The organism is Microbispora rosea, from assembly GCF_044460045.1.
Classification (GTDB): domain Bacteria; phylum Actinomycetota; class Actinomycetes; order Streptosporangiales; family Streptosporangiaceae; genus Microbispora; species Microbispora rosea.
Genome location: NZ_JBITJO010000009.1, coordinates 168,719 through 280,786, shown reverse-complemented (window position 1 = coordinate 280,786; position 112,068 = coordinate 168,719). Strand labels below are relative to the sequence as shown.

The following is a 112,068-nucleotide window of genomic DNA, read 5'->3' as shown; positions in this document are numbered from 1 at the left end:
GACCACCGTGCGCCACATCGCCGAGACCGGCGCGACGCACGTCACGCCGATCGTGCTCCACCTGCGGCCGGGTGCGCGCGAGTGGTTCATGGCCTGGCTGTCGCACGAGCACCCCCGGCTCGTCCCCCGCTATCTGGAGTTGTACGGCCGGGGCGCCTACGCGCCCAAGGCGTACCAGGAACGGATCGGCCATGCCGTGCGCGAGCTCGCCCGGAAGTACGGCATCGGCCGGTCGGCCTCGCGCGGCGATCGCGCGTCAGAAGCGCGTGGCGACGCCGCGGCAGGGGCACGTCGCGGCGCCGCAGCGGGGACGCGCGGCACTCGTGCCGGGCAACGGCCCGGTGAGCGGCCGGCTCCCGCGACCGCACCGGCCGCGCCGCCCGAACAGCTCACGCTCCTTTAGGCGACCGCCGGCGGTAAGCAGCCGTCGGGGGTAGGCAGCCGGCGGCGGTAGGCGGGCGTCGGCGTCGGGGGTAGGCGGGCGCTGACGGTAGGCGGTAGGTGCGTGGGGCGCTTCTGCTCGGCCGCGGAGCGGACGGGGCCGGTCAGGTGTCACCGGCCGGTGGCGGCACGGCGAAGGCGCCGGCGGATGCGGCGAGAGCGGCGGTTCTGGCCGCCTGGCCGGGCAGGTCCGGGCCGGGCGGCGTGCGGAGAAGCACCAACTGGTGATAGACGGGTGCGGTAGCGGCGATGAGCAGCCGCCGGGCGTCCGTGCCCAGCGGGAGTTCGGCGCGCTCGACGGCCCGGCGGACGATGACCTCGCACCGGGCGTACCGGTCCTCCCAGAGCCGCCGTTGGGCGTGGTCGGCCTGCTCGGAGCGGAACGAGGCGGCGATCAGGGCCGCCACGATCGGCGGCTGTGCGGTGAGCGCGTCCTGGATCTCGCGGTTCAGTGCCGCCAGGTCGCCCTCCAGGGAACCGGTGTCCGGGGGCTGCCAGGCGTCGTCGCCCGCCGCGTCCAGGACGTCGGCGAGCAGGCCGCCGACGTCTCCCCAGCGCCGGTAGACCGTCGCGCGGTGCACACCCGAGCGGGCGGCGACGGAGTCGACGGTGAGCCCGTCATAACCGTGCTCCCCGAGCTCGGCGAGCACCGCGTCGAGCACCTGCCTGCGGATACGGGCGCTACGGCCGCCGGGGCGGCGCCGGGGCGGCGGCACGGGCCTGGCGCCCTCCGGCTCTGGTGCGGAAGAAGTCATCGCTGGTGGTCCGGTTGCTCAATGGAACGACGGCGTGTCAGTATCTTAACGCACCAATTGTCGCAGTAGTGATGCCATCGACTCTCATCCGAAGCGTTGGCCAGGAAGGAAACGACGCGCGATGCCGGCTGTGCCCCCCGACCCGACCGTGCTGCATCCGATGCCCGGGCAACCGCGGGTGGTGCTGCTGAAGCCGCTGATCACCTCGCCGCTGATCGAGGTCGGCGAGTTCTCGTACTATGACGACCCGGACGATCCGACCGCGTTCGAGACCCGCAACGTGCTCTACCACTACGGGCCGGAGAAGCTGGTCATCGGGAAGTTCTGCGCCCTGGGCGAGGGCGTGCGGTTCATCATGAACGGCGCCAACCATCGCATGGACGGGCCTTCGACGTTCCCGTTCCCGATCATGGGCGGCTCCTGGGCGGAGCACTTCGACCTCATCACGGGCCTGCCCGGACGGGGCGACACGGTGGTGGGCAACGACGTCTGGCTCGGATACCGGTCGATGGTGATGCCGGGCGTACGCATCGGCCACGGAGCGATCATCGCCTCCGGCTCGGTCGTCGCGGACGACGTCCCCGACTACGGCATCGCCGGCGGCAACCCCGCCAGGCTCATCCGCCGCCGCTACGGCGACGCGGACATCGAGCGCCTCCTCGCGCTGGCCTGGTGGGACTGGCCGCTCCAGCACATCACCGGCCACATCCGCACGATCATGTCCGGAAGCATCGACGACCTGGAGAACGCGACGCCGGTGCTCCCCCACGGATGATCCGGCGCTTCAGAGTTCCAGCACTTGCGAATCGAGTCATCAGCATGCCTGCCTCCTCCGCCCACAACCTGTTCGCCGACCGGCTTCGCGCCCATGCCGTCCCGCTCACCCACCTCGACCCGGCGGCGCCGCTCGACGACCTGGAGCCGCTGCGCGACATCGTCGGCGACGCGCGCGTCGTCGCGCTCGGCGAGAACTCGCACTTCATCACCGAGTTCTCGCTGCTGCGCCGGCGCATCCTGCGCTTCCTGGCCGAACGCTGCGGCTTCACCGTCCTGGCCTTCGAGTACGGATTCAGCGAGGGCTTCCCCCTCGACGCCTGGGCCCAGGGCCAGGGGACGGACGACGACCTGGACGCCCAGCTCGCCGCGGCCATTCCTGTGGGAGTCGCGGAGCCGCTGCGCTGGATACGCCGGCACAACGCCACCGCCGACGTGCCGGTGCGCTTCGCCGGGATCGACGTCCCCGCGGCCGGCGGCTCGCTGCTGCCCGCCCTGACCCCCGTCGCCGACTACCTGCGGCGGATCGACCCCGAGACCCTCCCGCTGGTCCAGCAGGCCATACGGATCGCCGAGTCGTTCGCCGGAGCGTCCGCGGCCTCGGCCGCGCCGGCCTGGACCCGCTTGGCCGCCGCCGAGCAGGACGCTCTCAGTGCGATCCTGATGCGCCTGCTCATCCGGTTCCGTGCCGTCGAGGTGCTGTACGTCTCCCGCAGCGACCGGCGCAGTTACGAGATCGCTCTGCGCCGGATCGAGGCCGCCTGCCACGCCGACTACGGCTTTCGGGCCATGGCCGGCCTGTACGCCGGCACCGGCCTGACCGCCGACACCTCGGCCCGCGACGTCTACATGTCCGGGTCGGTCCTGTGGCACCTGGAGCGCTTCGGCCCCGGCACCCGCATCGTGCTGGCGGCCCACAACGCCCACATTCAGAAGACGCCGGTCTCCTTCGACGGCCACCTCACCGGGCTCCCCATGGGACAGCACCTCCAGCGCTGCCTGGCCGATGACTACGTCGCCCTCGCCCTGACCAGCATCACCGGGCACACCGCTGATATGCGTCCCGATGAGAACGCCCGCTTCGGGTTCGCCATCGACAACACCGAGCTGGAGCCGCCCGAGCAGGGCAGCATCGAGGCCGCGTTCGCCGATGCCGGGCTCGGGCTGAGCATGGCCGATCTCCGCCGGGCGCGTGCGGAGGCTTCCGGCGGCGCAGGCCCCGACCGCATCCGGATCCAGAGCGCCTACGTGCACACCCCCGTCCTCGACGCGTTCGACGGCATCGTCAACACGCCGGTCTCCACCGTCGCCGGCGACATCGAGAACTGACGCCCCAGAGGGATTCGGGGCGATGAGGCGAGTTCCTCGCGACCGCCGTCACCGGCCGCGTCGATCCTCCTCGCGGGCGCGCAGCCCCGGACGGTTGTCCGTGCGGATACGATCGGCGGCCGTGGATGACGACGCCGAGGACTTCGTCCGCGCGCACACCAGGCTCGCGCCCGTGCCGTACGTGCCGGAGATACGACTGCGCCTGATCACGCCTGATGCCGTGCCCAGCGGTGCGCCCGGCGCAGGGCCAGCCACAGGGCCTGCCGCGGGCGGCGACGACCACGTGTACGAGTTGTGGGAGCGCGCCGGGCGGCTGCCCTTCTGGGCCTGTCCCTGGGCCGGAGGGCAGGCGCTGGCCCGCCACGTGCTCGACCATCCCGAGATCGTGCGGGGCCGCACCGTCCTCGACCTCGCCACCGGCTCGGGGCTGGTCGCGGTCGCCGCGGCGCTGGCCGGAGCCGCCCTGGTCGTCGCCAACGACGTCGACCCGTACGCGCTGGCGGCCGTCGGCCTGAACGCCCGCGCCAACGGCGTCGCGGTGCGGGTCGCCGAGGGCGACCTGCTCGACGGGACGCCGTCCCAGCAGGTCGTGCTGGCGGGGGACGTGTACTACGAGGAGCCGCTGGCCCGGCGGGTGACCCCGTTCCTGTCCCGGGCCGGCGATGTCCTTATCGGGGTGCCCGACCGCGCCTGCTCCTACCTTCCAGAGGGTGTGTTCGAGCAGGTCGGCGTGCATCACGTGCCCGCCTTCCTGGAGGACACCCCCAGCAAACGGACAACCATATATCGGCTTTCCGCACACTCTGTGACCTAGCTCACAACAACGAGACAACTGCCGGTTACGTCATAGGGAAGGGGATCTTCAGCTGACACGAACGGGGCGTGACTGTGTCTTCTCTTCACCGCAGGGTGGCAAGGAAAGCGGCCAGGGCGGTCATACGGGTGCTGGAGGCCCGTGACCGGCAGCGTGCCCGGTCGGCGCCGCCGCCCGACGGCCACGAGATCCGCATCCTGCTGCTGCACGCCAACGGCATGGGCGGCACGATCCGCACGGTCTTCAACCTCGCCGGACATCTGGCGCGTACCCACGATGTCGAGATCGTGAGCGTCGTGCGGGAACGCGAGGAGCCCTTCTTCCCCGTTCCTCCCGGAGTGCGCGTCCGCTACCTCGATGACCGGCTGCCCCGCCGCAAGGGCCTGCTCTCGCGGTTCCCGAGCAGGCTGGTGCCGAAGGACGAGGCGGCCTACCACTGGTTCACCCTGCGCACCGATCTCAGGCTGGTCCGCTACATCCGCTCACGCCGCCGCGGCATCCTCATCGGGACCCGGCCCGGCCTGAACCTGATCGCCGCGCGCTTCGCACCGCCGGAGATCATCACGGTCGCCCAGGAGCACGGGAACCTGTCCTCGCACCAGCCGCAGGTGCGCAAGCAGATCATCCGCACCTACGGCAGGCACGACGCGGTCGTCACCCTCACGCAGGCCGACCTGCGCGCCTACGAGCGGTCCTTCGAGAAGGCGCGCAGGGACCGGCCCGCCGTGCTGGCGCAGGTGCCCAACGCGACGCCCCGCCTCGACGGCGGCGTCTCGCCGCTCACCGCGAAGACCGTCGTCACGGTCGGCCGCCTGACCTGGGGCAAGGGCTACGACCTGCTCATCCGCGCCTGGGCGCACGTGGCGGCCCGGCACCCGGAGTGGACGCTGCGGATCTACGGCGGCGGCCCCCGGCAGGACAAGCTCCAGGCGTCGATCGACAAGCGCGGGCTCTGCGAGCGGGTGTTCCTCGAAGGCCCGGCCGAGGACGTCGGCGCCGTCCTCGCCGACGCCTCGATGTTCGTGCTGAGCTCGCGCCACGAGGGCATGCCGATGGCCATCCTCGAGGCGATGAGCAAGGGCGTCCCCGTGGTCAGCTACGACTGCCCGACCGGCCCCAGAGAGATGGTCACCCACGGCCACGACGGTCTTCTGGTGAAGGCGGAGAAGATCCACGCGATGGCCGACGCCATCTGCACGCTGATCGAGGACGAGGACCTGCGCCGCCGGATGGGCGCCAACGCGCTGAAGACGGCCGCGCGCCACGACCTCGACGTCATCGGCGCGCGCTGGGAGGACCTGCTCTCCGGCCTCGTGGCCCGGCGGCACGCTCTCCCGCCCGCCGGCCCGCTCGCGTACGGGCCGGCCGGGGCGAGCGAGGACGACGCCGGGGAACGGCCCGGCTCTCCCGACGCCGCCGCGCCGCACGCCGCCCGTACGCCGGAGGGGCGGACGGCACGCCTCAGCCAGAACGCGTGAACCACGCGCGCCCCGGACTAAGGGAGGACCGCCGGCGGCGCCACGGTCACAGGAGGATGCCGCCGGAGACCTCGACGCGCTGACCGGTGATCCAGCCGCTCCCGTCGGCGAGCAGGGCGCCGATCGCGCCCCCGACGTCGGTGGGCTCCCCCACCCGTCCCAGCGCGGTCTGCGACGCGAGCATGGCGCGGAACCCCTCGTCGTCCCGCATGATGCCGCCCGCGAAGTCGGTGGCCACCGGGCCGGGGGCGACGGTGTTGACCGAGATGCCGCGCGGCCCGAGCTCCTTGGCGAGGTATCGCGTCAGCACCTCCACCGCGCCCTTCACCGACGCGTACGCCGCCTGCCCCACGCTCGTGAACCTGGTCAGCCCGGTGGAGAGGTTGACGATCCGGCCGCCGTCCGCGATGAGGGGCAGCAGCTTCTGCGTGAGGAAGAAGACGCCCTTGAGATGCACGTCGATCAGGGCGTCGAACTCGCTCTCGGTCGTGTCGGCGAACGCCGCGGTGACCGCGATGCCGGCGTTGTTGACGAGGTAGTCGAAGTCGTCCCGGTGCCACCGCTCGCGCAGGGTGCGGCGCAACTCGTCCGTGAAGTCGTCGAACCCCGCCACCACCGCGGTGTCCAGTGACAGCGCCACCGCGGTGCGGCCGAGCCCGGTCACGGACTCGACGACCTCCTCGGCCTGGTCCTTGCCGGCCCGATAGGTGACGACGACGTCGACGCCGCGCTCGGCGAGGGCGAGTGCCGTGGCACGTCCGAGGCCCCGGTTGCCGCCGGTGATGAGGGCGATTCGCTGAGAGGTCATGATGGAAGCTCCTGGTCATCGGGGACACGGCCCCCTGGCGGGGCCGCCACGCCCAGTTCACCGGGTCGCGTGCCGGGCTGCCACGGCCCACATGTCCACGGCTCATGCGGCCACGACTCACGCAGCCGGGGCGCGTTTATCCGGGGATCGGCAGGCCGTGGATACGCGGTGACCGGCGCGACAGGATGAGCGGGAACGGGAGAAGACGAGGAGGCCGAAGGTGGACCGCGAGGGACTGGCGGACTTCCTGCGCAGGCGCAGGGAGGCGCTGCAGCCCGAGGACGTCGGGATGGTCCGCGGGCCGCGCCGGCGCACCAGCGGGCTCCGCCGCGAGGAGGTGGCCGCCCTCTGCGGCATGTCCAGCGACTACTACAGCCGGTTGGAACGCCAGAGAGGACCGCAGCCGTCGGAGCAGATGCTGGCCGCGATCGCCCGTGGCCTGCGCCTGACCCTCGCCGAGCGTGACCACCTCTTCCTTCTCGCCGGCCACAGCGCACCGCAACGGGCGGTTCGGGGTGACCACGTGAACCCGGGGATCATGCGCGTGCTCGACCGGCTCTGCGACACCCCCGCCCTGGTCACCACGGCGCTCGGCGAGACGCTCCGGCAGACCCCGGCCGCTCTTGCCCTGTTCGGCGACCAGACCGGCTTCAGCGGGATGGCGCGCAGCCTCTTCTACCGGTGGTTCACCGACCCGGCCGAACGACGCCTCTACCTGGAGGACGACCATCCGCTGTACGGACGGGTGTTCACCTCCCTGCTGCGCGAGGCCGCCACGCGCGAGGGACCCCGGTCGCGCGCCGCCGCCCTCACCCGCGACCTCCTCGCCCGCAGCCCCGAGTTCGCCGCGCTCTGGGACAGGCACGAGGTCGGCCTGGGACACCCGGACACCAAGCGCCTCGTGCACTCCCAGCTCGGCGTGCTGGAACTGCAGTGCCAGACGCTGCTCGACCCGGACCAGTCGCAGGCGCTGCTCGTCTACACGGCCACGCCGGGCACCGAGAGCCATGACAAGCTGCGCCTGCTCGCCGTCATCGGCAGTCAGCGCCTCGAGGCCTGACCGGCCCACTCCTCCAGACGGCGGGCGAGGGCCCGTACCTCCTCGCGCAGCTCGGGCGGGCCGACCACGGTGAACGGCACGCCGAGACCGGCCAGCACCTGCGCCATGCCGTCCAGCCGCTCCGCGCGGCCGGTCATCCGGACGCCGCCGCCCATCGCGCCCCCGTCCATCGCGCTCCCGTCCATCGCGCTCCCGTCCACCGCGCTCACGTCCACCGGGGCGAGCGCGGCCACCGTGGGCGGGATCCGCCGCCGGGCCTCCTCCATCGTCATGGCCAGCACCACCTCGACCTCGTACCGGTACGGCACCGAGGCCAGCGACTCCATCACGTGGGCGACCGCGTCGAACTCCCCCGGGGCGGCAAACTCCTCCTCCGTCGTCTCCGCCCGGCCGATCCGGTCGAGCCGGAACGTCCGCACCTCGCCCCTGCGGTGGTCGTGGCCGGTCAGGTACCAGCGGCCCGAGTGGAACACCAGCCCGTAGGGATCGACCGTCCGCTCGCTGTCCTGTCCCCGGAAGGACCGGTAGGCCAGCCGTACGCGGAGACGACGGCGGGCCGCGTCGGCCAGCGTCAGCAGAGTGGCGCCGCTCGGCCGGGAGGTCGCGGCGGAGCGGGTGGTCAGGCCGACCATGGCCTCCACGGCGGCGACCCGGTCACGCAGGGCGTCGGGCAGCACCCGCTGGATCTTCGCGAGCGCGCTCTCCGCCGCCCCCTCGCCCACCGTGAGGCCCGCGCGGCGGCCCGCGAGCAGCCCGAGCACCACGGCGGCGGCCTCGTCGCCGGTCAGCATGAGCGGCGGCAGCCGGTATCCCGGCATGAGCCGGTAGCCGCCGTAGCGTCCCCGCTCGGCCTCCAGCGGAATGCCGAGGTCCTCAAGCCTGCGCACGTAGCGGCGCACCGTCCGGACGTCCACCTCCAGGCGCTCGGCCAGCTCGGGACCGGTGAGCCCGGGCCTGGCCTGCAGCAGCTCCAGAAAGGCGAGAACGCGATTGGTGGACATATCAGGACCGATTCTGCCCTGATTCGGCTCTAGCGTCGACGCATGACGACATACGTACTCGTTCCTGGTTTCTGGCTCGGCGCGTGGGCGTGGCGGGACGTGACCGCCGCCCTTCGCGGCATGGGACACGAGGTCCACCCGCTGACCCTCACCGGCCTCGCCGACCGTGCCCACCTCGCCTCCCCCACCCTGGATCTGGACACCCACATCCGCGACATCACCGGCCTCGTCGAGGCCGAGGACCTGAACGACGTGGTCCTCGTCGGCCACAGCGGGAGCGCCGCCGCGGTCACCGGGGCCGCCGCCCGCGCGGCCGGCCGCGTGAGCCGAATCGTGTACGTCGAGAGCGGCCCGGTGCCGGACGGCATGGGCCAGATCGACCTGACCGGGCGGGAGTTCGTCGAGAAGCGCGTCGAGGACGGCTGGCGCTACCCCATGCCCTCCTGGGACGAGCTGCAGGAGTCGGGCGCGAGCCTGGAGGGGCTGGGCGAGCGCGAGCGTGCGCTGATGGCCGCCCGGGCCACCGGCCAGCCACTCGGCACGATCACACAGCCCCTCACGCTGGGTGACGACGCCGCCTCGTTCGCCGCGCTGCCGAAGACGCTGGTGAGCTGCTCGTTCCCGCTCGCCCAGGTCAAGGAGCTGATCGCGGCCGGACACCCGGCGTTCGCACCGCTGGGCGGGCCGGAGTGGGAGCTGCGTGAACTGCCGACCGGCCACTGGCCGATGCTCTCCCGTCCCGGCGACTTTGCCGCGCTTCTTGCCGCGCTGCTTTAATCGACCCGACGCCTTTACATTGTAGATTCCTCGGGTGGGACATTTGTCCCGCCCGGGGCCGTATCGATCTCTCTACCTGGGACGACGGCGCCCGCCTACCGTCGTCCCCATGACCACGAAAACCGCCGACGCCGTGTCCCTGACCTCGGCGACCAAGCGCTTCGGCCCCGTACGGGCCGTGGACGGGTTCACCCTCGCCATCCCCCGCGGTCAGACGGTGGCCCTCCTCGGCCCCAACGGCGCGGGCAAGTCGACCGCCATCGCGCTGCTGCTCGGGCTGCTGCCGCCCGACTCCGGGCGGGCCGCGCTGTTCGGGCTCGACCCCGAGCAGGCCGTACGGCAGGGCCTGGCGGGCGCGATGCCCCAGGAGGGCGGCCTGATCCCCCGGGTCACGGTCCGCGAGTTGCTGACCTTCGTGTCCGGGACCTACGCCGCTCCCCTCCCCCTCGACCGGGTGCTCGCGCTCGCCCGGATCGAAGACCTGCGCGACCGCCGGGTGGACCGGTTGTCCGGCGGGCAGGCGCAGCGTGTGCGGTTCGCGATGGCGGTGTGCGGCGACCCCGACCTGATCGTCCTCGACGAGCCCACCGCCGCGCTCGACGTGGAGGCCCGGCGCGAGTTCTGGGACGGCATGCGCGGGCTGGCCAGCCGTGGCAAGACCATCCTGTTCAGCACCCACTACCTGGACGAGGCCGACGAGCACGCCGACCGCGTCGTCGTGCTCGGCCACGGCCGGGTGATCGCCGACGGCACCAGCGCGGAGATCAAGCGGGCGGCCGCGCTGACCACGGTGAGCGTGGCCGCCGACGGAGAGTCCGCCTGGCTCGCGACCCTGCCGGGAGTGCGCCACATGGAGATCAGGGGCGGCCGGGTCCACCTGCGCAGCGGCGACTCCGACGCCACCGTCATGGCCCTCGCCCGCGCGGGCGCCGTCCGCGAGCTGGAGGTCGCCCCGGCCGACCTGGAGGACGCCTTCGTCGCCCTCACAACGAAGGAGAACGCGTGATGTGGGGATACGTACGGCTCGAACTGACCAGGACCCTGCGCGACGGCGGCTATGTGATCTTCGGGATCGTGATGCCGGTCGTCATGTACCTCGTCTTCACCAACCTCGGTCTGGCCCCCGGCGACCGGCACGACGCCGCGATCTACACGATGGTCAGCATGGCGGCGTACGGCGCGCTCGGCGGCGCGTTCAACAACGGCAGCGGCATCGCCGAGGACCGCGCGGCGGGATGGCTGCGCCAGTTGCGGCTCACCCCGCTGACCCCGGCCGAGGTCGTGGCGGGGAAGGTCGTCACCGGAGCGGTCGCCGTCGTGCCCAGCATCGCGGCCGTACTGGTGGCCGGCGTGCTGGTCAACCACGTCACGCTCCCTCCGCAGCGGTGGCTGGCGATCGTCGCGCTCCTGTGGGCGGGCACCGTGCCCTTCTCCCTGCTCGGTCTCGGCAACGGCTACCGCCTGTCGGGTCAGTCCGCGGCGATGGCCAACATCGCGACCATGCTGACGCTGTCGATCCTCGGCGGCCTGTGGGTGCCGGTCGAGAAGTTCCCGTCCTGGCTGGGGGCGATCGCCGAGTGGACCCCGTCGAACAGCTACGCTGGCCTGTCCTGGCGGATCGCGTTCGGCGACGTCCCCACCCTCCGTCAGGTCGTCCTCCTGTCGGCCTGGCTGCTCGTGTTCGGCGTCTACGCGGTGTACGGCTACCGCCGCGCCGGTCGCCGGGCCTGACCGCTAATGTGACGTTGCCGATGACGACAGAACGCGACACCTGGCTCGACCCGCTGCGGGAGGGCGAGCGCGGCCCCGACGCCAAGGGCATGTACATGTGGGTGGCCGTGACGGCGGCACCCGTGTGGGACATCGCACACGGCCGGTCCCATCCCCTCTGGCTGGCATGGCCGGCCGCGCTGGCCGCGGCCGGGCTGTACGTGGCCACCACGCACTTCGCCTTCGCGGACCGGCGGCGCGCCCTGCCGGCGCTGGGCCTGCTCGCGGTGGTGGTCCTGGCGTCCGCCGCCGGGTTCGAGGGCAACTGGCTCTACCTGATCATGATGCTGGCCGTCGCCACCGGGATCACCGTGCGCGGCAAGATCCTGCCGGTGGTGCTGCTCGCCGAGTGCGCCGCCGCCCTGGCCGTGGCCGTGCGCGCCGACACCGGCCTCACCGGCGTGCTCTCCATGATCTGGGGCACGTTCACCGCCGGCCTCATTCCGGCGATCATCATCCGGCTGTGGGAGGCCATCAACGAGCTCAAGGCCACCCGCGAGGAGCTGGCCCGGGCCGCGGTGACCGAGGAACGGCTGCGCTTCTCCCGCGACCTGCACGATCTGCTCGGGCACACCCTCTCGATCATGGTCGTCAAGGCCGAGGCCGTACGCCGGCTGGCGCGGGTGGACGCGGACGCGGCGGCCGATCAGGCGACCGACATCGAGCAGATCGGGCGGCAGGCGCTGACCGAGGTGCGGGCCGCCGTCACCGGCTACCGGGGCAGGGGACTGACCGCCGAGCTCGACTCCGCCCGCGCCGTGCTCGCCGACGCCGGCGTCGAGGTCACCGTCCGCGCCTCCTCCGTACGGCCCGGTCCCGAGGCCGACGCCCTGCTCGGCTGGGCCGTGCGCGAGGGCGTGACCAACGTCGTACGGCACAGCCGCGCGTCGGCCTGCGAGATCGGCCTGCGCGACGACGGCGGGCTCCTGGTGCTGGAGATCCGCGACGACGGCCCGCCGCAGGAGGCCCACGGGCACGGCAACGGGCTGATCGGCCTGCGTGAACGCGTGAAGGCCGCCGACGGCACCGTGGAGACCACGGCGCCGCCGGACGGCGGCTTCCTGCTCCGGGTGGCCGTGCCGTACGCGAAGGAGGACGGTCAGTGATCAAGGTGCTGCTGGCCGAGGACCAGGGCATGATGCGCGGCGCGCTGGCCCTGCTCCTCAACCTGGAGGACGACATCGAGGTCGTCGCCCAGGTCGGCCACGGCGACGAGGTGGTGGACACCGCTCTGCGCACCCGGCCCGACGTGGCCCTGCTCGACATCGAGATGCCGGGCTGCGGCGGGCTGGACAGCGCCGCCGACCTGCGCGAGCGCCTGCCCGAATGCGCCGTGCTCATCCTCACGACGTTCGGGCGGCCCGGCTACCTGCGCCGGGCCATGGAAGCCGGGGCGCGCGGGTTCCTGGTCAAGGACGGCCCGGTGGAGGATCTCGCCGACGCCGTCCGACGGGTGCTGCGCGGCGAGCGGGTCATCGACCCCGCACTCGCGGCGGCCGCGCTCAGCACCGGCCCGAGTCCGCTGACCGACCGGGAGCGGGACGTCCTCGCGACGGCGGCCGACGGCTCGACGATCTCCGACATCTCGGCCCGCCTCCACCTGTCGGAGAGCACCGTGCGCAACTACCTGTCGTCGGCCATCGGCAAGACCGGCACCAGGAACCGGATCGAGGCCGCCCGCCTGGCCCGCCACAACGGCTGGCTGTAGAGGCTCACTGCACGTCGAACTCGTTGCCCTCGGGATCGGCCATGGTCACGTGGTGGCTCCCGGGCTCCCTGACGACATGCAGCACGGTGGCGCCGAGCGCCTTGAGCCGGTCCACCTCGGCGTCCCTGCGCTCGGGGCCCGCGTGCAGGTCGATGTGCAGGCGGTTCTTGCCGGCCTTCGGCTCGGGGACCGCCTGGAAGAGGATCCGGCGGCCGAGACCGGTGCCGGTGTCCGGATCGACCGGGTCGTCCGGGTGCCGTACGGCCCGCAGCGTCCGGAAGGCCGTGTGGTCGGGGGTCACCGCGTCCTCCCCCACGACGCCGCCGGCCAGGAGCCGGCCGACCAGCACGCTGTTGTCCTCCACCTCGTAGCCCAGGGCCTCGGCCCAGAACGCGGCCTGCGTGTGCGGGTCCGCGCAGTCGACGACGAGCTTCCATTCGAGAGTCATGTAACCCTTTATAGTGGTTACATGAGCCTGACGCTACACCCGCGTGACGGGGTCTCCTTCCGGTTCGATCCGGGCGCCCTCTGCCTGGAGTTCCTGGTGAGCGGTGGCGTGGGCGTCTACGCCCACTACGAGACGCTGCACGAGCCTGCCGACCTGGCCCGGTGGGCCGCCGTGTCCCGGCTCGGCCTGAAGGAGGTGGACACGACGGCCGGCGAGCTCGCCCGCGCGAAGGCCCTGCGCACCGCCCTGTGGGGGCTGGCCGGTGACCGCGTCCACGGGCGCACGCCACGGCAGGCGGACGTGGACGCGGTCAACCGCGCGGCGTCGGCGCCACCGCTGACGCCCGTGATGACGGCGGACGGGGAGCGATCCTGGGCCGCCCCCGCGACCGGGGGCCAGGTGGTCGCGACCGTCGCGAGGGACGCGATCGAGCTGTTCACCGGCCCGATGGCGGATCGCGTGCGGGAGTGCGCGGGGGACAACTGCGCCCTCATCTTCGTCGACACCTCACGCCCGGGCAGCAGGCGCTGGTGCTCCATGGAGCGGTGCGGCAACCGCCACAAGGTCCGCGCGCACCGCTCCCGCGAAAGCTAGAGCCGCATCAGGCACCGTTCGCCCTGTCAACCACTTCACGTAGCCGTTCGTAGGCGACGTGCTTGTTCCGCCAGATGATGTAGCGGCGGATCATGCTGCCCTGCTCCTTGTGGCCGGCATGGTCCGTGCCGTCCAGCGCGAAGTAGCGCAGGGCGGTGAACTGGGCCTCGATGCGGTTGAGCCAGGAGCTGTTGGTCGGCGTGTAGGCGAACTCAACGTTGCTGGCTGCGGCCCAGTCGCCGACCCGGGAGTCCTTCTTCGTGGTCAGGTGCGGGGAAAAGTCGTCGAGCACGATCGCAATCCGGACCTCGGAGTCGAGCACCGCGGTGACGAACCAGCCCCTCGTCCTGGTGGCGCACCTCTATGACCCCCTGCCCCTGGGTAGAGGAGGCCCGGACCCGGTAGTGATAGACGATGTGGTCGAGCGGGCCGGGGAAGGGTTCGCGCCACCATGGCCGCGTGGACTCCCAGTCTTCGAGCACCGCTCTCACCGGCAGGCCGAGTTGATCCGCTTATGGGAGCCGTGCCTGCCGCCCTGTGGCGTGAACTCCGTTTCACGAGCCTGTGGTGTCGAAGGCAGGAGAGGCCGTGCGACCGGAGTCGGAGGGACCGTCAGCCGTGGCGCGGGCTCCGGCGATCCGCGCCCACAGGGCGACGGTCGCACCGATCGCACAAAGGAGGGCCGTGACCGCCGTGGCCCTGTTGGCGCCGTCGGCCATGGCATACGCCGGTCCCCGGGGCGAGGTCGCCTGGCTCACCACGGTGGCCACGATCGCGACCCCCAGTGCCGAACCGAGGTAGCGGAAGCTGTTGTTGGCGCCGGAGCCCATGGCGGCCCGGTGCGAAGGCACGCTGCCGACCGCCAGCCGGGCCAGCGCGGCGTTGAGGATGCCGCTGCCGATGCCGGCGATGACCAGCCCGGGAACCAGGTGCGTCCACGAGCTGCCCACGTGCAGTCCCAGTAGGGCCGCCTCACCGATCCCGCAGACCAGGAGCGAGCCGGCGACCTGGGTCGTGGCGGCCACTCCTGCCAGGCGTCGAGCCTGGAGGGCGGAGACCACCGACAGTCCGGACCAGATCGCCAGCACCAGAGACGCGGTCAGCGACGTCTCGCCCAGGGACTTCTGGAGCACGGTGGGCAGGTAGCTCATCAGGCCGACGATCGACAGGCCGGTGAACAGCGCGCCGGCGCTCGAGGCGACGAAGCCCGAGTTGCGGAAGAGGGTGACATCGAGCATCGGTTCGGCGACTCGGCATTCAACCACCGCGAACCCGACGAGAAACAGCACTCCGACGACGAGCAGGATCAGGACCGGGGCGCGGCCCCAGCCGTCGCGGCCCTCGGCGAGGCCCGCGACCAGGCAGGACGACCCCGCGGCGAGGGTGACCACGCCGAACGGGTCGAGCTTGCGCGGTCGGGCGGTGCCGGACTCGTCCAGGCCGTAGGCTGTGAGCAGGATGAGCACCGCGGAGAGCGCGGCCAGCACCGCGTAGACCGTGCGCCAGCCGCCGGCGTCTTCCAGGAACGCCGCGTAGATCGGGCCGGTGGCGATGCCCAGGCCGATCGAAGCGCTCCACCGGCCGAGAGCCTTCACCCGTGCGGGCCCGGCGGGGTAGACGTTCCCGATCAGGCCCAGGGTCGGTGCCAGGATCGCGGCCGCCGCGCACCCCTGCAGTATCCGGCCGGCGAGGAACACGGCGGTGTCGGGCGCGAGCGCGGAGAGCAGGGTGGAGATCAGGAGGAGGACCGCGCCGGCCCCGAACACCCGCTTGCGGCCGTAGTCGTCGGCGGCACTGCCCATCGTGAGAAGCAGGGCGGCCAAGCCGACCAGTGTTCCGGTGAGCACCCAGGTCTGCGCCGAAGGCCCCATGCGGAGGGCGGCGGCGTTGGGCGTGAGGGTCGTCAGCGGGGCGGTGTAGTCGATCAGCACCAGGAGGGTGCCGAAGCCGGTCGTCAGCAGGGTGAGGCCGGGGCGGTGGCGGGGGGAAGTGGCCGGACTCGGCGTCATGTCAGGTCCTCGGTATCGACGACGGAGATGGTGTCGGTTCGGTGAACGAACTTTGGGGACTTTACCAGTCACGGTCTGGTGAACGAACTCTCGGCTAGACTTCCGCCATGGCACTGGGCACCGATTACGCATTCCAGGACTGCTCGCTGGCGCGCACACTGGAGGTGGTCGGCGAGCGCTGGACCATGTTGATCATTCGCGACGCCTTCTACGGCGTGCACCGGTTCAACGACTTCCTCGTGCACCTGGAGATTCCTCGTGCCGTCCTGACCACGCGCCTGCAGGCACTGGTGGCGGCGGGGGTGCTGACCAAGCAGCCGTATCTGCGGTCGCCGGTGCGCTACAGCTACGTGCTGACGCAGGCCGGCCGCGAACTCTGGCAGCCGATCTATGGGCTGGCCCAATGGGGCGAGCGCAACGCCTCCAACGGCAAGGTGCGGACGATCTTCAGCCACTTCACCTGCAGCACCCGGCTGGACCGCGCGGGCAACTGCCCGGCCTGCGGTGGGCCGGTGCCCCCGGAGGACATCACGATACGGCCCGGCCCCGGCGCGGATGCGAGCCTCCGAAAGGACCCGGTCTCGCGCGCGCTCGCCCGTCCCCACCGTCTGCTGACTCCGCTTCAGCTGACTGACGGCACCGCGGGTTGACGTCGTGCTCGACGTCTCAGCGGCCCGGCCCGGCGAGTCGTGATCCCGACGGCGGGTGGTCCGGCTACGGGAGCGATCGCGGTAGCCCGAACCACGGGAGCACGCTGTCGTCGAAGCGCGTCATGGCGCAGATCCGGTCGCCGGCGAGGGTGAGGACGAACAAGCCGGTCCCGTGGCGGATGCCGGTGGAGGTGGTCAGGTAGACACCCAGCGCGGGTTTCCCCTTGGCCCGCGTCGGCACGAGGTCGAGCCTGCGGCCCGAGCCAAAGACGCCGGCACAGAAACGGCGGGGAACTCCAGGACGTCACGCAAGATGAGCACGGCGAGCTGGCGAGGCGGCAGGGCCTGCACAAGGGTCACTGATGCGGCGCTAGCCGAGATTCAGAACCTCATCGTCCGCGTGCGTGCCGAACTCGGCGACGCGCACCTCCGCGACCTGCTCGTACCGGCTGATCCGGTCGGTCCACTCCGCGTCGACACCGAACGCCACCTGCGCGAAGCCCACCCGGCCGACGGCCTCGGCCAAGCCCGGATCACCAGGGGCCAGCAGCCGCACCGGCGCGTCAAGCGCCACGGTGTGCGGCGGCACGAAGTACTCGTCCGGCAGAACGGTGCGCGCATGGACGAGCGCGCCGACAGCGACAACCGAGCCGGCCCCCAACCGTGCGCGCTGCAGAACCGTCGCCGTGGTCGCCACATAGACGCACCTGCCGACCTCGCAGCCCAGCAGCGTGGCATGCGGCCCCACGAAGACGTGGTCACCGACAAGCACCGGCTGATCGCCGGCGACCGCAGACCCGCGCAGCACCGCGTTCTCGCAGATCACCGCCGCCTCCCCGACCTCGATCCGAGACCCCTCGGCATCGAGCACCGCACCGTACATCACCCGCGCCCTCGGTCCCACGCGGACATCACCGACCAGCGTGGCCGTCGGGGCGACGTAGGCGGTGGGATGGACCTGCGGTTCATGCCCGCGATGCCGGATGCGGATTGCCTGCGTTTCAGCGACCATGAGCGGATTCTCGCCCGACCGACCGCGGGCATGCTCGCGGGTTTCAGACATCGCGTTCGTCGAGACCTGTGCCATCCGCGATCTGAGGCACTCCAGGGCGAACGTTGGCTGATGCGGCACTAGCCGAGCAGTTCCGGACGGCTCGAAGCGCGGCGTGAGCGCGCCGCTGCCCGATAGACAATCGGGCAGCCCAGGCATCAGGCGCGGCGGGCGGCCCAGACGGTGCGCTCCGTGCGTACGGCGAGGTCGTCGCGGCGCAGGATGCTGCGCGGGCTGTCGACGTCCAGGAGTTCGTCGAGGGCGGCGAGGTCCTCAGGGCCGAGTGCGGACGCGGCCGCGCCGCGGATGCGTCGCAGGCTGCGGTGGGCGTAGCGGCCGACGGCCTCGCTTCGATCGCCCTCGATGTGGACGGTGATGGTTCGCTCGTCCTCGACGGTGAATCCGGCGGCGGCCAGCATCGGCCCCCAGTCGGCGCCGCGGTGCGGGACGTGTTCGGCGTGGAGGCTGTCGGTCGCACTGTGCACGCGTTCCTCGAGTCCCGGCCGGCCTTCGGGGGCGTCGGCGGGCAGGAAGCGGGGGAAACCGTCCAGCTCGACGACGGCGAACAGTCCCCCTGACGCGAGAAGTTCGTAGACGCCACGCAGTGCGCGCTCGGGGTGGGCCAGGTGGTGCATCGACGCCGAGGCCCACACCAGGTCCGGTGTGCCGAGGTCGGGCCAGGGGCTGGTGTCGAGGTCGGCCTGCACGGTGCGCACCCGGTCGGAGACGCCGCGGGCGCACGCCTTTTCACGCAGGAGCTGCAGGTGACCGACGGAGGCGTCGACCGCGGTGACGTGCACCTCGGGGAAGCGTTCGAGGAGCGCGAAGGTGCCCGCGCCGGTGCCGCAGCCCAGGTCCACGATCCGGCGCGGCTCGACCTTCAGCGGCAGCCAGGCGGTGATGGACGCGATGTGCTCGGCGAGGACCTCGGCGTCCAGGTCGAGGATCTCCGCTTGGCCGCTGTCGTCGTGCTCCTGGTGGTGGCCGTGCGAGCCGCCGTGGTGAGTGATGTGCTCGTGCGCTGAGGTCATGACATCACCGTAAGCACCTCATGCGCGTGCCGCACGACTCCTTGCGAATTACGCAAACAGGTGGCGCGATGTGCTGCGCGCGGCGCAAGACCGTCCCTCATGCGGCGGCGGTATTCCGTGCTCACGAGGGTGCTACTCGCGGGGACCGCGCACTCCGTCGTCCTCACCGGTCTCGCCTGCGTCGCGCTGGTGGCCGCGGCGGGCGTCGCGGTCGAAGATGCCCAGGATCTCGCACGGGCCGCCCTCGGCTCCGATCGCGTGCGGCATCATCGTGGGGAACTCGGCGGCCTGGTTGGTCTCGATGCGGAACCGGCGGTGGCCGAGCATGAGGATCGCGGTGCCGGAGAGCACGAGGAGCCATTCGCGGCCGGGGTGGGCGCGCATGCGGGCGGGATTGTCCGGCGGCGGGTCGGTCATGCGCCGGCGCATGACGCTCATGCCGGGGTCGCCCTTGATGGGCCAGCGCATCAGGCCGTGTGCGCCGTCGATCATCGGGCTCACGACGACGTCGTCGGCGGCGCTCTCCACGAGCTGGTCGAGGGTGGTGTCCAGGGCGCGGGCGAGGGTGACGAGCTGATCCAGGGCGAGGCGGCGCTGTCCGTTCTCGATCCGGCTCAGCGACGACTGGCTGAGGTTGGCGCGGGTGGCCAGTTCTTCCAGGGACCAGCCCTGCGCGACGCGTAGTGCGCGGATCCGTTTGCGTACGAGGCCGTCCAGCGCCCCGTCTTCTTGCGTCATAGGCAACATGCTATGCCATGGCCGCAATACGGGCTTAACTGGGACATCCCCATCCGCCCGTCGGTCTGATCCGAGCGGACCGCAGCCGGCGATCCGCGCGAAGTCCTGTCCGGGCGCTGATTCCGCATGCCCTTTCTGATAGGAAATCATGAGTAGCAACCAGCCTCCCCAGGCGGCGTCCGCGCCGGTAAGCGGCGCGGGTACGCCGGATGCGCGTCAGCTGCGCGCCATCCTGATCACCGTGTCGATCGCGCTGATGGCCGTCATCGCGTCGGTGTCCGGCCTCAACGTTGCCCAGACCCACCTGGCCGTCGAGTGGGGCGCCTCGCAGACCACCGTCCTGTGGATCATCAATGTCCACACCCTTGCCCTGGCCGCTCTGCTGCTGCCGCTCGGCGCGATCGGTGACCGATGGGGCCGCAAGCCCATGCTGATCATCGGTCTCATCGTCTTCGGCGCGGCCGGCGTCGTCGCCGGGCTCGCCCCGTCGGCCGCGGTGATGATCGGCGCCCGCGTGGCCGCGGGCGTCGGCGCCGCGATGATCATGCCGATCACGCTGGCCGTCATCACCTCCACGTTCCCCGAGGAGGAACGGGGCAAGGCCGTCGGTGTATGGACCGGCGTCGCCGGAGGCGGCGGCATCCTGGGCATGTTCCTCTCCGCGTTCCTCGTGGACGTCGCGGGCTGGCGGTGGCTGTTCGTGCTGCCCGTGGCCCTGGCCGTCGTCGCGCTGGCGATGACCCTGAGGTCGGTGCCCGACTCCCGCGAACGCTCCACCCGATCCTTCGACACCGTCGGCGCAGTGGTGTCCGCCATCGCCGTGATGGGACTCATCTTCGCCCTGCAGGAAGGCCCCGAGCGCGGCTGGACCGACCCCGTCTCCCTGATCGGCCTCGCCGTCGGTGTCGTCGCCGCCGTCGTCTTCGTGGCCTGGGAGCTGCACCGTCGTGACGCATCCCTGCTGGACGTACGCCTCTTCCGTGAACGCGGCCTGGCGGGCGGCTCCATCACGCTGCTCGTCGTCTTCGGCGTCCAGGCCGGTATCGCCGTCGTGCTCTTCCCGTTCTTCCAGGCCGTGCTGGGCTGGTCGGGCCTGCTGTCCACCGTGGCGATGATGCCCATGGCCATCATGATGATGGCGACGTCCGGCCTGGCCCCCAAGACGGCCGCCAAGATCGGCGCGCGCTCCACCATGACCGTGGGCATCGCCCTGTCCGCCCTCGGCCTCGCGCTGATGGCGCTGTTCGTCTCCGTCGACGGCGGCTACCTGTCCATCCTCGCCGGCCTGCTCGCCATGGGCCTCGGCATGGGCCTGTCGATGACGCCCTCCACCGAGGCGATCACCGGCTCCCTGCCCCGCGCCAAGCAGGGTGTTGCCTCGGCCCTCAACGACGTCACCCGCGAATTCGGCACCGCCCTGGGCGTCGCGCTGCTCGGCGCGCTCCTGGCCGTCGGCTACCGCAGCGCCATCGACGACAGGCTCGGCGGCATCCCCCAGGGGACGGCGGACACCGCACGTGAAGGCATCGCCAACGCCGTCGAGGTGGCCCCGAGCGCTGGCAGCCACGCCCAGGACCTGTTGCACGCCGCGCGGCAGTCCTTCGTCGACGGCTGGCAGCAGGCCATGTGGGCAGGCGTCGCCGTCATGGGCGTGCTGCTCGTCTACGTCGCTCTTCGCGGGCCGAAGGGCTCAGACCTCGCCATCGCGGACGAGGCGGAGACCACGGAGACCGTCGCCGTCCGGTGACCGCGGCCTCGCTGACGGGCTTGGACCGAAAGTCCCACGATCATGGGACTTCGAGCCGACCGCGGGGTGCCGTACGGCTCCTGCGGCACGGCCGGTGATCGCGGTTTCCTTGAGATGTCGAAAAGAGAGAAAAGACGTTGAAAGGGGCCGGTCATGGCCACCATCGAGAGGCGCAACCCCGTGTACGACGCCGTTCCCCCCGTCCCGGCCCAGACCCCCGCGCCCGTGGCGACGACGCAGACCACAACCGCCGGCCCGGTCCGGTACGTGTGGGCCGCCGCCCGCATCGCCGTCGGCTGGGTGTTCCTGTGGGCCTTCCTGGACAAGCTGTTCGGCTGGGGTTTCGCCACCCCCGCCGCCAAGTCCTGGATCAACGGCGGAAGCCCGACCACCGGCTTCCTCAAAGGCACCGCCGACCACACCTTCGGCGGCCTGTTCACCACCCTCGCCGGCCAGCCCTGGGTCGACTGGCTCTTCATGACCGGCCTCGCCGGCGCCGGCATCGCCCTCACCCTCGGCATCGGAATGCGCATCGCCGCCGCCGCGGGCGGACTGCTCCTGCTCATGATGTGGGCCGCCGAACTGCCGCTGACCACCAACCCCTTCATGGACGAGCACATCGTCTACGCCATCGTCCTGGCGGGCCTCGCCCTCACCGGCGCCGGCACCACCCTCGGACTCGGCACCCAGTGGGCCGCCACCCCCCTCGTCCGCCGCTTCCCGATCCTCAAGTAAACCGATCCCCAGCAGACCGACCCGCACACAACAGGCTCCGATGCCCGCCCCCGGCCCCCGGGGGTGGGCACCGGCATGTCCGCGGTGCGAAACTTCGCATCATGACGGAGAACGAGCCGCGGTCGCTGATCCCCAGCATGCGGTTGGACGATCTGCTGGCGGAGTTGCAGTCGCGCCTGGAGGCCGTGCTCGCCACCCGGGATCGGGTGCACGCATTGCTGGAGGCGGTCGTCTCGATCGGCAGCGACCTCGACCTGGAGGTCGTGCTGCGACGGATCGTCGAGACCGCCACCACGCTGGTGGACGCGACGTACGGCGCGATGGGCGTGATCGGGGAGGAGAGCACGCTCATCCAGTTCGTTCCGGTGGGGCTGAGCGAGGAGGAGATCGCCAGGATCGAGCACTGGCCGCACGGGCTCGGCCTGCTCGGCCTGCTGATCAAGGAACCGCAGACGCTGCGGCTGGCCGACATCTCCCAGCATCCCGAGTCGTACGGCTTCCCGCCCGGTCACCCGCCCATGGGCAGCTTCCTGGGCGTGCCGGTCCGGGTGCGCGACGAGGTGTTCGGCAACCTTTACCTCACCGAGAAGCGCGGCGGCGGGAACTTCGACGAGGACGACGAGGCGATCGTGGTCGCCCTGGCCACCGCCGCCGGCGTCGCCGTCGAGAACGCCCGCCTGTATGAGGAGAGCCGCCGCCGGGAGACCTGGCTGCAGGCGTCTTCGGACATCACCACCCGGCTGTTGTCGGGCGCCGAGCCGCGGGAGGTCCTCACACTGATCGCCCGGCGCGCCCGCGAGATGGCCGACGCCGACGCCGTGGCGATCCTGCTGCCCGACCGGAGCCGCGACGTGCTGCGCGTCGCGCTGCAGGAGGTCGAACCGGTCGAGGACGGGCCGCGTGCCTGGCTCGCCGGCAACAACGTCGAGGTCGAGGGCTCGCTCGCCGGCCGGGCGTTCCTGAGCGGCGAGCCACTGGCGTTGGACGATCCCGACCAGAGTCAGGTGCACCTGATCTGGGCCGGCGACCTGGACCCGGGGCCGGTGGCGGCCGTGCCGCTGGGCGCGGCCGGGGCCGCGCGCGGGGTGCTGGCCCTGGTCAAACGCTCGGGACGGATGCCGTTCAGCCAGTCGGAGCTGCGCACCCTGCACGCCTTCGCCGGGCAGGCGGCCGTCGCGCTGGAGCTGGCCGAGACCCGCAGGGACGCCGAGCGGCTCGGCCTGCTGGAAGACCGCGACCGCATCGCCAAGGACCTGCACGACGTGGTCATCCAGCGGCTGTTCGCGGTGGCCATGACCCTGATGAGCGCGGTGCGCCTGGTCGAGCGGCCGGAGGCCTCCTCCCGGCTGCAGAGCGCGATCGACGAGCTGGACACCACCATCCGGCAGATCCGCTCGACCATCTTCGCCCTGCAGACCCCCCGCGAGGACGCCCCGCCCAGCCTGCGCGCCCAGGTCGTCGACCTGGTCGAGGGCGCCCGGGGGCACCTGGGCTTCATGCCCGGCCTGAGCCTGGAAGGCCGGCTCGACAACGACGTGCCCGCCGAGGTCGCAGAACACCTTCTCGCCGTCCTGCGCGAGGCACTGTCGAACGTCGTCCGCCACGCCAAGGCCACTCGCGCCGACGTCGCCGTCCTTGCCGGGGGCGGGCGGCTGACCCTCGTGGTGGAGGACAACGGCGTCGGCATCCCGGCCGAGGGCCGCCGCAGCGGCCTGCGCAACCTCGCCGACCGGGCCGAACGGCTCGGCGGCACCTTCGCCCTCGCCTCTCCGGACGCCGGCGGCGCCCGCCTCGAATGGAGCGTCCCGCTGGGCTGATCACCTCAGGTCGTGTGAGCACGCCGCGGGCGTCCGCCGCCCGCGGCACGGCGAGCGTCCCTACAACCGGCGCAGCATCCGCATGGCCTCCGTTTCCACCCGTGAGAGATCGTGGAGGATGGCGCCGGCCTGGTCGAGGCAGCCCGCGTCGCCGCTCTCTCCCGCCTTCGCGATCAGGGTGGACACCTGCGTCCAGAGGACGGCGGCCTCGGCGTACAGCCGGTGACCTACGCGGAGGTTGTGGTCGTCGATCAGATGGGTGCACTCGGCGAGGAAGTCGCGGTAGAGGGCGCGGAAAAGGGCGCCGCCGGTGCCGCCCTTCTCCATCAGGACGGCGGCCTGCGGCAGATCCCGCCGCGGGTCGCCGGCGCGCCGGAGCCAGCCGGGCACCTTCCTGCCGGCCTTCTCGATGCCGCGATAGCCCAGATTCGCGATGGGAGGGGCGAGGAACGCGTCGGCGCAGGCCCTGATGGCGGGGACGATCCGGTCCTGCCAGGGGAGCGGGTGAGCCGGCGCGGTGATGGTGAACGATCGGTTCCTCGCGGTCATCGGGCCGCGTTCTGCACGTGCCATGGCGAAGCCGGCCCGGCTGGTGCGCACCGCTCCTCCCTGCTGGCCGGTGTCCACGAGGTAGACGTCGTGCTCGTCGTAGCCGTACATCGCGACGACATGACCGCCGAAGTGCACCGTGGAGCGGAAATAGTCCAGGTGGTAGCAGTCGAGCTGGACGCCGACCGGCCGACCGGCGTCGACGGGGGCGGCCACGTTCCGCCACGCCTTGCGCGGTGAGGTGGTCTCCTCGGTCGTCAACGTCAGCCCCAGCCTGGCCGCCAGGTTCACGGTGAGCTCGAACGGCCTGACGCGGCCTCCGAGTAGGGGGAACGGCATGCCCTTGCTGTCCCAGTAGACGAAGGACAGGCCCGAGCCCAGGCCGAACAGCATGGGCTCGGACACGTCGAGTCCCTCATGCCGCAGCAGCACTCCCAGCGCCGTCGTCTCGCAGTGCTGCATCCCCCGGGCCTCGACGTCCTTCACGACGGCCATGCTCACTCCCCTCATCCTGACTGCGGTGCACCGGTAGCGTCGGGCCTCCCACAGGGGGAGAGTCCACCGGGAGGCCCTCTGCCCGATCATGCGGCCCGGCTACCCCTGCGAGCGGTCGTCGCGCTGCCCGGCCAGGGCGCGGTTGACGGCGGCGAGCACCGCGCGGGCGGACGCCGTCACGGCGTCGGCGTCCTCTCCGGCCCCCCAGACGGGCGTGCCGCCGACGCGGCACCGGGCGTAGGCGACGGCGCCGCCCTCCGCCGGATGCCCGCCCTGCCAGAGCAGCCGCACCGCGATTCCCGACGCCTCCAGCGCGGCGGCGAGGGCCGCCACCGGCTCGGCGCCGGTCCCCCCGCTCTCGCGCCCGTCCCGCCGTACCCGGCAGTGGAATCCGTCGCCGCCGGCGGTCAGCGACGACAGCGTGACCGGCCCGTCCTCCGGCACGTACGCGGCGCGGAACAACCGGAGCAGGTCCTTCGGCGTGGCCTCCTGCCCGCTGCGGTCCGTCGCGTCCTGGACGACGCGGGAGAACTCGGCGCGCAGCGCTTTCGGCAGGTCGAGCCCGTGGTGGACCTGGAGGAGGTGGGCGATGCCGCCCTTGCCCGACTGGCTGTTGACCCGGATGACCGCCTCGTACGTGCGTCCGACGTCGGCCGGGTCGATCGGCAGGTAGGGCACCGACCAGGGCGCCTCCCCCACCGGCAGGCCCCGCTCGGCCGCGGCGCGTTCGTGGTGGGCGAGGCCCTTGCTGATCGCGTCCTGGTGGGTCCCGGAGAAGGCCGTGTAGACCAGGTCGCCCCCGTACGGATGCCGCACGTGGACGGGCAGGCGGTTGCACTCCTCGACGGTCCGCCGGATGACGTCGATGTCGGAGAAGTCCACCATGGGGTCGACGCCCTGCGCGTACAGGTTGAGCGCGAGAGTGACGAGGTCGACGTTCCCGGTGCGCTCGCCGTTGCCGAACAGGCAGCCCTCGACGCGCTGGGCCCCGGCCAGTACGGCGAGCTCCGCACAGGCCACGCCGGTGCCCCTGTCGTTGTGCGGGTGGACCGAGAGGATGACCGCGTCACGCCGTTCCAGGTGCCGGTGCATGTACTCGATCTGGTCGGCGTACAGGTTCGGCGTGGCGATCTCGACGGTGGCCGGCAGGTTGTGGATCACCGGCCGGTCCGGCGAGGCGTCCCACAACCGGGTGAGCCCGTTGCAGACCTCCAGGACGAAGTCGGGCTCGGTGCAGTTGAAGACCTCCGGGGAGAACTCGAACCGCACCGCCGTCCCCGGCACGGCGTCGGCGAGCCGCGCGATGTGCCCGGCGGCGTCCCGGATCAGCGCGTGCAGGCCGGCCCGGTCCTGCCCCAGGACGACGTCGCGCCAGACCGGCGCGGTCGCGGTGTAGAGGTGCACCACAGCGCGCGGCATGCCCTGGATGGAGGCGAAGGTCTGCTCGATGAGGTCGCGGCGGGCCGCCGTGAACACCACAGGGGTCACGTCGTCCGGCACCGCGCCGCTCACGGCCAGGTGACGGACGAAGTCGAAGTCGGTCCGGCTCGACGACGGATAGCCGACCTCGATCTCCTTGAACCCCATCGCGACGAGGAGGTCGAACATGCGGCGCTTGCGCGGGGTGTCCATCGGCTCGGCCAGCGCCTGGTTGCCGTCGCGCAGGTCGACGGGCACCCACAGCGGAGCACGCTCGATCCTGTGCCCCGGCCAGGTGCGGCGGATCTCGGGAATCTCGACCCGCTCGTGCGCGGGCCGGTAACGGTGGTGGGGCATCGCGCTGCCCCGCTGGGGATTCCAGGCGGGAGCGTCGGCGGGCACCGGGCCGGCCGGGGTGCGAAGCGTGGGGAAAGCAGTGGAGACGGCGGTCACGACGGTGATCCTTCGGTCGGAGGGCGACCGGCGGCACGGCACCCCGCGGCGGGGCGCCGGTCATCGGATCAAACCCCGCCGCGGCGGCCGAGAAGCAGGCCGGGAAAACGGCCGGAGAACCAGCGCGACGACATGGCGGTAGACTAACCACACGACAACTCCTCAGACAACCTGAGAGGTGAAACCGATGGCGCTCGGCGCGCTCCACCGCAGCCCCCTCGTCGACCAGGCCGCCGAGAGCCTGCGCGAGCAGATCGCGGAGGGCCTCTGGCCGGTCGGCACCCGGCTGCCCGGCGAGACGACCCTGGCCAAGACCCTCGGCGTGGGCCGTTCCACCGTCCGCGAGGCCCTGCGCGCGCTGGCCGGCGCCGGGCTGGTCCAGGCGCGGCAGGGCGCCGGCGTCTTCGTCATCGCCACCAGTCCCGCGGAGGACTGGACCTCCCGCCTGCGCCGTGCCGCCGTGGCCGACGTCTACGAGGTGCGCATGCTGGTCGAGGTGCAGGCCGCCCGGCTGGCGGCGCGGCGCCGTACGCCGGACGACGTGACGGCGCTGCACGCGGCGCTGGAGGCCCGGCGGGCCGCCGCACGGGACGGTGACGCCGCCTTCGTCGACGCCGACATCGCCCTGCACGCGGCCGTCGTCGCCGCCGCGCACAACCCGGTGCTGACCGACCTGTTCGCCGAGTTCGTCCCCCGGCTACGCGAGGGACTGGTCGCCCTGGTGGACCTGCTCGATCTGCGGGCGGTCGACCCGAACCCGGGAGACGACACCCATGCGGCGTTCGTCGACGCCGTCGAGCGCGGCGACGCCGACGGCGCGGGCCGCGTGCTGCAGGAGGAACTGGAGCAGACCCTCGGCCGCCTGCGCCGCGCCGGCTGACGATCGGGCCCGGCGCGACTGCAGGGCAGAGCGCGGGGTCAGGGCACAGTGTTGGGTCAGGGCATGCCGCGGGATCAGGGCTCGACGTCGGCGAAGAACTTGGCGTCAAAGGTGATCTTGGCGAGCGCCTTCTGCCCGTCCGCGTTGGGGTGGAAGTAGTCCCACGCGCTCACCTGCTTCAGCGTGAAGGGATAGGCGAAGACCGCACCCCCGTCGTAGCGGCAGGCCGGGCCGTAGCTCTCGCACGCCTGCCTGAGCTGCTCGTTGTAGTCCATCACCCGCTCGCGCACCCGGTCGCGCCTGGCCTCGTCCTTCTTCGCCGTGGACTTCGGGTTGGCCAGCATCGACTGGCAGATGTGGCCGATCCCCCAGAAAACGCGCGCCCACCCGTTGTCCTTGCCGACCCGCCACAGGCGTTTGACGTCCGGAATGCTCGCGACGTAGACCCGCGCGCCGGCGGGCCGCAGCACGTCGAAGGCGGCGTCGACGTTGCGCCGGAAGGCGCCCACCGGGGTCATCTCCTTCTCCGTGCCCACGCAGGCGTCCTGCGCGCCGATCAGCACGGTGACGTAGCCGGCCCCGGCCTCGACGGCCTTGCGCGCCTGTCCGGCCAGGTCGGCGCTGGTCGCCCCCGGGACGGCGAAGTTCAGGTTGTGCCCCTTGATCGCGCTCCCCATGGCGAGCAGGCGCAGGTAGTGGCTGTTCACCGATGACGAGTCTCCCGCGGACCATGAGCGGGACGTGCAGGCGACGTACCAGCCGCAGGCGTTGAACCCCGCGCTGATCGAGTCGCCCAGCGCCGCCATCACGGCGGGCGTCGTACGGGCATGAGCGGCGGTCGGCACGAGCAGGACGGCCGTGGCCAGGACCGGCGTGATCTTCTTGATCATGGGCACCTCCGGGAGATCAAAGGTAGGGATCGCGTGGAGGTGCGCTCTATCGCCACCAGGGAAGTCGAGCCTTCCATGACCAAGTTCCTATCGCGGCTTGACACAGGGAACCCGGGACCGCATGGGGGGCCTCTTGTCGAACACGTTCAGATCCTGCGTAGAGTGAGTCGGGTGACTGTCGCTCTTATCCGGCCCCTCGTGGTTCGCACGGTCGCGGTGAGCGACCCTGACGATCTGCTGGCGCGTCTGCCCGACGCCGCGCCGTACGCCTGGATCAGACACGGCGAGGGGCTCGTGGGCTGGGGGGAGGCGGCACGCGCGTCGGTGCCGCCGGGCGCCGGCCGGTTCGACTGGGCCCGCGGCTGGCTCTCCTCGCTGTTCGCCGGGGCGCTCATCGAGGACGAGGTCGGCGTGCCGGGCTCGGGACCGGTCGCCTTCGGCTCCTTCACCTTCGACGGCGACGCCCAGGGGACCGTGCTGGTCGTCCCCCGCGTGGTGCTCGCCCGCCGGGACGGCCGCGCCTGGCTCACCACGATCGGCGACAGCGCCTTCGACCTGACCACCCCGCCGAGGGACCCCGGCCGCATCCGCTACGCCGACGGCTCGCTGTCGGCGCTGGAGTGGGAGCACCGGGTCGCGCGAGCCGTACGCCGGATCAAGGACGGCAGGCTGGACAAGGTCGTGCTCGCCCGCGACCTGATGGCCGTAGCGGAGCGGGACATCGACCCCCGGGTGCTGCTGGGACGGCTGGCCGAGCGCTACCCCGAGTGCTACACGTTCTCGGTGGACGGGCTGGTCGGTGCGACGCCGGAACTGCTGGTGCGGCACACCGGCCAGGCGGTGGAGTCGCTGGTGCTCGCGGGCACGACGGCGCGGGGCGGCGGCCCGGCCGAGGACGCCGCCCGCGCCGCCGCGCTGTACGCCTCGAAGAAGGACCGTCACGAGCACGCCTGCGCGGTCGCCTCGGTCCGGGAGGCGCTCGGCCCCCTCTGCTCGGCGCTGGACGTCCCCGACGAGCCCGAGCTCCTGGTGCTGCCCAACGTGCAGCATCTGGCCAGCCGGGTCACCGGGCGGCTGTCCGACGGCGCGTCGGTGCTCGACGTGGTGGCGGCCATGCATCCCACGGCCGCTGTCGGCGGGACGCCCACCGGGGCCGCGCTCGGCGTCATCCGCGAGCTGGAGGGCATGGACCGCGGGGGCTACGCCGGGCCGGTCGGCTGGATCGACTCGCGTGGCGACGGCGAGTGGGGCATCGCGCTGCGCTGCGCGTACGTCTCGGGCAGACGCGCCCGGCTGTTCGCCGGCTGCGGCATCATGGCCGGGTCGGACCCCGCCGCCGAGCTCGCCGAGGCGCAGGCCAAGCTCCGCGCGATGCGATACGCCCTGGAGGGGTGAGCCCCAAGGGCGCGCTCACAGGCCACTCGGCCGGGGCCAGGTGTAGTTACAGGAGGAGAAGCCCAGGTCGTTGGCGCGCTTTATCGCCGAGTCATCATATTTCGCGTACATATCGAGATAGGCGGAGGCCGTCTTCCACTCAAAGCGGCCGATGCCGTCGGCCATTTTCGACCAGGCCCAGTTCGCCTTCTCGTAGTCGTTCCAGATCTTCTGCATCGAGAACCGCATACCGTCTGGGAGGTCTTCCATCGCGGCACGCCACCGGCGGAGCAGCAAGGTGCGCAGTTCGAGGATCTTCTCGGCCCACGGATGGAACGTGGCCGCGTCGTTTCCAGCCAGCCGGTTCATCTCGTCGATCCGTTTGAGCACCTTCGCACAGGCCCGATCACCGTCCATCACGGCGTCGTCCGCGGCCTCCCGCTCCGTCACCTCGGGATCTGGCGTGGACGCGGCGGCACTGGGAGAGGGAGAGGGAGTAGATCCCCAACCAGGGATATCTTTCACTGAAGAGATGCCCAAAAAAGTGGCGATCCCCATTAACGAGGCGATTAATCCGACAAAAGCCACGAAAGACGCACCTCGCCTTTTACGCCCCATAGATCATTCCCTTTGGACGTGCGGAGTCCTCGATGGAACGCGGTTCGCGGGTCATCGCCAACCAGCACTTCTGTTATATCCGGTTCATTGAGCCTTTTTCATCGCGAGTAGCGGTCGTCTTCGACGGCGTGCAGGACGAGGATGGCCTGAAGGATCGCGGTGGCGTGGGTGGGGGCGGCAGCGGAGATTCGACACCGGCTTCCACGCTTTAAGGGTCGCGACGGCGCTTTCGCCGAGGACTCGGATGTGGGCGCGAGCGCGGTTCACGTCCTCTTGACGGCGGGACCGCCGCGGGCGGGGTGCCGGCGGCGTTGAACGGGGTGCGGATGGTGCCGCCCGCGGTCAGCGGGCGAGGTGGACGGTGCCGCCGCGCTCGGTCTCGGCCCGCCCGGCGGTGAGCGCCGCGATCCACTCCTCGAAGACGGGGAGCCGGTCCTCGGCCACCGCCACCTCGAAGGCGACCCGCGAACCGTAGTCCACACCCCGCAGCGCGTACGGCGAGGCGCGCAGGTCGCTTTCCAGCCTCCCGGCCTGCGCGTGGCCGACCGACACGGTCACGACGGCCGCGGGGACCATCTCGACCGCCTCCGCCCGGTCGAGCGTCTCCCCCACCGCGCCGCCGTACGCCCGCGCGAGGCCGCCCGCGCCCAGCAGCACCCCGCCGAAGTAACGGGTGACGACGGCGACCACGTCGGCGAAGCCGCGCCGGGTGAGCATCTCCAGCATCGGCGTCCCGGCCGTGCCGCCGGGCTCCCCGTCGTCGTCCGCCCTGCGCACGCGCTCGCCGACGACGTACGCCGTGCAGTTGTGGGTCGCGTCGGCGTAGAGCCGCCTGCGCTCGGCGACGAACTCCCGCGCGGCCTCCTCCGTGGCGGCGGGGGCGAGCGCGCAGATGAAACGCGAACGGCGGATCTCGATCTCGTGCTCGACGATGTCCCTGATCGTCCGGTACGGCGCTGCCACGAGGTCAGCTTATTCAGTGGGCCGCCTTTACAAAGTAAGGTGAGGCCTTTGTAGGGCTGGACGAACATCGCGGCGCCTTTTGGTGCGACCCGACGAATTGCCCCGCTCCCTCCCTGCCGTACCGTCGGCGGGGTGTCAGTCGAACTCCCCTCCAGCCTCCACCACCGCGCGGTCGTCGCGGACACGCACAACGACCTGCTGATGGCCGTCGCCGAACGCCCGCCGGCCCGGTGGGCGCAGTTCTTCAGGGAACGGTGGCTGCCCCAGTTGCGGGACGGCGGGGTGGACCTCCAGGTGCTGCCCGTCTTCGTGGACGACCGCTACCGCCCGGAGGGCGCGCTGCGCCAGACCCTGCGCATGATCGAGTGCGCGCACGTGCTGGCCGAGGGCAACGCGGACGCCGTACGGCTGTGCCTGGACGGCGCACAGGTCGACCGTGCCCTCGACGACGGCGTGATCGCCCTGGTCCTGGCGCTGGAGAGCATGCCCGGCCTCGACTCCTCCGTCGAACTGCTGCCCACCCTGCACCGGCTCGGCGTACGGGTGGCCTCCATCGCCCACTGGGGGCGCACGCCCCTTGCGGACGGCAGCGGCGAGGACGCCACGGGCGGACGGCTGACCCACGCCGGGGTGGCGGCCGTCGGCGAGATGGAGCGGCTCGGCATGATCTTCGACATCTCCCACCTGGGCGCACGCGGCGTCGAGCACGTGCTGGAGCTCGCCGGCCGGCCGGTGATGGCGACGCATTCGTCCGCCCGCGCCCTGCGCGACCACCACCGCAACCTCACCGACGACCAGATCCGCGGCGTCGCCGCCACCGGCGGGGTCGTCTGCGTCAACTTCTTCCCCGTCTTCCTCGCCGAGGATTCCGCCGGCCACACCGTGGACCGACTGGTGGACCACATCGAGCATGTCGCGGAGGTCGCCGGGATCGACCACGTGGGGCTGGGCCCCGACTTCGTCCGCGAGGTGCTGCACGACACCACTCCCCCGTGCTGTGAGGACTTCGGCTTCGACGGCATCGACCCCTACGCCGCCCTGCCCGGGCTGGACGGGCCGCGCGGGCTGCACCTGGTCACCGCGGCCCTGCTGCGGCGCGGCCTGGCGGAAGACGACATCCTGAAGATCCTCGGCGGCAACGTGCGGCGGCTGTTCCAGGCCGAGCTGGGCAGGCCCCGGTGACGACGGTCGTGAACCTCTCCGCCATGCTGGCCGACCTGGAGGAGCTCGTCTGCTGCGAGTCGTTCTCCGCCGACCACGAGGCGGTGGCCCGCAGCGCCGCCGTCGTCGCCGGCCAGGGGCGCCGCCTGCTCGGCGTGCCTCCCGAGACGATCGTGATCGACGGGGTGACGCACCTGCGGTGGAGCTTCGGCGAGCCGCGCGTGCTGCTGCTCGGCCACCACGACACGGTCTGGCCGATCGGCTCCCTGCGTACGCGGCCGTGGTCGGTCAGCGGCGGGATCGCGCGGGGGCCCGGGGTGTTCGACATGAAGGCCGGGCTGGTGCAACTGTTCCACGCGCTGGCCGCGCTGCCCTCCCCCGACGGCGTGTGCGTGCTGGTCACCGGGGACGAGGAGGTCGGTTCGCCGTCCTCCCGCGCCCTGGTCGAGGAGTCGGCACGCGGCTGCGCCGCCGCCTTCGTGCTGGAGGCGAGCGCCGAGGGCGGCGCGCTGAAGACCGCGCGCAAGGGCATCTCGGCGTACGAGGTGGTGGTGCACGGCCGGGCCGCCCACGCGGGCCTCGATCCGGGCAAGGGAGCCAACGCCGGTGTGGAACTCGCCCACCAGATCCTCGCCGTCGCCGCGATGGCGACCCCGGCCGCGAGTCCGGACGGGACTTCGGACGGCCCGGACGGGACCCTGGACGAAACGACGGTCACGCCCACGCTGCTGTCCGGCGGCACCACCATGAACACCGTGCCCGCGCTGGCCCGCCTGGCCGTGGACGTGCGCGTGCCTACCGTCGCGGCCCAGCTCCGGGTGGACGCGCTGATGCGGGCGCTGTCACCCCGGACGCCCGGCACGCGCGTGGAGGTTCTCGGCGGCCCGAACCGCCCGCCGCTCGAACCGGCCTCGTCGGCCGGTCTGTTCGCACTCGCCCAGCGGGTCGCCGCCGGCCTCGGGCTCGCTCCCCCGGCGGGCGCGGCCGTCGGCGGCGCGTCGGACGGCAACCTCACCGCAGGGGCCGGCTGCCCGACCCTGGACGGGCTCGGCGCGGTCGGCGGCGGCGCGCACGCCGACGACGAGCACGTGGTCGTGGCCGAGATGCCGGGCCGTGCGGCGCTGCTGGCGGGCCTGGTGGAGGCGGCGCGCGGCTGAGCGGCCCCGACGGGCTGTACCCGCGGGAGAACGGCATCTGACCGTGCCCACCGGCCCGGGCATCGGGGTCGAGCCGATCCCGTCGCTGCTGGACGAGGTCGCCGCCGACGGCTCATCCGGCGACCACGTCCTCGGGACCGGCCGCGGGCGGGAATCCCGAGCCGGCCCCCCACATCTCCGCGAACCGGCCGTCGTCGATGCGGAAGATCTCGAACAGCATGGGCCGTTCGTCGCCGTCCGCAGCCGTGATCCCCTCGACGGTCGAGCGGACGGCGGCCTTGTCGCCGTCGACCAGGATGTCCCGAGCGACGACGCGGATGTCGGGATACCGGGCGACGAGCGCACGCCAGGCCCGCTTGCCCGCCTCGAACCCGGGGACGCCGAGCGGATGGCTGAAGAAGCCGGGTGTGTGCAGGTCGGCGGCCTGGTCGAAGCGCCGGGTGTTGAAGCACTCCTGCATGCGGAGCACCAGGGCGGTCGCGTCCTCGCGTGTGGTCATCGGCGTGGTCTCCTCGTGGCCGGCGGATCGGTCATGGGCGACGCGAGGCCTAACCGGTGCGCCGCCCCGGTTCTGCCCATACTATGCGGTGCGGCGCCCCGGTTATGCTGATCCGCATATGTCCAGCCAGCCATCTCGACCAGGCCCGGCGAACCCGGCGGCAGGTCCCGGAAGCGACCGTGAGCTGCGGGCCGACGCGCGCCGCAATCGCGAACGCGTCCTGCGGACCGCGCAGCGGCTGTTCGCCACGGAGGGGCTCGGCGTCTCGCTCGACGAGATCGCCCGCCGCGCGGGCGTCGGTCCGGGCACCGTCCACCGGCACTTCCCGACGAAGGAAGCGCTCTATCTCGCCGTCGCGATCGACCAGATCAGGAAACTGGTGGCGGAGGGGGAGGCACTGGCCGCAACCGGCGATCCCACCGCCCTGTTCACGCTGCTGTCCGCGATGATGGCGAGCGGCGCGGAGAACGTGGCGGTGAAGAGCGCGCTGGTGGCGGCCGAGTTCGACCTGCGCACCGCCGCTCCCGATGTCGCGGCCGACCTCACGCGCCGTGTCGCGGACCTGCTCGATCGCGCGCAGGCAGCCGGCGCCGTACGCCCCGACCTCACCGTCGGCGAGGTGATGGCCCTGGTCGCCGGCGCCTTCGCCGCGATCCGCCACGCGGGCGCGGAAACCAGCCGCGAGCGCTCCGCGCACATCGCCCGGCTCGTCCTCGACGGGCTGCGACCCCGCTGAGCGGCGTGCACGCCCGGCCCGGTTCCGGCCGCCCGCTCAGCGCCACCGATCTCCAGCGCCACCGATCTCCAGCGCCACCGATCTCTCAGTGCCAGTCGCTGATCTGCACGTCCCGGGGCGCCGGCGCGCCCTCGCCGGTCTCCACCAGGGACTTCAGGCTCATCAGGAACGTGGCCCACTTGGTGCTGCAGTGGTGCATGAACTCCACGGGCTCCTTCCAGCCCCGGTGCCCGAACAGCACGATCGTGTAGTCGCCGTCCTGCCGGAGGTCCCAGTCGATCGTCGTCCCGACCCATTCCTCGGGGCCGTCGACCACCCGCCACGCCACCCGCTCGGACGGACGCAGCTCGGTGACCTCCATGTCGAAACCGCCCGGCGGAAACCGGAACTCGAGCACGCCGCCGACGTCGCCGCTCCCCTTCGTGTCGTCGGTCCACCAGCCGGCGAGGCCCTCGACGGTCGTCAGCGCGTCGTACACCTTCTCCGGCGCCGGGGTCTTGACCCCGATCCTGTGCAGGATGTCTGCCACCTTCGGTTCTCCTCGGTCTCGTCAGTCCTGTTGGGTGCGCTGGATCGCCTCGGCGATCCGCTTGATCCGCCGCAGCCTGGCGTCCCACGCCGCCCCGACGGACGACAGCTGGGCCACCGCGCGGGCGAGCTGGGCGTCGTCCACCCGATACCGCTTCTCCCGGCCCGCCGGCGTCCCCCGGACCAGGCCGGCCCGGTCGAGGACGCCGAGGTGCTTGGCCACCGCCTGACGGGTGACCGGAAGGCGCTGGGCCAGCGATGTCGCGGTGCCGTCGCCCTCGATGAGCAGCAGGTCGAGCATCCGCCGCCGGGTCGGGTCTCCGATCGCGGACCAGAGGCCGTCGTCGACGTCCTCGGCCGCCGTGACGCTCACGGCCGCACCCGCAGCGTCGCGACGTACGGCGCCAGCCGCGGCAGGTAGAAGTCCCAGCCGGTGGCGTGCTCCCGGTACTGCTGTTCGAGGACGGCGGCCTCCCAGCCCATCTCGCGGAAGCCGGACTCGGTCATCTTGAGCAGCGTCCCGGCACCCGAGGGGGTCAGGTCGAAGGTGACCAGCAGCGAGTTGCCCTCCGCCGCGACCTCGCCCGCCGGGTGCGTCCAGCGGAACGAGAACGTGCGTGGGGGCCGCACGTCGACGACGGTGAACGACACCACCGCCCCGCCGGCGTCGGGGTCGCCGAAGACGATGTCCCCCGCCGCCCCGGGGGCCGGCTCGTACCTGGCGTCGTCCGGCCACCACTCCTTGAGGTGGCCGGGGCTGCTCACGACCTCGAAGACGATCTCCGGTGACGCCTCGATGTAGATTTCACGCTCGATGGTGCCGAACTCCACGTCAGCCTCCTGCAACTTTCGGTTGCACATGAGGCTATCGCCGGGCCGCCATTCGCGCAACCGTCGGTTGCACATTGGGCGGCGCGTACGCTCCGGGAGCCGCGCGCCGGGGTCGGCCAGAACCAGGCCGCCGATCTCGGTCGGCCGCTTGAGGCGGTAGCGGCCGGCGCATCACCGGTAGCGGGATCGTCCTACACGCTGCGCCGCACCTCGAACAGGAAGCAGCCGAACTCCACGGCCCGCACGTGGACCACCGCGGTCTCCGGGTCCTCCAGCAGGGCGTCCAGCAGGGTCGACGCCGCGACGGGGTCTTCCGACCGGTGCGCCTCCACGAGGTGCCCGTTCAGGATGGAGCCGTCGGCGCGGTAGGTGCGGAAGACCCTCCGCGGGCCGCCCATCGCCGCCGGATAGCCGGGCCCTGTTTCCAGCTGGGGCCCCTCACACGGCTCCTCGTGGACGAACACCGGGCCGACCTCCTCGTAGGCCCCGGGGTCCGCGCCGGTTTCGAGCGCCCAGCGGCGCAGCGGCGCGTAGGCCGCGAGCAGGACCGCCTCCCCCGGCCTGGAGCGGCGCAGGCAGCAGCGCAGCGGGTTGCCGCCCTCCTCCTCGACGATCCGGCGCGGCCTCCGACCGGCATCGTCGGTCTTCCTGAGCTGGTCACACACGTCGGGCGCGATGGCCCTGATGTCGAACGCCATGTCCTCATCGTGGCCCTGCGCCCGCCCCGAAGACCGGCGGAAAACGGACGGCGCGTTACGAGGCGCTGACGGTCTCCGGCACGCTCTCCTCCTCGCTCGCCGCCTTGGCGGCCTTGCGCTTGAGCCACACGGTGGTCCCCAGGCCGCCCAGGACGGCGACCGCCAGCCCCACCCAGGAGAAGTTCTTCAGCCACTTGTCGGCCACAATGCCCAGGTAGTAGATCGCGGCCGTGGTCCCGCCGGCCCACGCGACCCCGCCGAGGACGTTGGCGACGAGGAAGCGCCAGTACGGCATGTGCAGGGCCCCGGCCAGCGGCCCGGCGAGGATCCGCAGCAGGGCGACGAAGCGGCCGAAGAACACCGCCCACATCCCGTGGCGGTTGAACACCTGCTCCGCCTTGGCGATGTGCGCAGGGCCGAAGTGCTTGGGGAAGCGCCGTCCCAGCCGGTCGAACAGCGGCCGTCCGCCCTTGCGGCCGATCAGATAGCCGATGGAGTCCCCCACGATCGCGCCTCCGCTCGCGCAGAGCCCGACGACCACGGGGTCCACGACCCCTTTGGACGACAGCAGCGCGGCGCTCACCAGCACGACCTCACCCGGGAGCGGGATGCCCAGGCTCTCCAGCCCGATGACGGCGCCCACGAGCACGTAGACCCAGACGGACGGGATGGTCTGCAGCCACTCGTCGACGTGCATCTCACTCCCTCTATGCGATGACAGCACCCATTCTGCCGTCGCCCCACGGGTGCGGCATCCGCCGGAAGGACCATGGCGGGTAACCCGGCAGAAGGACGGGCGTCCGCCGTCTCCGGCCCGGAGAGGACCTGGAGGAGGACCGGGAGAGGATCAGTCGCGCATCGCGGCGCGGACGGCGTCGCGCATCGCGGCGTGGACGGCCGCGTTGCTCACCCGGTCGGTGCGCGCCTCCACGATTCGCAGGCCGTCCCCCTTGATCGCCCTGGACAGCTCCTCCGGGTCCTCGACCAGCGTGTACGGCAGGCCGCTCGCGGCGGCGACGTAGCCGAAATCCACCCCGTGGGGGGTACCGAACACCCGCTCGAACGGGTCCTCCAGCGCGGCCTGCGGCAGCAGCGAGAAGATGCCGCCGCCGTCGTTGTTCACCACCACGAGACACAGGTCGGGCCGGGGCTCGCGCGGGCCGAGGATCAGGCCGTTCTGGTCGTGCAGCAGCGTGAGGTCGCCGATCAGCGCGTACGCCGGGCCATTGTGGGCGAGCGCCGCCCCCACGGCGGAGGAGACCAGGCCGTCGATGCCCGACGCGCCCCGGTTGGCCATCAGCCGCAGCCCCCGCCGGGGGCGCATGGCCTGGTCGAGGTCGCGGATCGGCATGGACGACCCGCAGAACAGCAGCGAGCCGTTGGGCAGCACCTCGACGAGGTCCCTGGCCAGCCGCGGCTCGGTCAGCCCGGAGGAGTCGAGCACGGCGTCGATCGCGTCGCGGGCCACGTGGTCGGCGTGCCGCCAGGCCCGCAGCCAGGCGTCGCCTCCCGCCGCGATCGGGATCTCCACGGCCTGGGCCACCTGCGTCGCCGACCGGGTCGGGTCGGGCCACCGGGTCAGGTCGGGGGAGACCACGATGTGCTCCTCGGCCCGGCGCAGCCACGACAGTAGCGGGCGCGACAGGCCTGGACGGCCGAGGGTGACCACGACGTCGGGCCGGTGGGCGTCGGCCCACTCCTGGTCGCCCAGCAGGAAGTGGTAGGTCGAGACGGCGTGGTCGCCGTACCTGCCGCCGCCGTTGGGCTCCGACAGCACCGGCCAGCCCGCCATTCCCGCGGCGGCGACGTATCGCCGCACGTTGGCGGCGCCGTCGCCGACGACCAGCACCCCGCGCCGGGTCGGCGGGATGTGCAGGGCGGCGGAGGGCGGCGCGACCCGCGCCCGGAACCACGCGCCGGAGGCGTCGCCGTCCAGCGGCTCGCACCAGCTCGCGTCGCCGTCGGGGATCAGCGGCTCGCGGAAGGCCACGTTGAGGTGGACGGGCCCGGGGTCCGGCGGCCCGGCGGCGCGCTGGCAGGCCCGGCACACCAGCGACCGCCAGTAGGCGACCTGGCCCGGCCGATCCTCAGGCACCCCGACCTCGGCGAACCAGCGCACGGCCGAGCCGTACAGCTTGACCTGATCGATCGTCTGATTGGCGCCGGTGCCGCGAAGCTCGGGCGGCCGGTCGGCGGTCAGCAGGAGCAGCGGCACGCCGGACTCGGACGCCTCGATCACGGCGGGGTGGAAGTTGGCCGCCGCCGTGCCCGAGGTGCAGATCAGGGCCACCGGCCGCTCGGACCGCTTGGCCAGGCCGAGCGCGAGGTATGAGGCCGACCGCTCGTCGACGCGCACGTGCAGCCGCACCCGCGACTCCGCGTGCGCGGCGAGCGCCAGCGGCGCCGACCGGGAACCCGGGGCGAGCACCACATCGGTGACCCCGCAACGCACCAGTTCGTCGATCAGGACGGTCGAGAGGGCGGTCGCCGGGTTCACCGCCGCGCCTCCGAAACGCCCCGGCCGGCCCGGTTTATATCCACCCGCCCGTCTCCTCCCGTTCCCGCAGCCGCAAGCGTACGGCAAAAAGGAGAAGCCGCCGTCATCACGCGGCCTTCTACGGACGGCGGGGGAACTTCGAGAAGTCCGGCTTGCGCTTCTCCTTGAACGCGTCGCGGCCCTCCTGGGCCTCCTCGCTCATGTAGTAGATCAACGTCGCGTCGCCGGCGAACTGCTGCATCCCGGCGGCGCCGTCGGTCACCGCGTTGAGCGCGCCCTTCAGCATGCGCAGCGCGAGGGGCGACTTCTCCAGCAGCTCGCGGGCCCACTGGACGGTCTCCTCCTCCAGGCGCTCCAGCGGCACCACCGCGTTGACCAGGCCCCACTGGAGCGCGGTCTCCGCGTCGTACTGGCGGCACAGGTACCAGATCTCGCGGGCCCGCTTGAGGCCCACCGTCTCGGCGAGCAGCCAGGAGCCGTACCCGCCGTCGAACGAACCCACCTTGGGGCCGGTCTGGCCGAACCTGGCGTTGTCGGCGGCGATCGTCAGGTCGCAGCAGACGTGCAGCACGTGGCCGCCGCCGATGGCGTAGCCCGCCACCATGGCGATGATCGGCTTGGGGCAGCGGCGGATCTGCACCTGCAGGTCCAGGACGTTGAGCCGGCCGATGCCGTGGGTCTTGTCGTCCACATAGCCGTCGTCGCCGCGGATCTTCTGGTCGCCGCCGGAGCAGAACGCCTTGTCCCCGGCGCCGGTGAAGATGATCACACCGACCTCGGTGTCCTCCTGGGCGCGGTTGAAGGCCTCGCGGAGCTCGAACAAGGTCGTGGGCCGGAAGGCGTTGTGCCGCTCGGGGCGGTTGATGGTGATCTTCGCCATCCCCTCCGCGGTCTCGTAGATGATGTCCTCGTACTCGCCCGACCGCTTCCAGTCGACCCCGCTCGTCACACCCGCTCCTTCGCCGTCACCAACCAGGCGCCCTCACCAACGAGGCGCCGTCACCGACCAGGCGGTCGCCTCCGGCCACCGCGCCGGGACTAACCTTACGACCGTGCTCAGCCCTCACGGACACCGCCCGGGACAGCGACCCGTGCACGCCGTCGTCCTGCCTCCGGGGCCCGCCCTGTCCGAGGCCGTACGGCAGGCCCTGACGGGCGACGGGCCCGCCGTGCTGCCGCTGTCGCCCGACCTCCCGAGGCCCGCGCTGGAGGCGACGCTCGCCGCGCTGCGCCCCACCCATGTCGTCACCCCCGACGGCGTGCGGCGCGAGCCGGACGGCGAGCCGTCCGACGCCGCGCTGATCATCGCGACCTCCGGCTCCACCGGCACGCCGAAGGGGGTGGAGCTGACCGCCGAGGCGCTGCTCGCCTCGGCCCGCGCCTCGCTGGCCAGGCTCGGCGCCCGCGAGGGCGACCGCTGGCTGTGCTGCCTGCCGCCGTCGCACATCTCGGGCGCGCAGGTGCTCATCCGGTCGCTGCTGTGCGGCACCGAGCCGATCGTCCACGCGCGATTCTCCCCCGCCGACGTCGCCGCGAGCGGGGCCGACCACGTCTCGCTGGTCCCCACCCAGCTGCGGCGGATGCTGGACGCGGGCGCCGACGTCGCGGCCTTCGCCACGATCCTGCTCGGCGGGGCCGCCGCTCCCGCGGGCCTGCTGGCCGAGGCCCGCGCGGCGGGGGCCAGGATCGTCACCACGTACGGCTCCAGCGAGACGAGCGGTGGGTGCGTGTACGACGGCGTGCCGCTCGACGGCGTGGAGGTCAAGATCGGCGGCGACGGCCGGGTGCGGATCGCGGGGCCGGTCCTGTTCTCGGGCTACCGGCTGCGTGAGGAGCGGCCGTTCGAGGGCGGCTGGTTCGTCACCTCCGACCTGGGCTCGATGGAGGACGGACGGCTCACCGTGCTGGGCCGGGCCGACGACGTGATCAACACCGGCGGCCGCAAGGTCGTGGCCGGCGCGGTCGCCGAGGTCCTGGCCGGGCACCCCGCCGTACGCGACGTCGTGGTGGTGGGCAGGCCCGACCCCGAGTGGGGCGAGATCGTGGTCGCCGTCGTGGTTCCCCGCGACGCCGGCGAGGTCACCCTCGGCGGGCTGAGGGACTTCGCCAAGAAGCGGCTGCCCGCCTACGCCGCGCCGCGCGCCGTCGAGCTGGTGCCCCAGATCCCGCTCCTACCGAACGGCAAACCCGATATGGTCGAACTCAAGAACCGGAACCGCGGATGACCTTCGTGCGTCTGTAAGAGCAGGGGGAAGGGGACGCCGCATGCAACCGATCCGCCTCACACCGGCCCACAAGATGATGGCCTCCGCCGTGCTGGTCGGCGTCGTCATCGTGGGCGGAGCGTCGGTCACGGCCGCCGCCTTCGCCGGCCGCCTGGACGACGTCGCGAAGGTGGGCGACGCCCCTGCCGCCAAGCTCGGCCCGGCGGGTCGCGGGAGATCGGTCGAGGTCTCCCCCGACGCCCCCCGCCAGGGCGACGTCACCAGGGCTCGGTCCACTCCCGAGGTCGACCCCGACGTGGTGCTGAAGGAGCTCACGGACGACCCGGACGGGGTCGCCGACTACTGGACGCAGGAGCGCATCCAGGGCGCGAACCCCATGCCGATGCCCCAGGTCAGCGTCAGCATCATCCCGGACTGACCGGCCTGCCCCCGACGAATTCGACAGCATCCCCCGCGGGGCGAGGGAACAAACCAGGCGTGAGAGCGTTATTGATACTGGTGCGCTGAGCCGCCGGACGCCGCGCCCCGATCGCAAGCATCAGAACCTCGAACCATCCACGAACTCCGCAAGGAGGAGGTGTCCTCATGCCCCGGACCGCCGTGGCGGCCTCGCCCGAGCGCGAGGCGACCCCGACGACGCTCGACCTGCTCCTGGAGCGAGGCCGTGCACAGGGTCGCCTTTCCCTGTCGGAGCTGCGCCAGGCCTTCGCGAAGGCCGGCGTCAGCCCCGTCGAGGGCCGCTCGATCCTCCGCGAGCTCACCGAGGCGGGCGTGAACCTGGCCGCGGACAACGGCGCGGAGAACGAGCCGGGCGACAAGACCGAGGCGGCCCCCGCCAAGGCGCCGGCCAGGAAGTCCCGCCGGGCCGCCCAGGCCGCGGCGCAGGCCAAGAGCTCGCCCGCAGCCAGGAGCTCCGCGAAGAAGACGGCCAAGGCCGCCGACGAGCAGCCGTACGACGAGGAGCTCCAGCAGTCCGACGAGGCCGAGGTGGAGGACAGCGGGACGCTCGACCTCGACGACACCTCCTCGGTGATGGGCGACTCGGTCCACACCTACCTGAAGTCCATCGGCCGCCGCACCCTGCTCACCGCCGCCCAGGAGGTGGAGCTGGCCAAGCGCATCGAGGCCGGTCTGTACGCCGAGTACAAGCTGGAGACCGTGCTCGAGAGCGGCGAGCACCTGCCCCCGCACGTGCGCGAGGACCTTGAGTGGGTCATCGAGGACGGCAGGCGGGCCAAGGACCACATGCTGGAGGCCAACCTCCGTCTGGTCGTCTCGGTGGCCAAGAAGTACACCGACCGCGGCATGGCCCTGCTCGACGTGGTGCAGGAGGGCAACCTCGGCCTGATCCGCGCCGTCGAGAAGTTCGACTACACCAAGGGCTACAAGTTCTCGACGTACGCCATGTGGTGGATCCGGCAGGCGATCCAGCGCGGCTTCGCCGACTCCGCCCGGACGATCCGGCTGCCCGTCCACGTGCTGGAGATGCTGTCGAAGCTGTCGCGCGTCGAGCGTGACATGCACCAGCGGCTCGGCCGGGAGCCCACGCCGGAGGAGCTGGCCGTCGAGCTGGACAAGACCCCGGACCAGATCGAGGAGCTGCTGCGCACCAGCCGGCAGCCGATCAGCCTCGACTCGACCATCGGCGAGGACGGCGAGACCCGGATCGGCGACCTCATCGAGGACGTCGACTCCCCCGAGGCGTCCGAGGTCGTGGACCGGCAGCTGCTGGCCGAGCAGCTCAAGGGCGTGCTGAGCAACCTGTCGCCGCGCGAGGCCAAGATCATGAGCCTGCGCTTCGGGCTGGCCGACGGCAAGCCGCACACGCTGGACGAGATCGGCAAGTACCTGGGCCTGACCCGGGAGCGGATCCGCCAGCTGGAGAAGGAGTCGCTGTCCAAGCTGCGCCACCCGAGCAACACCCGCCCGCTGCTCGACTGGGCGAGCTGATCCCCGTCATTCGTACGGCCCGCATCCCCTCGGGGGTGCGGGCCGCACTGCTGCCTGGGGTCAGCGGCCGGCGGCGGCCAGCCCCTTGCGTACGTCGCGCGGGGTCAGGCGGGCGGGGTCGCCCGTCTTGGAGGCGCGAGGCACCCGCGGGATGCCGCTGAGGCGGTGCGCCTCGCGCAGCGTGCGCAGGCGGTTCACCTCGTCGGTCCACAGTGCGCCGTCGGGAGTGGCCTTCGCCTTGCGCCGGGCGATCCTGCTGTCGTAGGACTTCACGCCGAAGGTGGCGCGCTGGCCCGCCTCCGCGGCGCGCAGCGCCTCGGTCAGGGCGGCGTCGAAGCCCAGGGCCGCCTCACGGAGCTCGGGGAGCGGCGCGCCGGCCGCCTTCGCCTCCTGGAACCGCCGCTGCGCCACCCGGACCTTCTCCAGCACCTGGTCGAAGTCCTTCCGGATCTCCAGATCCGCGTGGTAGCGGACCTCCGCCTCCCGGCTCACCCGCGGACGGAAAAACGCCATCGTCAGCCCCTTCGGTATCGGACTCGCGCAATCGGATGTGCGCAATCGAACTCGCGTCGCAATCGGTAGCGTACGCGCTCCGCGCGGAGGCCCGCACCGCAGGGTGCGCCGCCCTTTACGAAGTAAGGGTCCGTATGGCAGCATGATCGCCGTGCCTGCCAAGCGACCACCCGTCCCCCTGTCCCGCGAGCGGATCATCGACGCCGCCCTGCACATCGCCGACGGGCAGGGCCTGCGCCGGCTGACCATGCGCCGGCTCGGCGACGCCCTCCAGGTGGAGGCCATGGCGATCTACCACCACCTGCCGCGGGGCAAGGAGGCGCTGATGGACGCCCTCGCCGAGCACGTGACGACCGTGGAGGTCGATCCGGCCGCCGCCACCACCTGGCAGGACAGGGCGCGCGCCTGGGCCCGCGCGAGCCGTGCCGCGCTGCTGGAGCACCCGGGCGTGCTGTCGCTGGCGCTGACCAAGCCGCCGAAGGGGTCGGCCCTCATCGCGATCACCGAGCAGACCGAGCAGTTGCGCGAGACGGGGGCGGGCGACCCGGCCGGGGCGGTCCGCGCGCTGCGGGCCTACGTGTTCGGGAGCGTGGCGGTGGAGGTCCAGCAGTCGGGATGGGCCGATCCGGACGCCGAGGTGCGCGACGCGCGCACCGCCGAGGGCGAGCGCGATTTCGAGCACGGTCTCGACGCGCTGATCACCGGCCTCGGCGGCTGAGACCTGGGGATTTCCGGACCGTCCGCATCACTCGCATCTGACGACCGGAATCTGTGATCTGTCGGTTACCCGGCCGTCGGCGTGTCGAGGCCGGACCGTTGCCTCCATTGGGGCATTCTTGTGTACTAGGTCACATCAGTGCGCGCGAGCCTGCTCGGGGGGTGGCCGGGTCCCCTGCCCGACCGGCGGAAATGCTCCGAACGGGCTATGTCGTACGGATGCGGCCGAGCCGCAAACTGGTGTAGTCCAGTGTGGTGTGCGTCATACCCCACGGACGCCAGGAAGACAAAAACGAGCGAACGATAAGACACGGAGCCCCGGCGATGTGCCCTCATGAACCGGCCTGTCCCAACGCGGACGCGAAGGACCGAGAAGCCGCCCGCACGATAGCCTGTCACCCCGAGCAAGGCTGGAGCCTGCTCTGCAACGGCGTCGTGCTGTTCGAGGACACCGGCGAGCTGCTGCCCGACGGCGGCGTCATCGCCCCGCACCGCCCCACCGACATGGCCATCAGCGCGGCCTAGGTCCCGTTCCTCGGGGACGCTGAGGCGATCAGCGTTCCGCCCTCACCGTGATCGGCGTGGGAGACCGGGGCGACGGGGCCGACGCGGAGTGGGAGCGCCTCAAGTCTTCGCTCCCACCCGTGAGAACACGCGGCGGCCGGTGGAGTGGTGTCCTCGTGGTCGCCGAGAGCGGTCGCCGAGTGGTCATCACGTGGTCATAAAGGGGGGCGCCGTACCGGCCCGGCCGATGGGCCACGGCGCAACTGCCGGAACACCCCGAACCCCGCCCGCGGCGGAGAAGCGGCATCGCGAGCCGCCGCCCGGCGAGGGAACCCAGGCGGCATCTGATCACGCGAGTGCACGCCGCCCACAATGCGGAAAACGAATCGGCCGGCAGGGGTGCCGGTCGACTCGCCTCCGGCTCGGGCCCGCCCACATGCGGCCGGGCCGCGGAAGACCCCAGGGCCTACGACGCCGCCCCCGTCTGCGACGTCGCATTCCACACACCGTCCCCCACCTTGTGACCACCGGGACAATCACTTGAGCGGCGGACTGGGCGTAGCCGTTCGCCGGGGGGGCGCCTGTCCTGCCCGATCTGCCGCGGTGGATCATGCCCCACCGGGGGCGGCGCGGTCCGGGCAGGCATCGGCCGGGCGCGTGCCGCCGGACGTCACGTGCGGTAGTTCTTTCCCGGGACCTTCCCCGGGATCGGCTTGCCGATGAGGGCGACGGGGATGAAGAAGCAGATCTGGCTCATCGCCATCGTGAGGGTCCACAGCGCCTTATCGTCATAGTGGGCGGACGCCCTGGCGAACAACTCGTCAGGGACGCGCTCCCCGCACGGGTTGGGGGTGAGGACGGCCTCCACGAGCTCCAGCGCGACCCGCTCCGCGTCGGTGAAGTAGGGGGCGTCCTGCCATGACGCCACCGCCGTGATGCGCTCCTCCGGCTCCCCCGCCTTGCGGAGGAGGCCGGTCTGCCGGACGGTGTGGTAGGTGCTGCCGACGATCTGCCCGGCGCGCAGCTGAACCAGGCCGACGGTGGTCTGCGGAATCGCACCGTTCCTGGTCGCCTTCGACATGGCTCCGGCGATCGTTCCCAGCTCAGGGAAGAACTGGGCGGGGTCGGGCAGACGCGACCGGAGGTCGTCCTGCTCGGTCGTCGAGGACACGGGCATGGCGGGTTCCCCTTCTCTCGTTGGTGAAGTGGGTCGCTCGTCAGTAGGCGGCCGACGGCGGGGACGCGCGGCGGCCGGACCAGATCCAGACGAGCTGAAGGACGCTCAGACCGAACATCAGGACGCCCAGCGGGATGTGCAGGGTCTTCACGTGTGCGATGCCCAGCGCCACCTGCGCCAGCGTGAGCCCCAAGAACCCGGCCGCGTACAGGATGGGCCCGGGCGAGCCGCCGCCCGGACGCCACGTCAAGATCGCGACGATCAGATGCAGCACCGTCACGACGAACACCGTGTACGCGCCGGCGCTGTGCAGCGCCCCATGGCCGGGCGACGACAACAGCAGTCCCGCGGTGATCGCCTGGACGAAGACGGCCACGGTTTGCACGGTGGTCGCGGCACGCAAGAACATGAGGTTGCCTTGCTTCGCCGTCGTGCGCGTGGGCATGGCGCGGTTTCCCTTCTCGATCTCACCGTGTGTGAGGCTCGGGACCCGGTGTCCCGGTAGTCCGACGACGCGACCGCCGGGAATGTGAGGCGAAGCGCCGGCCTCACACTTGGGCGCGCTGTCTCGTCGGTCTGGTGAGGGACGATGCGACCGAGGAAGCCGGGGACACCATGACCACCACATCCGCGCCGGGACACGACCGGCCCGATCCGAGCCTCGACGCGATCATGAGCGAGCGTCGTCAGCTGATCAATCTCGCGTACCGGCTCCTCGGTTCACTGGCCGATGCCGAGGACGTCGTGCAGGAGACGTACGCCCGCTGGTACGCCATGTCACGGCAGCAGCAGGAGGCCATCGCGTCCCCCGGCGCCTGGCTGACGAAGGTGGCCGGCCGCATCTGCCTGGACCTGCTCGGCTCGGCACGGGCCCGGCGGGAGAGCTACGTGGGCGAATGGATCCCGGAGCCGCTCCCGGACCGTGCGGAGTGGATCGACGGGCGGGGCGGCGGCACGACCGACCCTGCCGACCCGGCCGACCGGATCACGCTCGACGAGTCGGTCACCATGGCCTTCCTGGTCGTGCTCGAGTCGATGACCCCGGCCGAGCGTGTCGCCTTCGTCCTCCACGAGGTCTTCCGCTACTCCTTCGCGGAGGTGGCCGAGATCGTCGGCCGCACACCCGCGGCATGCCGCCAGTTGGCCTCCTCCGCCCGCCGCCGCATCCGCGCGTCGCAGGCTCTCCCGGCTCCGGCGGGTCTGCGGGCCGGCCTCGTGAGGGACTTCAAGCAGGCATGGGAGGCCAAGGACATCGACACCCTCGTGGGCCTCCTCGACCCCCGCGCCACGATGATCGCCGATGGCGGCGGACTGGTCAGCGCCGTGCTCCGCCCGATCGAAGGCGGCGAGCAGATCGCCCGCTACATCATCGCCATCGCCGACATGGCCCCCGGGCTGACGATCCTGGAGCGTACGGTCAACGGTCAGCCCGGTCTGGTGGCCCAGCGCGACGGCGTCACCGTGACGGTGGCGGCGTTCGACGCTCCCGGCGACCGGATCACGCGGATCTGGGCGGTACGCAACCCGGAGAAGCTCTGGCCGTGGACGGGGGAGCCACCGGCGGCCTCCGACAGCGGCCACGGCGCCCGCCACGGTGAGGGTGAGACCACGATCACGTGAGCGGATCCGAGGAGCGGGACCCGGGCGAGAGCAGCCACCGAGCCACCACCTCGCCCACGCGGGCGGGGTCCTTCTTGAACTCGTGCCCCTCCCCCGCAAGGACCACGAGACATGCGGTGTCCTTCTCGTCCGGCACGCCGAACGGATCCCGGTCCCCGTTGACCACGAGCACCGGGGGCCCCGCCTGCCGCAGTTCCTCCGCCCGTGACCGTTCCGGCCGGCCCGGCGGGTGGAGCGGGAACGCGAGCGCCACCACCGCCTCGGCCCCGGCCGCGCGTGCCGTGCGGCAGGCGACCCGCGCGCCGTTGCTCCGCCCGCCCTGGACGAGCGGCAGGCCCGGATGACGCTCGCGGAGCGCGGCGACGATCGACAGCCACGCCTCGTCCTGTTTGACGGCCGAGCCCGGCGCCCGTGCGCCGCGCAGCCGGAACGGCTGGGTCACCCGTGCGACGCTCCCCCCGATCGCCAGCACCGCGTCCCGTACGGCGAGCAGGTCCGGGGCTTCCACACCTCCCCCGGACCCATGGGTCAGGACCAGCAGCAGCCGGGGATCGGCCGCCTCGTCCACCTCGGCCAGCGCGCGGCCGTGCGGGGTCTCGATCTCCATGCGGTGACGCTAACGGGTCCGACCCGAGCAGGAGGATTCGACCCTCCGATCGGAGGATGGCAGGCACCTGATAAAGGGGCCACAATGTCATGGTGCCGGACATCGCATCGCAGCAGCCGCCCGGGACCGGGCGCCCCGTCCCTCCGCCACCGGCGGCCCCCTCGAACCGTGAGGATCTGCGCGCCGTGATGGCGGCCCGCCGCGACCTCGGCCCGGACTACGAGGACGCCCTGGTCGACTCGTTCCTCGACAAGCTCGACGTGGAGATCGCCGCGCGGGTGCGCAACGAGGTGGCGGCCCATCTCGCCCGGCAGCCGCCCGGAAATCAGCCCAAGCAGAAGGACAGCGCCGTCGGCATCGCCATAGGCTCGCTGGCCCTGGGCATCCCGCTGACCGGGATCGCGGTGGGGAACGCCGGCCTGGCGGGCCTGCTCCTGTCCTGGGGCGGAATCGTCGCGGTCAACCTCGCCTACGCCCTCGGCCGCCGCAGAGAGCGCTGAGCCCTGCCGCTGAGCCCTGCCGCTGAGCCCTGCCCGGGGGTCGGTCAGGCCTCCACGCCCTCCATGGCGGGGCGCACGTCCCGCCCGAGGCGCAGCCGCACCTGCTCGGCGAGCGCGGGATCGGGATGGTCGAGGCCGTACCGCCACACGGTCTCCGCGTCGGCGTCGCGGCCCCGCAGCGGCAGCGTGCGGGCCAGCAGTTCGATCGCGAGCGCGCCGGTGCCGGCGTCGGCCCCCTCCTGGCGACTGTCCTCCACGGCCCCGGCGAACTGCGCGCACGCCATCTCCAGGTGCGCCATGCCGAGCAGCACCCGCAGCCGCGCAGGATCGGCCACCGCGCTGACCGACAGCGCCTCAAGCAGGACGTCGGCGGCCCGCTCTGGCTCGCCGTCCTCCAGCAGCCGCTCGGCCATCCGCTCGACCACGACGGACAGGCCCTCGCCCGCCTCGCCGCGGTCCGGCGCGTCCTCGTCCGCCGCGAGCTCCGCGAAGATCGCGGCCGCGCCGTCGAGGTCGCCGCTTTCGGCGAGCCGGCGCGCGTGGTCGAGCCGGTCGGACCGCCGCCCGGAATCGATGGCCGTCATACAGGGGGCCTCGCATGGTCGCAGGTGATGAGGAACGATCACCGCGATCTTAACGAGACCGGCCGCCGGACGGGGCCGACATGCTCAACTGATCAGTCCTCGTACGCCTCCAGAGGCGGGCAGGAGCAGACGAGGTTGCGGTCGCCGTACGCCTGGTCGATGCGGCGCACCGGCGACCAGTACTTGTCGTCCCGCAGACCGGGGACCGGGTAGGCGGCCACCGCCCGCGAGTACGGGTGGGCCCACTCGTCGGCGGTGAGGCACTCGGCCGTGTGCGGGGCGTTGCGCAGCGGGTTGTCGGTCTTGTCGAACTCGCCCGACGCCACCTTCGCGATCTCGCCCCGGATGGCGATCATCGCGTCGGCGAAGCGGTCGAGCTCGGCCAGGTCCTCGCTCTCGGTCGGCTCGATCATGAGCGTCCCGGCGACGGGGAACGACATCGTGGGCGCGTGGAAGCCGTAGTCGATCAGCCGCTTGGCCACGTCGTCCACCGTGACGCCGGTCTCCTTGGTGATCTGGCGCAGGTCAACGATGCACTCGTGGGCGACCAGGCCGTCCCTGCCGGTGTACAGCACCGGGTAGTGCGGCGCCAGCCGCCCGGCCAGGTAGTTGGCCGACAGGATCGCCTGCTCGGTGGCCTGCCGCAGCCCGTCCGCGCCCATCATCCTGACGTACGCCCAGGAGATCGGCAGGATGCCCGCCGAGCCGTACGGCGCGGCCGACACGTGCGCCGGCAGATGCTCGGCGAGGTGGGCCTTGACCGCCACCGGGCCGACGCCGGGACCGCCGCCGCCGTGCGGGATGCAGAAGGTCTTGTGCAGGTTCAGGTGGGAGACGTCCGCGCCGAACTCGCCCAGCTTGGCCAGTCCCACCAGCGCGTTGAGGTTGGCGCCGTCGACGTAGACCTGCCCGCCGGCCTCGTGGACCCGCTCGCAGATCTCGACGATCGTCTCCTCGTACACGCCGTGGGTGGACGGGTAGGTCACCATGATCGCGGCGAGCGCGTCACGGTGCTTGTCGATCTTGGCGGCGAGGTCGGCCAGGTCGACGTTGCCGCTTTCGTCGCAGGCCACCACGACCACCCGCATGCCCGCCATGACGGCGCTGGCGGCGTTGGTGCCGTGCGCCGAAGACGGGATGAGGCAGACGTCGCGGCCGCCCTCGCCCCTGGAGCGGTGATAGGACCTGATCGCCAGCAGCCCGGCGAACTCGCCCTGGGAGCCCGCGTTCGGCTGGATCGACACCCGGTCGTAGCCGGTGACCTCGGCCAGCCAGCCCTCCAGCGTCGCGATCAGCTCGGCGTAGCCCTCGGCCTGCCCCGCCGGCGCGAACGGGTGGATCGCGGCGAACTCCGGCCAGGTGACCGGCTCCATCTCGGTGGTCGCGTTGAGCTTCATCGTGCAGGAGCCCAGCGGGATCATCGAGCGGTCGAGCGCGATGTCCTTGTCCTGCAGCCGCCGCAGGTAGCGCAGCATGGCCGTCTCGGACCGGTGGGAGTGGAACACGGGATGGGTGAGGAAGTCCGAGGTCCGCTGCAGGTCGGCCGGGAGGGCGTCGGAGGTCACCCGGTCGAGGTCCTCGACCACGAGCCCGGACGCGCCGAACGCCGCCCAGACGGCCCGCAGGTGGTCCGTGGTGGTCTTCTCGTCGCAGGCGACGCCGACGTGGTCGGCGTCGGCCAGGCGCAGGTTCACGCCCCGCTCGGCGGCGGCTGCCACGACCTCGGCGGCCCGCCCGGGCACGCGGGCGAGCACGGTGTCGAAGAACTCGTCGTGGACGACCTCCACGCCGCCCTCGCGCAGCCCGGCGGCGAGGACGGCCGCGTGGCGGTGCACCCGCTGGGCGATCCTCTTCAGGCCCTCCGGACCGTGGTAGACGGCGTACATCGACGCCATGACGGCGAGCAGCACCTGCGCGGTGCAGATGTTGCTGGTGGCCTTCTCCCGCCGGATGTGCTGCTCGCGGGTCTGCAGGGCGAGCCGGTAGGCCGTGCGGCCGTCGGCGTCCAGCGAGACGCCGACCAGGCGGCCCGGCATCTGCCGCTGCAGGCCCTCGCGGACGGCCATGTACGCCGCGTGGGGGCCGCCGTAGCCCAGCGGGACGCCGAAGCGCTGGGAGGAGCCGACGGCGATGTCGGCGCCCTGCTCGCCCGGGGACTCCAGCAGGGTCAGCGCCAGCAGGTCGGCCGAGGCCACCAGCAGCGCCCCCTGGGCGTGCGCCCGCTCGGCGACCGCGCGGAAGGACGCCACCCGGCCGCTCGCGCCCGGATACTGGACGAGGACCCCGAAGCACTCGGGCAGCTCGCCGCCGAGGTCGGACTCCACCAGCGTGATGCCGAGCGGCTCGGCGCGGGTCGCCAGCACGGCCTTGGTCTGCGGCAGCGCGTCGGCGTCCACCACGAACACGTCGGTCTTCACCTTGCTCGCCCGCCGGGCCAGCGTCATCGCCTCGGCGGCGGCCGTCGCCTCGTCGAGCAGGGACGCGCCGGCGACGTCGAGGCCGGTGAGGTCCGACACGACCGTCTGGAAGTTCAGCAGCGCCTCCAGCCGCCCCTGCGAGATCTCCGGCTGGTAGGGCGTGTACGCGGTGTACCAGCCGGGGTTCTCCAGCACGTTGCGGAGGACGACACCCGGGGTGATCGTGTCGTGGTACCCGAGGCCGATCATCGAGGTCAGCACCCGGTTGCGCCCGGCGAGGGCGCGCAGTTCCGCCAGGGCCTCGGCCTCCCCCACCGCCTCGGGCAGGTTCAGCGGGCCGCGCGTGCGGATGGCCTCGGGCACGGCCACGGCGAGCAGGTCGGCCACCGACTCGTAGCCGACGACCTCCAGCATCCGGCCGCGGTCGGCCTCGGAGGGGCCGATGTGACGGGTGGCGAACGGCGGAGCGGAAAGATCGCGAAGCGTGGACCGATCGGTCATGACAGGGGCCTCCTGGCGGGTTCGAGACCTGCGGCGACCGCCCGGCGCCCGGTGTGGCGCCGCGGTCGTGAAGCGGTCTCCCCCTCTGTCATCGGACCTGAGAGCTTCACCGGGCCGTCGCGCCCGGCTTTCCCCTTCGGTGAGGCACCGCCTGGCCGGCGGGCCTGCTTTTCAGAGTCGCCTCGTCCGTGCGGTACGGATGCCTGAGAGATTCCGGGGAGGTTTGCTCCTTCGGCGCCCCTTGAAGATCAGGGGTCTCTCCCGCACGAGGTCGTCGGCCGTTCCACTCTACCGGCTACCCCGGATCGGCCCGACTCGCACCCTGCTCGAGATCGGCGCCGAGACCGGCCCGGCGGGCGCGGACGATGGCCTCGGCCCGGTCGGCGACCGCCAGCTTGGCGAAGATGGCGGTGATGTGGTTGCTGACGGTCTTGCCGCTGATGGCCAGATGCCGGGCGATCGCCGCGTTGGACCGGCCGGCCGCGATGAGGTCGAGGACCTCCCGTTCGCGGGCGGTGAGCTCGGGAAAGGGCTCCGGGGCCGGCGCGCGAGAGGCCCCGGCGGCGAAGAAGTCGATGATCCGGCGGGCCACGCTCGGGCCGAAGACGGCGTGTCCGGCCGCGACAGAGCGGACCGCCCGGACGATCTCCTCCTGCTTCGCGCCCTTGACCAGGTATCCGAAGGCTCCGGCACGCATCGCGGCGAACACCGACTCGTCGTCCTCGAACATCGTGAGCACGAGCACCCGGGTGGCGGGCACCGCGCGCGCGATGGCCCTGGTGGCCTCCACCCCGTTGACGCCCGGCATGTGCAGGTCCATGACCACGACGTCGGGGCGCGTGAGCTGCACCTCACGACGGGCGGCGTCGCCGTCGCCGGCCTCGCCCACCACCTCGATGTCCGGCAGCGACGTCACCAGGGCACGCAGGCCTTCCCGCATCAGCGGGTGATCGTCGACGACGACGATCCTGATCGGTTCCCCGGCGCTCATGTCTGCTCCAGTGGAAGGCGGGCGTGGACGCGGCCGCCGCGGTCGGTGGGGCCGGCGGTGAGCGTACCGCCCAGTTCGCCGGCCCGCTCGTGCATGGAGCGCAGACCGACGCCGTGCGGCCACGCTCCGGCGCCCCCGGAGCCGTCGTCGCTCACCTCCACATGCAGGGCGGCGTGGTCGGCGCGCAGGGAGACCCGGCACGCCGTCGCCCCGCCGTGGCGCAGCGCGTTGGTGACCGCCTCGGTGGCGATGCGATAGGCGGCCACCTCCACCCCGGCGGGCAGCGGCGGCAGGTCGTCCGGGGCGTCGATCGTGACCACGTACCCGGCGTGCTCGCGCCGCCACGAGTCGTGGGCGCGCTGGCGGAGCGCGCCCAGCAGTCCGAGCTCGTCGAGGGCGGGCGGCCGCAGGTTGTAGACGAGCCGGCGGATATCGGCGATCGCGGCGGTCAGGTCGGCGCGCAGGTCGAGCAGGAGCCGTGCGCTCCGCTCGGGATCAGTGTGACGCAGGTTGTGGGCCGCGTCGGCCTTGAGGGTCACCGCGGTGAGCACGGTGCCGAGGCCGTCGTGCAGATCGCGGCGCAGCCGCCGGCGTTCCTCCTCCCGCGCGGCCACGATGCGCGTGCGGGACTCGCCCAGTTGCTCGGACAGGCGCACCGCCTGCAGGGCCAGGCCGACCGGGGCGGCCAGCAGTTCCAGGGCGCGCCGGTCGGCGCCGGACAGCCGGCTCTCCCCCGCCCTCAGCCCGACGAGCAGGTCTGCGGGCGGCCCGTCGGCCACCTCCAGCGACACCGTGTGCCGCCGCCGCGGTGACCGGCCGTACGTCGCGACCAGCCGCCCGTCGGAGGCGACTGCAGCGTACGGCAGCCGCAGCGCCTCGCACACGGCTCGCAACACCCCGTCCAGGCCGGCGCCGAGCCGCAGGCCGACCCGGGCGGCGGCCGCCACAGGATCGCGGCGCTGGCCGTACATGACCCGGTCCACCAAGGACTGCACGGCCGAACGGGCGGGCGCGAAGGCGAGAGCGACAACCGCGGTCGCGATCAGCGGGGCGGCCGACAGCCGGTCCCGCGCCAGCGCGGACAGCCCCGCGACGATGCCCAGGTAGGCCAGCACGACGCCGAGCGTGAGCACCCCGTACACCAGCGAGCGGTTGACGATCAGCTCGATGTCGTACAACCCGTGGCGCAGGATCGCCACCGTGGCCGCGGCCGGGATCAGCGGCAGGGTCAGCAGGAACAACACCGGCCCGTCGGTCGTCACGATCCGCTGCGCGTTGAGCGCGGCGAACAGTCCCGCGGCCCACAGCAGCCACATCAGCTGCTGCCGCGGCACCCCGCGGGACCGGCGGACGCGCAGGACGAGCGCGCCGAGGGAGGCCAGCAGCACCAGCGCGGCGACGGCGGCGAACACCGGAATCAGCCGCTGGGCGACCTCGCCCACGATGACGGGCAGCATCGGCTCCTCCGTGGCCGGCCCGTCCCCCGCCGGCCCGGCCGCCACGGGCAGGGTCAGGATGGGCGTGAACGGCAGGACGACGAGGGTCGCGACGGCCAGCGGCCGCCAGCGCCGCGACAGCGGCCTGCCGTCGGGGAACAACTGCACGATCAGCGGAAGGCAGACGGCCGGCGCCGGGATCCACACGGTGATGCCGAACAGCTCGACCGCCCGCGCCCACCCCTCCGGCAGCCCGACCGCGTCGGTGAGCAGCCCGAGGCAGGCCACGCTCAGCGTGTAGCAGGCGCCGTACGCCACGAACAGCAGCCCGATGCGGTGCCCGGGGCGATGGGCGAGCACCAGCGCGCCGAACGTGGTGAAGGTCAGCGCCTGCGCGCTGTTGGTCAGCAGGTAGGAGTCGTCGGCCGCGTCGGCGAAGGTGAGCCCGCCGAGGAACCACGACACCCACGCCGCCACCACCACGACGGCCGTGAGGATGAGCACCGCGACCGGGCCGGCCCGCCTGACTGCCATGCGCTCATCATCGGATCCCGGCGCTCCCATCGGCCATAGGAGCGTGCTCCCGGATCACGGGGTGCACGGGACCGGAATCGGGACCACGCCCCCACGACGAAGGGAGCCGTCCGCGCCCATCCTCGGACTCGATCGGACAACTCCCGGATTCTCGGAGGATCATCATGCAGCCGGACACCGACGCCCGCACCGCCGCCACCCCGCGGAAACCGCCGCGGGACGTGCGCGGCTTCTGGCGGGTGCTGCTCGCCGTCGTCGCCCCGCTCCCCATGCTCGGCATGGGCCTCAACTATCTGTTCAGCCCCGTGGACGGCGGCGAGTCGTTCGAGGCCACGGTCGCGGCGTACGCGGCCCACGAGCAGGCCGCGGGCGTGCTCCGATGGTTCGCCCTGCCGTTCCTGGTCGGGCTGATCCCGGCCACCTTCGCCGTGGCGTGGGTGGCCCGTCGCGGCGCTCCCAGGCTCACCACGGCGGGTGCCCTCCTCGCGCTGCTCGGCGACCTGGCCGGCTTCCCCCTGATCCGTGGCGGCGACGACCTCGCGTACCTGACGGTGACGAGGCACTTCGACGTGGCGACCATGGCGAGGATTCAGAACGCGCTCGAGGACGACCCCGTACAGCTGGTGGCGAGCCTGCTGTTCATCGTGGGCATCGTCGTCGGCCTGCTGCTGCTCGGCCTGGCGCTGTGGCGCAGCGGCGCGGCGCCGGCCTGGATGGGGGTCCTGCTCGCGGCCGGCGGCTTCACCCATCCGTTCATGCCCGGCCACACCGCGTCGGGCATCGGCCTGCTGGTCGCGGCCGTGGGCTTCGCCGGCGCGTCCGTCGCCCTGCTGCGCATGCGTGACGACGAGTTCGACCTGCCCCCGGTCAGGCCCGGCACGCGCGCCCGACCGTCAAACCTGTGATCGCCGGGGCATCCGCTCAGCCGGTCCTGCGGGCCTTTCTCCGGCGGGCCAGCTCGTCCGCCGGATGGTCCCCCTCCGCATCCGGAGCGGCCTCCGCCCGCTCGCCCGGAAGCTCGGCCAGCGATCCCTCGACCTCCCGCCAGACCCTGCCGAGCGCGATGCCGAACACGCCCTGACCGCCCTGCAACAGGTCGATCACCTCGTCGGCGCTCGTGCACTCGTAGACGCTCACGCCGTCACTCATCAAGGTGATCTGGGCCAGGTCGTTGACGCCGCGGTCGCGCAGGTGCCGTACGGCGGTGCGTATCTGCTGGAGGGAGACGCCCGTGTCCAGAAGACGTTTGACGACCTTCAGGACGAGGATGTCGCGGAAGCTGTACAGTCGCTGAGACCCGGATCCCTGGGCGGCCCTTATCGTCGGGAGCACCAGTTCGGTCCGGGCCCAGTAGTCGAGCTGCCGGTAGGTGATCCCGGCCGCCGCGCACGCCGTGGGGCCGCGGTATCCGATGCCCTGGGGCAGCGCCGTCGGCTGCTCGTCGAACAGCAGGCCCTGTTCGCCGGCGCGCTCGCGCGCCGCCTGCCGAACCGGGTCGTGCTGGCCGGCCGACTTACCCTCGCCGCTGCTGACCGCCACTGCGGACCTCCGGCTTTCTCTCATCCCACGGTCTGATCTGGGGGTTCGTGAATTACAACCGTGGTTTCCCTTGCACCGTAGGACCGGGGCCATCGTCAGTCAACGACCCCGTCCGGCGCGTCGTGAAGCGTAATCTCCCGAAATCGTCCGGCACGTCAGCCCGCCCGGCCGAAGTCTTCCGGTGTGATTTTGTCCAGGAACTCGCGAAACTTTTCCACTTCGTCTTCCTGGTCGTCGGGCATGCTCACGCCCGCCTCCTGGATCACGTCCTCACTCGCGTAGATCGTCGCACCCGTACGCAACGCCAGCGCGATCGAGTCCGAAGGACGGGCGCTGACCTCCACACCGTTGGAGAAGACCAAGTCGGCGAAGAAGATTCCATCGCGGAGCGCGACGATGTTGACGGTGCGCAACCGCACCCCCAAGGCCTCAAGAACGTCACGGAACAAGTCGTGGGTCAGCGGCCGGGGCGGCGGCTCCTCCGCCTGCGCCAACGCGATAGCGGTCGCCTCGGTCATGCCTATCCAGATCGGCAGATACCGATCGCCGCTCGTCTCCTTCAGGAGAACGATCGGCTGGTTGGTGGGCATCTCAACGCGAACCCCCACGACCTCCATCTGCAACACGGGCGGCTCCGTCTCAAGCGTCGCGGCATATCACCAGGCATTCAACGTAACACCCACGGAGGTGCGGATGTGCCGGTCACCGTCCCAGAACGCCGCGAACACTCCCACGCAGTAACGCACTGTGCAGTTCCTGGAGAAGTCCGGAGATCTCCCGAGCCGTCTCGTCCGCCTCCGCGATCGCCCCCGGCGCCTTACGCCGCAGCAGCGGGGCCACCGCCTGCTCGATGAGGCCGGCCTCTCGCTCCACCGCGGCGCGGACCGCCCTCAGGTGCCGCGCCTGCAGGCCGAACCGCGCCAGCGCCCCCACGCTGCGCGCGATCTCCAGCGCCTCCCCGTCGTAGCGGCGCGCCACGGGAGCGACCAGGCCGAAGCTCTCCATCTCGGCCAGGGTCTCCTCGTCGATGCCCGCGGCCTCGATGAGCTCCTCCCGGCTGAGACGCACGGGCGGAGCGCCGCCGGACACGGAGTGCGGGCGGGCCGCCTGCTCGTCCAGCTGATCCTTGATCACGCGGAGCGGCAGGTACTGGTCACGCTGCGCACGCAGGATGTACCGCAGGCGCTCGACGTCGTTGAAGGTGAACTTGCGGTACCCCGACGGGCTCCGCTGGGGCTCGATCAGCCCCTCACCCTCCAGAAACCGGATCTTGGAGACGGTCACGTCCGGGAACTCGCTCTGCAGCAGGGCGAGCACTTCCCCGATGCTCATGAACGCCCGTACGGCCTGCGCGCTCATGACTCCTCCTCCTCACCGATCACAGCCCTCCGGGACCACGTGTGAGGAACACCAGCCGGAACTTGCCGATCTGCACCTCGTCGCCGCCCTGCAAGGGGGACTCCTCGATGCGCTCCCGGTTGACGTAGGTGCCGTTGAGGCTGCCCACGTCACGCACGGTGAACTGGCCGCCGCGCCGGTAGAACTCCACGTGCCTCCTGGACACCGTCACATCGTCCAGGAAAATGTCGCTTTCCGGGTGGCGACCCGCCGTAGTGAGGTCGCTGTCGAGCAGAAATCGGCTCCCCGCGTTCGGGCCACGCATGACCACCAGAAGAGCCGTGCCCGGCGGCAACTGCTCGACCGAGGCCCTGTCCGGCAGAAGCGTCTGGCCCGTCTCCGCCTCGAGCGCCTCAAGTGAGATCGTCGAGGTCGTGTCGGCTGCGACGGGCGCCGGAGCGCTCAGCGGCGAACCGCATCGTGAACAGAAACGGGCATCCTCGGGGTTGGCATGACCGCACTGCGTGCAGTAGACGCTGGGCATCGAACGGCTCGGCCTCTCTCACGACTTGCTCAAGGACTAGGTCAAACTGCGAATGCCGCAACTTACGCTGATCAGGCACAAAGGTCAAGACCGCGGCTGGGCGTGGACTGACCAACGCTACAGCCAGCGGACGTTCAATGTCATCTAGCTCCGGCTGCTTGTTCGACGACGTGGGCCCAGCGTTCCAGGAGGGCCTGGGCGGTGTCCATGTCGTGGCCCTCGGCCCACAGATGCGTTACGGCCTCGGCGGGGTCGGGCAGGACGAGGGCCCAGCTCCCGTCGTCCTCCACGACGCGCACACCGTCGGTGGTGTCCAGGCGGTGGCCCTCCGCGGCCTCGACGACCGAGCGCATCACCGCCCCCTTGTGCGCCCAGGGCGTGGGAACGGTCCGCTTGAGCAGCTTGGCCTCCGGGATGCGGGCGTCGATCTGGCTGAGCGACAGCCGGGTGCGCGCGACCAGGCCGAGCAGGCGCAGGAACACCGCCAGGCCGTCCACCGTGGGCGCGAACTCCGGGACGATGAAGCCGCCCTTCCCGTCGCCCGCGAAGATCGTGTCGGGGTGCCTGGCCGCCCGGGTCAGCGTGTCGAGGCTCGTGGCCGTCCAGTCGACCTGCACGCCGTGGAAGCGGCACACCATCTCCGCCACCCGGGTCGTGGTGACCGGCAGGGCCACCCGGCCGCCCCGGCGCTCGGCCGCCACCAGATCGAGCACCACGAGCAGCGCCCGCTCCTCGCTGATCAGCTGGCCCATCTCGTCCACGAGCGAGACCCGCTCCCCCACCGGGTCGAACCGTACGCCGAAGGCGGCACGCGCCGATGCCACCAGCTCCGCCAGGCGCTGCAGGTCGCGGCGGCGCTCGGCGAGCGTCTCGGTCGGCGAGGCGTCGTCGAGGCGGTTGTTCACGGTCAGCACGTCGACCCCGGCCCGGCCCAGCAGGCTCGGCAGCACGAGCGAGGAGGTGCCGCCCGCGCAGTCGACCACGACCTTCATCTCGGCGTCCTTCACCCCCGACATGTCGATGCAGGCCAGCAGCTCCCGGGCGTACGTGTCGACGGCGCGGGCGGGGAAGGTCAGCTCGGCGATCTCGCCGGGGAAGGCGCGCCGGTACTCCTGGCGGGAGAAGACCCGCTCCAGCTTGCGCTGGGCCGCCTGGGACAGGTCGGCTCCCGTCTCGTCCATGAACACGATGTCGACGCTCTGGGGGTCGCCCGCCGTGGTGCGCACGGCGATGCCGCCCCGGACGTTCTCCCGCGAGGTGTTGAACCTGGCGACCGGCAGGGCGGCTGCCTCCAGGTCGACCACGTTGATCGCGCTGGAGTTCAGCGCGCTGATCACCGCCCGCTTGAGCGCCCGCGCCGCGCGCGAGGCGTCGCGGGAGGTGACGACCGTGTCGCCCTTGCGCAGCGTCGTGGCGTACGCGCTGGCCAGCCGTACGCACAGCTCCGGGGTGATCTCGACGTTGACCAGCCCGGAGACCCCGCGGGGGCCGAACAGGCTGCGCTGGCCGCGCGACTCCCAGATGACGCTCGTGTTGACGACCGTGCCCGCCTCGATCGTCTTGAACGGGTAGATCTTCACCCCTGAGGAGACGTACGCCTCGGACTCGATGACGCACTCGTCGCCGACGACGGCGTTCTCCTCGATCCTGGCGCCGGTCATCACGTCGGTGTTCTTGCCGATCACGCAGCCGCGCAGGTGGGCGGCCGGGCCGACGTACACGTTGTCGCTGACCACGGCGCGGTGCAGGAAGGCGCCCTCCTTGACGACGGCGTTGCTGCCGAGCACGGTGTATTCCCGCAGCTCGGCGCCGGCCTCGACCTTCGCGTAGTCGCCGATGTAGAGGGGGCCCTTGAGCACGGCCTCGGGGTCCACCGAGGCGCCCTCGGCGGCCCACACGCCCGGCGCCAGCTCGAACGCGTCGAAGTCGACCTTGACCTTGCCCTCCAGCACGTCCGCCTGCGCCTTGAGGTAGCTCTCGTGCGTGCCGACGTCCTCCCAGTAGCCCTCGGCCACGTAGCCGAACAGCCGGCAGCCGCGTTCGAGCATCTTGGGGAAGATGTCGGACGACCAGTCGACCGACTGGCCGGGGGCGATCTCGTCGAGGACCGACGGCTCCATGATGTAGATGCCGGTGTTGACCGTGTCGGAGAACACCTGGCCCCAGGTGGGCTTCTCCAGGAAGCGCTGGATGCGGCCGCTGTCGTCCACGATGATGATCCCGAACTCCAGCGGGTTGGGCACGCGCTTGAGCCCGATGGTGACCAGCGCCCGGTTCTCGCGGTGGAAGCGGAGCATGTCGGTCAGGTCGATGTCGGTGAGCGCGTCGCCGGAGATGACCAGGAAGCGGTCGTCGCGGAGCTTGTCGGCGGCGTTCTTCACGCTGCCGGCCGTCCCGAGGGGGACCTCCTCGGTGGCGTAGTGGAGGGTCATGCCCAGCTCGTCGCCGTCGCCGAAGTAGTTGCGGATCAGCGCGGCCAGGAACTGCACGGTCACCACGGTCTCGGTGAACCCGTGCCGCTTGAGCAGCCGGAGCACGTGTTCCATGATCGGCCGGTTGATGATGGGGAGCAGGGGCTTGGGCTGGTTCGCGGTCATCGGCCGCAGCCGTGTCCCCTCCCCGCCCGCCATGACGACGGCCTTCACGGGTCACCCCTTCGTTAGCTGGCGCACCTGTACGACATACAACACCCCCGCCCACCAATACAGACCAGTTCCCCAGATGGCGAAGGCCCATCCGAAGATCGCGGCAATCTCGGCGTACCACCCTTCGTGGGACGCGAGGAACAGCAGCGGGAACGCGTACATCAGGGCGGCGGTGCCGGCCTTGCCGAGGAAGTGGACGGGCAGCGCCGGGCCGTACCCGTGCCGCCGCAGCAGGGGCGGCATCCACAGCAGCAGCACGTCGCGCAGCGGCACCGCGAGCGCCAGCCACCAGGGGACGGCACCCCGCAGCACCAGGCCGATCAGGGTGGCGAGGATGTAGAGCCGGTCGGCGAGCGGGTCGATGAGCCGGCCCAGCCTGCTGATCTGGTTCCAGGCGCGGGCGAGCTTTCCGTCGAGCCAGTCGCTGAAGCCGGCGAGCGCCAGCAGCGCGATGGCCCACCCGTCGGCGTGGGGACCCAGCACGAGCCAGAGGAAGACGGGGACGCCGAGCAGCCGCAGGGCGCTCAGCAGGTTGGGCACCGTCCAGATCCGGTCCTCGGCAGCGTTCACGCCCCAGACCCTACATGCCGCTCTCCCGGTCGTTCCGGGCAGGAGCCACGGGGTCGGACCCGGTGTGGAACCACACCGCCGATTAGGTGCGGTCGCGCAGCCCGGCTTCGCCGATGGCGGCATCAGGACAATGTGTTCGTCACCCGTTCACCTGCGCGTGGTGCCGTCTGCGCGGCGACGAGCCGGGTGTAGCGGCCGCCCAGGGCCAGCAGCTCCTCGTGGGTGCCCCGCTCCACCACCGTGCCCCCCTCGACGACCAGGATCAGGTCGGCGTCCCGCACCGTGCTCAGCCGGTGCGCGATCACGATGCGGGTCTGCGTCAGGCGGGACAGCCGCGCCTCGATGTCGGCCTCGGTCGCGCTGTCCAGGTTGCTGGTCGCCTCGTCGAGCAGCAGCACCTTGGGTCGGGGCAGCAGCGCGCGCGCCAGGGCGAGGCGCTGGCGCTGTCCACCCGACAGGCCGCCGCCCTCGACAAGGATCGTCTCGTAGCCCATCGGCATCGCCATGATCTCGTCGTGCAGGCCCGCGAGCCGGGCCGCCTCGGCGATCCGGTCCATGCCGGCCTCGGGGAAGTTGAGCGCGACGTTCTCCCGGATCGTCCCGGTGAACAGCGACGGCTCCTGGGTGACCACGCCGAACTGGCGGCGCAGCGATCGCGGGTTGAGCTCCGTCGCGGGAACGCCGTCGTACCGGATCTCCCCATCCGTCGGCTGGTAGAGGGCGAGCAGGAGGCGGGCGAGCGTGCTCTTGCCCGACCCCGAGGGACCGACCAGCGCGACCTTCTGCCCGGGCCGTACGACCAGTGAGACGTCGCGCAGCGTCCACGGGCCGCGCGGGTCGTGGCGGAAACCCACCCCGCGCAGCTCGATGCCGCCGCGCAGCCGCAGCACCTCGATCCCCGTGGACGGCTCGGGCTCGGAGGCGAGGATGTCCGACAGCCGGTCGAAGTGCGCCCCGGCCTGCTGAAGGCCGCGCAGGCTGGTCATCAGCGAGCCGATCGGGGTGAGCGCGGCGGTGGCCAGGGCGTTCAGCGCGAGCAGCGTCCCGAGGCTCAGCGACCCGTCGAGCACCCGCCACGCGCCCACCCACAGCAGCCCCAGCGGCGCGAGATAGCGCACCGCCCCGAGCACCGCCTCGATCAGCCCCCGGACGAGCCCTCCCCGCAGGTCGGCGTCGAGTTGCTGGGCGAACAGATCCGACCAGCGCTGCATCGCCCGCGGCTCGGCCCCGGACGCCTTGAGCGTCTCGATACCGCCGACGGCCTCCATCAGCCGGCCCTGCGTGACGGCGAGAGCGGCCAGCTCGCGCCTGGTCAGATCGCCCACCCGGCGGGCGGTGCCGAGCAGGAGGGCGGCCTGACCCGCGGCGAGCAGCGCGAGGAAGCCGCCGAAAACCGGGTCACGGGCGAAGACGAGCAGCAGGTAGACCAGGGCGAGCGGCCCGTCGAGCAACGACGAGAGAATCTGCCCGGTCAGCGTCTCGCGCAGGGCGATGACGCTGTTCGATCGGTTCGCCAGGTCGCCCTTGCCGCGTACCGCGAAGTACCGGTACGGCAGTGCGACAAGGTGCGACACCAGGTTCCGCGTCACCTCGCCGTCGGTGCGCGAGCGGAGCGCGACGAGCAGCACCGAACGCAGGTAGCCCACCGTGAACTGGGTGACCACGGCGACCAGCACGGCCACGCCGAGGAGCGCGAGAAGCCCGGAGTCCCCGCGCGGGAGGACCCGGTCGACGACGATCTGGAACGCCGTCGCGAGCCCCAGGCCGAGCACCTGGAGCAGCACTGAGGCCGCGAGCACCTGGGCGAGCAGGCCCTTCCTGCGGAACACCAGGGTGCGCAGGAAGTCGCGCCGCCACGCCCGCGCGGCGCCGGACCGCACGCGGCGGAACCCCGGCTCCGGCTCGAACGCCAGTAGCACGCCGGTGAAGCCGGCGTCGAACTCGGCGGGCGTGAGCCGCCTGCGTCCCTGGCCGGGGTCCACGACGTCCACGTGATCGGGCGTCCACCGCTCCACCACGACGAAGTGCTGGAACTCCCAGTGGACGATCGCGGGCATGGGCACCCGCCCGAGGTCGGCCGGCTCCAGCGAGAACGCCCTGGCGTTCAGGCCGAACTCCCGCGCGGCGCGGACGATGGCCAGCGCGCTCAGGCCGTCCCTGCCCACCTGGAGGTGGTCGGTGACCTCCTGCACGGTGGTGCGGTGGCCGTGGAAGGACAGGATCACGGCCAGGCAGGCCGCGCCGCACTCGGTCGCCGAGTTCTGCAGAAAGACCGGGACCCGTTTCACCCGCCACCCCTCAGGACCGCAGCGGTGAGAACGGCCAGCCCCGAGGTGAGCACCGCGACCGCGCACCAGAGCAGGACGAGCGTGCGGTTTCCGACTTCCTTGGCAGCGGCCGGGGCGGACTGTGGGGCGGCATGACGGCGCAGCGCCTCGGCGCGGAAGATCTGCCTGTTCACAGCGTGCCGGTCCGCGCCGTGGTTCCCCAGAACCACTCGATCTTCGCGGCCCGGCGGCGTTCGTCGATCCACAGGTCGAAGACCTGCCGTTCGACGCGGCGGCGCGTGTCCGCGTCGAGCTCGGCGTCGGCCACGGAGATCACCTTGAGCAGGACGCCCGGGGCGGGCGAGACGACGTCGCCCGGGCGGGCGGTGCCCACCTCGGCCGCGGGCACGTCCTCGACGACCAGCCGGGCGCCGCGCGTCCGCTCCGCCAGCGTGAGGAAGCCGGCTCCGGCGTCGATCTCGGCCGCCGCCCGCCGGGCCGTCTCGGAGTCGGGGAAGGTGAGGCGGGCGACCCGGGCGGTGCCGAACTCCTCCCGGTGCTCCTCGAAGTACGGCTCGATCCGGCCGGCCGTCACCCGCTCGCGGACGCGGGCGGCGGCCACCTCCCCCGCGACCAGCTCCTGGAGGTCCAGCACGGTGAGGGAGCGGCGGTCCATCCACTCGCGCGTCCGTTCCGCCGTGAGCAGTCCCCGGGCGCGCCGGAACGCGTCCACCGCCTCCTGGATCTCGTGGTCGGAGAGCTCGACCGGCGCCTCCGCCATCTCGGCCTGGACGAGGGCGGCGGCGACGATCCGGTCCACCAGCCGGGTCTCGTCCCACAGGAAGTCGAGCCAGGCGATCGCGTCGACCACTGTGACCCCGACGCCGTCGATCCGCAGCAGCAGCATCTCGGCCGCCCGCTGCACGCCCCGCAGGGGCCAGGGCAGGGCGCGGTCGGGGCACCAGGACAGCGACACTGTCCCCTCCCCCGGCGTTTTGATCAGAAGGTCGTAGTGGAGCGAGTCGTCGTAGTCCTCCCGCTGCCACAGCAGCCGGAAGCGCACGCCGGGATGGCGCTCCCGCAACTCCCGCAGGCGCTCCTGTGCCTCGGACGGGTCGACCCCGTCCAGGCCGCGGAGGGTTTCAAGGGCGTCCGGCACCATGCGCGGTCTCCTCTCCGACCGTGCCGTACATCAACAGATCACACAACGCCGCGCCGATCGGCAGGCCCGTGGCCTTCTCGATCCAGAGCCACTGGCCGCTGGGGTTGACTTCGAGGAAGACGTAACGCCCGTCGGGGGTCAGGATGAGATCGATCGCCCCGTAGCGCAGGCCGAGCCGCCGCACGATCCGCACGCAGCGTTCGGCCACCTCCGGCGGCAGCGCGTGCACCTCGTGGCGGGTGCTGCCCGGGTCGTAGCGGCGCCAGTCGAGCCTCGTGTGGTTGCTCTCCTGTGAGTGGATCTCCGCCGCGAAGACGGCCCGCCCCACGACGGTCACCCGCAGTTCGACCCGCTTGGGCACGTACTCCTGGATGACGACCGGGCCGAACCTGATCGCGTCCGCGTACGCTGCGTCCCGGGTGGACACCGGTTCCGACATCCGGGCCACCCCATCCCCGTCGGCGCGCAGGCTCGTGGGGACGCCCAGGGGCTTGGTGATGATGCGCCCCTGGTGCCGGTTGTAGAAGTCCAGGAACTCGTCGGGGTCGTTGGTGATCAGCGTGTCCGGCAGCTCGAATCCGAGACGACCGGCCAGGGCCAGCTGTGACGACTTGCGCTGGGCCAGTCTCACGCGTTCCCTGGGCGCGGGGACCATGCGGCAGTCGAGCTGCTCCCACAGGTCCCCGGCGAACACCGCGCACTCCTGCTCGATGTGGGCCCGTGCCACCGGGTCGGCGATCTCGGGATGCGCGACGGGGGCCTGGGGACGGCGGAACCACACCGCCGTCAGACGGTCGAGGTCGACGTCCGCCGTCTCCGTGCGCAGCCGCCGCCGCACCCGCCCGTCGCGGTGGTAGGCCGCGTCGAGCACCGCGCGGACCGGATAGCCGGCCGGGTCGAAGACGACCGCTTTCGCCCCCCGCGCGGCCAGCAGACGGGCCACGTGCTCCGCATGGGAGTCACCGTCGATCGTGAGGATGAGTATCTCGCCGGACATCTCTCGCTCTTCCTGGTCTGGCTTCCTGACGGGGCGCCGGGAGGGCGCCCCGCGTTGTCACTCGGAAGCGGTCGCTCAGAAGTCGGGGTCCTGGGCGTCGATGCTGCCGTCCGGGCTGATGACGTGGCTCGACCAGTCGAACCTCTGGCCGCCGTTGACGAGACGGAGGTCTCCCTCGTCGAGCTCCGGCCCGGCCGCCGCGATATCGTCGATTCTGATCTTGGGCATTGTGATCCCTCCCGCCGTCCGGGGACGGCGCGGTTCCTGATGTGCAGGCACCCGGTCGGGCGCCGGACACAGACGCTAGGAGGGCCCTCTTGGTGTCCACTTCGGACGATCTAGGGATCGGCTGAACGGCTGCTTAAGGTCAGGGGCGCTCAGCCCGCGACGACGTCGCCCCAGACCCTACGTGCCGCTCTTCCGGTCGCTCGGGGCAGAAGCCACGGGGTTGAACCCGGTGTCGACCAAGCCGAACCGGTGGGCCATCACCGCCGCCTGGGTGCGGTTGCGCAGCCCCAGCTTGTCGATGAGCGCGGCGACGTGACTCTTGACGGTCGTGACCCCCACGTGCAGGCGATCGGCGATCTCGGCGTTGGACAGGCCGACCCCGACCAGGGCGAGCACCTGCGCCTCGCGCTCGGTGAGGCCCGGCGGGAGCGGCATCGCCTGCCGCTCGGCCGCCAGGGCCCGTTCGACGACACGCCGCAGCACCGACGGCGCGAGCGGGGGCTCCCCCGTCGCGGCCCGCCGTACGGACTCGACCATCCGGGCGGGCGGGTCGTCCTTCACCAGGAACCCGAGCGCGCCCGCGCCCAGCGCGGCGTAGAGGTTCTCGTCCTCGGAGAACGTGGTGAGCACGACGATCCGGGCGGACGGCTGGGCGGCGAGGATCCTGCGGGTGGCCTCCAGGCCGTCGACGCGCGGCATCCGCAGGTCCATCAGCACCACGTCGGGGCGGTGCCGCTCGGCCAGCCGTACGGCCTCGGCCCCGTCGGCCGCCTCGCCGCACACCTCCATGTCGCCGGCCGCCTCCAGCATCATCCGCACGCCCGCCCGCACCAGGGCCTGGTCGTCGGCGACCACGACGCGGATCACGCGAACCTCCCGGACACGCGGCACTCCGGCCGGTTCTCCCGTGGCACCGGCAGCGAGGCGGTCAGCCGCCAGCCGCCGCCCTCGGCCGGGCCCGCGGTGACGTGCCCGCCGAAGGCGCGGGCCCGCTCCCGCATGCCCGCGATGCCGTGGCCGTGGGACGGCAGCACGTCCGGGGCGCGGGACGTGCCGGGGCCGTTGCGCACCTCCACCGTGAGCGCGTCCGGGCGCATCGCCACGTCGACCTCCGCCCGGGCTCCCGGCCCGGCGTGCTTGAGCACGTTCGTCAGCCCCTCCTGGACGATCCTCGCCGCCGAGGCCCGCACCACCAGCGGGGCCCGTTCCGCCTCGGGCGCGAGACGCAGATCCACCCGCAGACCGGCCGCCGACATCCGGGACACGGCGTCGCGCAGCACGTCACCGGGGTCGGCCAGCATGTTCGCGAGCTTGAGATCGGACCCCAGCGCCTCGTCCGGGTCGCGCAGCACGGCCAGCAGGCCGCGCAGGTCCTCCAGCACGCGATGGCCGGTGTCCCTGATGTCGGCCAGCGCCTCGGCGGCCGGGCCGCCGGCCCCCGCGTACTGCGCGGCGCTCGCGCGCAGCACCATCGCCCCCACGTGGTGGGCGACGATGTCGTGGACCTCGCGGGCGATCCGCTCCCGCTCGGCGAGCCGGCCGGCTCTGTCGCGCTCCGCGGCCAGTTCGGCGGCGTGCCTGGCCTGGGCCTGCCGCACGCCGACGTACCGGCCGATCGCCACGGGCGCGGTGATCATCGTCATCAGCGCCACCGCCCGGAACGGGGTGACGTCGGCGGGGTCGTCCACGACCACGATCGCGGCGACCGAGCAGGTCAGGGCGTAGGCCGCGGCGACCCACGGCCAGGTGGCGCGGGTCGCGAACACGCCGAGGGCCACCAGGGCGAGCAGTTGGAGGCTGCTGCCGGTCCTCGGCACGTACTGGTCGGCCACGACCAGCGCGACGCTCTCCAGCAGCAGGACCGCGCCGGGCAGGTGCCGCACGACGCCCAGCGCGAGTCCCGCGAACATCACCCCGAGCGCGACCGCCCACACGGGCGGCTCGCCGCCGTGCCAGTAGGGCCAGGTGGTCAGCACCGACAGCGCCACCCCGCCGCCCGCGAGCAGCAGGTCGAGCAGCGGCGCGGGGTCCTCCTTGCGGCGCCCCTCCTGACCGCGCAGGTAGCGGCCGATCAGCACGGGGGCCGCGATCAGCCCGACGGAGTAGAACCAGGTGTTGCTGGTCAGCGCGATGCCGGGGTCGGCGAGGTTCACGGCGGTCGCGACGGAGGCGAGCACGGCCGCGGGCGCCGTCCAGCGCCAGCCGCGCGACCGGGCCAGCACGCCCACCGAGATCGGCAGCAGGACCTGCAGGGTGTTGACGGTGAACGCGCCGAGCTGGTCGCAGATCACCAGCAGCACGGACAGGTAGACGGTCACCGGCCCCGGCCACCGGCGCAGCAGGCCCATCGGCAGTCCGGCCAGCAGGGCGAAGCCCATCCCCACCCACGGCGGGGCCGAGCCGCCCTCGTCGCCTGAGAAACCCCAGGAGCCGGCGCTGACGAGCACGTCGAGCCCGGTCCCGCCCACCGCCAGGCCGATGTCGAGGGCCGTGCCGCGCGAGAGCGCGAAGGGACGGTCGGTGAGGGGACGGTCAGTGAGAGGCAGGTCGGTCAGGGGCCGGACCGTGAGGGGACGCTGAGCGACGAGCCGGCGCGTCGAGGGCCACCGCATGAGGGAACGTTACCGTCCGCTTGCGCGGGAGCCCGTCCTCCGGTGGGAGGAGGCGTCTCCTCCTTCTGGCCGCTCCCGCCCGCCGATGGGCCGTACGCGGTGATCCACCCGGCCGCCAAGTCGGTCCGGACGGCGGGCGGCCGGGGCGGTCGCGGGCCCTAGCGTCGCAGCATGGCGAACGAAACAGCGGTCTTCTTCGGGCAGTTCCTGCGCTCCCCCGCCGTGACCGGGGCGGTCGCGCCCAGCTCGCGACGGTTGTCCGAGGCGGTGTGCGTGCCGGTGCCGGAGCGCGGCGACCCCGTCGTGGTCGAGCTGGGGCCGGGCACCGGCCCCTTCACCGCCGAGATCCAGCGCCGCATCGGCGGGCGGGGGCGGCACCTGGCGGTCGAGATCAATTCGCGCCTGGCCGGTCACCTCGGCGCCCGCTACCCCGGGGTGGAGCTCGTCATCGACAACGCCGCTCGGCTGCCCGAGCTGCTCGCCGCCCGCGGCGTGGCCGCCGCCGACGTGATCGTGAGCGGGCTGCCCTGGGCGGCGTTTCCCCCCGCCCACCAGGCGGACCTGCTGCGGGCCGTGGTCGCCTCGCTCGCGCCGGGGGGCGCGTTCACGACGTTCTCCTACGTCCACGCCCGCGCCCTGCCCGCGGCCCTGCGGTTCCGCCGCAGGATGGGCGAGGCGTTCGAGGAGGTCGTGGCCGGGCGCACGGTGTGGCGGAACCTGCCGCCCGCCTTCGTCTACCACGCGCGCCGCCCCCGGCGATGATCTCGCAGCTCGCCGAATGACGTTCTAGAGTGGCGGTCATGGACTTCACGCTGCCGGAGAGCGCGCAGGCGGTGCGCCGGGGCATCGCGGACATCTGCTCGCGGTACGACATGGACTACTGGCAGCGTTGCGAGGCCGAGAAGCGCTGGCCGGAAGAGGTGTGGGCCGAGCTCGCCAAGGGCGGCTGGCTCGGCCTGGCCGTGCCCGAGGAGTACGGCGGAGCCGGCCAGGGCCTGCTGGAGCTGGCCGTCGCCACCGAGACCCTGTCGGCCTCGGGCTCCGCCGGCGGTTCCGCGTTCATGTACGTGCTGACGCCGGGGTTCGGGGCGCTCACGCTGGCCAGGCACGGCTCGGCCGAGCAGAAGGCCGCGCTGCTGCCGAAGCTGGCGACGGGAGAGATCGAGACCTGCTTCGCGCTGACCGAGCCCGACGCCGGGTCCAACTCGCTGGCGATCTCGACCTTCGCCCGCAGGGAGGGCGACGACTTCGTCGTCAACGGCCAGAAGATCTGGATCACGGGGGTCCAGCGGGCCTCCTGGATGCTGCTCGTCACCCGGACGATCCCGGCGGCGCAGGCCAGGCCGCGCAGCGACGGGCTGACGGTGTTCCTGGTGAACGTGCCGGAGGCCGTCGCGGCGGGGCGGCTGTCCTATCGGCCGATCCCCAAGATGGGCGCGAACACCACGCCGTCCAACATGGTCTTCATCGACGACCTGCGGCTGCCCGCCTCCAGCGTGCTCGGCGAGGTGGACCGGGGGGCGGCCGTGCTGTGGGACGTGCTGAACCCCGAGCGGATCCTGCTCGCGTCCAGCGCCCTCGGCGGGGCCGAGGTGGCGCTGCGGGTGGGCGTGGACTACGCGAAGCAGCGGGAGGTCTTCGGCCGGCCCATCGGGGCCAACCAGGCCATCGCGTTCCCGCTGGCCCAGGTCAAGGCCAAGATCGAGCTGGCCAGGCTGATGCTGTACAAGGCGGCCTGGTCGTTCGACAACCGCCTGCCGTGCGGCACGGAGGCCAACATCGCCAAGCTGACGGCCTCGCAGGCCGCGTGGGAGGCCGCCGACGCCGCGTTCCAGACCCACGGGGGCATGGCGTACTCGCTGGAATACCCCGTCGCACGGCTGCTGGCCGACGCCAGGATCGGCCGGATCGCGCCGGTGACCGAGGAACTGCTGCTCAACTACCTGGCCACCCAGGTGCTCGGCCTGCCCAGGAGCTTCTGACCGTGCACGATCGCTCCCGGCCGCTTGCGCGCCGCCGCCGCGGGGCACTTACTTGGGGCAGCGGAAGGAGTCACACATGCGCGGTCCGTACGCCAGCACGGTGATCAGCGCGGACGCCGGGGACGTCTGGGCGTTCCTGCGCGATTTCGGCAACCTCCACGAGTGGCTGCCGGGCGTGTCCACCTGTGAGATCGAGGACGGCGCACCGCTCGCCCCGGGGGTCGTACGGCGGGTCGACGGAGCGGGCGGGGTGTTTCGCGAGCGGCTGCTCACCCTCGACGACGAGGAGCGCACGCTGACCTACGCCATCATCGAGTCCCCGCTGCCCATGCGCGACTACCACGCCACCTGCCGGGCCGCGCCGGTGACGGACTCCGGACAGACGTTCGTGGAGTGGTACGCGAGCTTCGCGGCCGACGACCCGGAGAAGATCGCCAAGATCCTCACGCGGGGCGTCTTCGTCCCCGGCCTCGAGTCGCTGCGCAAGCGGTTCGGCTGAGTCGCGTCCGACGGATCTGAGTCGCGGCTCACGGCTCCGGCCGGAAGCGGGGCGGGCGCTTCTCCCGCAGGGCCAGCACGCCCTCGGCGGCGTCGGGGCCGGTGAAGCCGAGGAACTCCATGGCCAGCGAGGCGTCGAACGACGGCCCGGCCATGCGCAGCCAGTTGTTCAGCGCGTACTTGGTCAGCCGGATCGCCTCGGCCGAACCGGCCGCCAGCCGCGTCGCGATCTCCAGCGCCCTGTCGTGGACCTGGTCGTCGTCGACGCACAGGCTCACCAGCCCCATCGCCTCCGCCTGCTCGCCGGTGACCGGCTCGCACAGCAACAGGTGATACTTGGCTTTCGCCATCCCGCACAGGAGCGGCCAGATGATCGCCGCGTGGTCGCCCGCCGCGACGCCCAGCCGCGTGTGGCCGTCGATGATGCGGGCCGTGCGCCCGGCCACCGAGATGTCGGCCAGCAGCGCGACGGCCAGCCCCGCCCCCACCGCCGGGCCCTGGATCGCCGAGACGACCGGTTTGGAGCAGTTGAGCACGTTGTAGACAATGTCGCGGGCCTCGGCGAAGACCTTCAGGCGCGTGGCGTGGTCGCGCATCATCTCCTCGATCATCGCCAGGTCGCCGCCCGCCGAGAACGCCTCACCCTCCCCGCGCACGATCACCGCCCTGACGTCGTCGTCGCGGTCCACGTCGCGCCAGATCTCGGCCAGCTCGCGGTGACCGGTGCGGTCCACGGCGTTGCGCCGGGACGGCTCGCTGATCACGACGCGCAGGACCCCGTCGCCCGCCCAGCCGACCTTCAGCTTCTCGTACTCCCTCACGACGCCGCTCCCAGTGCTCGCCTGATCCTGGCGGCCAGGAAGTCGCGGCCCTCCAGCGCCTGGTCGAAGAACCCGGGCAGGCCGAGGAAACCGTGCAGCGCGCCCTCGAAACAACGATGCTCCACGGCGACGCCCGCCTCGGCCAGCGCCCGCGCGTAGGCCGCGCCCTCGTCGCACAGCGGGTCGCACTCCGCCGTGATCACCGTCGCGGGCGCCAGGCCCGACTTGTCCGGCAGGTGGATCGGCGCGAGACGGGGGTCGCGAGGGTCGGCGCCAGCGGCGTACTGCTCGATGAACCACCGCATCTCCGCCGCGTCGAGCCCGAACCCCTTGCCGTACGTCCGATAGCTGGGCGTGTCGGCGGCGACGTCGACGACCGGGCAGATCAGCGCCTGGTGGGCGAGGCGGAGCCCGGCGTCCCTGGCCAGCCAGGCCGCCACCGCCGCGAGGTTGCCCCCGGCGCTGTCGCCGACGACCGCCACCCTGCGGGCGTCGGCGCCGTAGAACGCCGGGCGGGCGTGCACGTCGCGGAGCACGCCGAAGGCGTCCTCGGCGGCCGCGGGGAACGGGTGCTCGGGCGCGAGGCGGTAGTCCACGGAGACGACGACCGCTCCGGTCCTGTGGGCGAGGTCGCGGCCCAGGGCGTCGTTGCGCTCGACGCTGCCGAAGACCCAGCCGCCGCCGTGGTAGTAGACCAGCGCCGGCAGCGGATGCTCGCCCGGCTCCGGGCGGTAGATCCGGACCGGCACCCCGGCCGCCGTCTCGTCCCTGACCACCGGCAGATCGACTCTCGGCCCGCGCTGCTCCTCCATCCCGTCCAGGGATCGCATCTTGGCGATCTGCTCGCGGGTGAGGGAGGCGAGGTCCATGCCGAGATCCGAGGGGAACAGCTTGAGATAGGCCTCCGCCTGGGGATGCAACGCCATGCCCCGCACAGTAACAGCGCCCGCCGACACCACCGCGGAAGCGGCCGCGGCGCGCTCTCCCGGCCGCCCGCGCCGCCTTCGCCGCCTCCGCCGGCCCGGGACCGGGTCCGTACGGGTCAGGGGCGGGCGGCGTCCACCAGGGCCTCGACCAGGCGGTTGTCCGCGCCGCGTTCGGGGTGCCACTGCACGCCGACCGCGAACCGGTGCCCCTGCAACTCGACGGCCTCGACGATCTGGTCGTCCGCCCACGCCACCGCGATCAGGCCGGTGCCGAGCCGCCGGACGGCCCGGTGGTGCGCGCCGGTCACCTCCGCGCGGTCGCCCACGGCCTTGCCGACCTTGCTCGACACGCTCACGGTGACCACGTGCGCGGCCGTCTCGTGGCGGTCGTGGCCGACGGCCTTCGGCAGCGAGGTGATCAGCGTGCCGCCCTGGGCGACGTTGAGCACGTGCATGCCGCGCGAGATCGCCAGCAGCGGCACGTCCGCCTCCACCGCCGCCTGCGCCAGCGCGGTCTCGAACCGGTCGCGCTGCGGCTGCGGCCCGCCGAGCCCGTCGTCGTCCGGCTCCCCCGCCGGGACCTCGCCGTACAGCGCCGGATCGACCTCCACGCCCCCGGCGAGGATGACCGCGTCCAGGCGGCGCACGTAGTCGCCGGCGGAGAAGGGACTCAGCGGCGGCAGCAGGACGGGCGCGCCGCCCGCCTTCTCCACCGCGCGCGCGTACGCCTGGGGCGAGACCGCCGCCTCACGGACCCACGTACCCCAGCGCGCGGCCTCCAGGTAGGTCGTGATGCCGACGATGGGACGCGCCATGGCCATCTCCTGAGGGTGTGCGAGCAGGCAGGCCCATCATGGCGCAGATCGTTTTCCTTTTTGTCAGTTTTCTCGTCAGTCACACGAGTCACAGGGAGGGCGTCACGAAAAATAACGAAGTGTTCACAGTCGGTTGCCTTGTGGGGAATCGGTTGTGACGCCCGAGAGCGAGTGAAACACTCCCCGTTGAGCGATCGGTTGAGCCGGGGCCGCCGGCGCTCGTCACCCGGAGCCGTCAGGGAGGTGGATCGACAGACCGGAGCACGTCTCCGGTCCCTAGGGTGGGACACAACTGATGCCGCTGAATCCGCGCCTCGTCAAGGAGAGCTTCTCGGTCGTCGAACCCGTCGCCGGGAAGGCCGCGGGATACTTCTACGGACGACTCTTCACGCAGTGCCCGCACCTGCGGGGCATGTTCCCGCCGGGCATGGAGGTGCAGCGCGACCGCCTGTTCAACGCGCTCACGAGGGTCGTCTGGATGCTCGACAGCCCCGAGGGGCTGGCGTCCTATCTCGCCCAGCTCGGGCGGGACCATCGCAAGTACGGCGTGTCTCCCGAGCACTACAGAGCCGTGGGAGGCGCGCTCCTCGCCACGATCAGGCACTTCGCCGCCGCCATCTGGACCGACGAGATCGAGGCCGCCTGGACCGAGGCGTACGCCATGGCGGCGAAGATCATGATCGACGCCGCCGCCGCGGAGACGACGCCCCCCTGGTGGCTGGCGGAGGTGATCGACCACGAACCGCGCACCCGGGACATCGCGGTGCTCACGCTGCGGCCCTCGCAGCACATGGACTTCGTCCCCGGGCAGTACGTCACGGTGCAGACGGCCAGGTGGCCACGGGTCTGGCGGCGGTTCTCCATCGCCAACGCGCCCCGCGCGGACGGCACGCTCCGCCTGCACGTGCGCGCCGTGCCGGGCGGCTGGGTGAGCACGGCGCTGGTCCGCCACACCCGCATCGGCGACCAGCTCCTGCTCGGCCCGCCGGTGGGCACGATGACGCCGCCCGAGTCCGACCGCGACCTCCTCTGCGTCGCCGGCGGCACCGGTCTCGCGCCGCTCAAGGCCGTCATCGAGCACGTCATCGCCTCCGGCGAGCGCCCGAACATCCACCTGCTGTTCGGCGTGCGGCGCGCGTGCGACCTGTACGACATGCCGGACCTGGCGAGGATGGAGGCCGCCTTCCCCTGGCTGCGGGTCGTGCCGACGGTCTCCGACGACCCTGGCTACGACGGGATGCGCGGCCGGCTTCCCGACGTGGTCGAGAGGTTCCACTCCTGGGCCGACCACGAGGCGTACGTCTGCGGGCCGGCGGCGATGGTGAACGAGACCGTACGGCGCCTGCAGATCTCGGGGGTGCCGCTCGCGCGAATCCACCGCGACCCGATACAGACCGACACCACAGAGAGCGGCACCACCCTGAGCGGCACCACCCTGAGCGGCACCACTCTGAGCGGCACAAGCGACACGCTGCACGGGGACACGCTGCACGGGGACACGCTGCACAGGGACACGCTGCGCAGGGACACCGAGCACGGCGACAGGCTGCACGGCGACGCGATCCGAAGCGAGGCTTGACGGGAACGGCGGGCGGGGTGGACGGTTTCCTGGCAGGATTCGGATCGAAAACATAATCGAAATCAGCACAGGGAGGACATATGCCCGCACTGCTCGCCATCGGTACTCGCAAAGGATTGTTCCTCGCACGCTCCTCGGACGGCGGCTCGTTCGAGGTCGAGCCGGTACGGTTCTCCACCATCGGGATCCACTCGGTCGCGATCGACACCCGCGCCGGCACACCCCGCATCCTCGCCGGCATCGAATACGGCCACTTCGGCCCGTCCGTGATGTGGTCCGACGACCTCGGCGAGACCTGGGAGGAGGCGACGACCCCTCCGGTCGCCTTCCCCGAGCGCACCGGGGCCGCGCTGGCCCGGGTGTGGCAGCTCCAGCCGTCGCCGTCCGAGCCGGACGTGGTCTGGGCGGGCGCCGAGCCCGCAGCGCTGTTCCGGTCGGAGGACCGCGGGGCCACCTACACCATGGTCGACGGCCTGTGGGACCACCCCACCCGGCCCCAATGGCAGCCGGGCGGCGGCGGCCTGTGCCTGCACACCGTGATCCCCCACCCCACCGACCCGCGGCGCATCGGGGTCGCCGCCTCCGCCGTGGGGTTCTTCCGCAGCGACGACGCGGGGGCCACCTGGCGGCCGTCCAACAAGAACATCCGAGCGCCCTTCCTCCCGGAGGGCGCGCAGTATCCCGAGTTCGGCCAGTGCGTGCACAAGGTCGTCCAGCATCCCGCAGCGCCCGAGCGGCTCTACCTGCAGCACCACTTCGGGGTCTACCGGTCGGACGACTTCGGCGACTCCTGGACCGATATCGGATCCGGCCTGCCCTCCGACTTCGGGTTCCCGATCGCGGTCGACCCGGGCGACCCGGACAGGCTGTACGTCTTCCCGCTCCACGGCGACGTCGACCGGACGCCGCTCGGCCACCGCTACCAGGTGTTCCGCAGCGACGACGCCGGGGCAACCTGGCAGGGACACTCCGCCGGGCTGCCCGAGGGCCCGGTGCACTCCTCGGTGCTCAGGGACGCGATGTCCGCCGGGCCCGCCGGGGTGTTCTTCGGCACCAGGGACGGCGAGGTGTACGGCTCGGCCGACGCGGGCGAGACCTGGTCGCTGATCGCCCGTCACCTGCCCGACGTGCTGTGCGTGCGGGCGGCCGTCCTCTGACCGCGCCGCCGCGGCCCGGCGGCGCCCTTCCGTCCGTCCTCTGATCCGACGCCGTGGCCCCGCGGCGCCCTTCCTGCCGCGGGGCGGCCGGCTCACGGCCTGGCGCTCTCCGGCGGATCAGACCTTGCGGTAGCCGGGAACCCAGGCGCCGTCCTCGACGACGTAGTCGCCGAACAGGGCCGGCGCCTCCTCCCGCATGATCTCCCCGATGCGGTTGAAAACGAGGCGGATCTCCTCTTCGGCTCCCCCGGCCGTCCTGGCCTCGATCGTGTGCCGCAGGGTGCGCACGTTGGCCGTCCAGACCAGGCCGGTGCCGACACCCTCCGGCGCGAAGCGCCGCATGAACGAGGTGCGGTGCTTCTTCTCCGCGAACGGCACACCCTCCTCGTCCAGACCGAAGTGGGCCGCCATCCAGTTCTGGAACTCCTCCATCCGGTCGAGCATCTCGGTCGCCCGCTTCATCAGCTCGGCGTCCTCGCGCGCCCACTCGGGGAACCAGAACGGGATGTCGTTCAGCCGGACGAACCGCAGCGACTCCTGTGAGATCGCCACCCCGGGCCGGTGCCGCACCAGCTCGTGGGTGAGCACCCGCGAGACGTTGTGCAGCACGAAGCTGAAGCTGAGGTGCTCCAGCACGCTGCCGTGCGCGCTGGCCAGGATGTTGCGCAGGTACGCGTCCTGGTCCTGGCGGATCCGGGTCACGTTGGGGTTCAGGCCCGGCTCGAACGAGCGGTAGCACAGCCGCCCGGCGAACTCCGCCAGGTTCTGGGCGTCGAGCTCGCCCCGCTCCAGCCGCTCAAGCCAGCTCTCCCCGCCGATCTCGTGCAGATAGCGGGCAAGCTCGTCGTAGTCGACAGACGGTTTGGCGACGAGGAAAACCTCGGGCTCGACGCTGCGCATTCACATTCCCCGTGAAGTGGTTGCCGATGGGTGGACCGTCCAAGCAAACCAGCTCGGGACCACGCTCGCGACACGGCCCCCGCCCCGGGACCCCCGGCGGGGTCCCGGCAGGGGTCCTGGCGGGGCCCTGGGGTCGCCCCGATGTCACGCCTCAGGTGATGTCACGGCGGACCGTGGTGGCGGTGGCGACGGCGGCGAACAGCAGGCCGTAACCGACGAGGACGGCGGCGCCCGCCCAGGCGGGCAGCCACTCCGGCCTGCCCAGGCCGGTGTCCACGTCGATGCTCATCAGCGCCTGCGCGGCCCCGCCCGGCAGCCACTTGCCCACCGAGTGCAGGGCCGGGATCCCCGTGAAGATGTTCTCGATCACATACGCCCAGACGACCGCGGCGACGATCCCGGCGATCTGGTTGCGGACGAGCGCCCCCAGCCCGATGCCGAACACCGCGTACAGCGCCAGCGTCACGAGGATGCCGAGGCTGATCTGCGGGATGCGCGAGGCGGACAAGGAGAGCTCGCCTCCAGACAGCGTCACGGCCGGGATCACCGTGACCGCCTGGAAGACCAGCACGGCCAGCGCGAACAACGCGCCCACGAGCAGCCCGGCCACCACCTTGGCGACGATCACCAGGCTCCGCCGCGGGGTGGCGAGGAAGGTGCCGGTGATCGTCTGGTAGCGGTATTCGGAGGTCATCATGACGACGCCGAGGATCATCACGAAGATCCCGCCGCTGGACCCGCTCGACCATGCGATCTCGGCCCACTCCGCGGTGTCTCGCGCGGGCAGCGCGGCGCCGTTCTGGTCCACGCCCGCGAACGCGATGAGGAAGCCGAGGCCCACCCCGACCAGCACCAGCATGACGAGCAGCATGATCCACCACAGCCTGGTGGTGAACAGCTTGCGCAGCTCCGCCCTGACGAGCCCGCTCATCGCCCCTCCGTGAGATCGAGGAAGACCTTGTGCAGCCCGGATCGCTCCTGCGCCACCTCGGTGAGCGCGACGCGGCGCTCCAGGGCGATCCGGCCGACGGCCTCCGGGTCCAGCCCGCGCACGCGCAGCAGGCCGTCCTCGACGCGTTCGACCGCGCCACCCGCCGCTTCGAGCGCGGGGACGAGGTCGGCGACCTGGGCGGCACGCACCCGGACGGCGTCCGCGCCGTCGCTGGTGAGCTCGGCCAGGCTGCCCTGGCGCACCAGGTGGCCCTTGGCGATGATCACAACGTCGTCGACGGTCCGCTCGACCTCGGCCAGCACGTGGCTGGAGACGAGCACCGCCGCTCCCTGGTCGTGCGCGAGGTGGCGCAGGAACCCGCGCAGCCACTCGATGCCCGCCGGGTCGAGGCCGTTGGCCGGTTCGTCGAGGATGTAGACCCGGGGCCGGCCGAGCAGGGCGGAGGCGAGCGCGAGCCGCTGCCGCATGCCCAGCGAGAACCCGCCCACACGCTTGCCGGCGGCGTCCGCGAGACCGACCTGCTCCAGCGCCTCGTCCGCGCGGGTGTCCGGCAGCCCGGCGGCCGTGCACAGGATGCGCAGGTGGTTGCGGGCGGTGCGGCCGGGGTGGAAGCTCGTGGCCTCGAGCACGGCGCCGACCTCGGCCGCCGGATCGGAAAGCGCGACATAGCGCTCACCGTTCACGAGCGCCTCGCCCGAATCGGGCGTGACGAGGCCGAGCAGGCAGCGGAGCGTGGTCGTCTTGCCGGCTCCGTTGGGGCCGAGATATCCGGTGACGGATCCGGCCTCCACGCTGAACGAGACGCCGTCCACGGCCTTCACCGGCCCGAACGACTTCACCAGATTTCGAATCTCAATGGCAGCCATCAGGCGCGATTATTTCGCGCAATAGATCGAAAATCATCCTCATAAAGGAGGATCGTTTCGGTTAGGACAAATCCGCGAATATCAAAGGCGGTAAACGCGGCGCGCGTTCCCCGAGCCGATCATGTGGGCGATCCGGGCGGCGTCGGCCTGGCTCCATTCGCCCTCGCCGATCCGGTCGGCGAGTACGTGGGCCAGGCCGCGGCGATGGCAGAGCGCGGCCAGGAAACACAGCTCGGCGGCGCCGTGGCAGCCGGAGCCGTACATCTGTTTGTGGAACGGCGCGAGTTCGAGCAGCTCGCGCAGGACGTGGGCGGAGCCGGCGGCGGTGTGGGCGACGGCGGGCCCGGCGTCCACGTACACGTGCGGGAAGACGGCCGCCAAGTACGCCGCCTGGCGGTGGTAGGGATAGCAGTGCAGGAGGACGACCGGCACCCCGAGCGGGGCGAGGGCGCGCACGAAGCCGGTCAGCAGCGCGGGATCGGCCAGGTGGCCGACCCCGATGCCGGACAGGCCATTCCCGGACAGGCCGCCGCCCGACAGACCCCACCCGGACAAGCCACAGTGGAACTGCAGCGGCAGGCCCCGCTCCCTGGCCACGTCGACCGCGGCCCAGAGCAGGTGCCGTACGAGAACGGGGTCGTCCAGGCGGGACTTGGGGTCGGCGAGCCTGCGACCGGCCGCCGCGATCACGCTGCCGCGCGAGGGCCGGGAGGGGTCGAAGCCGAGACCGCAGCGGTGCGCCGCGACCGATTTGAGCGCGGTGGCGCGGGCCGCGCGGGCCGCGAGCTCGTCCCGCAGCAGCCCGGCGTAGTCGGCGGCGGGCAGCCCGGCCTCGGCGACGTCCTGCTCGACCTGCTCGAGCCGGACGATCTCGTCGGCGGCGGCCGAGCCGAGACGTCCCATCTCGGCGGGCGAGAGCAGCGCGGGGACGTCGAGCCCGGTGTCGACCAGGAAGGCCGACACCCCGGCGCCGCGCAGCAGCCGCCGGTTGACCTCGGCCGCGCCGAGTTCGGCGCGGCGCGACAGGTAGACGGTGGCCGAGGCGTGCGGCTCCAGGCCGAGAACCGGCGCGCACCAGCGGCGGATGGCGGCGCCGGCCGGGGTGTCGAAGTGCGTGGTGCCCGGCGGCGCGGGTGTGCCGCCCTCGCCGATGAGCTGCTCGAACCCCGACCTGGTGGTGTCGTCGCGGCGCACGCCGCAGCAGTGCTGGTCGACCATGGGCGCGAGCAGGGCGGCCCGCACCGCGTCGGGAAGGGGTGTGGGCAGCATGTCATGGGATCTCGGCTCCGGCACGGCAGTGGACTCTACGGCTCCCCCGCCGCGCCGGCGCCGCCCTAAACAGCCCCTTTACTCAGCCATGACGCGCGCAAAGCCGCAGGACGTTGGCGATGATCCGCGCTCCGGCGCCGCCCTGTGTGGTCAGGATCGACTCGGGATGGAACTGCACGCCGAAGCGCAGGTTCTCGGCGTCCTCGATCGCCATGGCCGCGCCGTCCGGCGTGTACGCGGTGACCCGGAAGCCCTTGACCCCCGGTTCCTTCGCGTGCACCGAGTGGTAGCGGGCCGCGACGAACTCGCCGGGCAGCCCGTCGAGCAGCGCGCTGTCGCCCTCGCGGCGGACCCGGCCGCGCTTGCCGTGCTCCGGGTAGGGCAGCAGTTCGAGCGTGCCGCCCGCCTGCTCGACCATGGCCTGCAGGCCCAGGCACACCCCGAACACCGGGAGCCTCCGGGCGTACAGCGCCTCGATCAGCGCCGAGCAGCCGAAGTCGGACGGCCAGCCGGGGCCGGGCGACAGCACGACGAGCGTGGGCGCGATCTCGTCCAGCTTCTCCAGCGGGAACCCGTGCCGCAGCGTGACCACCGAAGCGCCCTGCTGGCGGAAGTAGTCGGCGAGCGTGTTGACGAAGGAGTCCTCGTGGTCCACGAGCAGCACACGGTGGCCCTCGCCCGGCAGATCGGGCCGGGGCTCCGCCCGCACCTCCTCCCGTTGGCGGGCGGACGCGGCGAGCGCGCCGAGCAGGGCGCTGGCCTTGAGCTCGGTCTCCCGCTCCTCGGCCTCGGGGTCGGAGTCGTACAGCAGCGTGGCCCCGGCGCGCACGGTGGCCACGCCGTCGCGGATCTGCGCGGTGCGCAGGGTCAGGCCGGTGTTCATCGAGCCGTCGAAGCCGATGAAGCCGACCGCGCCGCCATACCAGCGCCGGGTGGTCTCCTCGTGGTCCTCGATGAACTGCATGGCCCACGTCTTGGGGGCGCCGGTGACGGTGACGGCCCACATGTGGGTGAGGAACGCGTCGAGGGCGTCGAACTCGGGGCGCAGGCGGCCCTCGATGTGGTCGACGGTGTGGATCAGCCGGGAGTACATCTCGATCTGGCGGCGGCCGATCACCCGGACGCTGCCCGGCACGCAGATCCGCGACTTGTCGTTGCGGTCCACGTCCGTGCACATGGTCAGCTCCGACTCCTCCTTCACGCTGGACAGGAGCGTGCGGATCGCCTCGGCGTCCTCGACGGGGTTGGCCCCGCGGGCGATGGTGCCGGAGATCGGGCAGGTCTCGACGCGGTCGCCGGTCACTCGGACGTACATCTCGGGCGAGGCGCCGACCAGGTGCTCGCCGTCGCCGAGGTTGAGCAGGAACTCGTACGGCGCCGGGTTCTCGGTGCGCAGCGAACGGTAGAAGGCGGACGGGTCGGCGCAGGCGCCGTGGAAGACCTGGCCGGGGACGACCTCGAACAGGTCGCCGCGCAGGAACTTCTCCTTGGCCTTGGCGACGACCTCGGCGTAGGTCCCCCGCACCGGGTTCGGCGGGATCTCCCTGGGCGTGGTCAGGGAGATCGCCTCGCCGGTGCGCTCCAGGCCGCTGGTGGAGACGCCGTCCACGGTGAACTCGTAGCAGTGCTCCACGCTGGTCTCGCGGACCCGGTCGATCACGACGAGCCGGTCGGGCAGGTGTAGCACCAGGTCGCGCTGGTCGCCGGGGCGGGTCAGGCGATAGCGGATGGGCTCGAACTGGAAGGCCAGGTCGTAGCCGAAGGCCCCGTACAGGCCGAGGTGGGGGTCGTCGGAGCGGAAGGCCGCGATGATCTCGCGGATGGCGGTGAACACGGTGGGCCTGCGGCTGCGCATCTCCTCGGGCAGCAGGTCCTCGGACTCGGGGACGTGCACCTCGACGTAGCCGTGGCCCGGCTCGGCCACCGGCTTGCCGGCCGCCAGCAGGCAGGAGGCGACGACGGGCAGCACGACCTGTCCGCGCTCGTTGAGCGCCCGGGCGGAGATGCGCCGCCCCCGCGCCACGATCTCAAGGCAGGGATCGACGTAGCCGAACGCCCATCTGCTGTAACGGCCCGGGTAGTCCATGCCGGACGAGAAGGCCCCGCCGCGCCGCTCCCCCAGCGACGTGACGATCTCTTCCAGCGCCTCCTCGGGCACCTCGCGCACCCGGCGCTCGACCGCGATGCCGCCGGCCGTGGTATATCCGCTGATCTCCACTGTCCACGCCCCTTTTTTCGTATGCCCCGGGGCGGACACACAGAAGGCCGCCACTCATGGGGCGGCCGGTCTATTCGACGCGAATGCGAAAACGCCGCCTGTCAGCGGCGCCACCACTGGGAGGGTGCATGAGTTCGCATGCGTCAAGGGTAGCGGCGGAAAGCGCGATCATGCAACGCGGCACGACTGGAACGGCGAACAGCGGATAGATATTCTGTTACTGGTGGGGAAACCTCACTCTCGGCGCGGGGCGATCGGCCCGATTGCCGGGGAAGGAGGAGGCATGGTCCGCGTGCCGGTGCACCACCGCGGTCCAGCCGGGCCGGGCGGCTTCCAGGGCCACCGCGTCCGGGTCCGCCGCGACATGCCCGTGCCGATGCCGGACGGCGTGACGCTCCTGGCCGATCACTACACGCCAATCGGCGCCGACCGGCCGCCGACGATCCTGATCCGCACGCCGTACGGCAGGGGCGGGGTGGTCGGCTGGATGTACGGCTGGACCTTCGCCCGCCACGGGTTCCAGGTGCTGCTGCAGAGCTGCCGGGGCGGCTTCGGCTCCGGCGGACGGCTCGATCCCCTGGTCCACGAGCAGGAGGACGGCTTGGCGACGGTCGAGTGGATGCGGACGCAGTCGTGGTATGGCGGGAGCTTCGCCATGCACGGGCCCTCCTACCTCGGCTACACGCAGTGGGCGATCGCGGCCGAGACCCCCGACCTCCGGGCGATGGCCGTCCAGGTGACCGCCTCGTGCTTCCGCGACGCGGCGTACGTCGGGGGGTCGTTCGCGCTGGAGTCGACGCTGATCTGGACGACGCTCACCGCGCACCTGGAGGGCCGGCTGGGCGGCGTGGCCGCGTTCGTCGCGCCCCGGCGCACGCGGCGGGCCGTGTTGTCGGGCCGCCCGCTGCACGAGCTCGACCTGCTGTCGGCGGGCAGGCCGCTTCCGTTCTTCCGCGAACTGCTGGCCCACCACGGCGAGACCCTCTGCACGTACTGGGACAAGGCGGACTTCTCCGCGTCCGTGGGACAGGTCGGCGCGGAGATCACGATGACCGGCGGCTGGTATGACGTGTTCCTGCCCTGGCAGCTCAAGGACTACGCGGCGCTGCGGGCGGCGGGGCGGCAGCCGTACCTGACCATCGGGCCGTGGTACCACGCCGACATCCGTCACGGGCGGGCCGCCAACGCCGACGCCCTGGCCTGGTTCCGCGCCCACCTGCTGGGTGACCCGTCGGGGCTGCGTCCCTTCCCCGTCCGGCTGTACGTGACGGGCGCGGGCGAGTGGCGGGACGAGTCCGACTGGCCGCCGCCCGGCATGCGGCGCGAGCGCTGGCACCTCCAGCCGGGCTTCGCCCTGTCCCGGGACAACCCGGCGGGCGGCGAGCCGGACCGCTACCGCTACGACCCCGCGCACCCCACGCCCGTGGTCGGCGGGCCTGTGCTGATCGGCAACTCCGAGCCGAGGGACAACCGGCGTCTTGAGGCCCGGCGCGACGTGCTCGTCTACAGCTCCGAGGTGCTCGGCCGGGACACCGACATGATCGGCCCGGTGAGCGCCGAACTGTTCGTGCGCACCGGCAGGGAGCACACCGACTTCGTCGTACGGGTGTGCGACGTGCACCCCGACGGCACGTCGATGAACGTCTGCGAGGGCGTGCGCCGCCTGACCCCGGCGGACCGCGGCGACGAGGACGGCGTGCGCCGGGTGGAGGTCGACCTGTGGCCGATGGGCCACCGGTTCCGCCGCGGACACCGCATCCGGGTGCAGGTGGCCAGCGGGGCCTACCCGCGCATCGCGCGCAACCCGGGCACCGGCGCCCCGCTGACGGCGGGCACCCCGATGGTCGCCTCCGACCAGGAGATCCTGCACGACCCCCGCCACCCCTCGGCCGTGATCCTCCCCGCGCTGTCCTGGTGACGCAGGTCGGCGTACGGCCGCCGGCGGCCGGGCGTCGATCCTGAGGCGAACGTCGCTCTCGTCAGCCTGTGGTGGCGGAGGGCGGCTCCTTCATCCAGACCGGGACGTCCCGGCCGGTCACGACGCGGAACTCGTGGGCCACCGCGGTGGCGTCTTTCACATAAGCGAGACGCAGCTGGTCGGCGACCAAGCCGATGATGTCCCGGGCGATGTGCTCGGGCAGTTCCTGCGACTCCAGCAACGCCTCGATCAGCGGGGTGACGGCGGCACCGAATCGGGAGTTCTCGATCCTCACATACCCGTGGACCGCGAGGCTTCTGACATAGTCGGGCAGGTAGGCGTCCCGGTTGAGCTCGGTCAGCTCCCGGCCCAGGCGGAGGGCCTCCTCGCTGAAGGGAACCGCCTCGGCCCGCCGCCCGACCTTCGCCAGCATGGCAGCGTGGTTGCTCGACGAGGCGGCCAGGCGGGGCAGGTAGGCGTCCCGGTTCAGCTCGGCCAGCTCACCGTAGAGACGGACAGCCCCCTCACTGAAGGGAACCGCCTCGGCCCGCCGCCCGACCTTCGCCAGCAAGGCAGCGTGGTTGTTCAACGACATCGCCAGGTCAGGCAGGTGAATGTCCCACCAGGTGCCGGCCGGGCGGGCCAGCAACAGCACCCGAACCGGCACCCGCCCGGACACATGCGCGTCACGCAGCAGGGTGAGCAGGTCGGCGGTGTCCCACCTCTCGGCGTAATCCACCACCACCAGCACCCCGGCCGCCTCGTCGAAGGCGGGAACCTCGAAGTCCGCCGCGGTGGAGCGGTCACGCCGATGGTGGGCCGCCAGCACCACCCACCCCTGCTGCCGCCACAGGTGCGCCACGTGTCCGGCCAGCCGGGTCTTGCCCTGCCCGCCCGGCCCATGGATCAGGCGCACCGCCACGTCCTGCCCGGTGCCGGCATCCCGCCAGTCCGCCAGCTCCGCCAGCAGATCGTGGCGGCCGGTGAAGGCGACGAGCGCATGAGAGGCCCGCAGCAGCTCACTCGGCTGCGCCCGCGCCTCGCCCGTCGCCGGAGGCGGCGCCGGTGCGGGCCACAGGGCCCAGCGGTACGGCTCCTCGCCCCCGTACACGATGAGGTCTCCGGCCGCCTGGTAAATCCGGGCCAGCCCCGACCCCTCCGCATGCTGGATCACCTTGCGGGACCCACGCGCCGCCCTCACCGCGTGCCGATGTCGCGGCCGGCCTGATCCACCCGCCCGTCCTCGGCGGCCGTGGCCCGCTGCCACACCGGACGGGCTTGTCCACTCACCGCGTCGTCGCTGCTTCCGCCGTGCCGCCGCGGCAGCCCGGCGTGGATGTCGCGGCCGGCCTGCAAGACGCGGCCACGCCCGGTGGCCTCGGCCCGCTGCCGCACACCGCCGCCACCGCGTCTCCGCTCAGCGAGCAGCCCGTACACCGCCGCCCCCAGCCCGGCCAGGGCGACGAACAGCCCGATCACACTCGCGAGCTTGTCCGCCTTGTCCAGCCCCACGTGCGACAGGTAGACGCCCAGCGCCGCCAGGGCCGCTACCGCGACCCCGGCCCCACCCCATACCGGTCCCCATCCGCGCATACCGGCATCATCGACCACCCACCAAGATCACACCAGGTGATTGATCGACGAACGCGTCCTCGCGCGCCTTCAGGCTTCGTGGATCCGGCCCGCTTCGACGACGATGCGGCGTGTCGTGTGGACCGCCTTCAGCATGCGCCGGTCGTGGGTGACCAGCAGCAGGGTCCCCGTGTACGAGGCGAGCGCGGACTCCAGCTGTTCGATCGCCGGAAGGTCGAGATGGTTGGTGGGCTCGTCCAGGACGAGCAGGTTGACGCCGCGGGCCTGGAGGAGGGCGAGGGCCGCCCTCGTGCGCTCACCCGGCGAGAGCGTGGCCGCGGGGCGGAGCACGTGGTCGGCGCGCAGGCCGAACTTGGCCAGCACCGTGCGGGCGTCGGCGGACGGCAGGTCGACGAGGGCGCCGAACGCACCGAGCAGCGGCTCGTCGCCTTCGAAGAGGGCGCGGGCCTGGTCGATCTCGCCGACCACCACACCGGGACCGAGCGCCGCCGTCCCCTCGTCGAGGGGGATCCGGCCGAGCAGCACGCCGAGCAGGGTGCTCTTGCCCGAGCCGTTCGCGCCGGTGATCGCGACCCGGTCCGCCCAGTCGATCTGCAGGTCGACGGGCCCGAGCGTGAACGCGCCACGTCGCGCGAGCGCTCCGCGCAGCGTCGCGACCACGGCCCCGGAGCGGGGCGCGGCGGCGATCTCCATCCGCAGCTCCCACTCCTTGCGCGGCTCGTCGACGACCTCCAGCCGCTCGATCATCCTTTCGGTCTGCCGCGCCTTGGCCGCCTGCTTCTCGGTCGCCTCGGTGCGGAACTTCCGTCCGAGCTTGTCGCCGTCGGGGGCCTTGCGGCGCGCGTTCTTGACGCCCTTCTCCATCCAGGCGCGCTGGAACCGGGCGCGGGCCTCCAACGACGCCCTGGTGTCGGCGTACTCCTCGTACTGCTCGCGCGCGTGCCTGCGGGCGACCTCGCGCTCCTCCAGGTAGGCGTCGTAGCCGCCGCCGTACGCGCGGACCTGCTGCTGGGCCAGGTCGAGCTCGACCACCCTGTTCACCGTACGGGCGAGGAACTCGCGGTCGTGGCTCACGACCACGGTCCCGGCGCGCAGTCCCGCCACGAAGCGTTCGAGCCGGTCCAGGCCGTCGAGATCGAGGTCGTTGGTGGGCTCGTCGAGCAGGAACACGTCGTAACGGCTGAGCAGCAGCGAGGCCAGCCCTGCCCGGGCCGCCTGACCGCCGGACAGGGACGTCATCTCCTGCTCCAGGCCGACCGTGAGCCCGAGGTCGGCCGCCACCTCCGCGGCCCGCTCCTCCAGGTCGGCGCCGCCGAGGGCGAGCCAGCGGTCGAGGGCCTCGGCGTACGCGTCGCCGGGGTCGCCGCTCACGAGCGCCTCGGTGGCCGTGTCGAGGGCCCGCTGCGCGGCGGCGACTCCGGTGCGGCGGGCGAGGAAGGCGGCGACGGTCTCACCCGGCCGCCGTTCGGGCTCCTGCGGCAGATGGCCGACGTTGGCGGTGGGCGGGCTGAGCCGTACGCCGCCGTGCTCGGGTGCGTCGAGGCCGGCCAGCAGGCGCAGCAGCGTCGACTTGCCCGCGCCGTTCACCCCCACCAGCCCCACGACGTCCCCGGGCGCGACGACCAGATCGAGATCCGCGAACAGGACGCGGTCGCCGTGCCCGGCGGCGAGTTCCTTCGCGACAAGAGTGGCGCTCATCAGAAGACCGACCCTACCGGGTCTCGCGTGAGCCCCGCCGGACGTGGTGGCGCCTCGATGGGGTGCCGTGCCTGAGTTCGAGGGTGAGCGAGCGGAGCCACGGTTCCGCGAAGGACGGCTCCCGGGCCATGAGGCGGGCCAGCGCGGCGCGGACCTCCGGGGTTCGCCCGCGTTCGACGACGGCGACCGCCTCGGTCAGGGCGTCCAGGGTCTTCTCGTCGTGCCGGGGCCGGGCCACTGTCTCGTCCGCCCAGCGAGTGGGGCGGAAGGACAGCGTCAGCTTCTTCTGATGGTCCCCGAGGTAGAACCAGAAGAAGCGGTCGACGGAGACATTGGTGACCGCGCTGCGCGGCAGTTCCGCCGTCCAGGCGCAGTCCTGCCACCAGCGCCACGTCTTCGGGCTGGTCTTCCCGCGTTCGGTGATCCCGACAAAGCGCAGCTTGAGCCGGATCACCTCCCATGCCTCGTGCTCGTCGTCGATCCAGTCGCGCAGAAGCTCGTAGAAGTGGGTGAAGGTGTATCCCCGGTGGACGAGGTCGGCGAACACGATCGGCCGCCTGCGGCGGGCCAGGACGTGCGGGCTGACGCCCATGGCGTGGAGGTTGGCGCGCAACTGGCGGGTCTCGTTGGGCCGCGGCGGCTCCTCGAACCGGTAGGAGAACGGCAGCAGTCGCACCCGGTCCGGACGCGAGGTGGCCGACAGCGTGCTCGACAGCAGGTCGAAGATGCTGTCGGCCGAACGGCCCACGAAGTGCACGTCGCCGTCCCCGCTGCGGGCCAGGACCTTCGCTCCGCACTCGACCAGGTCGTCCACATAGGGCAGGTCGGGCTCGGGACGGCCGTCGAGAAGGGTGCCGAGCGGGTCGGGCCGAATCAGGTTCCAGCGGTACGGCAGATTCGGTGTCGTCATCGCACCCATGGTGACGCGTCGTCCCGGCCCGATCATCCGGATATTTCCCCGAGGTCCTCGGCGAGCGCGAGCAGGCGGGTGACGGTGTTCCAGTTGCGCATGGTCGCCGGGCCGGTCGAGTGCTTCTCCAGGAGAGGCGGCAGCTTGGGACGCCGCAGCCCGTCGGGGAAGTGGACGTAGAGCTCCCGCTCGCCCACCCGCATCTCCTCCGGGGCGTACGCCGCCGGATCGATGCTCGCGAGCCCCTCCCGGTCCGGCGGCCGGGACAGGAAGACCACGGCGAACCTGGCGGGGTCCCGCACCTCCAGGGGGTTGCGCTCCACCACGCGGCGAAGCTGCTCGGCCGTACGGACCATCACCGCGACGGACAGGCCGAGCTCCTCCCGCAGCCCGCGCTCGATCGCGGCGGCGATCGAATCGGCGTCCCCGCCGGCGGTGAACAGGGCGTTCCCGCTGCGCAGGTGGGTGCGGACGCTCCCGTACCCGAGCCGTTCCAGCAGGGCCCTGAGATCGGCCATCGCCACCTCGGTGGCGGGGTTGACGTTGATGCCGCGCAGCAGCGCCACGTACCGCATCGCATCGCCTCCTTCTGGTGGGAAGCTACCGGCCGTTCCTGTCAGACAGCGTCAGGTATCGGATTGTCATGAGCGTCTGTCGTCGCTGGGCGCGCCAACACGACCGTTCGGCGATCGGTGATCTCCCTGTGACCTGTGGGTCCTTACGCTGCCGCCGAATAACCGTCCCGCTGGTCCGCGCGACGGCCCGTCACGCGGATCTGCCGGGCACGCCTGGTCCGTGTCCGATTGGAGAACGTGTGACGACCCCCCGCGCCGACCGCGGCCGAAACCCCGACCGGAGCCCGCTGAACTGGCTGCTCCTGCTGCCGATCGCGATCCCGCTCATCCCGCCGTTGTTCAACGCCGACGAACCGCGGCTGTTCGGCATCCCGATGTTCTACTGGCTGCAGCTCGCCTTCATCATCCTCAGCGTCGCCGCGACCACCGTCGTCTACCTGGGGACGAGGAGGAACCGGTGAAGACCACCGAGATCGTCATCTTCACGCTCCTGTTCCTGGTCGTCAGCGGCCTGGGATTCGTGGCCGCCCGCTGGCGCCGTCCCGGCGACCTCGCCACGCTGGACGAATGGGGTCTCGGCGGCCGCAGCTTCGGCAGCTGGATCACCTGGTTCCTGGTGGGCGGCGACCTCTACACGGCCTACACCTTCGTGGCCGTGCCCGCCCTGGTGTTCGGCGCGGGCGCCATGGGGTTCTACGCGGTGCCGTACACCGTGGTCGTCTATCCCATGGTGATGCTCGTGCTGGTCCGGCTCTGGTCGGTGTCGCACGTGCACAACCTCGTCACGCCGGCCGACTTCGTCCGCGTCCGCTTCGGCTCCCCCACGCTGGCGCTGCTGGTGGCGATCACCGGCATCGTCGCGACCATGCCGTACATCGCGCTGCAGCTCGTCGGCATCGAGGCGGTGCTGAAGACGATGGGGCTGACGGGCGACCTGCCGCTGATCATCGCGTTCGCGATCCTCGCGGCCTACACCTACCAGTCGGGGCTGCGCGCCCCCGCGCTGATCGCGTTCGTCAAGGACTCGCTGATCTACCTGGTGATCATCGTCGCGATCATCTACATCCCGGCCAAGCTCGGCGGCTTCGACGCGATCTTCGGCTCCGTCAAGGAGCAGTTCGATGCGACCCCGAACCAGGCAGACGGCCCCCTGCTCAACGCCAACAACCAGCTCCAGTACGTCACGCTCGCCTTCGGCTCGGCGCTGGCGCTGTTCCTCTACCCCCACAGCGTCACCGGCATCCTGGCCTCGCGCAACCGCAACGTCATCAAGCGGAACATGTCGGCCCTGCCGGCCTACAGCCTGCTCCTCGGCCTGATCGCGCTGCTCGGCTACATGGCGATCGCGGCCGGGGTCACGCCCATCGGCAAGGACAACAACACGATCGTGCCGAAGCTGTTCGACGCGATGTTCCCCGACTGGTTCGCGGGGGTCGCCTTCGCCGCCGTCGGCATCGGCGCGCTGGTGCCGGCCGCCATCATGTCGATCGCGGCGGCCAACCTGTTCGCCCGCAACATCTACCGCGAGTACCTCAACCGGGACGCCACCCCGGCGCAGGAGGCCAGGGTCAGCAAGATCGCGTCGCTGGTTGTCAAGGTCGGCGCGGTGCTGGTCATCCTGCTCATCGACCCGCAGTTCTCGATCGACCTCCAGCTGATCGGCGGCGTGATCATCCTGCAGACCCTGCCGTCGGTGGGCCTCGGCCTCTACACCCGGTGGTTCCACCGCGGCGGCCTCATCGCCGGCTGGGCCGCAGGCATGGCGGCCGGGATGCTGCTGCTGTACAACATCGCCAACCCGGCCACCAACCACGACCACTTCGGCGGCTCGGCCTTCCCGCTGTCGCAGCTCGGGTTCGACACCAAGATCACGGTGTACGCCGGGTTCCTCGCGCTGATCGTCAACCTGGTCGTCGCCGTGCTCGGGACCTTCGTGGCCCGCGCGCTCAAGAGCGCCGACGGCCCGGACGGCACCCGGGCGGAGGACTACTTCGCCGACCAGGGCGACCCGCGCGTCCACGAACTGGAGACGACGGCGCCCGCTTCCTGAGGTCCTCCGGGACCGTGTACCTGGAGTCCTGCCGGACTGCGTTTCCGGGGTCTTCCCAGACCGTGGCCGCCTGATCGGGCTCCGTACGGACTTGTGGCCGGCTTGACGCGACGGCGCGCGCCGCGTGGAGCCGGCCACAAGCATGCGGTGGGACAAAGAGGCATCACCTCGAACGACGAAGGAGCGAAGGATGCCTCTCAGCAACGACCTGATCGTCACCGGCGGCCACGTGATCGGCATGGACCCGGCGGTGCAGGACGGCCCCGCCGACGTCGTCGTCCGCGACGGCGTGATCGTGTCGGTCGGTTCCGCCGCCGGAGCGTCCCCGGACGCGGACGTCGTCGACGCCTCCGGCTGTGTGGTGATGCCGGGCCTGGTCGACACCCACCGCCACACCTGGCAGTCCGCGCTGCGCCACATCGGGCTGGACTGGAGCCTGATGGACTACCTGGGGGCCGCGTTCCTCCAGCTCGGGCCGAACTTCCGGCCCGAGGACGTCTACGCGGGCACCCTGCTCGGCGCGCTCGGCGCGCTGGAGGCCGGGATCACCACCCTCGTCGACTGGTCCCACATCCAGAACACCCCCGAGCACAGCGACGCCGCCGTGGCCGCGCTGCGCGACAGCGGGATCCGCGGCGTCTTCGCCTACGGCTGGCCGCAGATCGACCCGCTCGCCTGGGTGGGCGACCACAGCGACGCGGAGCTTCCCGCGGACGTCCGCCGGGTCAGGGACGTGCTCCGCGACGACACCGCCCGCGTGACGATGGCCCTGGCGGCGCGCGGCCCCGAGGTGTCGGCGCCGTCCGCCGCCCGGCGCGACCTGCTGCTCGCGCGGGAGCTCGGCCTGCGGACCACCATGCACGTCGGCTCCGCCGACAAGGCGGGCAGCGTCGGATGGCTGCACGACGAGGGCCTGCTCGACGAGACGATCACCCTGGTGCACGCGAGCGCGACCGGCGACGACGAGCTGAAGGCCGCCGCGGGCGCGGGCGCGACCGCGAGCGTCTCACCGTTCATCGAGATGACCATGCCCGGGCTCGGCACGCCCGCCACCGGCCGTCTCCTGCGGGCGGGTCTCGTCACCGGCCTCAGCACCGACACCGAGGTCGCCACCTCGGGAGACATGTTCACGCAGATGCGCGCGGCCCTCGCGCACCACAGGTTCACGCAGGACCCGGCGCCGCTGGCCGCCGCCGACCTGCTGCGGATGGTCACCGCCGACGGCGCCGCGGTGGCCGGGCTGTCCGCCGTCACCGGCAGCCTCACCCCCGGCAAGCGCGCCGACCTGATCGTGGTCGAGGCCGGCACCCCCGCCATGGCCCCGATGCTCGACCCGCGCGCCGCCGTCGTCCTCGCCGGGCACCCCGGGCTGGTCCGTACGGTCGTCTGCGACGGCGCCGTGGTGAAGCGGGACGGCGTGCTCACCGGGCCGATCGGTCGGGCCATGGACGCCGCGGCCGCGAGCCTCGCACACCTCCGTGCGGCCGTGCCCGGCGTGCTGGGCGCCTGAGAGCAGGGTGCTCCCCTTCCGAGGGCTCAGTCTCCCTGCTGAAGGCTCAGTCTCGGCCGATGATCGTGGCACAATCCCGGCATGGCGGTCATGTTCCGGGTGCTCGGCCCGGTCGAGGCGTACGTCGACGGCGTTCCCGTCGACCTCGGCGGGCCGCGGCCCCGGCTGCTGGTGGCCCGCCTGCTGATCTCCAGGGGCGCGACCGTGTCGGTGGACGCGATCCTCGACGACCTGTACGACGGCGCGCCGCCGCCGCGCGCCCAGAGCACGCTGCACAGCTACATCTCCAACCTGCGCAGGCTGCTCGAACCCGGCCGCGCTCCGCGCACGCCCTCGTCCGTGCTCCTCAGCCGCCCTCCGGGATACGCGCTCGGGCCGCACGAGGTGGACGCCGACGAGTTCGTCCGCCTGGCCCAGGCCGGCGAGCCGGAACGCGCCCTGGCGTTGTGGCGCGGCACGCCGTACGAGGAGTTCGGCGACGTGCCCTGGCTCCGGCCGGAGATCGAGCGGCTCGCCGAGGCGCATCTGGTGACGCGGGAGCGTCTCCTGGCGGGGCGGGTGGGCGACCCCCACGTGGTGGGCGAGCTGGAGGCCCTGGTGGCCGCGCACCCCCTGCGGGAGGGACTGTGGGAGCTGCTCGCCCGCACGCTCTACGCCCTGGGCCGGCAGGCGGACGCCCTGGAGGCGCTGCGCACGGCCAGGGGCCGCCTGGCCGAGGAGCTCGGCCTCGACCCCGGCCCGGCGCTGCGCCGTCTGGAGGAGGCGATCCTCGCCCAGGACCCCGCCCTCGACACGGCTCTCGACAGGGCTCTCGACACAGCCCTCGACGTCCCCGCCCCCGTACGGCAGGGCCGGGCGGCACCGGTCCGGGAGACGCGGACCGAGGCGGCGCGGGCCGAGGCGGGCCTGCCCGAGCGGCGCGCCGTCGGCCGGGGGACGCAGGTCGACCGGCTCGACGAGCTGGCGCGGGACGTGATCCAGGCGGCCCGGGGAGTGACACAGCGCGGGCCGGGGATCGCCGTGATCTCCGGGGAGCCGGGGATCGGCAAGACGTGGCTGGCGGAGGCGTTCGCGGAGCGGCGGGCCGCCGAGGGCTGGCTGGTCGCCTGGGGCAGGTGTCACGAGACCTCCGGCGTGCCCGCGCTGTGGCCGTGGCAGCAGGTCGTGCGGGATCTCGCCGGCCGGGTCCCCCCGTCCCCCGCCCAGGCCGCCGCCCTGCGGGTGCTGCTCGGCGACGCCGCCGGAGACGACCCCGCCACCGGCGCCGGACGGCCCGCCGAGGCGAGCGAGGCCCGGTTCCGGCTGCACCAGGCGACCGCGGCCTACCTGGAGTCGGCCGCGGCCGACCGGCCGCTGCTCGTGGTGATCGACGATCTCCAGTGGGCCGACACGGCGTCGCTGGGCCTGCTGTCCGACCTCGCGCTGCTGCTGCGCGGCGCGGTCGCCGTCGTGATCACCGTGCGGTCCGGCGAGGGGCCGGCCGCGGTGCACGACACGCTCGGGCTGCTCGGACGGCACGACGCCCTCCGCCTGCCGCTCGCCGGGCTCGATTCCGCCGCGGTCGCCGAGCTGTCGGGGCTGCACGACGCGGCGAGCGTGGCGGCGCTCGCCGAGCGGACCCGGGGCAATCCGCTGTTCATCCGCGAGACCCTCCGGCTGGCCGAGGACCAGGGCATCGACAGGGCGCTCACCGGGGTACCCGAGGGCCTGGCCGACGTCCTGCGCCGCCGCCTGCTCGACCTGCCCGCCCGGCACCGCCCCGCCATCGACGCGGCGGCCGTGCTCGGCACCGGCGCGGACCGGCGGCTGCTGGCCGAGGTCGTCGCGGACGCCTCAGACGCGGACGCGGACGTCGACGAGGCGCTCGACGCCGCGACCGCCCTCCGCGTTCTCGACGAGGACCTGCGCTTCACCCACGATCTGGTCCGGGAGACGGTCTACGCCGACATCCCGCCGCGCCGCCGGGCCGGGCTGCACCTGACCGCGCTCCGGGCGCTCGAACTGCGGCCGGGAGCCGACCTCGCGGTCCTCGCCAGGCACGCGATGGCCGCCGGGCCCGCCGCCGCGGCGGACGCGGTGCGCTGGGCGTCCGCCACGGCGGGGCAGGCGGCGGGACGGCACGCGTACGAGGACGCCGCGCAGTGGTGGCGCCGGGCGGCCGAGGCGCACGGAACGCTGCCCGGCGCGGACCCCCGCGAGCACGTCGAGCTCCTGCTCCAGCTGGTCCGCGCGCAGCTCGCCGCAGGTCACGGCTTCTCGGCCAGGCAGACCCGGGCGGAGGCGGTGCTCGCGGCCGACAGGTCGGGCGACCCGCTGCTCGCCGCGCGGGCGCTGACCAGCCTGGACGCTCCGGGGCTGTGGAAGTTCTACACCTACGGCGACGTCGAGCTGCACACCGTGCGGCGGATCGAGGACGCCCTCACCGCGCTGCCCGAGGGGGACTCCGAACTGCGCTGCAGGCTGCTCGGCTGCCTGGGGATGGAACGTTACGACGGCTCGGCCGACCCCCGGTGCGACACCGCCACGGCCGAGGCGCTGGCGATGGCCCGCCGTCTCGTGGCCTCGGGGGAGGCCGGCCCGGAGCTGCTGGCGATCACCCTGAACGCGCGGTATCTGGGCGTGCAGCTCCCCGAGCACATGACGGAGCTCGACGCGATCGGCGAGGAGCTCACCCGGCTCGGGCTGCCCGGGTTCGAGCTGCTCGGTCACATGATCAGAGAGCGGACCCGGATCGACCTGTTCGACGTCGCGGGCGCCGACCGGGCCGCCGAGCGGGCGGGGGTGCTGGTCGAGCGGCTCGACCTGCCCTGGCCCCGGTTCCAGCACCTCATCTGGACCGGGACCCGGCGTCTCCTCGACGGGGACTTCGACGGCGCAAGCAACGCGTACGCCGCGGCGGCCGAGGCCGGTGAGCGGCTCAACCTGTGGCACACGAGCAGCACACTCTCCTCCGCGCTGCTCACCCGGCACTTCGCGATGCGCGACTTCGAGGGCGCCGACGAGCTGATGACGCACTACTCCCCCTTCCCCGCCCACCGCCAGGTGATGGGCGTGCTCATCGCCGCTTCGCGGGGCGACCGCACGGCGGCCGAGACGGCACGCGAGCAGGGCTGGCACGCGATGCCGCGCGACTTCGGCGAGCTGCCGGGGCTCTGCCTGCTGGGCGAGGCCCAGATCGTCGCGGGCGACCACGAGGCGTGCGCCCTGACTTATCGCAGGCTCCTGCCGTACGAGGACAGGATCGCCTTCGGGGCGGGGACGTTCTGCGCCGGGCCGGTCGGCTACTACCTGGGACGGATGGCCCACCTGGGCGGTGCGGCCGGGCCGGAGGCGGCGCGGGCGCATCTGGACACGGCCGCGAAGCGCTGCGCGAGGGCCGGGCTGTCCTGGTGGGCCGCCCGGATCGCCCGCGAACGCGAGGCCGTACGCGACTGACAACCTCCCGGGGAGCGGGCCGCAAGTCGACGTTGAGTGGCGGTGAAGGGGCCGGGGTCATCGTGGGGCCATGACAACACCGACGCAGACCCGGCGCCGACCGGGTGACCCCGCTCCCGACCTCGTCACGTTCCTCGTCTTCCACACCGGCCTGCGGCGCGAGTTCGGCAGGCTGGCCGAGGTCCTCGACCGCTGCGACCCCCGCGACGAACGGCGCCGCGCGGTCGTCGACGAGCACCTCGCGCTGCTGCTGCGCGCCCTGCACCACCACCACACCGAGGAGGACGAGGCGATCTGGCCGCTGCTGCGCGGCCTCGTCCCGGAGGCCCGTACCGTGCTGGACCGGCTGGAGGCCGACCACCAGGAGATGGACACCGTCATCGGCAGACTCTCCGGCGGCGGCAGGCCGGCCCGCGAGGTCGCGGCCGACCTGCGCTCGCTTGACCGGCTGCTGAACACCCACCTCGACCTGGAGGAGTCCGAGGTCGTCCCGCTCATCAGAGAGCACGTCAGCGCGGCCTGGTGGGAGGAGTCGGGCAAGAAGGTCACCAAGAGCCACGGCCGCGACCTGCCGATGCTCGCCGCCTGGCTGCTCGACGTGGCCACCCCCGCCGACCGCGACCACATCTTCGGCTCCGCTCCGGCCATCATGCGGGTCCTCTACCGGCTCTCCTGGCGCCGCGCCTACGAGCGCCGCGTGTCTCAGGTGTACGGGTGAGGAGGTGGATGGGTGACATGGCCGGCGGCCTCCGCCGTGAGCGTGCGGAGGCCGCGTCCGGAGAGCCCGGTCAGTCGCCGGGGAGGCAGACGGTGCCGGGTGGGGGCAGGGTCAGGTCGGTGAGATACCGCGTGGCGTGCCCGATCGCGCACCGGTTGCCGGAGAGGTAGAGCACGTGGCCGGGGCCGTCGTACCGGACGGTGGCCGAGCCGGGGACCCGCCGGACCAGGCTGTCGGTCAGCGTGTAGTCGCTCCAGGTGCCCGCGCCGAGCAGCGGCGGCAGGCCGCGGACGGGCAGGGGGCGGGACGGGTTCGCGATCGGCAGCGGCCACCCCGCGCAGCCGAGCTGGTCGAAGGTCGCGCCGCCGAGGTCCGGGGAGACCCGGCGCGCCTCGCGGCGCGCCCTGACGTACTCCTCGTAGCCGTGGTAGCCCCGGTCGTCGGCGCAGGTCATGCCGAGGGCGAGGGGCGTCGTCCACGCGCGGGCGTTGCCCAGGGCGGCGTCGGCGAAGCCCGAGCCGTCGCCGCGCCGGGCCTTGTCGACCGCCTCGGCGAAGGTCAGCCATCGGGAGTCCCCCGGCCCGGGGTCGGGGGCGAACCCGAACCACCGCAGGGAGGAGCCGGTCAGCCTCCCCCGGCCGAACCGCTGCGAGGTGACGGGGATCGGCGACCTGTCGGCCCGCGCGGTGAGGTCACGCCAGACCTTCCCGGCGTCCTCGCCGTGCAGGGCGCAGGCGGGCGTCGCCGCGCACCAGGCGGTGAAGCGGCCGAATATCCGCTGCAGGTCCCGGTAGCCCAGCAGGCTCTGGTTCGTCCAGCCGGCGGTCTGGTCGATCACACCGTCCAGGTACATGGCGCGGACGCGTTCCGGGAACAGCCGGAGATAGGCCTCGGCCGGCACGCCTCCGGCGGACTCGGTCATGAAGCTGAGCCGCGGCTCCCCCAGGGCCGCGCGGATCGCCTCCGTGTCGCGGGCCACCGACACCGAGTCGAGCCTGCCGTACAGTCCGCTGCGGTCCTCGGCCCGGCACCTGCGGGTGGCCGCGGCGATCGCGCGGGCCTGGGCGTCGTACTCGGCCCGGTCGCGGGGCTCGGTCAGGGCCGGCACCGCCGGCCGCGCGCAGGACTCCGGCAGCTTGGCGGCGAGATCGGTGTTGCGCGGGTCGTAGGAGACGAGGTCGAAGCGTTCTCTGATGCCGGCGAGATCGCCCGCCGCCTGCTTGATGTCCTCGATCCCGCTGTTGCCGGGGCCGCCGGGGATGTGCAGCACGCTGCCGATCCTGCGGGCGGGATCGGTGGCCGGCAGCCGCGCGACGCGCAGGGTCGTCGTCCGCCCGTCCGGGCGGGCCCAGTCGAGCGGCACGTCGATCGTGCCGCATTGCGTTTCCGCGGGGAACCCTGCCCCCTCGCACGCCGTCCACTCGATCGCCGGCCGATCCTTCGCCGCCCGATGCTCGGCGGCCTGCGCCTGCGCCGGGACGAGCCCGGCCGTCATCGCCGCCGTCGCGAGCCCGGCGGCCACGAGTCGTGTTCTGCCACGCATGCGTCGTGCCCTCCTTCGCGTTTGTGCCGCTTCGTCTCACGCTCGCCGAGACGCGTGCCGGGTGAAATCCGATAGGCCCCCCGATCGGACGTAGGGATATCCCCCTGCCGACGGCGGCGCCGAGCGGAGCACGCCGGCGGGCCTCCGGTTCACACGGCCACAGCGACGGCGGCGGCGACGAAGAGCACCTGCAGAGCGGCGCGGGCGAGCAGCGGGGTCACCGGCTTTCCCGCCAGGGCGAGGCCGCGGCGGGCTGCCAGGACGTTGACCGGGAACATGGCGACGAAGTCGCGCCGCCATGAGGGCAGGAAATGCGGCACGCCGGTGACGACGAGCATCAACGCCAGAGCGCCCCGCGGCGCGGGCTGCCAGCCGTCCAGCATGTCGAGGCCGGCCGCGCCCAGCAGCCGCAAGGTCCGCGTCCCGCGGTCCCCTTCGACGTGCTGAGCGGACGGCGTGGCACGACCGCCGCGGCCTCGTCCAAGTAGCCGACAAGCCGGGGCCAAGCATCGATGAAGCGGCATGGACGAAGGTTCCGTCGTGGATGAGACACGACAGGAACGAGGACGTCTCCATGCGTAAGAAGGTGTTATCGGCCGCGGCGGCGGCGACGGCGCTGACCGCGCTGACCGTGACCCCCCCGGCCCCGGCGGCCGCGGCCGCGGCGCCGTTCGTCCAGGTGCTCCAGGGCTACACCGCGACGGTTCGGGAATCGGACAGCTACTTCTGGTGCCCCGAGGACGAGGTGATGATCGGCCGGGCGCATTCGGGGGACGAGAACGGCTACACCACGTACTTCTGCGGCCAGATCTACATCAACAGCGAGCGGGTCGTGGTGGTGAGCCCCCCGTACAAGGACGACGAGTGGGAGGACCACACCTACTTCGTCACTCCCGACGACTACGCCCTCGTCCGCCGGGACCATTACGGGGACGAGAAGGGCTTCACCTTCTACTACTGCTCCCGGCTGTCGTGGCAGGGCAGGCCGGTGCGGCTCGTCGACCGTCACTGGACGGAGTACATGAAGGAGAGCAAGCACGCCTCAAGGGCGGGCACCAACGAGGTCATGACCGGCCGGTCCCATTCCGGGGACGAGAACGGCCGCACCGCCTACCAGTACGCCAGGGTGACGGTCGGCTGAGGACCGGCGCGCCCCGCCCCGTCCCGGTGAGGATGAGGCGGGGACACGGCGGGGACACGGCGGAGAACAGAAGCGGCCGGGCCGGTCAGGGCTTCCTCGTGTCAGGCGCGGCGCCCTGGGCGTCGAACTCCTCGTCCGGGACGACGAGCTCGTTGCCGGCCAGGCCGGCCTCGCCGGAGACCGCGGCGAGCTCGGAGCCGAGCGACTCGTGGGCGGCGGCGCGGTGCCTGCGGCCGACGCGGTCGGTCAGCAGCGACGACAGGGCGGCCACCAGGCACGCGGCCACGGCGAACCAGAAGGCGATGACCAGGCCCTGGTGGAAGGGGCCCGCGATGAGGTGCGGGAAGAACTCCTTGCTCGTCAGGTGGGCGCCGCCGTCGGGCAGCCGGTCGAGGATGCCGCCGAGGAGCTGCCGGAACGGGTTGTATCCGAGGAACGCCGCGAACAGCACGGCGATCGGCGGCAGCTGGGCGATGCCCTCGGCCTGCGCGGCGGGCACGCCCTGGGCCACCAGCTCGTCGTGCATGGTGTGCGGCAGCGACTGCGCCAGGCCCGCGATCATCAGGCTGAAGAACACGCCGATGGACAGCACCATCGAGGAGTTCTGGAAGGTGGCGGTCATGCCCGCGCCGACGCCCCGGGACTCCGCCGGGACCGAGTTCATGATCTCGGCCCGGTTGGGCGAGGAGAACAGGCCGGACCCGACACCGTTGATCAGGATGAGCAGCGCGAAGACGCCGTAGCCGAAGTCCGTGGGCAGGGTCATCAGGGCGTAGAAGCTCGCCGCGGTGACCAGCGCGCCGCCGACGGTGAACATCCGCGGGCCGAACCGGTCGGACAGCCAGCCGGAGACCGGCGCCGACAGCAGGAAGCCCACGGTCAGCGGGATCATGTAGATGCCCGCCCACAGCGGCGTCTCCTCGAAGCTGTAGCCGTGCAGCGGCAGCCAGATGCCCTGCAGCCAGATGATCAGCATGAACTGCAGGCCGCCGCGTCCGAGGGCGGTCAGCAGGCTGGCGACGTTGCCCGCCAGGAAGGCGCGGTTGCGGAACAGCTCGAGCCGGAACAGCGGCTCGTCCACCTTGGTCTCGATCCAGGCGAACAGCGCGAGCAGCAGGACGCCTCCGCCGAGCGCGGCGATCACCCAGGGGTTGCCCCAGCCCATCACGCCGGTCCCGTACGGCTGGATGCCGTAGGTGATGCCGACCAGCAGGACGATGAGGCCGACGGCGAAGGTCGCGTTGCCCCACCAGTCCATGCGCGCCCGGCGCCGCACGCCGTTGTCCTTGAGCTTGACGTACGCCCAGATCGTGCCGAAGATCCCGAACGGCACGGAGACCAGGAAGATCGCCTTCCAGTCGACCGGGGCCAGGACGCCGCCGATGACCAGGCCGAGGAAGGATCCCGCGATGGCGGCGATCGAGTTGATGCCGAGCGCGGTGCCCCGCTGCCGGACGGGGAAGGCGTCGGTAAGGATCGCGGTGGAGTTGGCGAACAGCAGCGCGCCGCCGACGCCCTGCACGATCCGCCACCCGATCAGCCACAGCGCCCCCGCGTCGCCGTCCATCCAGGTCAGCGACAGCATGATCGAGCACAGGCTGAAGACCGCGAACCCGAGGTTGTACATGCGGACCCGGCCGAACATGTCGCCCAGGCGGCCGAACATCACCACCAGTACGGCCGTGACGACCATGAAGCCCATCATCATCCACAGCAGGTAGCCCGTGTTGCCGGGGTCGAGCGGGTTCAGGTGGATGCCGCGGAAGACGTCCGGAAGGGCGATCAGCACGATGGACTGGTTGATCGTCACCATCAGGACGCCGAGGGTGGTGTTGGACAGCGCGATCCATTTGTACCGCGAGGACGGCGCCGACTGCGGCGATGTCCCCGCCCGGGACTGGTTCGCTACGGCCACGGAGTGGTTCCCCTCCTCTTGGTCCGTACAGCGCGCGGCCTGTTTCCGCGCAGCGCGCTACGGACGGACAGTTAGTTAGCGCAACTAAATTACCCTGACCGGGTGACATCGATGTTTCGCGGGCATGCGCTACGAAGGCCACGAGGGGGCCCTTAAAGGGATTTGGGCGTTATCTGAGCCGATTGGGGACGACGAGAGCAGGCGTCGTCAGGGCCGGAGCGCCCCGGCGATCACGTCGGCGAGGCTGTCCACCACCGTGTCGCGGTCGAGCCCGGGGTTCTCCAGCCACCAGTCGCCGATCGCCTGCACCATGCCGACGAACGCGTGGCCGAGCACCCGGGCGCGTACCGGGTCCGCGACGCCCTCCTCCGCGAGCGCCGCGCCCAGCTCCTCGCCGACGCTGCGCACGATGGCGGCCATCTGCGTGCGGGTGCGGCAGTCCTCGGCGCTGGCCCGGTGGAACAGGAAGCGGTAGAGGTTGGGGTTGGCCGAGATGGTCTCCAGGTACGCCTCTATGGCGCCCCGGGCGCGGGCCCGGGGGTCGGACATGGCCCTGGCGAACTCCGGGCGCAGCAGGTCGATCACGACGCGCGTGTGGCGCTCGGCGAGCGCCTGGTAAAGGCCGCTCTTGTCGCCGAAGTGACGGTAGAGGATCGGCTTGGTGATCCCCGCCTCCGCCGCGATCGCGGCCATGGACGCCTGCGGGCCCTCTCTGCGGATCACCCGGTCGGCCGCGTCGAGCAGGTCTCTGCGCCGCTCCGGGCTCCGGCCGCTCGTCCCAGTGCCGCCCGTCGCAGTGCCGCCTGTCGCAGTGCCTCCCGTCGTGGCGCCGCCCGTTGTGAGCCCCGTCATGAGCACAGCATAGGTGCCGATTCCGCGTCGCCTGGATCAAGACCGGGCCCTATGGGCGATCACTCCGGTAATGTGCCGGACGCGGGTTTTCCGGTCCGGATTCTCCGGTCAGGGATCCGCCGCTGAACGGTTCCGCCGGGTCCTCTGGAGGTGTGAGGTGGGCGAGGCGGGCGGGCCGCTGGTGCCGGGCTACGAGGTGCTCGGAATCCTGGGCCAGGGCGGCTTCGGGGTCGTCTACCGGGCCAGGCAGCTCGCGGTGGGCCGCGAGGTCGCGCTCAAGGTCGACAACCGCGTGCTCGTCTCCGACCGCGACCGGCGCAGGTTCATGCGCGAGGTGACGTCCGCCGGCGCCCTGTCCGGCCATCCGCACGTGGCCGACGTCTACGACGCGGGCGTGCTGCCCGACGGACGGCCGTACATGGTGCTGGAGCTGTGCCCGCACGGGTCGCTCGCCGACCGGCTGCGCGAGGCGGGCCCGCTCGGCCCCCGCGAGGTGCGCGACATCGGCATCAAGATCGCCGACGCGCTGGCCGCCGCCCACGCCGTGGGCGTCCTCCACCGCGACCTCAAGCCCGCCAACATCCTGGTCAACTCGTACGGCATGGTCGCCCTGTCGGACTTCGGGCTGGCCACGATGCCGGGACAGAGCGGCGCGGCGCGGGGCGAGGTGTCGGTCACGCGCGAGTCGCTCACGCCCGCCTACGCTCCGCCGGAGGCCTTCGACCTCACCGAGCCCACGGCCGCCGGAGACGTGTACGCGCTCTCGGCCACGTTGTACGCCCTGCTCCAGGGCAGGCCGCCGCGCTTCCCGGACAGCGGCGTGGTGAACATCGCGGCCATCATGGCGCTGCACCGGCTGCCGGTGCCCGACATTCCCGGCGTGCCCGCCGCGCTCACCGCCGTCCTGCGCCACGGCATGGAGACCGATCCGGCCCGACGGATCCCGACCGCCGCCGCGCTGCGGGACGCGCTCGCCGCCCTGGCGCCGGACGGCTCCGCCTCCGGGGATCACCCGCACCCCGCCGCGTCCGGAAGCCCGGCAGGCGGCCCGGGATGGAGCGCCCCGTCTCCCTCCGGGCCCGCCGCACCACTCTCCGGGCCCGCCGCGGCGTCCGTACGGCGCCCAGAGGAGCGGCGGCCCGGCGAGACCCGCGTCCCCGCCGCGCCGGGGCACGCGCTCACCGGCCCGGCCGGAGGCGTTCCCGCGGGCGGCCAGGACCTGCGCCGTGCGGTGACCGCACCGAACGCGGCGCCGAACGCGGCACCGGGGCTCCGGTCGGACGGGCACCGGCCACACGCGGTCCGGCCATCCGGTCACCGGCCGCCGGGACCCCGGCAGGGGCCGGTTCCCCCGCCTCCGCCGCGCACCGGCATGTCCCGGCAGTCGATCGTGTTCGCCGTGGTCGCCGCCCTCTTCGCCCTGCTGCTCACGGCCGGGATCACGGTGCTGGTGCTGGAGAACCGCGGCCAGGCTAACGATCAGGGCGTGACGGTCTCGTCCCAGTCGATCCGGTAGCCGTGCATCCAGCCGAACATCCTGCGCGGAGTGGCGAAGGTCCGCATGGCGATCGGCGCGGTGACGCTCATGAGCATCCGGGCCAGGCGGCCGGACGCCTTCCTGCTGTTCGTCCTCGCCGCGGACGCCGCGATCTTCTCCACCCTGTCCCGGCGCAGCCTCTCGTACGCGGAGAACGCGGCGGGCACGTCCGGCAGGTCACGTAGGCAGCGGGCGAGCTGAACCGCGCTCTCCACCGCGAGCGCGACGCCCTGGCCGGAGCTGGGCGAGGGCGCGTGCGCCGCGTCGCCGGCCAGCACCATCCGGCCGCGGTGCCACCGCGGCACCGCGGGCAGGATCTCCAGCGCGCCCACGGCGGACAGCTCGGCGGCCTCGGTGTGCCGGAGCAGGTCGCCCCCGGGCACGTCGTCCGCGTACGCCTCGCGCAGCACCTCCAGCCATTCCGCCGCGGGCACCTCCCGCGCCTGCGCGGCGGTCATCGGCTCGGGCCGCGGGAGGTTGCCGAACCACACGGTGCGGCCGTCCGGCCCGGTCCAGTGGCCGAGGAAGGCCCGCCTGCCGAAGACGTAGTGCATGGTGTCCGGCGGGCCGGGCACCGTCAGATCCGCCCGGCCGGCGAACGCGATCAGCCCCGCGTACGCCGGGCCCGGCGCCTCCGGGTCGACGAGCGTGCGGACCGTGGAGCGGATGCCGTCCGCGCCGACGAGCACGTCGGCGGTCGCGGTGCTTCCGTCGGCGAACCGCGCGGTCACCCCGTCGTCCGTCTCCTCGACGCCGTCGAGCCGCCTGCCGTGCTCGACTCGCACGCCCTGCGCCGCCGCGTGGTCGTGCAGCAGGCGATAGAGCTCCGAGCGCCGCAGAGCGCGACCGGGCGGCAGGCCCGGCACACCGGTGTACGCGCCGAACTTCCTCCCCCGGCCGTCCGCGATGATCGTGCGCCTGATCGGCCGGCCGCTCGCCTCCACGGAGTCGGCGGCCCCGAGGATCCGCAACGCCTCCAGTCCGTTCGGCGCCACCTGCAGCCAGCCGCCGAGCCCGTCGGCGGGCGTTTCGTAGGCCTCGTGGACCGTGGCCTCGATCCCCGCCCTGCGTAGTGCGAGCGCCGTGACCGGGCCGGCGATTCCGCCCCCGATGACCAGCGCCGTCCTGACCCCTGTCACCCTTGTCCTCCTTCGCCCCCACCACTGTCCGGCGCGGGACGAACAAGATCAACGGTTTTGCCGGAAATTCTCGTGACCCGGCTCCTCCGGCCGCCGCGCCCTGCGCGTACGGGGCCGGGCCCGGCCGGCCAGCGCGCCGTACTCGGCCAGCGAATCCCGCAGGTAGTCGATGAGGTCCCACACGTCGGGCACCATGTCGCGGTCGGTGACGATTCCGAAGTCGAGCCTGCCGTCGTAGGAGAACACCGTGATGTTGATCCCCCCGCTGACGTCCGTGATCACCGACATCGGGTAGAGCGCGGCGACCCGCGCCCCGCCCACGTAGAGCGGCGTCTGGGGCCCCGGCACGTTGGAGATCATGAGGTTCATCGCGGAACCCGTACGCGAGGCGATCCGGAAGGCTGACCTGGCCGCCAGCGCGCTCAGCGCGGCCGGCATCGCCTGGCTGAACTCCAGGAGCCAGGCCGCCGGGGCCGCGGCCAGCCGTTCCTTGAGCAGGCCCATCGACCGGTTCACCAACAGCAGCCGTTCGCTCGGGTCGGCCACGTCCGTCGGCAGGCTCGTCATGGTCAGCAGGACCTCGTTGGCGACCGTGCCGTTGGCGGCCTGCCCCCGGGTGGAGACCGGGATCCCGGCGACGAGCGGCTGCCGGGGCAGCTCGTCGCGCTTGGCCAGCCAGCGCCGCAGCGCCGTGGCGCACATCGCCATGACGACGTCGTTCACGGTGACGCCGAAGGCGTTCTTGATCCGTTTGACCTCGTCGAGGGGCAGCTGACCGAAGGCGAACCGGCGGTGCCGGGAGATCGGCCCGGAGAACGGCGTGCGCGGCACCACCATGCGGGGCAGCTCGGGCAGGGGCTCGGCGTCCCGGCCGCCGATGCCGCGGACGAACCGCGAGACCAGCCCCACCCCCGGGAGCTGGGCCACGAACGGCACCTCATCGAGCCGCGGCGTCGCCTCGGCGATGAAGCGCAGCAGGGCGAACGGGTTGTCCAGCACCCGCGCGATGCCCCTGATCACCATTTCGATCGCGTCGGGGGCCGGCTGCGGCTCGGGCGCGGCCTCCGGGGCGGGAACGGCGGCCGGCTCGGGCTCGAAGTCCATCACGGCGGCCAGCACCTCGGCCCCGGTGACACCGTCGACGGCGGCGTGGTGGACCTTCGTGTAGATCCCCACCCGGCCCCCGGCCAGGCCGTGGATCAGGTACATCTCCCACAGCGGCCGGCCCCGGTCGAGCCGGGCCCCGTGCAGCCGGGCGACCTGCACGGCGAGCTTGTGGTCGTCGCCGGGGGGAGGCAGCGCCAGCTCCCGTACGTGATAGTCGAAGTCGACCTCGCGGTCCTCGGCCCAGTAGGGGTGGTCGAGCCCGAGGGGCACCTCGACCAGCCGTCTGCGCAGCGGCGGCGCGAGATGGAGCCGGCGTTTGAGCAGCGCGATCAGGTCCTCGCGGGTCAGCGCGCCGCCGGGCCTGCCGGAGGGGTCGAGGATCGTGAGCGCCGCGATGTGCGCGAGGTTGGTGGCCGTCTCGAAGTTCAGGAACTGCGCGTCGAAGGCGCTGACTTGCTGTGCCATGCCTACTCACGTGCCCCGAAACGCCGGGGTCGGACCTCCGGGGAACCGGGTGTTTCGCAGGTCAGTGCCGGTGGTCGGCGTCGGGCTGGGCCGGGTCGGCCGGATGCTCGTGCCCCGGCGCGAGCACCACCGAGCCGGCGTGCCGCGCGTCGAGCCAGCGGGCGAATGCCCGCTCCCCGTTCTCCTTCGCCAGCTCCGCGCGGATCCGCTCCCGCACAGCCGCGTACGGCTCCCGCCGCGCCGCCTCGATCCGCTCGACCACCAGGGTCCAGGGGCCGCCGGGGCCCTCCACGGGCCCGACCGTCTCCCCCTGGCGGGCGGCGAAGACCGCGTCCTCGATCGGCCCGGTGATCTCCCCGCGCCGGACCGGCCCGAACGGACGGACCCACCGCGTCTCCGGCGTCGTGAAACGGTCGAGGTTGCGCCGGTAGTAGTCGCGCACCTCGTCTTCGGCCGGCTCGCGGCCGGCGGCGAGCACCTGGCACACCGCTCGCGCCGCCGGTGACGCCGCCAGCACCGCCGCCGCGACTCCTCCGGTGCGCAGCGCGCCCGCCAGGGTGAGCACGGCCCCGGGCACGACGGCCGCCCCCTCGGACTGCGGGCAGGGCCCGGGTGCTGAAAGGAGCTCGGGCACAGGGCGGGGCTCCGGCGCTGGGAGGGGCCCGGGCGGGCCGGGATGCTCGGACGCCAGGCCCAGACGGGCCGCCTCCTGCTCGGCCAGCGCCTCGGCCACCATGACCTGCACCAGCCAGCGGCGCAGGTTGCGGCCCTCGGCCGAATCCGGGTGCGGCAGCCGGGCCGCGAGCGGGCCGCCGCGCATCAGGCGCAGCCGCCGGTCCACCTCGGCGACCGTGACGACCCTCTCCCCCACCACCGCCGCGATCGCGCCGTCGCCTGCGACGGCGTCCTCCGGCGGGAGGACGCCCCCGGTCACGCGCGCCACTCCCGGCGCCCCCGCGAGGTGGTGTGCATCGGCGAAGCGTCGCGCGGAACCGGCCGGCGCGGAACGGCCGGCGCGCCGCCGGCCGGGGGAACGTCCGGGCCGTTCACGGCTCCACCTCGACCTCGATCGTGTCGGTGTAGTGCAGCCACCCGGCGCAGGCGATCTTCACCAGCGCCCACCAGCGGCCGGGGCGGGCGCCCGGCGGCACGCGTACCGGGAAGCAGACCTCCGCCTCGCCTTCGGGCGGCACGACGGCCCCGCGGTTCCACTCGGGGAACATCCCGAACGTCTGCCACGGGCTGACGAGCTGCGCCTGCGCGGCGACCGGCGACCGCGCCTCCGACCGCAGCCGCACCACGACCTCCGCCCGGCCGCCGGGCCCGAGCCGCAGGTGTGGGGGGTGGCCGAGCCCCTCCAGCGTCACCTCCAGCCCCGGTGACCGCCGCCCGCTCTCCCCCGGCCGGAACACGTGCAGCTGGGTCACGTCCTCGTACGCCTGGCCGCCGAACTCGATGCGCGCGGTGAGCAGGTGGAGGCCGGTCTCGGCGCCGGCGGGCGGCGTGACCCGAACCGGCACGGCGGCGTGGCCTCCGGGACGCAGCACGTACGGCCGGACCGCGGGCGCCACCGACCAGCCGTCGGGGGCGGTGAGCGTGACCACGCCCTCCGCCAGGTCCTCCGTGAGGCCGGAGGCGACGGTCAGGGTGAGGTCCACCGGCCCCGCGACGTCCAGGTCGGACGGGGACAGGTGCACGGCGACCGGCAGGTCGCCCATCGGCGCGGGCCCGGTGTTGTTCAGCCAGTAACGCGTGTGGACCGGCTGGTGCGGCTCGGTCTCCGGCACCACGGGCGCGCTCCCGCAGGCCACCACCCGGCCGCCGGCGCTCGCCTCAGGACCGCTCGCCTCAGGACCGCTGGCGCCAGGACCCCTCGCCTCTGGGCCGCCGGTCTGCTCCCCCGCCACGTCCGCGGGCGGCCCGGGACGGAGCGGGGCGACCAGCGTGACGATCTCCATGCCGTCGAGGGTGCCGGGCGCGTCCCCGGTGACGTTCTCCAGCAGGTCGGCCCGCCGCCACGGCGCCGTTCCCCCGGACCCCGTGCCCAGGGGCAGCGTCGTGGTGATCCACAGCGGGACGGTCCGGCCGACGGCCTCATACACCCGAGCGGTCAGCGCGGTCACCGGACCGGGCGTCCGGCCCGAGGCGATCGGGTTGCCCGCCGCCTTGAGCGCGGTGAGGACCAGGCCGGGCCCGGTCTCCAGGAACGACCGCGACTCGCCCGCCGGACCGTCCCGGCCCACGGTCGCCGCCAGCGGATGGTTGACGTCGTGGCCGAGCCGTACGAGGTCGGCCGCGCGCCAGTCGCCCGGGGCGGCCACCAGGGAGCACTCGAACGTGTGGGTCCAGTGCTGGAGCTGGAAGCCGGAGCCGTCGGGCGCGGTGCGGCGCGGCGGGTCGATCCACACGCCGGACGGCCAGCCCGTGCACGACCGCATCAGCGACACGTGCAACGCCCCCGACGGATCGACCGCGAAGCCCGGGATGCCGCGGTTCACCAGCCCGATCGTGTAGTCGTCGAGAACCGCGTCGGCCGGCTCGGCGTCCGTCACCACCTCCACGGCTGCGTCGGCGAGGTCGGCGACCAGTTCCCCGACCGCGCCATCGCCGCAGACCACCAGCACCGGAAGGTCGCGGAGGCCGGTGAGGTCCGCGCCCGGCACCCAGACCTTCTCCAGCGGCTCGTCGGCGGGCACCCACAGGCGGGCCCGGCCCTCGGCGCCGAGACGCGCGCGCAGCTCCGCGGCCTCCGCGTCGTCCAGCAGCGCCGCGACGAACGGGTTCTCCTCGGGCGTGCCGACCGCGATGCGCACATCGGGCAGGTTGGAGTCCACGGCGAGGTTGCCGTACCGGGGGCCGGGCCCGGCGGAGCACGTCGAGGTCACACCCTGCCGTACGAGGGCGACGGCGAGGTCTCTCAGCTCGCCCGCGTCCGCGTCCTCCGGCGCGATGATCTCGGCGACGCCGACGGCCCGCGCGCCGAGGGGACGTCCGGCGGGCGAGCGCAGCACGACGCGGGCCGTGGACGACAGCGCGAACCAGTTGTGCGCGGGGTTGTCCAGCGTCCACGGGTGCTCCGCCGAGTCCACGTCGATCAGGCCGAACCCGCGGCCGACGACGGCGCCGGCGACCTCGCTGACCGGCAGCGCCCCCGGCGCCCGCACCGGCCAGCGCAGCCGGAGCAGCACGTCGGAGCCGTGGAACTCGTCCACGTGGGTGGTCAGGTCCACCCGGGGCAGCCCGTTCCAGAGCGTGATCTCCTGGGTGTAGACGACCGGGCCGACCCGGCCGCCGACGACGATCCGCCGGCCGGCCGGGCACTCGGCGACGGCGACCTCCGCGGGGGCCGCGGCCGAGCCGCTCACCCCGCCGTCCGGCACCAGGTGCCAGGGGCCCTCGCCGAATCGGGGGTGCGCCGGGTGCTCGTCGTAGACGAGCAGTTCGTTGCCCACCCGGTCCTGCTGCAGCAGCTCGCGGCCCTCGACGGTGAGGCTCGACACCGCTCCGCCGCGCTCGGGGTCGACTTCCACCGCGTGCGTGGCGTTCGCGATCCGGGTGCCCTCGCGTACGGCCCAGCCGATCGGGGCGGGCTCGGTGGTGGGCACCAGCCGGAACGTGCGGTATCCGAGCGCGGGCACGTCGTCGGCGACGAAGACCGCGTCCACGGCCGCGAGGCTGCCGTCGGGGTGCCGCTCGGGATGCTCCAGCAGCAGACCGCGCTCGGGCGGGTCGAGCGCGACGCCGTACGCGCCCGGCTCGGGCAGCGTCAGCCGCACGCGGACGAGGTCGGTCCTGGGCCAGGAGGAGGGGTTCCAGACGGCGACGCCGGTCAGCCCCTCGCCGAGGCGGCGCAGCGACGCGTCGAGGACCCGCCCGCCCAGGTCGTAGGCCTCCCGCCAGCCCGTCATCAGGTCGAGGTAGACCTGGTCGGACTCCGACCCGGTGATGCCGTCGTGGTGCGCGCCGTAGGCGATCTGGCGCCAGGCCTTGTCGAGGGCGGCATGCGGGTAGGGCGCGCCGAGGGTCGCGGCGGCGATCGCGGCGAACTTCTCCGCGTCGGCGAGCCGCGTCTCGGCGTGCCGTTGCGCCTGCTTGGTGTCGATGTACGACACGTCCTTGCCGGTGTAGATCGGGTTCATGTCCCGCGTCTGCGGCGTCAGGCGGACGCCCTCGTCCCGGACGGCGGCGAAGAACTCCCTCGGCAGCCCGCAGACGAACCGGGGCGAGACGTAGCGCCGGTTCCAGTCGCGCTGGATCTCCATGACCCACTTGTTGGGCGGGGTGTAGTCGGTGCCGACAGGCAGCAGCACGTTGCGGGTCGCGGCGACCTTCTTGAGCAGCGTGAACAGTTCGTAGACTGCGGCCTCGGCCTGCTCCAGAGTCGGTGCGGAGTCCATCCACCACCCGGCGCTGTAGTGGGCCGGCATGTAGTGGGTGACGACCCCGCGCCCCGACGGCGACACCCACTCGAACTCCGAGGGGAACTGCATCGCCGACGGGTCGCCCCAGCCCCCGCGG

107 protein-coding genes and 1 riboswitch (2 of these 108 only partly in view) are annotated in these 112,068 nt (G+C 72.4%); of the genes, 42 read left to right on the top strand and 65 right to left on the bottom strand.

The genetic code is table 11. From position 1 onward, the window contains the following. On the top strand, nt 1–403 hold the final stretch of the coding sequence (locus ACIBK1_RS31940) for an Rv2578c family radical SAM protein (protein WP_396739419.1). 722 nt of this gene lie to the left of the window's left edge; only the last 403 of its 1,125 coding nucleotides appear in the window; its start codon lies off the left edge, out of view; it ends in the stop codon at nt 401–403. A 142-nt stretch (nt 404–545) separates the two neighbouring features. Here the strand turns inward: ACIBK1_RS31940 and ACIBK1_RS31935 are convergent, their stop codons facing one another. Further along, the gene (locus ACIBK1_RS31935; protein WP_030511889.1) at nt 546–1,196 is read right to left on the bottom strand and encodes a TetR/AcrR family transcriptional regulator; all 651 of its coding nucleotides are present in this window, start codon (nt 1,194–1,196) and stop codon (nt 546–548) included. A 121-nt stretch (nt 1,197–1,317) separates the two neighbouring features. Here ACIBK1_RS31935 and ACIBK1_RS31930 point away from each other — a divergent pair, with 121 nt between their 5' ends. The 4 genes from ACIBK1_RS31930 to ACIBK1_RS31915 all read left to right on the top strand — a co-directional run bounded on the left by ACIBK1_RS31930 (nt 1,318) and on the right by ACIBK1_RS31915 (nt 5,591). After that, nucleotides 1,318–1,971 carry a CatB-related O-acetyltransferase gene (locus ACIBK1_RS31930; RefSeq protein WP_030511888.1) on the top strand — a complete coding sequence of 218 codons (654 nt, stop codon included), beginning with the start codon at nt 1,318–1,320 and terminating at the stop codon, nt 1,969–1,971. Between the two features lie 44 nt (nt 1,972–2,015). Next, nucleotides 2,016–3,299, top strand: a complete 1,284-nt coding sequence (locus ACIBK1_RS31925) for an erythromycin esterase family protein (protein WP_030511887.1) — start codon at nt 2,016–2,018, stop codon at nt 3,297–3,299. Nucleotides 3,300–3,420: 121 nt separating this feature from the next. Beyond that, nucleotides 3,421–4,113 carry a class I SAM-dependent methyltransferase gene (locus ACIBK1_RS31920; RefSeq protein ID WP_030511886.1) on the top strand — a complete coding sequence of 231 codons (693 nt, stop codon included), beginning with the start codon at nt 3,421–3,423 and terminating at the stop codon, nt 4,111–4,113. A gap of 95 nt (nt 4,114–4,208) precedes the next feature. Next, entirely contained in the window at nt 4,209–5,591 is a 1,383-nt protein-coding gene (locus ACIBK1_RS31915) for a glycosyltransferase family 4 protein (protein ID WP_231514162.1), read from the top strand. 46 nt (nt 5,592–5,637) lie between these two features. On the opposite strand, the gene ACIBK1_RS31910 is transcribed toward ACIBK1_RS31915, so the two are convergent. Continuing rightward, complete coding sequence (locus ACIBK1_RS31910) at nt 5,638–6,399, bottom strand: SDR family NAD(P)-dependent oxidoreductase (protein ID WP_030511884.1); 762 nt, start codon at nt 6,397–6,399, stop codon at nt 5,638–5,640. A 220-nt stretch (nt 6,400–6,619) separates the two neighbouring features. Here ACIBK1_RS31910 and ACIBK1_RS31905 point away from each other — a divergent pair, with 220 nt between their 5' ends. Further along, a complete protein-coding gene (locus ACIBK1_RS31905; RefSeq protein WP_076442496.1) occupies nt 6,620–7,459 on the top strand; it encodes a helix-turn-helix transcriptional regulator in 840 nt (279 codons plus the stop codon). On the opposite strand, the gene ACIBK1_RS31900 is transcribed toward ACIBK1_RS31905, so the two are convergent. Continuing rightward, nucleotides 7,441–8,460 (bottom strand): helix-turn-helix transcriptional regulator, encoded by a 1,020-nt coding sequence (locus ACIBK1_RS31900; protein ID WP_396739415.1) that lies wholly within the window; start codon nt 8,458–8,460, stop codon nt 7,441–7,443. The two genes, ACIBK1_RS31905 and ACIBK1_RS31900, sit on opposite strands and share 19 nt — an antisense overlap. Nucleotides 8,461–8,502: 42 nt before the next feature. Between ACIBK1_RS31900 and ACIBK1_RS31895 the strand changes: the two genes are divergently transcribed. From ACIBK1_RS31895 to ACIBK1_RS31875, 5 genes are all read left to right on the top strand, one after another. Beyond that, a complete protein-coding gene (locus ACIBK1_RS31895; protein WP_396739413.1) occupies nt 8,503–9,237 on the top strand; it encodes an alpha/beta fold hydrolase in 735 nt (244 codons plus the stop codon). Between the two features lie 109 nt (nt 9,238–9,346). Further along, a complete protein-coding gene (locus ACIBK1_RS31890; RefSeq protein ID WP_396739411.1) occupies nt 9,347–10,243 on the top strand; it encodes an ABC transporter ATP-binding protein in 897 nt (298 codons plus the stop codon). Beyond that, complete coding sequence (locus ACIBK1_RS31885) at nt 10,243–10,968, top strand: ABC transporter permease (protein ID WP_030511879.1); 726 nt, start codon at nt 10,243–10,245, stop codon at nt 10,966–10,968. Before ACIBK1_RS31890 ends, ACIBK1_RS31885 begins: the two co-directional genes overlap by 1 nt. A gap of 20 nt (nt 10,969–10,988) precedes the next feature. Beyond that, nucleotides 10,989–12,113, top strand: coding sequence for a sensor histidine kinase (locus tag ACIBK1_RS31880; RefSeq protein WP_396739409.1), 1,125 nt, complete (start codon nt 10,989–10,991; stop codon nt 12,111–12,113). Beyond that, on the top strand, nt 12,110–12,715 hold the full coding sequence (locus tag ACIBK1_RS31875; protein WP_396739407.1) for a response regulator: 606 nt from the start codon (nt 12,110–12,112) through the stop codon (nt 12,713–12,715). The genes ACIBK1_RS31880 and ACIBK1_RS31875 overlap by 4 nt, the downstream gene beginning before the upstream one ends. 4 nt (nt 12,716–12,719) lie before the next feature. Here the strand turns inward: ACIBK1_RS31875 and ACIBK1_RS31870 are convergent, their stop codons facing one another. After that, nucleotides 12,720–13,163, bottom strand: a complete 444-nt coding sequence (locus ACIBK1_RS31870) for a VOC family protein (protein WP_396739405.1) — start codon at nt 13,161–13,163, stop codon at nt 12,720–12,722. 21 nt (nt 13,164–13,184) lie between these two features. Here ACIBK1_RS31870 and ACIBK1_RS31865 point away from each other — a divergent pair, with 21 nt between their 5' ends. Next, a complete protein-coding gene (locus ACIBK1_RS31865) occupies nt 13,185–13,757 on the top strand; it encodes a CGNR zinc finger domain-containing protein (protein ID WP_030511875.1) in 573 nt (190 codons plus the stop codon). Between the two features lie 7 nt (nt 13,758–13,764). Here the strand turns inward: ACIBK1_RS31865 and ACIBK1_RS31860 are convergent, their stop codons facing one another. Then, nucleotides 13,765–14,079, bottom strand: coding sequence for a transposase (locus ACIBK1_RS31860; protein WP_231514161.1), 315 nt, complete (start codon nt 14,077–14,079; stop codon nt 13,765–13,767). A 232-nt stretch (nt 14,080–14,311) separates the two neighbouring features. Continuing rightward, on the bottom strand, nt 14,312–15,766 hold the full coding sequence (locus ACIBK1_RS31855) for an MFS transporter (RefSeq protein WP_063754729.1): 1,455 nt from the start codon (nt 15,764–15,766) through the stop codon (nt 14,312–14,314). 107 nt (nt 15,767–15,873) lie between these two features. On the opposite strand from ACIBK1_RS31855, the gene ACIBK1_RS31850 reads away from it, so the two are divergent. Then, nucleotides 15,874–16,416, top strand: coding sequence for a winged helix-turn-helix transcriptional regulator (locus tag ACIBK1_RS31850; protein WP_076442482.1), 543 nt, complete (start codon nt 15,874–15,876; stop codon nt 16,414–16,416). A 64-nt stretch (nt 16,417–16,480) separates the two neighbouring features. Here the strand turns inward: ACIBK1_RS31850 and ACIBK1_RS31845 are convergent, their stop codons facing one another. The 4 genes from ACIBK1_RS31845 to ACIBK1_RS31830 all read right to left on the bottom strand — a co-directional run bounded on the left by ACIBK1_RS31845 (nt 16,481) and on the right by ACIBK1_RS31830 (nt 19,236). Beyond that, on the bottom strand, nt 16,481–16,657 hold the full coding sequence (locus ACIBK1_RS31845; protein WP_197042922.1) for a hypothetical protein: 177 nt from the start codon (nt 16,655–16,657) through the stop codon (nt 16,481–16,483). A gap of 129 nt (nt 16,658–16,786) precedes the next feature. Further along, nucleotides 16,787–17,428 carry a gamma carbonic anhydrase family protein gene (locus ACIBK1_RS31840; RefSeq protein ID WP_030511871.1) on the bottom strand — a complete coding sequence of 214 codons (642 nt, stop codon included), beginning with the start codon at nt 17,426–17,428 and terminating at the stop codon, nt 16,787–16,789. 197 nt (nt 17,429–17,625) lie between these two features. Continuing rightward, on the bottom strand, nt 17,626–18,498 hold the full coding sequence (locus tag ACIBK1_RS31835) for a class I SAM-dependent methyltransferase (protein ID WP_396739401.1): 873 nt from the start codon (nt 18,496–18,498) through the stop codon (nt 17,626–17,628). A gap of 132 nt (nt 18,499–18,630) precedes the next feature. Next, nucleotides 18,631–19,236, bottom strand: coding sequence for a helix-turn-helix domain-containing protein (locus ACIBK1_RS31830; protein ID WP_036408992.1), 606 nt, complete (start codon nt 19,234–19,236; stop codon nt 18,631–18,633). Nucleotides 19,237–19,384: 148 nt separating this feature from the next. Between ACIBK1_RS31830 and ACIBK1_RS31825 the strand changes: the two genes are divergently transcribed. The 3 genes from ACIBK1_RS31825 to ACIBK1_RS31815 all read left to right on the top strand — a co-directional run bounded on the left by ACIBK1_RS31825 (nt 19,385) and on the right by ACIBK1_RS31815 (nt 23,535). Continuing rightward, a complete protein-coding gene (locus ACIBK1_RS31825; protein WP_396739399.1) occupies nt 19,385–20,983 on the top strand; it encodes an MFS transporter in 1,599 nt (532 codons plus the stop codon). A 153-nt stretch (nt 20,984–21,136) separates the two neighbouring features. Beyond that, nucleotides 21,137–21,718 carry a hypothetical protein gene (locus ACIBK1_RS31820; protein ID WP_396739397.1) on the top strand — a complete coding sequence of 194 codons (582 nt, stop codon included), beginning with the start codon at nt 21,137–21,139 and terminating at the stop codon, nt 21,716–21,718. Nucleotides 21,719–21,819: 101 nt separating this feature from the next. Next, nucleotides 21,820–23,535, top strand: coding sequence for a GAF domain-containing sensor histidine kinase (locus ACIBK1_RS31815; RefSeq protein WP_396739395.1), 1,716 nt, complete (start codon nt 21,820–21,822; stop codon nt 23,533–23,535). Between the two features lie 60 nt (nt 23,536–23,595). On the opposite strand, the gene ACIBK1_RS31810 is transcribed toward ACIBK1_RS31815, so the two are convergent. Together ACIBK1_RS31810 and ACIBK1_RS31805 are read right to left on the bottom strand one after the other, a co-directional pair. Next, nucleotides 23,596–24,579, bottom strand: coding sequence for a BtrH N-terminal domain-containing protein (locus ACIBK1_RS31810; protein ID WP_396739393.1), 984 nt, complete (start codon nt 24,577–24,579; stop codon nt 23,596–23,598). 99 nt (nt 24,580–24,678) lie between these two features. After that, nucleotides 24,679–26,355, bottom strand: coding sequence for a 2-isopropylmalate synthase (locus tag ACIBK1_RS31805; protein WP_396739459.1), 1,677 nt, complete (start codon nt 26,353–26,355; stop codon nt 24,679–24,681). A 283-nt stretch (nt 26,356–26,638) separates the two neighbouring features. Between ACIBK1_RS31805 and ACIBK1_RS31800 the strand changes: the two genes are divergently transcribed. Beyond that, a complete protein-coding gene (locus tag ACIBK1_RS31800; protein WP_030506496.1) occupies nt 26,639–27,331 on the top strand; it encodes a FadR/GntR family transcriptional regulator in 693 nt (230 codons plus the stop codon). Nucleotides 27,332–27,405: 74 nt separating this feature from the next. Here the strand turns inward: ACIBK1_RS31800 and ACIBK1_RS31795 are convergent, their stop codons facing one another. Then, entirely contained in the window at nt 27,406–28,221 is an 816-nt protein-coding gene (locus ACIBK1_RS31795; protein WP_396739391.1) for a GDSL-type esterase/lipase family protein, read from the bottom strand. A gap of 171 nt (nt 28,222–28,392) precedes the next feature. Here ACIBK1_RS31795 and ACIBK1_RS31790 point away from each other — a divergent pair, with 171 nt between their 5' ends. Continuing rightward, the gene (locus ACIBK1_RS31790; RefSeq protein ID WP_030506498.1) at nt 28,393–29,616 is read left to right on the top strand and encodes an isochorismate synthase; all 1,224 of its coding nucleotides are present in this window, start codon (nt 28,393–28,395) and stop codon (nt 29,614–29,616) included. A gap of 15 nt (nt 29,617–29,631) precedes the next feature. Here ACIBK1_RS31790 and ACIBK1_RS31785 read toward each other — a convergent pair whose 3' ends face one another. Then, nucleotides 29,632–30,183: a hypothetical protein gene (locus ACIBK1_RS31785; RefSeq protein WP_156080798.1), complete on the bottom strand. Its 552-nt coding sequence runs from the start codon at nt 30,181–30,183 to the stop codon at nt 29,632–29,634. A 372-nt stretch (nt 30,184–30,555) separates the two neighbouring features. After that, on the bottom strand, nt 30,556–31,176 hold the full coding sequence (locus ACIBK1_RS31780; RefSeq protein ID WP_030506500.1) for an IMPACT family protein: 621 nt from the start codon (nt 31,174–31,176) through the stop codon (nt 30,556–30,558). A gap of 132 nt (nt 31,177–31,308) precedes the next feature. Between ACIBK1_RS31780 and ACIBK1_RS31775 the strand changes: the two genes are divergently transcribed. Together ACIBK1_RS31775 and ACIBK1_RS31770 are read left to right on the top strand one after the other, a co-directional pair. Then, a complete protein-coding gene (locus ACIBK1_RS31775) occupies nt 31,309–32,358 on the top strand; it encodes a dipeptidase (protein ID WP_396739388.1) in 1,050 nt (349 codons plus the stop codon). Beyond that, nucleotides 32,355–33,494 (top strand): M20 family metallopeptidase, encoded by a 1,140-nt coding sequence (locus tag ACIBK1_RS31770; RefSeq protein WP_396739386.1) that lies wholly within the window; start codon nt 32,355–32,357, stop codon nt 33,492–33,494. Before ACIBK1_RS31775 ends, ACIBK1_RS31770 begins: the two co-directional genes overlap by 4 nt. Nucleotides 33,495–33,606: 112 nt before the next feature. Here the strand turns inward: ACIBK1_RS31770 and ACIBK1_RS31765 are convergent, their stop codons facing one another. Continuing rightward, nucleotides 33,607–33,993 carry a nuclear transport factor 2 family protein gene (locus tag ACIBK1_RS31765; protein ID WP_396739384.1) on the bottom strand — a complete coding sequence of 129 codons (387 nt, stop codon included), beginning with the start codon at nt 33,991–33,993 and terminating at the stop codon, nt 33,607–33,609. A 118-nt stretch (nt 33,994–34,111) separates the two neighbouring features. Between ACIBK1_RS31765 and ACIBK1_RS31760 the strand changes: the two genes are divergently transcribed. Next, nucleotides 34,112–34,729, top strand: coding sequence for a TetR/AcrR family transcriptional regulator (locus ACIBK1_RS31760; RefSeq protein WP_396739382.1), 618 nt, complete (start codon nt 34,112–34,114; stop codon nt 34,727–34,729). An 85-nt stretch (nt 34,730–34,814) separates the two neighbouring features. Here ACIBK1_RS31760 and ACIBK1_RS31755 read toward each other — a convergent pair whose 3' ends face one another. The 7 genes from ACIBK1_RS31755 to menB form a co-directional block, all read right to left on the bottom strand. Next, nucleotides 34,815–35,258, bottom strand: coding sequence for an SRPBCC domain-containing protein (locus ACIBK1_RS31755; protein ID WP_396739380.1), 444 nt, complete (start codon nt 35,256–35,258; stop codon nt 34,815–34,817). A 21-nt stretch (nt 35,259–35,279) separates the two neighbouring features. Continuing rightward, a complete protein-coding gene (locus ACIBK1_RS31750; protein ID WP_076435920.1) occupies nt 35,280–35,630 on the bottom strand; it encodes an ArsR/SmtB family transcription factor in 351 nt (116 codons plus the stop codon). Continuing rightward, a complete protein-coding gene (locus tag ACIBK1_RS31745) occupies nt 35,627–36,088 on the bottom strand; it encodes an SRPBCC family protein (RefSeq protein ID WP_076435917.1) in 462 nt (153 codons plus the stop codon). Before ACIBK1_RS31745 ends, ACIBK1_RS31750 begins: the two co-directional genes overlap by 4 nt. A gap of 191 nt (nt 36,089–36,279) precedes the next feature. Beyond that, nucleotides 36,280–36,786, bottom strand: a complete 507-nt coding sequence (locus ACIBK1_RS31740) for a DUF1203 domain-containing protein (RefSeq protein WP_030506508.1) — start codon at nt 36,784–36,786, stop codon at nt 36,280–36,282. A 55-nt stretch (nt 36,787–36,841) separates the two neighbouring features. Continuing rightward, entirely contained in the window at nt 36,842–37,483 is a 642-nt protein-coding gene (locus ACIBK1_RS31735) for a DedA family protein (protein ID WP_030506509.1), read from the bottom strand. A 150-nt stretch (nt 37,484–37,633) separates the two neighbouring features. Then, on the bottom strand, nt 37,634–39,283 hold the full coding sequence (gene menD, locus ACIBK1_RS31730; RefSeq protein WP_076435910.1) for a 2-succinyl-5-enolpyruvyl-6-hydroxy-3-cyclohexene-1-carboxylic-acid synthase: 1,650 nt from the start codon (nt 39,281–39,283) through the stop codon (nt 37,634–37,636). Nucleotides 39,284–39,401: 118 nt separating this feature from the next. Then, nucleotides 39,402–40,232 carry a 1,4-dihydroxy-2-naphthoyl-CoA synthase gene (gene menB, locus ACIBK1_RS31725; RefSeq protein ID WP_030506511.1) on the bottom strand — a complete coding sequence of 277 codons (831 nt, stop codon included), beginning with the start codon at nt 40,230–40,232 and terminating at the stop codon, nt 39,402–39,404. Nucleotides 40,233–40,335: 103 nt separating this feature from the next. On the opposite strand from menB, the gene ACIBK1_RS31720 reads away from it, so the two are divergent. The 3 genes from ACIBK1_RS31720 to ACIBK1_RS31710 all read left to right on the top strand — a co-directional run bounded on the left by ACIBK1_RS31720 (nt 40,336) and on the right by ACIBK1_RS31710 (nt 43,458). Beyond that, the gene (locus tag ACIBK1_RS31720; RefSeq protein WP_396725887.1) at nt 40,336–41,508 is read left to right on the top strand and encodes an AMP-binding protein; all 1,173 of its coding nucleotides are present in this window, start codon (nt 40,336–40,338) and stop codon (nt 41,506–41,508) included. 40 nt (nt 41,509–41,548) lie between these two features. Further along, complete coding sequence (locus ACIBK1_RS31715; RefSeq protein WP_396739377.1) at nt 41,549–41,926, top strand: hypothetical protein; 378 nt, start codon at nt 41,549–41,551, stop codon at nt 41,924–41,926. 167 nt (nt 41,927–42,093) lie between these two features. After that, nucleotides 42,094–43,458: an RNA polymerase sigma factor gene (locus tag ACIBK1_RS31710; RefSeq protein WP_396739375.1), complete on the top strand. Its 1,365-nt coding sequence runs from the start codon at nt 42,094–42,096 to the stop codon at nt 43,456–43,458. 60 nt (nt 43,459–43,518) lie between these two features. On the opposite strand, the gene ACIBK1_RS31705 is transcribed toward ACIBK1_RS31710, so the two are convergent. Next, a complete protein-coding gene (locus ACIBK1_RS31705) occupies nt 43,519–43,971 on the bottom strand; it encodes a hypothetical protein (RefSeq protein WP_197042485.1) in 453 nt (150 codons plus the stop codon). A gap of 142 nt (nt 43,972–44,113) precedes the next feature. On the opposite strand from ACIBK1_RS31705, the gene ACIBK1_RS31700 reads away from it, so the two are divergent. Then, nucleotides 44,114–44,689: a TetR/AcrR family transcriptional regulator C-terminal domain-containing protein gene (locus ACIBK1_RS31700; protein WP_030506516.1), complete on the top strand. Its 576-nt coding sequence runs from the start codon at nt 44,114–44,116 to the stop codon at nt 44,687–44,689. Nucleotides 44,690–45,012: 323 nt separating this feature from the next. After that, nucleotides 45,013–45,213: a DUF5999 family protein gene (locus ACIBK1_RS31695; RefSeq protein ID WP_030506517.1), complete on the top strand. Its 201-nt coding sequence runs from the start codon at nt 45,013–45,015 to the stop codon at nt 45,211–45,213. A gap of 649 nt (nt 45,214–45,862) precedes the next feature. Here the strand turns inward: ACIBK1_RS31695 and ACIBK1_RS31690 are convergent. Together ACIBK1_RS31690 and ACIBK1_RS31685 are read right to left on the bottom strand one after the other, a co-directional pair. Then, nucleotides 45,863–46,369, bottom strand: a complete 507-nt coding sequence (locus tag ACIBK1_RS31690; RefSeq protein WP_030506518.1) for a carboxymuconolactone decarboxylase family protein — start codon at nt 46,367–46,369, stop codon at nt 45,863–45,865. Between the two features lie 40 nt (nt 46,370–46,409). After that, nucleotides 46,410–46,814 (bottom strand): hypothetical protein, encoded by a 405-nt coding sequence (locus ACIBK1_RS31685; RefSeq protein WP_036405421.1) that lies wholly within the window; start codon nt 46,812–46,814, stop codon nt 46,410–46,412. Nucleotides 46,815–46,984: 170 nt separating this feature from the next. On the opposite strand from ACIBK1_RS31685, the gene sigJ reads away from it, so the two are divergent. After that, a complete protein-coding gene (gene sigJ / locus ACIBK1_RS31680; RefSeq protein WP_396739373.1) occupies nt 46,985–47,989 on the top strand; it encodes an RNA polymerase sigma factor SigJ in 1,005 nt (334 codons plus the stop codon). On the opposite strand, the gene ACIBK1_RS31675 is transcribed toward sigJ, so the two are convergent. Continuing rightward, nucleotides 47,982–48,596, bottom strand: coding sequence for an alpha/beta hydrolase family protein (locus ACIBK1_RS31675; protein ID WP_051761378.1), 615 nt, complete (start codon nt 48,594–48,596; stop codon nt 47,982–47,984). The two genes, sigJ and ACIBK1_RS31675, sit on opposite strands and share 8 nt — an antisense overlap. A 92-nt stretch (nt 48,597–48,688) precedes the next feature. On the opposite strand from ACIBK1_RS31675, the gene ACIBK1_RS31670 reads away from it, so the two are divergent. Then, complete coding sequence (locus tag ACIBK1_RS31670; protein ID WP_156080799.1) at nt 48,689–49,096, top strand: hypothetical protein; 408 nt, start codon at nt 48,689–48,691, stop codon at nt 49,094–49,096. Nucleotides 49,097–49,140: 44 nt separating this feature from the next. Here the strand turns inward: ACIBK1_RS31670 and ACIBK1_RS31665 are convergent, their stop codons facing one another. The 4 genes from ACIBK1_RS31665 to ACIBK1_RS31650 all read right to left on the bottom strand — a co-directional run bounded on the left by ACIBK1_RS31665 (nt 49,141) and on the right by ACIBK1_RS31650 (nt 55,559). Continuing rightward, nucleotides 49,141–49,680, bottom strand: a complete 540-nt coding sequence (locus tag ACIBK1_RS31665; protein WP_051761380.1) for a hypothetical protein — start codon at nt 49,678–49,680, stop codon at nt 49,141–49,143. A gap of 92 nt (nt 49,681–49,772) precedes the next feature. Next, nucleotides 49,773–52,598 carry an aminomethyl-transferring glycine dehydrogenase gene (gene gcvP / locus ACIBK1_RS31660; protein WP_396739370.1) on the bottom strand — a complete coding sequence of 942 codons (2,826 nt, stop codon included), beginning with the start codon at nt 52,596–52,598 and terminating at the stop codon, nt 49,773–49,775. 181 nt (nt 52,599–52,779) lie between these two features. Next, a riboswitch (glycine riboswitch) is annotated at nt 52,780–52,872 on the bottom strand. A 21-nt stretch (nt 52,873–52,893) separates the two neighbouring features. Next, entirely contained in the window at nt 52,894–53,589 is a 696-nt protein-coding gene (locus ACIBK1_RS31655; protein WP_197042486.1) for a response regulator, read from the bottom strand. Then, nucleotides 53,586–55,559: a sensor histidine kinase gene (locus tag ACIBK1_RS31650; RefSeq protein WP_396739367.1), complete on the bottom strand. Its 1,974-nt coding sequence runs from the start codon at nt 55,557–55,559 to the stop codon at nt 53,586–53,588. Before ACIBK1_RS31650 ends, ACIBK1_RS31655 begins: the two co-directional genes overlap by 4 nt. Before the next feature lie 164 nt (nt 55,560–55,723). On the opposite strand from ACIBK1_RS31650, the gene ACIBK1_RS31645 reads away from it, so the two are divergent. Beyond that, on the top strand, nt 55,724–56,464 hold the full coding sequence (locus ACIBK1_RS31645; RefSeq protein ID WP_396739365.1) for a hypothetical protein: 741 nt from the start codon (nt 55,724–55,726) through the stop codon (nt 56,462–56,464). Nucleotides 56,465–56,480: 16 nt separating this feature from the next. On the opposite strand, the gene ACIBK1_RS31640 is transcribed toward ACIBK1_RS31645, so the two are convergent. The 13 genes from ACIBK1_RS31640 to ACIBK1_RS31580 all read right to left on the bottom strand — a co-directional run bounded on the left by ACIBK1_RS31640 (nt 56,481) and on the right by ACIBK1_RS31580 (nt 69,461). Continuing rightward, a complete protein-coding gene (locus tag ACIBK1_RS31640; RefSeq protein WP_030506528.1) occupies nt 56,481–57,098 on the bottom strand; it encodes a MerR family transcriptional regulator in 618 nt (205 codons plus the stop codon). A 155-nt stretch (nt 57,099–57,253) separates the two neighbouring features. Beyond that, nucleotides 57,254–57,724, bottom strand: a complete 471-nt coding sequence (locus tag ACIBK1_RS31635) for a bifunctional nuclease family protein (protein WP_139577972.1) — start codon at nt 57,722–57,724, stop codon at nt 57,254–57,256. 76 nt (nt 57,725–57,800) lie between these two features. Next, nucleotides 57,801–58,457, bottom strand: coding sequence for a transcriptional regulator FtsR (ftsR, locus tag ACIBK1_RS31630; protein WP_030506530.1), 657 nt, complete (start codon nt 58,455–58,457; stop codon nt 57,801–57,803). Nucleotides 58,458–58,476: 19 nt separating this feature from the next. Beyond that, complete coding sequence (locus ACIBK1_RS31625; RefSeq protein WP_030506531.1) at nt 58,477–58,980, bottom strand: FHA domain-containing protein; 504 nt, start codon at nt 58,978–58,980, stop codon at nt 58,477–58,479. Nucleotides 58,981–59,120: 140 nt separating this feature from the next. Beyond that, complete coding sequence (locus ACIBK1_RS31620) at nt 59,121–61,625, bottom strand: mannose-1-phosphate guanyltransferase (RefSeq protein WP_030506532.1); 2,505 nt, start codon at nt 61,623–61,625, stop codon at nt 59,121–59,123. Between the two features lie 3 nt (nt 61,626–61,628). Further along, nucleotides 61,629–62,195 (bottom strand): CDP-alcohol phosphatidyltransferase family protein, encoded by a 567-nt coding sequence (locus ACIBK1_RS31615; protein WP_030506533.1) that lies wholly within the window; start codon nt 62,193–62,195, stop codon nt 61,629–61,631. Between the two features lie 122 nt (nt 62,196–62,317). Next, a complete protein-coding gene (locus tag ACIBK1_RS31610) occupies nt 62,318–64,483 on the bottom strand; it encodes a peptidase domain-containing ABC transporter (RefSeq protein ID WP_396739363.1) in 2,166 nt (721 codons plus the stop codon). Then, the gene (locus ACIBK1_RS31605; protein ID WP_357328226.1) at nt 64,480–64,656 is read right to left on the bottom strand and encodes a hypothetical protein; all 177 of its coding nucleotides are present in this window, start codon (nt 64,654–64,656) and stop codon (nt 64,480–64,482) included. The genes ACIBK1_RS31610 and ACIBK1_RS31605 overlap by 4 nt, the downstream gene beginning before the upstream one ends. After that, nucleotides 64,653–65,624: a TIGR04500 family putative peptide maturation system protein gene (locus tag ACIBK1_RS31600; RefSeq protein ID WP_396739361.1), complete on the bottom strand. Its 972-nt coding sequence runs from the start codon at nt 65,622–65,624 to the stop codon at nt 64,653–64,655. The genes ACIBK1_RS31605 and ACIBK1_RS31600 overlap by 4 nt, the downstream gene beginning before the upstream one ends. Then, nucleotides 65,605–66,621 carry an MvdC/MvdD family ATP grasp protein gene (locus ACIBK1_RS31595; protein ID WP_076435872.1) on the bottom strand — a complete coding sequence of 339 codons (1,017 nt, stop codon included), beginning with the start codon at nt 66,619–66,621 and terminating at the stop codon, nt 65,605–65,607. Before ACIBK1_RS31595 ends, ACIBK1_RS31600 begins: the two co-directional genes overlap by 20 nt. A 75-nt stretch (nt 66,622–66,696) precedes the next feature. After that, nucleotides 66,697–66,849 (bottom strand): hypothetical protein, encoded by a 153-nt coding sequence (locus ACIBK1_RS31590; RefSeq protein ID WP_156080802.1) that lies wholly within the window; start codon nt 66,847–66,849, stop codon nt 66,697–66,699. 177 nt (nt 66,850–67,026) lie between these two features. Continuing rightward, entirely contained in the window at nt 67,027–67,716 is a 690-nt protein-coding gene (locus tag ACIBK1_RS31585; protein ID WP_396739359.1) for a response regulator, read from the bottom strand. Continuing rightward, nucleotides 67,713–69,461 (bottom strand): ATP-binding protein, encoded by a 1,749-nt coding sequence (locus tag ACIBK1_RS31580; protein ID WP_396739357.1) that lies wholly within the window; start codon nt 69,459–69,461, stop codon nt 67,713–67,715. The genes ACIBK1_RS31585 and ACIBK1_RS31580 overlap by 4 nt, the downstream gene beginning before the upstream one ends. A gap of 171 nt (nt 69,462–69,632) precedes the next feature. Here ACIBK1_RS31580 and ACIBK1_RS31575 point away from each other — a divergent pair, with 171 nt between their 5' ends. From ACIBK1_RS31575 to ACIBK1_RS31565, 3 genes are all read left to right on the top strand, one after another. Continuing rightward, a complete protein-coding gene (locus ACIBK1_RS31575; protein ID WP_030506539.1) occupies nt 69,633–70,223 on the top strand; it encodes a class I SAM-dependent methyltransferase in 591 nt (196 codons plus the stop codon). 38 nt (nt 70,224–70,261) lie between these two features. Further along, the gene (locus tag ACIBK1_RS31570; protein WP_030506540.1) at nt 70,262–71,443 is read left to right on the top strand and encodes an acyl-CoA dehydrogenase family protein; all 1,182 of its coding nucleotides are present in this window, start codon (nt 70,262–70,264) and stop codon (nt 71,441–71,443) included. A gap of 76 nt (nt 71,444–71,519) precedes the next feature. After that, nucleotides 71,520–71,942 (top strand): SRPBCC family protein, encoded by a 423-nt coding sequence (locus ACIBK1_RS31565; protein ID WP_030506541.1) that lies wholly within the window; start codon nt 71,520–71,522, stop codon nt 71,940–71,942. A gap of 28 nt (nt 71,943–71,970) precedes the next feature. On the opposite strand, the gene ACIBK1_RS31560 is transcribed toward ACIBK1_RS31565, so the two are convergent. The 3 genes from ACIBK1_RS31560 to ACIBK1_RS31550 form a co-directional block, all read right to left on the bottom strand. After that, nucleotides 71,971–72,762, bottom strand: a complete 792-nt coding sequence (locus ACIBK1_RS31560; protein WP_076435862.1) for an enoyl-CoA hydratase/isomerase family protein — start codon at nt 72,760–72,762, stop codon at nt 71,971–71,973. Continuing rightward, entirely contained in the window at nt 72,759–73,688 is a 930-nt protein-coding gene (locus tag ACIBK1_RS31555; RefSeq protein ID WP_396739354.1) for an alpha/beta hydrolase, read from the bottom strand. The genes ACIBK1_RS31560 and ACIBK1_RS31555 overlap by 4 nt, the downstream gene beginning before the upstream one ends. A 116-nt stretch (nt 73,689–73,804) precedes the next feature. Then, nucleotides 73,805–74,503, bottom strand: coding sequence for a gamma-glutamyl-gamma-aminobutyrate hydrolase family protein (locus tag ACIBK1_RS31550; protein WP_396739352.1), 699 nt, complete (start codon nt 74,501–74,503; stop codon nt 73,805–73,807). Between the two features lie 295 nt (nt 74,504–74,798). On the opposite strand from ACIBK1_RS31550, the gene ACIBK1_RS31545 reads away from it, so the two are divergent. Together ACIBK1_RS31545 and ACIBK1_RS31540 are read left to right on the top strand one after the other, a co-directional pair. After that, nucleotides 74,799–76,082: a globin domain-containing protein gene (locus tag ACIBK1_RS31545; protein WP_396739350.1), complete on the top strand. Its 1,284-nt coding sequence runs from the start codon at nt 74,799–74,801 to the stop codon at nt 76,080–76,082. 80 nt (nt 76,083–76,162) lie between these two features. Continuing rightward, nucleotides 76,163–77,239: a WD40/YVTN/BNR-like repeat-containing protein gene (locus ACIBK1_RS31540; RefSeq protein ID WP_396739348.1), complete on the top strand. Its 1,077-nt coding sequence runs from the start codon at nt 76,163–76,165 to the stop codon at nt 77,237–77,239. A gap of 117 nt (nt 77,240–77,356) precedes the next feature. Here ACIBK1_RS31540 and thyX read toward each other — a convergent pair whose 3' ends face one another. From thyX to ACIBK1_RS31515, 5 genes are all read right to left on the bottom strand, one after another. Beyond that, a complete protein-coding gene (gene thyX / locus ACIBK1_RS31535; protein WP_030506547.1) occupies nt 77,357–78,139 on the bottom strand; it encodes an FAD-dependent thymidylate synthase in 783 nt (260 codons plus the stop codon). A 151-nt stretch (nt 78,140–78,290) separates the two neighbouring features. Further along, complete coding sequence (locus ACIBK1_RS31530; RefSeq protein WP_030506548.1) at nt 78,291–79,070, bottom strand: ABC transporter permease; 780 nt, start codon at nt 79,068–79,070, stop codon at nt 78,291–78,293. Beyond that, nucleotides 79,067–79,957, bottom strand: coding sequence for an ABC transporter ATP-binding protein (locus ACIBK1_RS31525; protein ID WP_030506549.1), 891 nt, complete (start codon nt 79,955–79,957; stop codon nt 79,067–79,069). Before ACIBK1_RS31525 ends, ACIBK1_RS31530 begins: the two co-directional genes overlap by 4 nt. A gap of 81 nt (nt 79,958–80,038) precedes the next feature. Beyond that, nucleotides 80,039–81,250, bottom strand: coding sequence for an amidohydrolase family protein (locus ACIBK1_RS31520; RefSeq protein ID WP_231513768.1), 1,212 nt, complete (start codon nt 81,248–81,250; stop codon nt 80,039–80,041). 58 nt (nt 81,251–81,308) lie between these two features. After that, nucleotides 81,309–83,444 carry an anthranilate synthase component I gene (locus ACIBK1_RS31515; RefSeq protein WP_030506551.1) on the bottom strand — a complete coding sequence of 712 codons (2,136 nt, stop codon included), beginning with the start codon at nt 83,442–83,444 and terminating at the stop codon, nt 81,309–81,311. Nucleotides 83,445–83,727: 283 nt separating this feature from the next. Between ACIBK1_RS31515 and ACIBK1_RS31510 the strand changes: the two genes are divergently transcribed. Then, nucleotides 83,728–85,362 (top strand): CocE/NonD family hydrolase, encoded by a 1,635-nt coding sequence (locus tag ACIBK1_RS31510; protein ID WP_051761383.1) that lies wholly within the window; start codon nt 83,728–83,730, stop codon nt 85,360–85,362. A 61-nt stretch (nt 85,363–85,423) separates the two neighbouring features. On the opposite strand, the gene ACIBK1_RS31505 is transcribed toward ACIBK1_RS31510, so the two are convergent. From ACIBK1_RS31505 to ACIBK1_RS31485, 5 genes are all read right to left on the bottom strand, one after another. Beyond that, nucleotides 85,424–86,536, bottom strand: coding sequence for a hypothetical protein (locus ACIBK1_RS31505; RefSeq protein WP_396739346.1), 1,113 nt, complete (start codon nt 86,534–86,536; stop codon nt 85,424–85,426). Between the two features lie 23 nt (nt 86,537–86,559). Then, nucleotides 86,560–86,955: a hypothetical protein gene (locus ACIBK1_RS31500; protein ID WP_396739344.1), complete on the bottom strand. Its 396-nt coding sequence runs from the start codon at nt 86,953–86,955 to the stop codon at nt 86,560–86,562. Nucleotides 86,956–87,024: 69 nt separating this feature from the next. After that, a complete protein-coding gene (locus ACIBK1_RS31495; RefSeq protein WP_396739342.1) occupies nt 87,025–88,653 on the bottom strand; it encodes an ABC-F family ATP-binding cassette domain-containing protein in 1,629 nt (542 codons plus the stop codon). Nucleotides 88,654–88,666: 13 nt separating this feature from the next. Further along, nucleotides 88,667–89,563: a hypothetical protein gene (locus ACIBK1_RS31490; RefSeq protein ID WP_396739340.1), complete on the bottom strand. Its 897-nt coding sequence runs from the start codon at nt 89,561–89,563 to the stop codon at nt 88,667–88,669. 32 nt (nt 89,564–89,595) lie between these two features. Then, nucleotides 89,596–90,138 carry a DUF1697 domain-containing protein gene (locus tag ACIBK1_RS31485; protein WP_396739338.1) on the bottom strand — a complete coding sequence of 181 codons (543 nt, stop codon included), beginning with the start codon at nt 90,136–90,138 and terminating at the stop codon, nt 89,596–89,598. Between the two features lie 239 nt (nt 90,139–90,377). On the opposite strand from ACIBK1_RS31485, the gene ACIBK1_RS31480 reads away from it, so the two are divergent. From ACIBK1_RS31480 to ACIBK1_RS31460, 5 genes are all read left to right on the top strand, one after another. Beyond that, nucleotides 90,378–90,599 carry a DUF3311 domain-containing protein gene (locus ACIBK1_RS31480; RefSeq protein ID WP_396739336.1) on the top strand — a complete coding sequence of 74 codons (222 nt, stop codon included), beginning with the start codon at nt 90,378–90,380 and terminating at the stop codon, nt 90,597–90,599. Further along, nucleotides 90,596–92,188, top strand: coding sequence for a monocarboxylate uptake permease MctP (gene mctP, locus ACIBK1_RS31475; protein WP_396739334.1), 1,593 nt, complete (start codon nt 90,596–90,598; stop codon nt 92,186–92,188). The genes ACIBK1_RS31480 and mctP overlap by 4 nt, the downstream gene beginning before the upstream one ends. Nucleotides 92,189–92,378: 190 nt before the next feature. Next, nucleotides 92,379–93,698, top strand: coding sequence for an amidohydrolase family protein (locus ACIBK1_RS31470; protein WP_396739332.1), 1,320 nt, complete (start codon nt 92,379–92,381; stop codon nt 93,696–93,698). Between the two features lie 81 nt (nt 93,699–93,779). Then, nucleotides 93,780–97,133, top strand: a complete 3,354-nt coding sequence (locus tag ACIBK1_RS31465; protein ID WP_396739330.1) for a BTAD domain-containing putative transcriptional regulator — start codon at nt 93,780–93,782, stop codon at nt 97,131–97,133. Nucleotides 97,134–97,203: 70 nt separating this feature from the next. Beyond that, the gene (locus ACIBK1_RS31460) at nt 97,204–97,851 is read left to right on the top strand and encodes a hemerythrin domain-containing protein (RefSeq protein WP_036405429.1); all 648 of its coding nucleotides are present in this window, start codon (nt 97,204–97,206) and stop codon (nt 97,849–97,851) included. Nucleotides 97,852–97,921: 70 nt separating this feature from the next. Here ACIBK1_RS31460 and ACIBK1_RS31455 read toward each other — a convergent pair whose 3' ends face one another. Together ACIBK1_RS31455 and ACIBK1_RS31450 are read right to left on the bottom strand one after the other, a co-directional pair. Further along, nucleotides 97,922–99,394: an alpha/beta fold hydrolase gene (locus tag ACIBK1_RS31455; RefSeq protein ID WP_396739328.1), complete on the bottom strand. Its 1,473-nt coding sequence runs from the start codon at nt 99,392–99,394 to the stop codon at nt 97,922–97,924. A gap of 149 nt (nt 99,395–99,543) precedes the next feature. Next, complete coding sequence (locus ACIBK1_RS31450; protein WP_396739326.1) at nt 99,544–99,807, bottom strand: hypothetical protein; 264 nt, start codon at nt 99,805–99,807, stop codon at nt 99,544–99,546. 131 nt (nt 99,808–99,938) lie between these two features. Between ACIBK1_RS31450 and ACIBK1_RS31445 the strand changes: the two genes are divergently transcribed. Further along, nucleotides 99,939–100,535, top strand: a complete 597-nt coding sequence (locus ACIBK1_RS31445; protein ID WP_197042489.1) for a hypothetical protein — start codon at nt 99,939–99,941, stop codon at nt 100,533–100,535. A gap of 85 nt (nt 100,536–100,620) precedes the next feature. On the opposite strand, the gene ACIBK1_RS31440 is transcribed toward ACIBK1_RS31445, so the two are convergent. Together ACIBK1_RS31440 and ACIBK1_RS31435 are read right to left on the bottom strand one after the other, a co-directional pair. Beyond that, nucleotides 100,621–102,450, bottom strand: coding sequence for an MFS transporter (locus ACIBK1_RS31440; protein WP_051761388.1), 1,830 nt, complete (start codon nt 102,448–102,450; stop codon nt 100,621–100,623). Nucleotides 102,451–102,657: 207 nt separating this feature from the next. Continuing rightward, on the bottom strand, nt 102,658–103,302 hold the full coding sequence (locus ACIBK1_RS31435; RefSeq protein ID WP_396739324.1) for a TetR family transcriptional regulator: 645 nt from the start codon (nt 103,300–103,302) through the stop codon (nt 102,658–102,660). A gap of 157 nt (nt 103,303–103,459) precedes the next feature. Here ACIBK1_RS31435 and ACIBK1_RS31430 point away from each other — a divergent pair, with 157 nt between their 5' ends. After that, on the top strand, nt 103,460–104,818 hold the full coding sequence (locus ACIBK1_RS31430; RefSeq protein WP_396739322.1) for a serine/threonine-protein kinase: 1,359 nt from the start codon (nt 103,460–103,462) through the stop codon (nt 104,816–104,818). On the opposite strand, the gene ACIBK1_RS31425 is transcribed toward ACIBK1_RS31430, so the two are convergent. From ACIBK1_RS31425 to ACIBK1_RS31410, 4 genes are all read right to left on the bottom strand, one after another. Further along, nucleotides 104,782–105,978 (bottom strand): FAD-dependent oxidoreductase, encoded by a 1,197-nt coding sequence (locus ACIBK1_RS31425; RefSeq protein ID WP_363421275.1) that lies wholly within the window; start codon nt 105,976–105,978, stop codon nt 104,782–104,784. The genes ACIBK1_RS31430 and ACIBK1_RS31425 overlap by 37 nt on opposite strands. A 48-nt stretch (nt 105,979–106,026) precedes the next feature. After that, nucleotides 106,027–107,550 carry a wax ester/triacylglycerol synthase family O-acyltransferase gene (locus tag ACIBK1_RS31420; RefSeq protein ID WP_396739319.1) on the bottom strand — a complete coding sequence of 508 codons (1,524 nt, stop codon included), beginning with the start codon at nt 107,548–107,550 and terminating at the stop codon, nt 106,027–106,029. 61 nt (nt 107,551–107,611) lie between these two features. Then, nucleotides 107,612–108,484: a peptidylprolyl isomerase gene (locus ACIBK1_RS31415; protein ID WP_396739317.1), complete on the bottom strand. Its 873-nt coding sequence runs from the start codon at nt 108,482–108,484 to the stop codon at nt 107,612–107,614. Nucleotides 108,485–108,596: 112 nt separating this feature from the next. Further along, nucleotides 108,597–112,068: the 3' portion of a glycoside hydrolase family 38 N-terminal domain-containing protein gene (locus ACIBK1_RS31410; protein ID WP_396739315.1), read on the bottom strand. The gene runs 884 nt beyond the window's last position; 3,472 of the gene's 4,356 nt are visible here — the last part of the coding sequence; its start codon lies off the right edge, out of view; the stop codon is at nt 108,597–108,599.

What these genes read in the sequence shown, in the direction of transcription:
- ACIBK1_RS31820 (WP_396739397.1), top strand. Translation starts at nt 21,137, where the DNA reads ATGGCCACCATCGAGAGGCGCAACCCCGTGTACGACGCCGTTCCCCCC.
- ACIBK1_RS31705 (WP_197042485.1), bottom strand. Translation starts at nt 43,971, where the DNA reads ATGGCGTTTTTCCGTCCGCGGGTGAGCCGGGAGGCGGAGGTCCGCTAC.
- ACIBK1_RS31500 (WP_396739344.1), bottom strand. Translation starts at nt 86,955, where the DNA reads ATGCGCGGATGGGGACCGGTATGGGGTGGGGCCGGGGTCGCGGTAGCG.
- ACIBK1_RS31485 (WP_396739338.1), bottom strand. Translation starts at nt 90,138, where the DNA reads ATGCGGTACGTGGCGCTGCTGCGCGGCATCAACGTCAACCCCGCCACC.
- ACIBK1_RS31735 (WP_030506509.1), bottom strand. Translation starts at nt 37,483, where the DNA reads ATGCACGTCGACGAGTGGCTGCAGACCATCCCGTCCGTCTGGGTCTAC.
- ACIBK1_RS31465 (WP_396739330.1), top strand. Translation starts at nt 93,780, where the DNA reads ATGGCGGTCATGTTCCGGGTGCTCGGCCCGGTCGAGGCGTACGTCGAC.
- ACIBK1_RS31445 (WP_197042489.1), top strand. Translation starts at nt 99,939, where the DNA reads ATGAGACACGACAGGAACGAGGACGTCTCCATGCGTAAGAAGGTGTTA.
- thyX (WP_030506547.1), bottom strand. Translation starts at nt 78,139, where the DNA reads ATGCGCAGCGTCGAGCCCGAGGTTTTCCTCGTCGCCAAACCGTCTGTC.
- ACIBK1_RS31935 (WP_030511889.1), bottom strand. Translation starts at nt 1,196, where the DNA reads ATGACTTCTTCCGCACCAGAGCCGGAGGGCGCCAGGCCCGTGCCGCCG.
- ACIBK1_RS31805 (WP_396739459.1), bottom strand. Translation starts at nt 26,355, where the DNA reads ATGCCCCACCACCGTTACCGGCCCGCGCACGAGCGGGTCGAGATTCCC.
- ACIBK1_RS31700 (WP_030506516.1), top strand. Translation starts at nt 44,114, where the DNA reads ATGATCGCCGTGCCTGCCAAGCGACCACCCGTCCCCCTGTCCCGCGAG.
- ACIBK1_RS31600 (WP_396739361.1), bottom strand. Translation starts at nt 65,624, where the DNA reads ATGGTGCCGGACGCCCTTGAAACCCTCCGCGGCCTGGACGGGGTCGAC.
- ACIBK1_RS31530 (WP_030506548.1), bottom strand. Translation starts at nt 79,070, where the DNA reads ATGAGCGGGCTCGTCAGGGCGGAGCTGCGCAAGCTGTTCACCACCAGG.
- ACIBK1_RS31595 (WP_076435872.1), bottom strand. Translation starts at nt 66,621, where the DNA reads ATGTCCGGCGAGATACTCATCCTCACGATCGACGGTGACTCCCATGCG.
- ACIBK1_RS31695 (WP_030506517.1), top strand. Translation starts at nt 45,013, where the DNA reads ATGTGCCCTCATGAACCGGCCTGTCCCAACGCGGACGCGAAGGACCGA.
- ACIBK1_RS31830 (WP_036408992.1), bottom strand. Translation starts at nt 19,236, where the DNA reads ATGACGCAAGAAGACGGGGCGCTGGACGGCCTCGTACGCAAACGGATC.
- ACIBK1_RS31865 (WP_030511875.1), top strand. Translation starts at nt 13,185, where the DNA reads ATGAGCCTGACGCTACACCCGCGTGACGGGGTCTCCTTCCGGTTCGAT.
- ftsR (WP_030506530.1), bottom strand. Translation starts at nt 58,457, where the DNA reads ATGAGCGCGCAGGCCGTACGGGCGTTCATGAGCATCGGGGAAGTGCTC.
- gcvP (WP_396739370.1), bottom strand. Translation starts at nt 52,598, where the DNA reads ATGACCGATCGGTCCACGCTTCGCGATCTTTCCGCTCCGCCGTTCGCC.
- ACIBK1_RS31570 (WP_030506540.1), top strand. Translation starts at nt 70,262, where the DNA reads ATGGACTTCACGCTGCCGGAGAGCGCGCAGGCGGTGCGCCGGGGCATC.
- ACIBK1_RS31495 (WP_396739342.1), bottom strand. Translation starts at nt 88,653, where the DNA reads ATGAGCGCCACTCTTGTCGCGAAGGAACTCGCCGCCGGGCACGGCGAC.
- ACIBK1_RS31565 (WP_030506541.1), top strand. Translation starts at nt 71,520, where the DNA reads ATGCGCGGTCCGTACGCCAGCACGGTGATCAGCGCGGACGCCGGGGAC.
- ACIBK1_RS31825 (WP_396739399.1), top strand. Translation starts at nt 19,385, where the DNA reads ATGAGTAGCAACCAGCCTCCCCAGGCGGCGTCCGCGCCGGTAAGCGGC.
- ACIBK1_RS31685 (WP_036405421.1), bottom strand. Translation starts at nt 46,814, where the DNA reads ATGCCCACGCGCACGACGGCGAAGCAAGGCAACCTCATGTTCTTGCGT.
- ACIBK1_RS31850 (WP_076442482.1), top strand. Translation starts at nt 15,874, where the DNA reads ATGGCACTGGGCACCGATTACGCATTCCAGGACTGCTCGCTGGCGCGC.
- ACIBK1_RS31895 (WP_396739413.1), top strand. Translation starts at nt 8,503, where the DNA reads ATGACGACATACGTACTCGTTCCTGGTTTCTGGCTCGGCGCGTGGGCG.
- ACIBK1_RS31525 (WP_030506549.1), bottom strand. Translation starts at nt 79,957, where the DNA reads ATGGCTGCCATTGAGATTCGAAATCTGGTGAAGTCGTTCGGGCCGGTG.
- ACIBK1_RS31625 (WP_030506531.1), bottom strand. Translation starts at nt 58,980, where the DNA reads ATGCCCAGCGTCTACTGCACGCAGTGCGGTCATGCCAACCCCGAGGAT.
- ACIBK1_RS31545 (WP_396739350.1), top strand. Translation starts at nt 74,799, where the DNA reads ATGCCGCTGAATCCGCGCCTCGTCAAGGAGAGCTTCTCGGTCGTCGAA.
- ACIBK1_RS31925 (WP_030511887.1), top strand. Translation starts at nt 2,016, where the DNA reads ATGCCTGCCTCCTCCGCCCACAACCTGTTCGCCGACCGGCTTCGCGCC.
- ACIBK1_RS31490 (WP_396739340.1), bottom strand. Translation starts at nt 89,563, where the DNA reads ATGACGACACCGAATCTGCCGTACCGCTGGAACCTGATTCGGCCCGAC.
- ACIBK1_RS31870 (WP_396739405.1), bottom strand. Translation starts at nt 13,163, where the DNA reads ATGACTCTCGAATGGAAGCTCGTCGTCGACTGCGCGGACCCGCACACG.
- ACIBK1_RS31795 (WP_396739391.1), bottom strand. Translation starts at nt 28,221, where the DNA reads ATGATCAAGAAGATCACGCCGGTCCTGGCCACGGCCGTCCTGCTCGTG.
- ACIBK1_RS31910 (WP_030511884.1), bottom strand. Translation starts at nt 6,399, where the DNA reads ATGACCTCTCAGCGAATCGCCCTCATCACCGGCGGCAACCGGGGCCTC.
- ACIBK1_RS31460 (WP_036405429.1), top strand. Translation starts at nt 97,204, where the DNA reads ATGACAACACCGACGCAGACCCGGCGCCGACCGGGTGACCCCGCTCCC.
- ACIBK1_RS31550 (WP_396739352.1), bottom strand. Translation starts at nt 74,503, where the DNA reads ATGGCGCGTCCCATCGTCGGCATCACGACCTACCTGGAGGCCGCGCGC.
- ACIBK1_RS31855 (WP_063754729.1), bottom strand. Translation starts at nt 15,766, where the DNA reads ATGACGCCGAGTCCGGCCACTTCCCCCCGCCACCGCCCCGGCCTCACC.
- ACIBK1_RS31655 (WP_197042486.1), bottom strand. Translation starts at nt 53,589, where the DNA reads ATGAGCGCCGGGGAACCGATCAGGATCGTCGTCGTCGACGATCACCCG.
- ACIBK1_RS31810 (WP_396739393.1), bottom strand. Translation starts at nt 24,579, where the DNA reads ATGGCCGTCGTGAAGGACGTCGAGGCCCGGGGGATGCAGCACTGCGAG.
- sigJ (WP_396739373.1), top strand. Translation starts at nt 46,985, where the DNA reads ATGACCACCACATCCGCGCCGGGACACGACCGGCCCGATCCGAGCCTC.
- ACIBK1_RS31590 (WP_156080802.1), bottom strand. Translation starts at nt 66,849, where the DNA reads ATGCCCAAGATCAGAATCGACGATATCGCGGCGGCCGGGCCGGAGCTC.
- ACIBK1_RS31580 (WP_396739357.1), bottom strand. Translation starts at nt 69,461, where the DNA reads ATGCGGTGGCCCTCGACGCGCCGGCTCGTCGCTCAGCGTCCCCTCACG.
- ACIBK1_RS31510 (WP_051761383.1), top strand. Translation starts at nt 83,728, where the DNA reads ATGGTCCGCGTGCCGGTGCACCACCGCGGTCCAGCCGGGCCGGGCGGC.
- ACIBK1_RS31540 (WP_396739348.1), top strand. Translation starts at nt 76,163, where the DNA reads ATGCCCGCACTGCTCGCCATCGGTACTCGCAAAGGATTGTTCCTCGCA.
- ACIBK1_RS31645 (WP_396739365.1), top strand. Translation starts at nt 55,724, where the DNA reads ATGCAGCCGGACACCGACGCCCGCACCGCCGCCACCCCGCGGAAACCG.
- ACIBK1_RS31715 (WP_396739377.1), top strand. Translation starts at nt 41,549, where the DNA reads ATGCAACCGATCCGCCTCACACCGGCCCACAAGATGATGGCCTCCGCC.
- ACIBK1_RS31840 (WP_030511871.1), bottom strand. Translation starts at nt 17,428, where the DNA reads ATGGTCGCTGAAACGCAGGCAATCCGCATCCGGCATCGCGGGCATGAA.
- ACIBK1_RS31690 (WP_030506518.1), bottom strand. Translation starts at nt 46,369, where the DNA reads ATGCCCGTGTCCTCGACGACCGAGCAGGACGACCTCCGGTCGCGTCTG.
- ACIBK1_RS31765 (WP_396739384.1), bottom strand. Translation starts at nt 33,993, where the DNA reads ATGACCACACGCGAGGACGCGACCGCCCTGGTGCTCCGCATGCAGGAG.
- ACIBK1_RS31555 (WP_396739354.1), bottom strand. Translation starts at nt 73,688, where the DNA reads ATGGCGTTGCATCCCCAGGCGGAGGCCTATCTCAAGCTGTTCCCCTCG.
- ACIBK1_RS31835 (WP_396739401.1), bottom strand. Translation starts at nt 18,498, where the DNA reads ATGACCTCAGCGCACGAGCACATCACTCACCACGGCGGCTCGCACGGC.
- ACIBK1_RS31880 (WP_396739409.1), top strand. Translation starts at nt 10,989, where the DNA reads ATGACGACAGAACGCGACACCTGGCTCGACCCGCTGCGGGAGGGCGAG.
- ACIBK1_RS31740 (WP_030506508.1), bottom strand. Translation starts at nt 36,786, where the DNA reads ATGGCGTTCGACATCAGGGCCATCGCGCCCGACGTGTGTGACCAGCTC.
- ACIBK1_RS31470 (WP_396739332.1), top strand. Translation starts at nt 92,379, where the DNA reads ATGCCTCTCAGCAACGACCTGATCGTCACCGGCGGCCACGTGATCGGC.
- ACIBK1_RS31815 (WP_396739395.1), top strand. Translation starts at nt 21,820, where the DNA reads ATGACGGAGAACGAGCCGCGGTCGCTGATCCCCAGCATGCGGTTGGAC.
- ACIBK1_RS31930 (WP_030511888.1), top strand. Translation starts at nt 1,318, where the DNA reads ATGCCGGCTGTGCCCCCCGACCCGACCGTGCTGCATCCGATGCCCGGG.
- ACIBK1_RS31650 (WP_396739367.1), bottom strand. Translation starts at nt 55,559, where the DNA reads ATGGCAGTCAGGCGGGCCGGCCCGGTCGCGGTGCTCATCCTCACGGCC.
- ACIBK1_RS31800 (WP_030506496.1), top strand. Translation starts at nt 26,639, where the DNA reads ATGGCGCTCGGCGCGCTCCACCGCAGCCCCCTCGTCGACCAGGCCGCC.
- ACIBK1_RS31575 (WP_030506539.1), top strand. Translation starts at nt 69,633, where the DNA reads ATGGCGAACGAAACAGCGGTCTTCTTCGGGCAGTTCCTGCGCTCCCCC.
- ACIBK1_RS31665 (WP_051761380.1), bottom strand. Translation starts at nt 49,680, where the DNA reads ATGACGGCCATCGATTCCGGGCGGCGGTCCGACCGGCTCGACCACGCG.
- ACIBK1_RS31760 (WP_396739382.1), top strand. Translation starts at nt 34,112, where the DNA reads ATGTCCAGCCAGCCATCTCGACCAGGCCCGGCGAACCCGGCGGCAGGT.
- ACIBK1_RS31455 (WP_396739328.1), bottom strand. Translation starts at nt 99,394, where the DNA reads ATGCGTGGCAGAACACGACTCGTGGCCGCCGGGCTCGCGACGGCGGCG.
- ACIBK1_RS31900 (WP_396739415.1), bottom strand. Translation starts at nt 8,460, where the DNA reads ATGTCCACCAATCGCGTTCTCGCCTTTCTGGAGCTGCTGCAGGCCAGG.
- ACIBK1_RS31435 (WP_396739324.1), bottom strand. Translation starts at nt 103,302, where the DNA reads ATGACGGGGCTCACAACGGGCGGCGCCACGACGGGAGGCACTGCGACA.
- ACIBK1_RS31420 (WP_396739319.1), bottom strand. Translation starts at nt 107,550, where the DNA reads ATGGCACAGCAAGTCAGCGCCTTCGACGCGCAGTTCCTGAACTTCGAG.
- ACIBK1_RS31890 (WP_396739411.1), top strand. Translation starts at nt 9,347, where the DNA reads ATGACCACGAAAACCGCCGACGCCGTGTCCCTGACCTCGGCGACCAAG.
- ACIBK1_RS31710 (WP_396739375.1), top strand. Translation starts at nt 42,094, where the DNA reads ATGCCCCGGACCGCCGTGGCGGCCTCGCCCGAGCGCGAGGCGACCCCG.
- ACIBK1_RS31885 (WP_030511879.1), top strand. Translation starts at nt 10,243, where the DNA reads ATGTGGGGATACGTACGGCTCGAACTGACCAGGACCCTGCGCGACGGC.
- ACIBK1_RS31675 (WP_051761378.1), bottom strand. Translation starts at nt 48,596, where the DNA reads ATGGAGATCGAGACCCCGCACGGCCGCGCGCTGGCCGAGGTGGACGAG.